Origin of the sequence: Paenibacillus sp. OV219, assembly GCF_900110075.1 — a bacterium.
GTDB lineage: Bacteria > Bacillota > Bacilli > Paenibacillales > Paenibacillaceae > Paenibacillus_Z.
Window position 1 is genome coordinate 230686 of sequence record NZ_FOCJ01000001.1, and the last position, 115343, is coordinate 346028.

92 protein-coding genes (2 of these 92 only partly in view) are annotated in these 115343 nt (G+C 50.2%); 75 read left to right on the top strand and 17 right to left on the bottom strand.

Going from position 1 to position 115343, the window contains the following annotated elements:
- From BMY11_RS00960 to BMY11_RS01035, 16 genes are all read left to right on the top strand, one after another.
- On the top strand, positions 1-476 hold the 3' portion of the coding sequence (locus tag BMY11_RS00960) for a D-2-hydroxyacid dehydrogenase (protein WP_090572603.1). The gene continues 487 nt to the left of window position 1, outside the view; the window shows 476 of its 963 coding nt (coding positions 488-963); the start codon falls outside the window, past its left edge; its stop codon occupies positions 474-476.
- Between the two features lie 1093 nt (positions 477-1569).
- A complete protein-coding gene (locus tag BMY11_RS00965; RefSeq protein ID WP_090572604.1) occupies positions 1570-2568 on the top strand; it encodes a LacI family DNA-binding transcriptional regulator in 999 nt (332 codons plus the stop codon).
- Positions 2569-2726: 158 nt separating this feature from the next.
- On the top strand, positions 2727-4175 hold the full coding sequence (locus BMY11_RS00970) for an extracellular solute-binding protein (protein ID WP_177182442.1): 1449 nt from the start codon (positions 2727-2729) through the stop codon (positions 4173-4175).
- 66 nt (positions 4176-4241) lie between these two features.
- The gene (locus BMY11_RS00975) at positions 4242-7385 is read left to right on the top strand and encodes an extracellular solute-binding protein (RefSeq protein ID WP_143069185.1); all 3144 of its coding nucleotides are present in this window, start codon (positions 4242-4244) and stop codon (positions 7383-7385) included.
- Complete coding sequence (locus BMY11_RS00980) at positions 7382-8287, top strand: carbohydrate ABC transporter permease (protein ID WP_090572607.1); 906 nt, start codon at positions 7382-7384, stop codon at positions 8285-8287. The genes BMY11_RS00975 and BMY11_RS00980 overlap by 4 nt, the downstream gene beginning before the upstream one ends.
- 45 nt (positions 8288-8332) lie before the next feature.
- Positions 8333-9214 (top strand): carbohydrate ABC transporter permease, encoded by an 882-nt coding sequence (locus tag BMY11_RS00985; RefSeq protein WP_090572608.1) that lies wholly within the window; start codon positions 8333-8335, stop codon positions 9212-9214.
- 11 nt (positions 9215-9225) lie between these two features.
- Positions 9226-11286 (top strand): YIP1 family protein, encoded by a 2061-nt coding sequence (locus BMY11_RS00990; protein WP_090572609.1) that lies wholly within the window; start codon positions 9226-9228, stop codon positions 11284-11286.
- Positions 11276-13585 (top strand): DUF5696 domain-containing protein, encoded by a 2310-nt coding sequence (locus tag BMY11_RS00995; protein ID WP_090572610.1) that lies wholly within the window; start codon positions 11276-11278, stop codon positions 13583-13585. The genes BMY11_RS00990 and BMY11_RS00995 overlap by 11 nt, the downstream gene beginning before the upstream one ends.
- A gap of 7 nt (positions 13586-13592) precedes the next feature.
- Entirely contained in the window at positions 13593-14468 is an 876-nt protein-coding gene (locus tag BMY11_RS01000) for a carbohydrate ABC transporter permease (protein WP_256217317.1), read from the top strand.
- Entirely contained in the window at positions 14468-15463 is a 996-nt protein-coding gene (locus BMY11_RS01005) for a carbohydrate ABC transporter permease (protein ID WP_256217254.1), read from the top strand. Before BMY11_RS01000 ends, BMY11_RS01005 begins: the two co-directional genes overlap by 1 nt.
- A 165-nt stretch (positions 15464-15628) precedes the next feature.
- Positions 15629-16858, top strand: a complete 1230-nt coding sequence (locus tag BMY11_RS01010) for a glucoamylase family protein (protein ID WP_090572612.1) — start codon at positions 15629-15631, stop codon at positions 16856-16858.
- A gap of 24 nt (positions 16859-16882) precedes the next feature.
- Positions 16883-17659, top strand: a complete 777-nt coding sequence (locus tag BMY11_RS01015) for a sugar phosphate isomerase/epimerase family protein (protein ID WP_090572613.1) — start codon at positions 16883-16885, stop codon at positions 17657-17659.
- Positions 17660-17665: 6 nt separating this feature from the next.
- Positions 17666-18796, top strand: coding sequence for a Gfo/Idh/MocA family protein (locus BMY11_RS01020; protein WP_090572614.1), 1131 nt, complete (start codon positions 17666-17668; stop codon positions 18794-18796).
- A gap of 78 nt (positions 18797-18874) precedes the next feature.
- Positions 18875-21301, top strand: a complete 2427-nt coding sequence (locus BMY11_RS01025; protein ID WP_090572615.1) for a beta-galactosidase — start codon at positions 18875-18877, stop codon at positions 21299-21301.
- Between the two features lie 249 nt (positions 21302-21550).
- Positions 21551-22582, top strand: a complete 1032-nt coding sequence (locus BMY11_RS01030) for a glycoside hydrolase family protein (RefSeq protein WP_090572616.1) — start codon at positions 21551-21553, stop codon at positions 22580-22582.
- 22 nt (positions 22583-22604) lie between these two features.
- On the top strand, positions 22605-22952 hold the full coding sequence (locus tag BMY11_RS01035; RefSeq protein WP_090572617.1) for a VOC family protein: 348 nt from the start codon (positions 22605-22607) through the stop codon (positions 22950-22952).
- A 65-nt stretch (positions 22953-23017) separates the two neighbouring features.
- Here the strand turns inward: BMY11_RS01035 and BMY11_RS01040 are convergent, their stop codons facing one another.
- Together BMY11_RS01040 and BMY11_RS01045 are read right to left on the bottom strand one after the other, a co-directional pair.
- Positions 23018-23701, bottom strand: a complete 684-nt coding sequence (locus tag BMY11_RS01040; protein WP_090572618.1) for a phytanoyl-CoA dioxygenase family protein — start codon at positions 23699-23701, stop codon at positions 23018-23020.
- Positions 23702-23834: 133 nt separating this feature from the next.
- On the bottom strand, positions 23835-24473 hold the full coding sequence (locus BMY11_RS01045; RefSeq protein ID WP_177182443.1) for a phosphatase PAP2 family protein: 639 nt from the start codon (positions 24471-24473) through the stop codon (positions 23835-23837).
- A 127-nt stretch (positions 24474-24600) separates the two neighbouring features.
- Here BMY11_RS01045 and BMY11_RS01050 point away from each other — a divergent pair, with 127 nt between their 5' ends.
- From BMY11_RS01050 to BMY11_RS01075, 7 genes are all read left to right on the top strand, one after another.
- The gene (locus BMY11_RS01050) at positions 24601-25284 is read left to right on the top strand and encodes a response regulator transcription factor (RefSeq protein ID WP_090572620.1); all 684 of its coding nucleotides are present in this window, start codon (positions 24601-24603) and stop codon (positions 25282-25284) included.
- Entirely contained in the window at positions 25277-26668 is a 1392-nt protein-coding gene (locus BMY11_RS01055) for a sensor histidine kinase (RefSeq protein ID WP_090572621.1), read from the top strand. Before BMY11_RS01050 ends, BMY11_RS01055 begins: the two co-directional genes overlap by 8 nt.
- Before the next feature lie 97 nt (positions 26669-26765).
- Entirely contained in the window at positions 26766-29873 is a 3108-nt protein-coding gene (locus BMY11_RS01060; protein WP_090572622.1) for an efflux RND transporter permease subunit, read from the top strand.
- A gap of 422 nt (positions 29874-30295) precedes the next feature.
- Positions 30296-30526, top strand: coding sequence for a spore germination protein (locus BMY11_RS29620; protein ID WP_143069186.1), 231 nt, complete (start codon positions 30296-30298; stop codon positions 30524-30526).
- A 35-nt stretch (positions 30527-30561) separates the two neighbouring features.
- Positions 30562-31698, top strand: a complete 1137-nt coding sequence (locus BMY11_RS01065; RefSeq protein ID WP_090572623.1) for a cation:proton antiporter — start codon at positions 30562-30564, stop codon at positions 31696-31698.
- A gap of 118 nt (positions 31699-31816) precedes the next feature.
- Positions 31817-32257, top strand: coding sequence for a DUF6526 family protein (locus BMY11_RS01070; protein ID WP_090572624.1), 441 nt, complete (start codon positions 31817-31819; stop codon positions 32255-32257).
- Positions 32258-32365: 108 nt separating this feature from the next.
- Positions 32366-33346: a LacI family DNA-binding transcriptional regulator gene (locus BMY11_RS01075; protein WP_090572625.1), complete on the top strand. Its 981-nt coding sequence runs from the start codon at positions 32366-32368 to the stop codon at positions 33344-33346.
- An 83-nt stretch (positions 33347-33429) separates the two neighbouring features.
- Here BMY11_RS01075 and BMY11_RS01080 read toward each other — a convergent pair whose 3' ends face one another.
- Both BMY11_RS01080 and BMY11_RS01085 read right to left on the bottom strand, forming a co-directional pair.
- Entirely contained in the window at positions 33430-34695 is a 1266-nt protein-coding gene (locus BMY11_RS01080) for an MFS transporter (protein WP_090572626.1), read from the bottom strand.
- Between the two features lie 105 nt (positions 34696-34800).
- Complete coding sequence (locus tag BMY11_RS01085; RefSeq protein ID WP_090572627.1) at positions 34801-35676, bottom strand: helix-turn-helix transcriptional regulator; 876 nt, start codon at positions 35674-35676, stop codon at positions 34801-34803.
- A 150-nt stretch (positions 35677-35826) separates the two neighbouring features.
- Between BMY11_RS01085 and BMY11_RS01090 the strand changes: the two genes are divergently transcribed.
- The 5 genes from BMY11_RS01090 (at position 35827) to BMY11_RS01110 (ending at position 39777) form a co-directional block, all read left to right on the top strand.
- Entirely contained in the window at positions 35827-36657 is an 831-nt protein-coding gene (locus tag BMY11_RS01090) for a phytanoyl-CoA dioxygenase family protein (protein ID WP_090572628.1), read from the top strand.
- A gap of 151 nt (positions 36658-36808) precedes the next feature.
- Positions 36809-37081 carry an autorepressor SdpR family transcription factor gene (locus BMY11_RS01095; protein WP_090572629.1) on the top strand — a complete coding sequence of 91 codons (273 nt, stop codon included), beginning with the start codon at positions 36809-36811 and terminating at the stop codon, positions 37079-37081.
- Between the two features lie 3 nt (positions 37082-37084).
- Positions 37085-37723 (top strand): SdpI family protein, encoded by a 639-nt coding sequence (locus BMY11_RS01100; RefSeq protein WP_090572630.1) that lies wholly within the window; start codon positions 37085-37087, stop codon positions 37721-37723.
- Positions 37724-37798: 75 nt separating this feature from the next.
- The gene (locus tag BMY11_RS01105; RefSeq protein WP_256217256.1) at positions 37799-39322 is read left to right on the top strand and encodes an MDR family MFS transporter; all 1524 of its coding nucleotides are present in this window, start codon (positions 37799-37801) and stop codon (positions 39320-39322) included.
- Positions 39319-39777 carry a GNAT family N-acetyltransferase gene (locus BMY11_RS01110; protein ID WP_090572632.1) on the top strand — a complete coding sequence of 153 codons (459 nt, stop codon included), beginning with the start codon at positions 39319-39321 and terminating at the stop codon, positions 39775-39777. Before BMY11_RS01105 ends, BMY11_RS01110 begins: the two co-directional genes overlap by 4 nt.
- Positions 39778-39859: 82 nt before the next feature.
- Here BMY11_RS01110 and BMY11_RS01115 read toward each other — a convergent pair whose 3' ends face one another.
- From BMY11_RS01115 to BMY11_RS01120, 3 genes are read right to left on the bottom strand one after another with little or no spacing between them, the layout of a single operon-like run.
- Positions 39860-41176: a PH domain-containing protein gene (locus BMY11_RS01115; protein WP_090572633.1), complete on the bottom strand. Its 1317-nt coding sequence runs from the start codon at positions 41174-41176 to the stop codon at positions 39860-39862.
- A complete protein-coding gene (locus BMY11_RS28675; RefSeq protein WP_177182444.1) occupies positions 41173-41334 on the bottom strand; it encodes a hypothetical protein in 162 nt (53 codons plus the stop codon). The genes BMY11_RS01115 and BMY11_RS28675 overlap by 4 nt, the downstream gene beginning before the upstream one ends.
- Complete coding sequence (locus tag BMY11_RS01120) at positions 41318-41815, bottom strand: PH domain-containing protein (RefSeq protein WP_090572634.1); 498 nt, start codon at positions 41813-41815, stop codon at positions 41318-41320. Before BMY11_RS01120 ends, BMY11_RS28675 begins: the two co-directional genes overlap by 17 nt.
- Before the next feature lie 215 nt (positions 41816-42030).
- Here BMY11_RS01120 and BMY11_RS01125 point away from each other — a divergent pair, with 215 nt between their 5' ends.
- The 6 genes from BMY11_RS01125 (at position 42031) to BMY11_RS01150 (ending at position 49921) form a co-directional block, all read left to right on the top strand.
- A complete protein-coding gene (locus BMY11_RS01125; RefSeq protein WP_177182445.1) occupies positions 42031-43842 on the top strand; it encodes a sensor histidine kinase in 1812 nt (603 codons plus the stop codon).
- Positions 43817-45232: a response regulator gene (locus tag BMY11_RS01130; RefSeq protein ID WP_090572636.1), complete on the top strand. Its 1416-nt coding sequence runs from the start codon at positions 43817-43819 to the stop codon at positions 45230-45232. The genes BMY11_RS01125 and BMY11_RS01130 overlap by 26 nt, the downstream gene beginning before the upstream one ends.
- Before the next feature lie 253 nt (positions 45233-45485).
- Positions 45486-47213, top strand: a complete 1728-nt coding sequence (locus tag BMY11_RS01135; protein ID WP_177182446.1) for an extracellular solute-binding protein — start codon at positions 45486-45488, stop codon at positions 47211-47213.
- Between the two features lie 91 nt (positions 47214-47304).
- Positions 47305-48213: an ABC transporter permease gene (locus BMY11_RS01140; protein WP_090572638.1), complete on the top strand. Its 909-nt coding sequence runs from the start codon at positions 47305-47307 to the stop codon at positions 48211-48213.
- A 24-nt stretch (positions 48214-48237) separates the two neighbouring features.
- Entirely contained in the window at positions 48238-49122 is an 885-nt protein-coding gene (locus tag BMY11_RS01145; RefSeq protein WP_090572639.1) for a carbohydrate ABC transporter permease, read from the top strand.
- A 46-nt stretch (positions 49123-49168) separates the two neighbouring features.
- Positions 49169-49921 carry an alpha/beta hydrolase gene (locus BMY11_RS01150; RefSeq protein ID WP_090572640.1) on the top strand — a complete coding sequence of 251 codons (753 nt, stop codon included), beginning with the start codon at positions 49169-49171 and terminating at the stop codon, positions 49919-49921.
- A 1147-nt stretch (positions 49922-51068) separates the two neighbouring features.
- On the opposite strand, the gene BMY11_RS01155 is transcribed toward BMY11_RS01150, so the two are convergent.
- Both BMY11_RS01155 and BMY11_RS01160 read right to left on the bottom strand, forming a co-directional pair.
- The gene (locus BMY11_RS01155) at positions 51069-53369 is read right to left on the bottom strand and encodes a Sip1-related alpha-galactosidase (protein ID WP_090572641.1); all 2301 of its coding nucleotides are present in this window, start codon (positions 53367-53369) and stop codon (positions 51069-51071) included.
- A gap of 112 nt (positions 53370-53481) precedes the next feature.
- Entirely contained in the window at positions 53482-53940 is a 459-nt protein-coding gene (locus BMY11_RS01160) for a TlpA family protein disulfide reductase (protein WP_177182447.1), read from the bottom strand.
- A gap of 195 nt (positions 53941-54135) precedes the next feature.
- Between BMY11_RS01160 and BMY11_RS01165 the strand changes: the two genes are divergently transcribed.
- A complete protein-coding gene (locus BMY11_RS01165) occupies positions 54136-54498 on the top strand; it encodes an Hpt domain-containing protein (RefSeq protein ID WP_177182448.1) in 363 nt (120 codons plus the stop codon).
- Positions 54499-54523: 25 nt separating this feature from the next.
- Positions 54524-56455 carry a methyl-accepting chemotaxis protein gene (locus tag BMY11_RS01170; protein WP_090572644.1) on the top strand — a complete coding sequence of 644 codons (1932 nt, stop codon included), beginning with the start codon at positions 54524-54526 and terminating at the stop codon, positions 56453-56455.
- 53 nt (positions 56456-56508) lie between these two features.
- Here the strand turns inward: BMY11_RS01170 and BMY11_RS01175 are convergent, their stop codons facing one another.
- Positions 56509-57417, bottom strand: coding sequence for a LysR family transcriptional regulator (locus BMY11_RS01175; protein ID WP_177182449.1), 909 nt, complete (start codon positions 57415-57417; stop codon positions 56509-56511).
- 210 nt (positions 57418-57627) lie between these two features.
- Between BMY11_RS01175 and BMY11_RS01180 the strand changes: the two genes are divergently transcribed.
- The 9 genes from BMY11_RS01180 to BMY11_RS01220 all read left to right on the top strand — a co-directional run bounded on the left by BMY11_RS01180 (position 57628) and on the right by BMY11_RS01220 (position 67782).
- Complete coding sequence (locus BMY11_RS01180) at positions 57628-59697, top strand: bifunctional aldolase/short-chain dehydrogenase (protein ID WP_090572646.1); 2070 nt, start codon at positions 57628-57630, stop codon at positions 59695-59697.
- 20 nt (positions 59698-59717) lie between these two features.
- Positions 59718-60092, top strand: coding sequence for a sensory rhodopsin transducer (locus BMY11_RS01185; protein ID WP_090572647.1), 375 nt, complete (start codon positions 59718-59720; stop codon positions 60090-60092).
- 20 nt (positions 60093-60112) lie between these two features.
- Positions 60113-61393, top strand: coding sequence for an L-rhamnose isomerase (gene rhaA / locus BMY11_RS01190; RefSeq protein ID WP_090572648.1), 1281 nt, complete (start codon positions 60113-60115; stop codon positions 61391-61393).
- A gap of 3 nt (positions 61394-61396) precedes the next feature.
- Positions 61397-62869 carry a rhamnulokinase gene (gene rhaB, locus BMY11_RS01195; protein ID WP_090573476.1) on the top strand — a complete coding sequence of 491 codons (1473 nt, stop codon included), beginning with the start codon at positions 61397-61399 and terminating at the stop codon, positions 62867-62869.
- Between the two features lie 27 nt (positions 62870-62896).
- Positions 62897-63664 carry a DeoR/GlpR family DNA-binding transcription regulator gene (locus BMY11_RS01200; protein ID WP_090572649.1) on the top strand — a complete coding sequence of 256 codons (768 nt, stop codon included), beginning with the start codon at positions 62897-62899 and terminating at the stop codon, positions 63662-63664.
- A 186-nt stretch (positions 63665-63850) separates the two neighbouring features.
- On the top strand, positions 63851-64579 hold the full coding sequence (locus BMY11_RS01205; RefSeq protein ID WP_090572650.1) for a (Fe-S)-binding protein: 729 nt from the start codon (positions 63851-63853) through the stop codon (positions 64577-64579).
- Positions 64576-66117: a LutB/LldF family L-lactate oxidation iron-sulfur protein gene (locus BMY11_RS01210; protein ID WP_090572651.1), complete on the top strand. Its 1542-nt coding sequence runs from the start codon at positions 64576-64578 to the stop codon at positions 66115-66117. Before BMY11_RS01205 ends, BMY11_RS01210 begins: the two co-directional genes overlap by 4 nt.
- Positions 66110-66841, top strand: coding sequence for a LutC/YkgG family protein (locus BMY11_RS01215; RefSeq protein ID WP_090572652.1), 732 nt, complete (start codon positions 66110-66112; stop codon positions 66839-66841). The genes BMY11_RS01210 and BMY11_RS01215 overlap by 8 nt, the downstream gene beginning before the upstream one ends.
- A gap of 233 nt (positions 66842-67074) precedes the next feature.
- Positions 67075-67782, top strand: a complete 708-nt coding sequence (locus BMY11_RS01220) for a FadR/GntR family transcriptional regulator (RefSeq protein WP_090572653.1) — start codon at positions 67075-67077, stop codon at positions 67780-67782.
- Between the two features lie 149 nt (positions 67783-67931).
- Here BMY11_RS01220 and BMY11_RS01225 read toward each other — a convergent pair whose 3' ends face one another.
- Positions 67932-68207, bottom strand: coding sequence for a DUF2277 domain-containing protein (locus BMY11_RS01225; protein WP_090572654.1), 276 nt, complete (start codon positions 68205-68207; stop codon positions 67932-67934).
- A gap of 295 nt (positions 68208-68502) precedes the next feature.
- On the opposite strand from BMY11_RS01225, the gene BMY11_RS01230 reads away from it, so the two are divergent.
- The 8 genes from BMY11_RS01230 to BMY11_RS01265 all read left to right on the top strand — a co-directional run bounded on the left by BMY11_RS01230 (position 68503) and on the right by BMY11_RS01265 (position 79571).
- Entirely contained in the window at positions 68503-69168 is a 666-nt protein-coding gene (locus BMY11_RS01230) for a hypothetical protein (RefSeq protein WP_090572655.1), read from the top strand.
- A 739-nt stretch (positions 69169-69907) separates the two neighbouring features.
- Positions 69908-71356: a cardiolipin synthase gene (cls, locus tag BMY11_RS01235; RefSeq protein WP_090572656.1), complete on the top strand. Its 1449-nt coding sequence runs from the start codon at positions 69908-69910 to the stop codon at positions 71354-71356.
- Positions 71357-71382: 26 nt separating this feature from the next.
- Positions 71383-72087: a GTP pyrophosphokinase gene (locus BMY11_RS01240; protein ID WP_256217257.1), complete on the top strand. Its 705-nt coding sequence runs from the start codon at positions 71383-71385 to the stop codon at positions 72085-72087.
- Between the two features lie 282 nt (positions 72088-72369).
- On the top strand, positions 72370-74160 hold the full coding sequence (locus BMY11_RS01245) for a sensor histidine kinase (RefSeq protein ID WP_371262746.1): 1791 nt from the start codon (positions 72370-72372) through the stop codon (positions 74158-74160).
- Positions 74153-75709 (top strand): response regulator transcription factor, encoded by a 1557-nt coding sequence (locus BMY11_RS01250; protein ID WP_177182450.1) that lies wholly within the window; start codon positions 74153-74155, stop codon positions 75707-75709. The genes BMY11_RS01245 and BMY11_RS01250 overlap by 8 nt, the downstream gene beginning before the upstream one ends.
- A 125-nt stretch (positions 75710-75834) precedes the next feature.
- Positions 75835-76800, top strand: coding sequence for an ABC transporter permease (locus tag BMY11_RS01255; protein WP_090572659.1), 966 nt, complete (start codon positions 75835-75837; stop codon positions 76798-76800).
- An 11-nt stretch (positions 76801-76811) separates the two neighbouring features.
- Positions 76812-77717 carry a carbohydrate ABC transporter permease gene (locus BMY11_RS01260; RefSeq protein WP_090572660.1) on the top strand — a complete coding sequence of 302 codons (906 nt, stop codon included), beginning with the start codon at positions 76812-76814 and terminating at the stop codon, positions 77715-77717.
- A gap of 87 nt (positions 77718-77804) precedes the next feature.
- Positions 77805-79571, top strand: a complete 1767-nt coding sequence (locus BMY11_RS01265; protein WP_256217258.1) for an ABC transporter substrate-binding protein — start codon at positions 77805-77807, stop codon at positions 79569-79571.
- A gap of 383 nt (positions 79572-79954) precedes the next feature.
- Here the strand turns inward: BMY11_RS01265 and BMY11_RS01270 are convergent, their stop codons facing one another.
- The gene (locus tag BMY11_RS01270) at positions 79955-80839 is read right to left on the bottom strand and encodes an AraC family transcriptional regulator (protein ID WP_177182451.1); all 885 of its coding nucleotides are present in this window, start codon (positions 80837-80839) and stop codon (positions 79955-79957) included.
- A gap of 97 nt (positions 80840-80936) precedes the next feature.
- On the opposite strand from BMY11_RS01270, the gene BMY11_RS01275 reads away from it, so the two are divergent.
- The gene (locus BMY11_RS01275) at positions 80937-81716 is read left to right on the top strand and encodes an arylamine N-acetyltransferase family protein (protein ID WP_371262747.1); all 780 of its coding nucleotides are present in this window, start codon (positions 80937-80939) and stop codon (positions 81714-81716) included.
- Here BMY11_RS01275 and BMY11_RS01280 read toward each other — a convergent pair.
- Complete coding sequence (locus BMY11_RS01280; protein WP_090572663.1) at positions 81713-82318, bottom strand: DedA family protein; 606 nt, start codon at positions 82316-82318, stop codon at positions 81713-81715. The two genes, BMY11_RS01275 and BMY11_RS01280, sit on opposite strands and share 4 nt — an antisense overlap.
- Before the next feature lie 124 nt (positions 82319-82442).
- On the opposite strand from BMY11_RS01280, the gene BMY11_RS01285 reads away from it, so the two are divergent.
- From BMY11_RS01285 to BMY11_RS01300, 4 genes are read left to right on the top strand one after another with little or no spacing between them, the layout of a single operon-like run.
- Entirely contained in the window at positions 82443-83429 is a 987-nt protein-coding gene (locus BMY11_RS01285) for a Gfo/Idh/MocA family protein (protein WP_090572664.1), read from the top strand.
- A 48-nt stretch (positions 83430-83477) separates the two neighbouring features.
- Positions 83478-84410, top strand: coding sequence for an aldo/keto reductase (locus BMY11_RS01290; protein WP_090572665.1), 933 nt, complete (start codon positions 83478-83480; stop codon positions 84408-84410).
- Entirely contained in the window at positions 84386-85201 is an 816-nt protein-coding gene (locus tag BMY11_RS01295) for an alpha/beta hydrolase (protein ID WP_090572666.1), read from the top strand. The genes BMY11_RS01290 and BMY11_RS01295 overlap by 25 nt, the downstream gene beginning before the upstream one ends.
- A gap of 53 nt (positions 85202-85254) precedes the next feature.
- Positions 85255-86247, top strand: a complete 993-nt coding sequence (locus BMY11_RS01300; RefSeq protein WP_090572667.1) for an aldose 1-epimerase — start codon at positions 85255-85257, stop codon at positions 86245-86247.
- Between the two features lie 497 nt (positions 86248-86744).
- Here BMY11_RS01300 and BMY11_RS01305 read toward each other — a convergent pair whose 3' ends face one another.
- Positions 86745-87314, bottom strand: a complete 570-nt coding sequence (locus BMY11_RS01305) for a GNAT family N-acetyltransferase (protein ID WP_090572668.1) — start codon at positions 87312-87314, stop codon at positions 86745-86747.
- Between the two features lie 286 nt (positions 87315-87600).
- Positions 87601-88467, bottom strand: coding sequence for an AraC family transcriptional regulator (locus BMY11_RS01310; RefSeq protein ID WP_090572669.1), 867 nt, complete (start codon positions 88465-88467; stop codon positions 87601-87603).
- Between the two features lie 195 nt (positions 88468-88662).
- On the opposite strand from BMY11_RS01310, the gene BMY11_RS01315 reads away from it, so the two are divergent.
- The 4 genes from BMY11_RS01315 (at position 88663) to BMY11_RS01330 (ending at position 93464) form a co-directional block, all read left to right on the top strand.
- The gene (locus BMY11_RS01315) at positions 88663-89679 is read left to right on the top strand and encodes a Gfo/Idh/MocA family protein (RefSeq protein WP_090572670.1); all 1017 of its coding nucleotides are present in this window, start codon (positions 88663-88665) and stop codon (positions 89677-89679) included.
- Between the two features lie 147 nt (positions 89680-89826).
- A complete protein-coding gene (locus BMY11_RS01320; protein ID WP_090572671.1) occupies positions 89827-91254 on the top strand; it encodes a spore germination protein in 1428 nt (475 codons plus the stop codon).
- A gap of 6 nt (positions 91255-91260) precedes the next feature.
- Positions 91261-92346: a GerAB/ArcD/ProY family transporter gene (locus BMY11_RS01325; protein ID WP_090572672.1), complete on the top strand. Its 1086-nt coding sequence runs from the start codon at positions 91261-91263 to the stop codon at positions 92344-92346.
- Positions 92343-93464, top strand: coding sequence for a Ger(x)C family spore germination protein (locus tag BMY11_RS01330; RefSeq protein WP_090572673.1), 1122 nt, complete (start codon positions 92343-92345; stop codon positions 93462-93464). Before BMY11_RS01325 ends, BMY11_RS01330 begins: the two co-directional genes overlap by 4 nt.
- A 63-nt stretch (positions 93465-93527) precedes the next feature.
- Here the strand turns inward: BMY11_RS01330 and BMY11_RS01335 are convergent, their stop codons facing one another.
- The gene (locus BMY11_RS01335) at positions 93528-95003 is read right to left on the bottom strand and encodes a DHA2 family efflux MFS transporter permease subunit (RefSeq protein WP_090572674.1); all 1476 of its coding nucleotides are present in this window, start codon (positions 95001-95003) and stop codon (positions 93528-93530) included.
- Between the two features lie 2 nt (positions 95004-95005).
- The gene (locus tag BMY11_RS01340; RefSeq protein WP_177182452.1) at positions 95006-95455 is read right to left on the bottom strand and encodes a MarR family winged helix-turn-helix transcriptional regulator; all 450 of its coding nucleotides are present in this window, start codon (positions 95453-95455) and stop codon (positions 95006-95008) included.
- A gap of 309 nt (positions 95456-95764) precedes the next feature.
- On the opposite strand from BMY11_RS01340, the gene BMY11_RS01345 reads away from it, so the two are divergent.
- The 13 genes from BMY11_RS01345 to uvrA form a co-directional block, all read left to right on the top strand.
- Positions 95765-97426 carry a response regulator transcription factor gene (locus tag BMY11_RS01345; protein WP_090572676.1) on the top strand — a complete coding sequence of 554 codons (1662 nt, stop codon included), beginning with the start codon at positions 95765-95767 and terminating at the stop codon, positions 97424-97426.
- Positions 97427-97442: 16 nt separating this feature from the next.
- Positions 97443-99221, top strand: a complete 1779-nt coding sequence (locus tag BMY11_RS01350) for a sensor histidine kinase (RefSeq protein WP_090572677.1) — start codon at positions 97443-97445, stop codon at positions 99219-99221.
- Between the two features lie 28 nt (positions 99222-99249).
- The gene (locus BMY11_RS01355; RefSeq protein WP_090572678.1) at positions 99250-100665 is read left to right on the top strand and encodes an ABC transporter substrate-binding protein; all 1416 of its coding nucleotides are present in this window, start codon (positions 99250-99252) and stop codon (positions 100663-100665) included.
- A gap of 286 nt (positions 100666-100951) precedes the next feature.
- The gene (locus BMY11_RS01360) at positions 100952-103924 is read left to right on the top strand and encodes an extracellular solute-binding protein (RefSeq protein WP_090572679.1); all 2973 of its coding nucleotides are present in this window, start codon (positions 100952-100954) and stop codon (positions 103922-103924) included.
- Between the two features lie 12 nt (positions 103925-103936).
- Entirely contained in the window at positions 103937-104887 is a 951-nt protein-coding gene (locus tag BMY11_RS01365; RefSeq protein WP_090572680.1) for a carbohydrate ABC transporter permease, read from the top strand.
- A gap of 13 nt (positions 104888-104900) precedes the next feature.
- Positions 104901-105764 carry a carbohydrate ABC transporter permease gene (locus tag BMY11_RS01370; RefSeq protein WP_218150158.1) on the top strand — a complete coding sequence of 288 codons (864 nt, stop codon included), beginning with the start codon at positions 104901-104903 and terminating at the stop codon, positions 105762-105764.
- Between the two features lie 13 nt (positions 105765-105777).
- On the top strand, positions 105778-107199 hold the full coding sequence (locus BMY11_RS01375) for an NHL repeat-containing protein (RefSeq protein WP_090572681.1): 1422 nt from the start codon (positions 105778-105780) through the stop codon (positions 107197-107199).
- Positions 107196-107843: a Yip1 family protein gene (locus BMY11_RS01380; protein WP_177182453.1), complete on the top strand. Its 648-nt coding sequence runs from the start codon at positions 107196-107198 to the stop codon at positions 107841-107843. The genes BMY11_RS01375 and BMY11_RS01380 overlap by 4 nt, the downstream gene beginning before the upstream one ends.
- Before the next feature lie 9 nt (positions 107844-107852).
- A complete protein-coding gene (locus tag BMY11_RS01385; protein WP_090572683.1) occupies positions 107853-110090 on the top strand; it encodes a DUF5696 domain-containing protein in 2238 nt (745 codons plus the stop codon).
- A 2-nt stretch (positions 110091-110092) separates the two neighbouring features.
- Positions 110093-110962 (top strand): carbohydrate ABC transporter permease, encoded by an 870-nt coding sequence (locus BMY11_RS01390; RefSeq protein WP_090572684.1) that lies wholly within the window; start codon positions 110093-110095, stop codon positions 110960-110962.
- Positions 110963-110992: 30 nt separating this feature from the next.
- Complete coding sequence (locus BMY11_RS01395; protein ID WP_090572685.1) at positions 110993-111982, top strand: carbohydrate ABC transporter permease; 990 nt, start codon at positions 110993-110995, stop codon at positions 111980-111982.
- A gap of 20 nt (positions 111983-112002) precedes the next feature.
- Positions 112003-112935 (top strand): hypothetical protein, encoded by a 933-nt coding sequence (locus BMY11_RS01400; protein ID WP_090572686.1) that lies wholly within the window; start codon positions 112003-112005, stop codon positions 112933-112935.
- A 27-nt stretch (positions 112936-112962) separates the two neighbouring features.
- Positions 112963-115343: the 5' portion of an excinuclease ABC subunit UvrA gene (gene uvrA / locus BMY11_RS01405; RefSeq protein ID WP_090573480.1), read on the top strand. The gene runs 538 nt beyond the window's last position; only the first 2381 of its 2919 coding nucleotides appear in the window; it begins with the start codon at positions 112963-112965; the stop codon falls past the right edge of the window.

The window sequence follows — 115343 nt, forward strand, 5'->3', positions numbered from 1 at the left end:
TTCAGATGCGCGTCCTTGGCGTGCGCAACTCTGCCCAGCCATCGCCGTTCGTAGATGCGATGTTCAGCACTGGTGGTCTGGATCGGTTGCTGCAGGAGAGCGATTTCGTCGTTGTGACGCTGCCGATTACGAAGGAGACGCAAGGGCTGTTCAACCGCGCCAAGTTTGCGCAGATGAAGCCAAGTGCTTTCTTCGTGAACATCGGTCGCGGCCAGACGGTCGTCACCGATGATCTTGTTGACGCTCTGGAGCGTGGCGTCATCGCTGGAGCAGGGCTCGATGTCTTCGATCCGGAACCGCTGCCGGAATCGCATCCGCTGTGGACGATGGAGAACGTCATCCTGACGCCGCATAACTCCGGCAATTCCATCTACTACACAGACCGTGCTGTCGATATTCTCGTCGACAACCTGCGGAGCTACATCGAAAGCGGCGAGCCGCATCGCAATAGGGTGAGCTTGAAGAATCGCTATTAGACTCGGCTCAGCTCCGCAAGGGCTTACTTGAAGGACGTTGAACCCGGCTGAGAGCAGCCGGGTTTACTTTGTAGCTCCAGGGTGGTTGGGTCGCGTTCCACGCAATGCGTGCACCGCGTACCGCGTGGATCCAGTGCGCCAAGGCGCGCGTCATGTATTCAAATACTAAACTCCTCTTCGCCGAAACACAGCATTCCACGCACCCGTGCACCTGACACACTCTATGCAGTCTATGTATTCAAACACTCAACACCCAACGCCCCAACACACTCGACGCGCTCATCGCACACCTAACTTCACGTACTCCACGCACTCAATTAACTTCACGTACTCCACGCACACCAAGCACAGCACGCACACCACGCACACAACACATTCACGAACTGTACGCACCCGACTTCCCGCACGCATCCCTTTGACCTGACACACTCCACAAGCTCGTTACATCCCGCTAACGAACCGTACACGCCTAATTGGTCTGGAAATTACCCTCTAGAAATTGTAACAAACCCTACAATCGTTATTGAACTCCTGTGCAGCCGATTGAGCCTGTTTTGTATGAAATAACGTCACTGTAATTCGTTAGAATCTGAAAACGTGTTTTTCCGGGCGAATAGCGACTCTGTGGTTCGTTAGAGCTACCTCTGCGAGAGATGGTGACACCAAATGGCTTTAATTAGCGAGGGTAAACAGTCAGTCAGTAGGAATTCAGTAGGTTAGTGGGATGGCTAGCCAGCAAACAATCCGAAACTACCATTTCCGCTCAACTTTCCTCGTTTTATAAGGCAAATATAGCAAATCTATCGAATCGTTTCGAATTCCTTCTTTTTCACGAAAAATATTTTAAATAATTTTTTACAAAAATGGCCCGTTTCCTTCATTGTAAGCCTTTTCATTTTCCAAATAGTATGCTAGGATGTGTTTGTGAAACGTTTCTACTAACAAGTTGCGACAATGCTAGAATAGCTTATAATTCTGACCGAAATTATCAGAATTGAAGCGTTATACAGTTATGTATGCGCTTTATATGGGGTAATTTTACATCGATTCTACTGAAACGTTTCAATTATCGGATAGGAAGTGATGGTTCTTTATGGCTGCTACGATAAAAGATGTTGCTAAACTCGCCGGTGTTGCCGTATCGACTGTCTCATATGCGATGAATAACTCGCCGAAGATCAGCGAGGAGACGCGGCGCAAAGTGTTTCTGGCAGCGAAGGAATTGAACTTCAGGCCAAGCGGTGCCGCCCGCAATTTGAAGAAAAGGAAGACGCAAACGATCGGATTGTTCCTGTACGATCTCGGCGGACCATTTTATAGTCAAGTAATCGAAGGTGTGCAAGAGGTCGTTGCCTCGCACGGATTCAACCTAGTTGTATGCAGTACATATGGCGGAGAGAGCAGCTCCGCGCACCGATTTATGGTGGAGCAGTTCGTGGATGGAGCAATCATCATGGGCTCATCGATTAGCGACAGCTTAATTCTCCAGGTTGCATCGGAGTCATTCCCGATTGTTGTGTTGGACAGGGAGCTGAAAGGCGAGTATGTACACAACGTACTCATTACGTATGAGCAGGGCGCCTATGACGCTGTCTCCCATCTTATAAAGCTAGGCCGGCGCAATATCGAGTTTCTGAGCGGTCCACTCACTTCTTTCGACAATTCGCTTCGATATAACGGCTATAAGAGAGCGCTTGAAGAGTATGGCTTGCCCGTTCCGAAGAAGATTAGCATGTTCGGTCGATGCCTCGAAGTCGGCGGCTATCAAGCGGCGAAAGTGATGCTTGCTGGCAGTCAACTGCCTGATGCGATTTTCTCGGCGAATGATGAGATGGCGATCGGTTCGATTCGCGCGATGTCCGAGATTGGCGTTCGGGTACCGGATGACATTGCAGTCGTCGGCTTCGACAACATTAACATCGGGCCTTACGTCAACCCGCCTCTCACCACAATTGGACACTCGAAATACGAAGTCGGCGCTATCGCAACGCAATTAATGTTCAGCGCACAGCGCGAAGGAAACTCGATTCTGCTGCCAACGCAGCTTATCGTCCGCGACTCTTGCGGGTATAAAGAAAGCCTTAACGGTTAACGGTTAACGACTAACGAATCACGATTCCTGTACTGTCATATTCCATGAAGGGAGGCGATGCTCGGGAGAAGTAGTGCTTCTGTTGAAATGTACAAGTCGAGCAATAAGGATTCACGTGTGCGAAATATTTTCAGACTATGATCTGGGGGAGAACTGAGATGAAAAAGTCACTTTTAATGGTTTTGGCTTTATCGTTTACACTCGCGGGTTGCGGTGGTGGCAACTCGAATTCAAACACAACAAACTCAAATAATGCAGCAACAAATTCAACAACTAATAATGCAAATGCAAGCACGAACACGAGCACAGATACAACTGCGAACGCAACGAATACAACAGACGATGCTGCGGCGAATGAGCCTGCCGCAACGGATGAAGTGGTGACAATCAAGTACGCGACATGGGGCGATAAAACAGATACCGGGGCTGAGATGAAGCGGATTAAAGCGTTCGAAGCGACTCACCCGAATATTAAAGTTGAAATTGATAAATCGATGGACTGGCCTTGGGATGAGAAGCTGGCGGCTGCGGCGGCTGCGGACAAGCTTCCTGACGTAACCTGGCTGTTCAACGTACCGCTTGCAGTAGGCAGCGGCTGGCTTGAAGATTTGACCCCTTACCTTGCACAAGATCCTGATTTTAGCCCGGATAAGATCTACGGCAGTCTGGCAAAAACAGGCGAATATAACGGCAAACAATTTGCCCTGCCTCACGGTCTCTACTCATGGGCGATCTACATCAACAAAGATTTGCTAGCAAAAGCGAATATCCCAGAGCCACAAGCTAACTGGACATTGTCCGATCTGGAAGACATTTCGAAGAAGCTGACGAATTACAATGAGCACCAATTCGGCATCGACGGCGCTGCGGGCATGGGCGATGTATTGATCCCGAACTACAACTCAGCGCTCGGTGCATCGACATGGGATGGCACACAGTATAACTACACGGACCCGGCTTGGGCGGAAGCGACTAACTGGGCGAACAACTTTGGCTACAAAGACAAATCTTCGCTGCAGAGCTACAAGAAAGAAGAAAGAGACAAGTGGTACGGCAAAGACATCAGCGGCTTTAACATCGGTAAAGTCGGCATGGTGTTCGACGCAACGTGGAGCCTGACTTGGTATAAGCAGAACCTGAAATTCAACTGGGATATCCTTCCTGTACCGGGCGTGAATGGTCAAAAAGCCGGCCTTGTTACGGATTATGCTGGTGTTACGAAGAGCTCGAAGCATAAGAAGGAAGCAGTTGAGTTCCTGAAGTGGATGACTTACTCCAAAGACGGCTGGCTCGCTCGTATCAAAGACGAAACACCGCTTGCGACAATGCCGCTTGTTAACGATCCAGACGTATGGAACGCTTGGCTCAACCAAGATTTCGTAACGCCTGGTATCAAAGAGATCGTAAAGGCAATCCCAACTGGCGTACTTGAAACATTCAAGTATCAACCGGGCTTTGCAGACTTCACATCGAAAGTAAAAGACAAGTACAACGAGAAGTTCCAGAAGGGCGAAGCAAGACCAGAAGACGTTGCTGCCGAGCTCCAAGAGAAATCGATGGAGTACTACAACAACGCAATGAAAAAGATCGATGAGGCTACAAAATAAAGAACGTAATCACAATTTTTCCTCCTCTGTGAAGAGGAGGAAAAATTGTTCTACTGGGGTGAAATCATGAAATTCAAACCATTGTTAGCCATAGTGACGCTTCTCTCTCTGTTGATAGCAGCCGTAACGCCAGTATCACTGGAGGGTCGTTCGGTTACAGCAGCTGCCGAGGGAACAGCGCCTGATAACAAGAAGAACGATAATGACGACGTGCTCGGCAACTTGTTCGGAGATGGCGGTGACAAGAGCGGCAATATATCGTCAGGTGGAGACACAGAGACAGATGCCGCTAATGCTAATGCTGACGACGAGGAAGAAGATACTCCGGTTAAGAAAGTAACGGAAGATTCTTACCGGGATGTCTTGAAAGGTTGGAATGACAAAGGGATCAAGGACGCACAGTCCGGCGATATCGTCATTCACCCGAACCAATTCACCGCAGTAGGCGGCAAAGCGATTCTGGGTTCGGATTCGAAAGGATATGACGAGCCTGTATTTGAATGGAACGATGACGTGCAAGCCATTGAGCTGAACGTCAACGTAGCTCAGGACGCTTTGTATCAAATCAAGTTCGATTATTATTCGACGTCGGATAAGATCATTTCGATCGAGCGCGCAATAGAAGTGAACGGGATTTATCCTTTTTTTGAAGCTAGACGCTTCGTACTCTCAAAACTATGGGCTGACGAGAATGCTCAGTTTGATCAAGATGGGCTAGGCAATGATTTGCCTGCAAGCCAGAAGCAGATCAGACAGTGGCAGACGGCCCCGATTACGGACGCAAGTTATTTTAATGCGGAACCGCTGCGGTTTCATCTAAAGCAAGGAATGAACACAATTAAGTTTAATAATCTGCGGGAAGCTGCCCTTATCGGCCGCATCGTTATCGCAGCGCCTGAAGTATTGCCGAAGTATGAGCAGTACAAGCAGGAGCACAACTTGCCGAAGGTGGGCAAGTCGCTGATTACGGTGGAAGCCGAGCATCCGCAAACGAAGTCTCAGCCATCTATTCGCTCTATTGCTAGCGGCGATGCGACGGTAGTGCCTCATCGGAACGGGAAAGTAACGCTCAATACGCTCGGCGGCGAAACAATTGCAACGAGCGGAAACCCGGATGAGAATGAGCAAGCATGGCAAGTGGGTGGTCAACGCGCGACGTGGAAAGTGAAAGTCGATAAAGCAGGCTCCTACCAATTGGCATTTAAGTATTTGCAAACAGGAAAGACGAGCATGCCTGTTTATCGGTCTTTGATGATAGATGGTCAAGTGCCATTCAAGGAAGTGAATGAATACGCGTTCCCGTACACGGAAGACTGGAGCAACGAGGTGATGTCGGACAAATCCGGCAAGCCGTACCAGTTCGAGCTTACGGAGGGCGAGCATGAAATCTCACTCACAGCCGATGCTGCACCTTATGGACCAGTTGTCGAAGAGATTCGCAAGGTGATGTGGGACATCAATACGCTCGCGCTGGAGATCAAGATGGCGACGGGCAACACGATGGACACGAACCGCGACTGGGATATTACGAAGCAAATGCCAGATCTTGCGACAAATTTGCAAGGCTTCGCGGCTACGCTGCGCAAGCAGTATGACGCGCTCAAGGTGCTAGCTGGCGGGAACCCGGACCAAGCGAGCAATTTGCTCGTTGCAGCGGAGACACTAGATCGGCTCGCAGCTAGTCCGGATAAGATTCCATACCAATTTAACCGGCTATCGGAAGGCTCCGGCTCTGTTCTGCAGACGCTTGGCGTCATTAATACGAAGCTGCCGAATCAGCCGCTTCAGCTGGACCGCTTCTATATTTATGAAGACAGCAAGCTGCCAAATGAGAAAGTCGGCTTCTTCAAATCGCTGTGGAACAGCATCGCCGCTTTCTTCAAATCGTTCACAACCGATTATTCGCAAGTGTCGGCTGATGACAAAGGCTCTTTGCAAATTTGGGTAAACCGTTCGCGGCAAAATGTAATGCAGATGCAGCAGCTTGTCAACCAGGAATTTACGAAGAAGACGGGCATCAAAGTAACGCTGTCCATTATGCCGGATGAAGGCAAGCTTGTTCTGGCAAGCGCTGCGGGCAATGCGCCTGATGCTGCGCTTGGCGTCAGCAACTATATCCCGTTCCGTCTAGCGGCACGCGGAGCGCTGGCGGATATGAACCAATTCCAAGGCTTCGACGAAGTGAAGAAGCGGTTCTCGCAGGGCGCACTCGTGCCAGTGACATTCAACAACAAGCTGTATGCTTTGCCGGAAACACAGAGCTTCTGGGTGCTGTTCTACCGCAAAGATATTCTCGATGCGCTGAACATTCCTGTACCCGATACGATGGAAGAGGTCAAGCAGATATTGCCGGAGCTGCAGCGCTTCGGGATGAACTTCTATCTCCCTCTCTCGCAAACCGGCGGCTTCAAGCCATATAACAACACCGTTCCGTTCATCTATCAGACGGGCGGCAAGCTCTACACGGACGATGGCATGCATACGGCAATCGACCAAGACGCAGCGCTTGAGGGCCTGAAGGAAATGACCGACATGTTTACGGTCTACAGCGTTCCGCTGCAGGTGCCGAGCTTCTATAACCAATTCCGCGACGGCAGCTTGCCTATCGGTATTGCGGATGCAACGACTTATATCCAATTGACCGCCGCTGCGCCGGAAATTGCAGGCTGGTGGAAGATAGCGCCATATCCGGGCGTAAAGGGTAAGGATGGCGTCGTGAACCGGACAGCACCGGGAACAGGCGCAACCGCAATTATGTTCAACAGCAGCAAGAAGAAGGATAAGACTTGGCAGTTCCTGCAATGGTGGACATCGCAAGAGACGCAGGTGCGCTTCGGCAACGATCTTGAAGCCATCTACGGTCCGACTTACAAGTGGAATTCCGCCAATGTCGAGGCGTTCAGCCAACTGTCCTGGCCGAAGGAAGATATTGAAGTCATTCAAGAGCAATGGAAGTGGCTATATGATATTCCGCGTTACTTCGGCGACTACATGGTCGAGCGGGAGATCAGCGACGCTTGGAACAAAGTCGTCTTCAACGGCTTCAATGCAAGGCGGGCCATGGAAGACGCCGTCATTAACGGCAATCGCGAAATTAAGAAGCAGCTGACCGACTTCGGATATTTGAAGAACGGGAAGTTTGTGAAGCCGCTGCAGGTTCCGATTATGCCGAACATGGAAGAAATGGCCAAAGAAGGTGAGCACAAATGAAACCGGCAACGGTAAAAGCGATCAAAAATGAGCTAAGCGCCTATGCGTTTATCAGCCCTTTCCTTATTATCTTTACACTGCTTGTCGTCGTGCCGGTCGTATCGGCAATTTACTTGTCCTTTACCGATTTCAACTCGATTCAGACGCCGAAGTTTATTGGGCTAACCAACTTCGTCAACCTCATCACGCAGGATAACGCGTTTATGATGTACGTGCTCCCGAATACGCTGAAGTTCGCGCTGCTCGTCGGCCCAGGAGGATACTTGCTATCCTTCTGGCTCGCGTGGCTGCTGGCGCAAATTCCGCGCAAGTCGCGTACTGTAATCGCGCTGGCGATCTACTCGCCGTCGCTTACGGCGGCAATAGCAATGGCGGTCGTCTGGCTCGTTATTTTCAGCGGTAACGCATCGGGATATTTGAATCATTTTCTCATGAGCCTTGCAATCATTAATGAGCCGATTCAATGGACGCAATCACCGCATTATCTCATGCCGATCATGGTCATCGTATCGCTCTGGAACAGTATGGGCGTTGGTTTCCTCGCCATGCTCGCCGGCATTCTGAATATCAACGGCGAGATGTATGAAGCGGGCTACATCGATGGTATTCGCACACGTCTGCAAGAGGTGTGGTATATCACCATTCCGAGCATGAAGCCGCAGATGCTATTCGGCGCTGTTATGGCCGTTGTCGGCACGTTCCAAGCTGGTGCGATTGGCGTGCAGCTGTCAGGGGCGAACCCGACACCGCAAAATGCCGGTCAGCTGATGATCAATCACATCGAGGATTACGGCTTCCTGCGTTACGATATGGGATACGCTTCGGCGGTTTCCGTCGTTCTGCTCATTATTGTTTACGGGTTTTCCAAGCTGTGCTGGCGATTGTTCGGCGAGTCCGACTAAGGCCGGCAGGAGAAACGATGAATTGGGAGAAGGTGACCTGCACGAATGGCTTCATTTCATGGCAATAAAATCAATCCGGAGCGGTTCAGCTTCGGTCAGTGGAAGTTTTTCGCATTCTTAATCTCACTCTCGGTATTTATGATTTTGCCGATTATATTTATTTTCTCACAGGCGCTCAAGCCGGTGGACGAGCTGTTCTTGTATCCGCCGAAGCTGTTTGTTCATCACCCGACATGGGGGAACTTTGCTCAGCTGTTCAGCGTCAGCAACGTGGCGGCTGTGCCGAAGACCAAATATCTGTTCAATAGTATTCTAGTGACGGCTGCGGTTGTTTTCTTGTCGATTATGCTCTGTTCCATGACGGGCTTTGCACTTTCGAAAAAAGAGTTCAAGCTCAAAAAAGTCGTGTTCGAAGTGAACATTATTGCGCTCATGTTCGTTCCGGCGGCGGTTACAATTCCGAGGTACTTAATTATTGAAAAGCTCGGGCTGACCGACAACTTTTTCGGGCATATTCTGCCGATGCTATCGCTGCCGGTAGGTGTATTCTTGGTCAAGCAGTTCGTCGATCAGATTCCGAATGCGCTTATTGAGGCGGCAAAGCTTGACGGTGCCAACGATTACTACGTATTCCGCAAGCTTGTCATTCCGATGATTATGCCGGCGCTCGCGACGGTATCTATTCTGGCTTTCCAGCTCGCGTGGAACAACGCGGAAACGTCGACCTTGTTCATGAGCAAGGAGACGCTGAAGACGTTCGCGTTCTACATGAGTACGTTAACGACGACGACAGCGATGGAGAATAACATCGCCGGTCAAGGGATGGCTGCGGCTGCGGCACTCCTGATGTTTATACCGAACTTGCTCATCTTCATCTTCATGCAAAGCAAAGTGATGGATACGATGGCGCATTCCGGATTGAAGTGAGGGGGAGAACGATGTTTAGGTTCAAGCGAATCATCATACTTCTCGCCGCGATTGCGCTGCTCCTTAGCTGTTCCACTGCTTATGCGGACGTTCCGTACAACACGTTCACAATTGATGGCGGCAAAGGCATCATGATGCAGAACGCCTACACGCCTGTAGGCGCAATCGATGGGTACAGCATCTTTGGCGAGAATGAAGCGGCAAGTAAAGGGAAGGTCGAGCTTAGAGATCCACAAGATATTTTTGTGGATAACGAAGACAACGTCTATATCGCGGATACGGGTAATGGACGTATTGTGGAGCTGGATTCCTGGGGGAATTTCATCCGCATCATCGGCGACGGTCAGTTGAAGCAGCCGAGGGGCGTATTCGTCACCGAAACGCATGACATCTACGTTGCAGACTACGGCAAGCAAAGCGTTGTTGTCTTCGGTCAAGACGGCAAATTGAAGTCGACGATCGGCAAGCCGAAATCGAAGCTGTACGGCAAGGATACGCCGTTCAAGCCGCAGAAGGTCATTGTCGATAAACGCGGCAGCATCTACATTATCGGCGAAGGTCTTATTCAAGGTCTTGTCCGGCTCAGTCCGGAAGGCAAGTTTCTTGGCTACTTCGGCGGTAACCGCGCAGGCTTTAACCTGCTCAAGACACTGCAGCGTATTTTCTATACAAAGCAGCAATTGAGCAAGATGACACGGGAAATGCCAATCTCGCCGACGAACATTTCGGTCGACGAAGAAGGACTTATCTATACAAGTACGAGCGGTATTAACGGCGGTGCGATCAAGAAGCTGAACGTAGCCGGTAAAGACTTGCTTGGCGGAACATGGTCGCTCAAACAGGTATCGGATGTAACTGTCGACCGTATGGGCAATATTTTCGCGGTGGATTCCATGGAAGGCCTCATTCTCGAGTACAATCGGGACGGCAATCTGATGTTCATCTTCAGCGGCAGCGATACAGGTGAACAGCGGCTTGGTCTGCTGCGTGCGCCGACAGGCATCGCGGTCACATCCGATGGAAGGCTGCTTGTACTGAGCGGTGAACGTGGCAACGTGCAAGTGTTTAAACAGACGGCATTCACGGCGCTCGTGCATGAAGCACTCGGATTGTACCTGGACGGTAAATACGTTCAGAGCCGCGAGCCATGGAATGAAGTGCTGCGGCAGAACAGCTTGTTCTCGCTCGCGCATACCGGTATTGGCCTCGCTTATTTCAAGGAAGGCAATTACAAGGATGCGTTCGCTGAATTCCAGTTCTCCAAGAACAAAGCGGAATATTCCAATGCGTATTGGGAGCTTCGTCGCATCTGGATTATGGATCATGCGGTCGATGTCGCGTTAGCCTTTGCGGGCGCTATCGTGCTGTACGCAGCAGTGAGGTTCTCGTATCGCCGATTCAGCTTCGGAGCACCGGTTGTTAAAGGCTGGACAGCGGTGAAGGAGCAGGGCTTTGTCGCTCAGTTGCTTCATCCGTTCCGTATGCTGCGGCATCCGATTGATGGTTATTACGAGCTGGAGCATAACGGCAAAGCTTCGATCGCATCTGCTACCGTATTGCTGGTCCTCATGTTCGTCGTGAGAATGATCGGGCTATACACGACAAATTTCCTGTTCGCAACGATGGAACCGCTGCAGATCAATTTCGTCACAGAACTGCTGAAGCTGACGCTTCCACTGTTCGCATGGGTCATCTCCAACTACCTCGTCAGCGTCATCAATGACGGCGAAGGTAGCTTTAAGAACATTTATAAAGGCACGGTTTACGCTCTGTCCCCTTATATCATCTTTGCCATTCCGCTGGCGATTCTGTCTCGTGGGCTTACGTTAATGGAAGGCGTTATTTATAACTACTCGTATGATTTCGTCATTGTGTGGAGCGCGCTGCTCATCTTCATTATGGTGAAAGAGATTCACGGCTACGAAATTAAAGAAACAGTCCGGAACATCGTTCTCACACTGATCGGAATGCTCATTATGGCGTTCGTTGCGTTCATTCTGTTCGGCTTGTCGAACCAGGTATGGGAATTTGTTTACTCGTTATTCCAAGAGGTGAATTTGCGTGTCCACTAACAAGAAACGTATTGTATGGGTCGCAGCTAGTGCAATGGCGGCGTTCGGGTTATATCAATTCGCGTACGGAGCGACAGTTGAGCCGCAGGCCACTCTTGGTCAGAGCAAAATCGTTCTCAATAAGAAGGAAGGCGCATTCCCGTATCGTTCCAACAATTATACGATGCCGGAGCTGGCGGCAGGCGCGATTGCGAGCCGCACGATCCCGGCGGAATATAAGAAGATTGGCGAGTCGAATGGGCTGGAGCTCTACATGGCTAGCAAGTCGCTTGCGATTATGGTGAAGAACAAAGCAACCGGTTATGTCTGGTCATCTATGCCAGGTGATGCTGATTTGGCGAATGCGGATCTGAATGACGAGTGGCAAACGGCGATTAAGTCGCCGCTGCTTCTCGAGTATTATACGGCGGATGAAATGCTGAGCAACGGCAGCTACCTGTCGCTTGGCGGCAAAGTAGACAAAGTCGAGCCGATCGAGCAAGGGATGCGCGTCAACATTACACTCGCAGCCATTAAAGCGGGCTTGTCGCTTGAGGTGAAACTTGACGGCGACTCGCTCACCATCAAGATTCCGCAGAGTTCGATGTGGGAGAAAGGTGCGGAGAAGCTGGCTTCCATCCAGCCGTATCCGTTCATCGGCGCTGTGCACAAAGCGGACATCCCAGGCTACATCTTCATTCCGGACCGGAGCGGAGCGCTTATCCGCTTCTCCAAAGCGCATATCCAGTTTGACGATCCTTATGTAGGGAAGATTTATGGCACGGACTATTCCTCCGATAGCATGGATTCGGCAACTGGTCGATCATCGGTTCCCGTGTTTGGCGTCGTGCATGGCACGAAGCAGAACGGCGTGCTCGGTATCGTGGAGGACGGCCGATATAATGCGAAGATCGTCGCTTACCCAAGCGGTTTAAGCACGGATTTCTATTGGGTGTCGCCGAAATTCGAGATTCGCTACGGCTATTTCCAGCCGACGAGCAAATCCATGGGCGGCTACAACACCTTCCAGAAGGATCCGCTTAAGACAGACCGTCAAGTTCGCTACGAGTTCCTCGGCGGCGAAGATGCGGATTATATCGGAATGGCGAAGACCTATCGCAGCTATCTGCAGAACAAAGGCGAGCTGACGAAGGAGAAGAAAGAGAAGAGCAACGCGGACATTCCTCTGCAGCTCCGTCTGCTCGGTGGGGAGACGGAAGCGAGTACGTTCGGCGCACAAGTTGTTCCGATGACGACGTTCGCGCAGTCGAAAACAATTGTCGATCGGCTGGTGAAGGACGGTATCACGAACATGAAGACCGTTCTGGACGGCTGGAATAAAGGCGGCTGGAATGGCAAGCGGCCGGCAGAATTCCCGGTAGAGTCGAAGCTTGGCGGCGCTTCGGGACTGAAAGAGTTCCAGAAGTATTTGGCTAGCAAAAACATTCCACTCTATCTGACTAACAATTACTCCATTGCGTTCGAGAATTCGGACCTGCTTAATTTGCGCTCCGATGCGGTGCGTGCGCTAAACAACGAAATTAACGAGTTTCCATACTTCGGCTGGGGCTCGGACAGCTTCTTCGATGACATCATGGCGAGGAACATTAGCCCTGGCAAAGCGCTGAAGCTGGCAAAGGACGATACGGAGTCGATGAGGAAACTCGGTGTAGATGGGTTGGCACTTGACTGGACGGGTACCGTGCTTAACTCGGATTACAACAAGAAACATCCTTTTACTCGTGAACAGTCGGCGAATACTTATCGGGAGCTTGCGGGGAACTTCAAGAAAAGCGTGAAAGAACTAGCCATGTATCAAGCGAACGATTACATGTGGAAGTATGCGGACACCATGTTCGGTGTAGATAACGGTTCTTCGCAGTTCATGTATGAGACCGATACGGTTCCTTTCATACAGACTGTAATGCACGGGTATATCGATTATTTCGCTAACCCATCCAACTCATCTTCCAGCCCGCGCGAGGATACGCTGCGCATGATCGACTACGGGCAATATCCGTCGTATCTGCTCACGTACGAGCCGTATTGGAAGCTAAGAGATACACCTTCCATAGACTTGCTCACGACGCAATATACGGATCTTGAACAGCCGCTGACTGAAATGTACAAAGCGATGAACCAAGCGCTGCGGCAAGTACAGGATGCGACGATTGAAGCGCGCGAAGTTCCGGATTACGGTATCTCGGCGGTTAAATATTCGAACGGCGTGAAGATCGTTGTGAACTACACATCAAATGATTACAGCTTGGGCGGAGTCAACGTCAAGGCGAAGAGCTTCGTCATCATCGGAGGTGAGTAAGTTGAAAATGACCAAAAAGATGAGGGAAGCGCTCACTGGTTACGCGCTGGTGTCGCCTTGGATAATCGGCTTCATCTTATTCATGGCTTATCCGATTTACTACTCGACCTATCTCAGCTTCCATAAGGTTACGATTAGTGCGGATGGCATAGTGACGGAGTACATCAAGGGTGACAACTACAAATACGCCTTCTTGTCTGACCCGGAATTTGTCGAGAAGCTGCTGCTCTTCATTAAGACGGCGGTAGGCATGATTCCGATCATCATCGTCTTCTCGATGCTTGTCGCACTGCTCATTAATCAGCCGATCCGGATGAAGGGCTTGTTCCGCTCCATCTTCTTCCTTCCGGTCGTCATTACGAGCGGCGAGGTTATTAACGAACTGTTCAGCCAAGGCGCAACTGCGATTCCGCTCGTCGAGAAGTACGGCATCATTGAGATTATTAAAGACAATTTGAGCCCGGCGTGGTCGTCACCGATTATTAGCCTGATTCAGCAGCTCATTCTTATTCTGTGGTTCTCCGGGGTGCAAATTCTGATTTTCCTCGCGGGTCTGCAGAAGGTAAACAAGCAAGTGTACGAGGCGGCATCCATAGACGGTGCTTCGCCGTGGGTCAGCTTCTGGAAAGTGACGCTGCCGGCGATCAAGCCGTTCATCGCGGTCAACATGATTTATACGACGGTGGATCTGTTCACGAACTCGTTCAGCGATGTCATTACGATGATTAAGGACAACATGTTCAATCTGACAACAGGCTTCGGTTATGCAACAGCGCTCGCTTGGATTTACTTCGGCGTCATCTTCGTTTTCCTGCTGCTTATCTTGCTGTTGTTCCGTAACAACGACGACGTCAATGTGAGACCGAGAAGGAGGAGGGCGTAATGGAACCTACCGCTAAACTGAGCAAGGTGAAGTTTCAGCAGGCAAAGCTGCAGAAGGCGATGCTGTTTGCCATCTATAATCGCATCAAGCGGATTGCCTTCGGCAGACAGGGAAATGACGGACTCGTATTCAAGCTTTTCGTATACGCGCTGCTCATCAGTGTCGGATTCGTCTACTTGTATCCGATTCTCTATCTCGTATCCCAGAGCTTCAAGAGCTTGAATGATTTGCTCGACCCGACAGTACTCTGGATACCGCAGAAGCTGTACTTCGAGAACTTCGTCCAAGCATGGCATGTATTGAACTATATGGATACGTTCTGGAATTCAGTGTTGAACTCCGTCGTGCCGGCAATCGGACAGACAGTTTCTTGTGCGGTTGTCGGGTATGGACTGGCGAAGTTCCGCTTCCCGGGCAAGTCGATCATATTCGGACTGATGATGATTTCGTTCATCGTGCCGTCGCAAGTTGTTATGATCCCGCTCTATCTGATGTTCAACGATTACCATATGCTCGGCTCGCCGCTGCCTTTTATCATTCCGACGATCTTCGGCCAGGGCATCAAAGGAGTACTGTTCATCCTCATCTACATGCAGTTCTTCCGGACGATTCCGACATCGCTGGAGGAAGCGGCGCAGATGGATGGCGCGGGCTTTATCCGTACCTTCTTCACAGTCATTCTGCCGATCTCGACGCCGGCGATCGTCGTCGTTATGCTCTTCTCGACAGTATGGCACTGGAATGAGACGTACTTGACTTCCCTGTACTTGGGAGACAGCATGACGACTCTTCCGCTGATGCTCAAAACATTCAACGATTCGTTCTCGAAGCTGTATGGCGGAGGAGCGGCGGTTGGCGGCAAGCATCAGAACATTAACGAGTCGATACGCATGGCAGGTACTCTCCTTATCGTGCTGCCGTTATTAGTCCTCTACCTATTCGCTCAGAAGCGATTCGTTGAGGTCGTGGACAAGACCGGAATTACTGGGGAGTAAGGCAGTCTGATTGAAAAATAAAGCGTGGATATGACCCACATCGTAAAGCTATCTAAGAATCCATGCAGCTACGCTGGTGTTTCGGAGATGTCCTCTCTTGGGGGCAATTCCGACTCTGGCATTATGCTTCATGGGTTCTTTTTTATTTGAAGGAGGCATACAAGTATGACGTTAACGGATGAACAGCTGCTCGAATTAGAGAGTAAGCGAAGCTTCTATTTCTTCTGGGAAGAGGCCAACACGGATAAGGAAAGTCCCGGCTATGGACTTATTGTGGACAGAGCTCCGGGCGATTCTGAAATGTGCAGCGTCGCATCTGTCGGCTTCGGCTTGACGGCGATTATGATTGGCGTAGAGAGAGGCTGGATATCGCGCGCAGAAGGCTACGAACGGGCGCTGGGCACGCTGAACACGCTGCTTGAGCATGCAGATCAGGTGAACGGGTTCTTCTATCATTTTCTGAACATGAAGACAGCGCGACGCCATGATAACTGTGAAGTCTCTGTCATCGACACCGCAATCGCGGTAAGCGGCGCGATCACGGCAGGCGAGTATTTCGGCTGCGATGTCCGCGAATATGCGCAGCGGCTCTATGAACGCGTTGACTGGAATTGGTACCGCAATCCGGAGTACAACCAGTTCTACATGGGATATGCACCAGAGCGTGGTTTCTTCGCACGTTGGGATCTGTACGCTGAACAGTTCATGATGTACTTCCTTGCAGCTGCTTCGCCGACGCATCCGGTTGATCCGAGCATGTTCTATGATTTCGGACGCCAGTATGGCACATTTGGGGACAACCCTCCGTTCATCTACACTTGGCTCGGCTCGCTATTCACGTTCCAATTCTCCCATGCCTGGTTCGATCTGCGAGGGAAAGTGGACCGTGACAACGTGGACTGGTGGCATAATTCAGTCATTGCGACGAAAGCGAACCGCGACTATTGCATCGCACACGCTTCGGAGTTTCGTACGTTCGGTCCGGATGCGTGGGGATTGACGGCATGCGATGGTCCGAACGGCTACAGTGGCAGATACGGCACAGCGCCATCGGGGCTGAATAGCAGTAATGACATGCATTTACCAGATGGCACGGTTCCGCCGGCAGGCGCGGCAGGCTCAATTGTGTTTATGCCAGAGGAAGTAATTAGCGCTCTGCGTAATTACTATGAGAACTATCCGCAAATGTGGGGGCGTTACGGCTTCAAGGACAGCTACAATCTCGATGTGACGCCACCGTACTTTGCCGAGGATGTCATTGGGATCGATAAGGGCATTACGCTGCTCATGATCGAGAATTATCGAAGCGGGCTCGTTTGGAATTATTTTATGAGAAATCCATATGTCCAGCGCGGCATGGTGTTATGCGAAATTAAGGACAAGCAGCAATCATAAAACGATAATCAGGAGGCTATGTACATGAAATATTCCATTCCATCTTATTCGTTTCACGGTTTGCACAGCGAAGGCAAGATCGATCTCTTTGGCTATTTCGAAACGGTCAAGTATCGATATCATCTGGATTCAGCAGATATTTGGAACATGATGTTTAAGAGCTTTGACGATGATTACTTACGCAAACTTCGGGAAGCGCTGGATGAAAGGGAAATGTACGTTGCCAACCTGTGCGTGGATGCTGCAGAAGTGTGGGATGTAGACCCGGAGAAGCGCGAGCAGTTCTACCGGAACGGGCTGGACAACCTGCGTGCAGCAGCCATCTTAGGTGCACAGACTGTTCGTATAGATATGGGCGGCCGCACGCTGGACATGTCGGAGGAGCAGTTCGAGTACACGGTGAATCGTTACAAGGAATATTGCGCTTTTGCTGAGGAGCATGGATTCATGGTTGGACCGGAGAATCACTGGGGCACTTCGCGCGACCCGGAGAATATTCGCAAGCTGGTAGAAGCGGTCGATCATCCGAACTTCGGCATTCTGCTCCACTTCGAGAACTGGGATTCGGAGAAGGAGAACGGCGACCGTCTCTGTGCGAAATACGCATTCCATACGCATCTGGCGGCATGGGTTATTCCGAATTGCGATGAGAAGCTTGCGCTTCTGGAGGAAGTCGGCTACAAAGGCCATCTTGGCATTGAACATCACTCGTCGAAGAACGAATATTCGCAAGTGGCATGGCAGTATGCGACTGCGCGCAACACCTATAATCTGATGCAAGCCAAAAAGTTAGGGGTGTAATCGAAGATGGAGACGCGGAAAATCAGAATTGGTATTATCGGTGCGGGAATAATCAGCAAGGAGCATTTGGAGAAATATGAGCAAATCGAAGGCGTGGAAGTCGTTGCCCTCTGTGACACCAATGAAATGCAGCTGAAGAAGATGGCGGAGCAATTCGGCGTGCCGCATACCTATACTGATTTTCGTGAGCTGCTGCAGCGTGACGACCTCGACGCCGTTGACGTCTGCCTGCATAACAATCTGCACGCGCCGATTACGATTGCTGCACTGGAAGCGGGCAAGCATGTTTATTGCGAGAAGCCGATTGCCGGCTCCTATGCGGACGGGAAGGCGATGATTGATGCGGCGGAGCGTCATGGTAAAATGCTGCATGTCCAGCTGAGCTTCATCTATCAGATCGAAACAATGGCTGCGAAAATGTTGATCGACGAGGGCAAGCTTGGCAAGCTATATCATGCCCGGTCGACGGGTCATCGCAGACGCGGCCGTCCTTTTGTCGATGGTTATGCAACGAAGGAATTTAACCGCAAAGCTACCGCATCTGGCGGTGCTTTGTTCGATATGGGCGTTTATCGCATCTCGCAGCTGCTCTACTTGATGGGCTTGCCGAAGGTGAAGACGATTACCGGCAAGACGTATCAAGAGGTTGCGATGGATGAGAAACGTAGAGAAATAAGCGGATTTGACGTGGAAGAGCTCGGCGTTGGCTTCGTTCGTTTCGAAGGCGGGCTGACGCTGGATATTATCGAGGCTTGGGCGATTCATTTGAACGGCTTTGAAGGCAGCAGCCTCGTTGGGAATGTTGGCGGAGTGAGGCTCCCGGGGCATACAAGCCAGGGCGATACGCCGTTTAGCTATCATACGCAGGTAGCGGACATGGATATGGATGCGACGTTCGATCTCGGCTATGCGAATTACCGCTGGCATCAGCTGCGTGACAATACCGATGCGTACGATTCGTCGCAAAAGCATTGGATCGCGGCGCTTCAAGGCCGAGTCGAGCTGCTGCCAACCGCAGAGATTGCGCTGCAGACGATTCTTGTGAGCGAAGGCATCTATCTCTCTGATCGGTTGGAGCGGGAAGTGACAGCGGAAGAAGTTATTGAAGCTTCTGTGTCGACAGCGATCAAACTATAAATTATAAATTCAGCTTGAGCTAGCTAGCTGCTAATTGAGTGGCTAGCTGGCTAGCGTCAGTCAGGAGAATATATACGGATGATTGAAATTCGAGATAAGCAAATCATGATTGACGGGAAGGCTACGCTCATTATGTGCGGCGAGGTTCATTATTACCGGCTGCAGCAGAGCGAGTGGCAGGATCGCATTGATAAGCTGAAGGATGCTGGCTGCAATGCGGTTGCTTCCTATGTGCCGTGGCTCTGTCATGAGCCCTTGGAAGGGCAGTTCGATCTGGATGGACATTCGCGGCCGGAGCTTGATCTTGGCGGATTTATTGATCTATGCCGCGATAACGGACTGTATTTCTTTGTCCGCCCAGGCCCATTCATTATGGCGGAGATGAAGAACGAGGGTATCCCGTTCTGGGTATACGAGAAGCATCCGGAAGTGATTCCGTATGGCTGGGATGGAGCGGCGGCAACGACGCGCACGCTCGATTATTTGGCGCCGGGCTTCTTAGCGGCCACGCGCGATTGGTATGCTGCGGTTATGGCAGTGGTAGCTCCGCGCCTTTATGGATCGGCAGGAGGGAACATTATCGGTGTGCAGCTCGATAATGAGATCGGCATGCTCTCGTGGGTCAGCAATTGCCCCGACCTGACAGAGCATGTTGCTGCGGACTTCGCGGCATGGCTTGCTCGCAAGTATGATGACATTGCGCTGAGGCAGCGGTATCCGTTTGAGCTGGAGGATGCTGAAGTGCGGCTTGATGCTTTGCGTTCGCCGCAGGAGAGCTATTCGGCTGAGTTGATGCATGATCTGGGCTATTATATGCGGGATCGTTTCGCCCGCTATGTCGCTGTGCTTCGCGGCTATGCGGAGGAATTCGGCGTTCGCGATGTGCCGTTCTTCGTGAACATTCATGGCACAGGCGGCGGACGTGGATTCACGTATCCGATTGGTATCAGCCAGCTGTATGAAGCGTATACGCAGGCACCGGGCTATGTGTCCGGCTCCGATATTTATTTTGGAGATTTGACGATTAGTAACTTCCAAGACTTGTACTTGATTAACGGTTTCATGGACGCTGTTCATTTGCCTGATCAGCCGCTCACTTCGTTGGAATTCGAATGCGGCGACGGCAATTATGGCAACAACTTCGGCGGTCGCTACGATGTATCGGCAGCTGATTTCAAGACCCGGATGTGCATTGCGCAGGGTAATCGGATGATCAACTACTACTTGCTAACTGGCGGCATCAATTACCGGATGGATCAGAAGCTCGGCGACGGTAATGACCGGGTCGCTTTTACAGGTGAGCGCCATGGCTTTGCAGCACCGATCAGCCCGGAAGGCGAGCTCAATTATACGTATCCGCGCATGAAGCGCGCCATTCATACGATGATGGCAGTGAAGGATAAGCTTGCGGTCATGCGGGAAGAGCGGGACGCTGTCTCGTTCGCGTTCATACCTGACTATTACATGACAGAATATCGTTATCCGCAGAGTGAGCGAATGGCGGACATTGTAAGCAATATCGAAGCGAATCGCAGCAGCGGCGGCTGGGAGATTATGGCGCGATCCATGCTGCTTGCTGGCTACAGGTTCAGCTCAGTCGATATCCAGAACAAGCTGCTTCTGCCGGAGCAGACGCCAGTGCTGGCTCTGCCATGCGCTCGATATCTGAGCGCAGACATTCAGCGGAAGCTTGCCGACTATGTGACGGCAGGCGGCGGATTGCTGCTGTACGGCGAGGTGCCTCAGTATGACATGGAAGGCAAGTCGTGCACCGTTCTAAGCGATGCTCTCGGCATCCGCGTGCTGGGGGCAGCCCAGAACGGACCGCATTCGTGGCCGTCCATTATGGCATGCGGTTGGGCAGCGGGGCGCCCAGAGGTACATACGCACTTCGCGCAGCATTTGGAGCCGGGATCGCATGAGGTTATTATGCGGTTATATGATACCGACGTAGTATGCGGCGTAGACGCTCGTGTAGGCAAGGGACGTGCAATTGTTATTGCGGCGGCTTATAACAGCTGCGATGTTCAGTTGTTCCAGACAACGCTTGAACGATTGGGAGCAACGGCTGGCCTGACGCATGATCATCGGGACATGGGCTTGTTTACGACTTTAACCGTGAACGCTGATGGCGAGCGATTCCTGCATGTGCTCAACCTGGACGGCTTCGACAAGGAGTTTCATTTGTTCGAGAACGGCAAGAAACTACTTGGCGGGCAACGGTTGCATATCGCTAGTAAAGACGGGGTCATGCTCCCGCTGAATGTGAGCTTTGGCGACGTGCGAATTGCGTATGCTACTGCGGAGATTGCGGAAGTGGCGGAGGATGCAATCCGCTTCCGGCTCACGCAGCCGCAGGACGTCATCGTATTTGTAACGGAGCGTGAAATCGCTGCGAGCGATGATTATTCGGTGGAGGAGCAAGGCGGTGCGAAGCTCGTCCGATCAGGTAAGCACGCGAAGGTGGACGACTCTCTAGTCGTCCGATTCGAAGCGACGAAGTAACAACGAAAGAAACCGACCCCTGTGGTCGGTTTCTTTTTGTTCTATCCAGAGGAATGCATTTCACCTGATGAAGGGTACGGAGTACCTCACTTCCACGAAATATCGGTCAATTTCGCCAAAGAAGGGTAGTGAGTACCCCTCATCAGTCACCTCTAGCAAATCGGAGTCTCCTCTGAAATTATCTCTTGTCAAACTCACACCAGTAGGTGTACAAGTAAGGAGATTGAAAAAAATGGAAGGTGGTTAGGAATGCAATTCCAAGCTCAAGTGGAGCATTTGAGAACGCCTCACAAATGGGGACGCCCGGTGCTGCAGGCTTCCGGAACGCCGGGACAATTCGATTCCTTGGCGGTCGATTGCCCATTCGTCTTCTACCATCACGATCAATTTCATATGATGTACATCGGATTTGACGGCTCCGGCTATCAGACGGGACTTGCAGTTAGTGATAATCTGCTCGATTGGTCGCCGAAGGGGATTATGCTCGAACGCCTCCAGGGAAGCTCTCGCTGGGACCATGTTGGAGCTGCTGGCTCGTGGCTATTGCTAGAGTCCAACGATTTGCACTCCGTTCCGCGGCTGAAGAAGCTGAACAACAAGTACTGGATGATCTATCATTCGTACCCGGAAGTCGGCTATGAAGCTGGCGGTGCGGTCATGGGGCTCGCTTGGTGCGAGGATGAAGAACTGCTGCAATGGCACCGGCTAGACGAGCCAATCTTCACCTACGAGAACGGAGAGCCTTGGGAGCTAGGCGGTTTGTACAAATGCTGCGTTATCGTACATAACCACCAATACTACATGTTCTACAATGCAAAATGCACCGGTGAACCGTGGACGGAGGAGACGGGAATTGCAACCTCGACAGATCTAATTCACTGGACGCGTCACGCAAGCAACCCGATAATCGCTGTCAAACAAAGTACTCATTACAGTCAATTTTTCAGCGATCCTTGCGTGAAGTTCGACGATACGCAAGGCAGATGGGTGAACTTCGGATTCGGCTTTGACAGCCACCACGCGCAAGGGGCGCTTGCTGTATCAGACGACGATCTCCTGCACTGGTCCATTTACCCAGAACCTTGGATCAGCCATGGCTCACAGGGCGAGCTCGACGAAACTCATGCGCACAAATCCTCCGTCATCTACTGGCGAGATACGCTGTATCACTTCTACTGCGCCTGCAGGCCGGCTCAAGAAGGGGACCGCGCCGTTATCCATTATGGCGAGAATAACCGAGAGTTCAGATGCATCACCGTCGCAACGAGCAAGCCACTTTAAAAGAGGTAATAGGAGGGCGAATATGAATCCGATTTCTAACCAAATTGGCGGTGTCTTTATCCCCGTAAGTAATGTGGAACAAGCACGTGATTGGTATTGCGATATTTTAGGCTTGCCGACAGATGGTGAAATTTATTTTGGTCATATCTTTGTTCTACCAATGGAAGGACCAAACATTGTACTGGACAGCAAAATCTACGCTCCCGATCACATTTACAAAGTTCCTGCATTTCAATTCCGAACAGAAGATATTCATCAAGCCTATGCCTATATGCGGGCAAAAAATGTACAGTTGATAACTGATATCGAGAACGATCATTGGTTCAATTTCAAAGATCCAGACGGTAACTTATTGATGGTGTGCAAATAACTCAAAAGGTCCGGTCACAGCTACCTATCATTAGGTGGCGTGGCCGGACCTTCTTCCTGTTTCCATTAGCCGCCGCAAACAACGAAAGCAGCGCCTGCCCATTCATAATCCGGGTCTTCCTTCGTGCCATCCTTGTACGTCGTAATGAGCGCCCATCGTTCTTTGCCGCTCACATTCGGATAAGAAGCGTGGAACAGCAGGTCATGGAAGATAACTGCATCACCTCGGCGCGCCTCGAAGTCGACGATCTTTTCCTCCGCAATATACTGCCTATCAATCCGATTGTCGAAACCAAGATCATCCGCTACTTCGCCGTCATGCGAAACCGTACCTTGTTGATGGCTGCCAGGAACGAGCCGTAGACAACCGTTGTCCTTCACCGCATCATCAAGCGCGATCCAGACAGAGAATTTGTGACTGCCGTCCCAATAGGGATGATCCTGATGCCATGGGGAGCCGAAGTCAGTCGCTGCATTTTTTAGTACAACTTTATCGCTTAAGAAAATAATATGCCCCCCAATAATCTCTCTCAGAGCTTCAACTAGCTCAGGCTTAACGGTCGCCTGTTTGAAAAGTGGGCTTCGTAGCGTCATTCCGACGAGCACACCGGAAGGCCCTGTGTCATTTGCTTTCACTATGTTCACACATTCCGTTTTGAACGCTTCAACTTCTTCCTCCGTATACAACTGCCTCATGATGTAATAGCCTTCCTGATCGAACTGCTCCTTAACCGAACGTTTCACGATCACCTGAACTCACTCCCATACACATGAAATGGATAGAATGCCAACTAAAAATGCAAATAAAAAAGCAGATCCATCTCGGCTCTGCTTTCTCTAAGTTGAACTAATTCTATTAGGCTGTAGATATTCGCATCAGATGCTACATATTAGCTCGCTGCGGCATTGGCTTTGCTCTGCGGAAGAGCCCTACACGATCTGCTCGCGATACGAGGCGGTAGAAGATATCTGCAAGCAGGATGCCGCCGATCGCATCGAATAGGACATGCTGCTTCACGAAGAACGTCGATAGAATAATCGTAGTCGACATGCCGTAAATAAGCAATTGATTCAAGCGGCCACGGAACTTGCTCGTGTACAGAGCCTTCATCACGAGATAACTGGAGAAGCAATGAATGCTGGGGAAGCAGTTAAACGGCAAATCCCGACCATATACGTAGCTGAGCAATCGCGTGAACGGGTCCGTTCCTGAGATCGCAGGGCGCGGCACTGTCGTCTGGAATACCATATAGATGCCATAGCAAGTCAAGGCGCAGATCACATACGTAATGAGCGTGCGGCGATAGACCGCGGGTTCTTTAATAAAGAAATAGATGAGACAAAGATAAATATAAAAAATCCATACAGAATACGGCAGCACGAATATTTTGACGAGTGGTATGGCGCGATCGAGATCGGTAACTAAGCTATATACTTGGGTGGTTGGCTTGTTGGTCATTGCATACAGCCAGCCCATCACCGGGAAAATAAGCATACTGATTAAAGGCACAAAGCGTTTCATTGGCCCCTCCCTCACCTTATTCATGATGTTCATACTAGCAAGTCATCTAGCAATCTTGTAATAATAAGATATTGTGATAGAGGTTGCAAGTATAAAAAACAGACAAAATGCGAAGAGGGCGTAAAAAATGGCAAAGATTGCGGTTGTTGATGACGAAGCGCACATTAGAGAGCTTGTTAAGCTTTATTTGAACGATGAAGGGTTCGATATTGCTGAGTTTGCAAATGGTGAAGCGGCTTGGAATTATCTCTCCACTCACCAGGTTGATATGGTCATTCTCGACATTATGATGCCGCAGATGGATGGCTGGGAGCTGTGCCGCCGGATTCGCGCTTCAAGCGACATGCCGATTCTGATGATTACGGCAAAAGGCGAGTCAGAGGAGAAAATCAAAGGGTTTCAGCTAGGCACCGACGATTATATGACGAAGCCGTTCGATCCGATGGAGCTTGTCGTACGGGTGAAAGCACTGCTGCGGCGCTTCCGGATAACGGCGTCGCAATCGGTGCCGATTGGCAGGCTCGTGCTTGATCGCGCCAGCTATCAGGTCATATATAAGGAATCCGGCGCTGCCGTGACGATCCCGCTGAAGGAATTCGAGCTGCTGTACAAACTTGCGAGCCATCCCGGTCAGCTGTATACAAGGGCGACGCTAATTGAACAAATTTGGGGCTATGAGTATGAGGGGGATGAGCGGACGGTTGACGTACATATTAAGCGGCTTCGGGAACGATTCTCCGAGGAAGAGGCTGCCTTCCGCATCGTAACGCTGCGCGGCCTCGGCTACCGGCTTGAGGTGCTGCATGATTAAGTCGTTATATGTGCGGACGGTCTTTATTTTTATTTTTGCGGTGATGGTCAGCTTGCTGTTGGCTTTCTTCGTGGCAACGCAGCTTTATAGTAACCAAGTGCAGGACCTCAGCGATTCTCAGATGATTGTAACCGGCAAGCAGATTATTTCGATTATTCAAAAGCTGCCGCCGGGCAACTCTGAAGTGTTTGAAGCCGCCGTCACGATGCCTAATTTCCGAGTCAAGATCGTCGACCAGACAGGTGCGACGATTGCCTATAGCGACGGTGGTAGCGGTAAGAAAATGCCAATTTTGGACAGGCAAGTGAATCAAGTCATAAGTGGCGGCGTTTATCACGGGACGGTATCGCCGGATCGCAAGCAGCGTGGTCCGGTTCATTTTCTCACTGGACTGCCGTTTCAGTATCGTGACAAACCGTATGCGCTCTTCATCTCGCCCGAGATCGACAAGCTGCTCGAGCTGTTTCGGAAAGTAACGTTTACGATACTGCTCAGCGTGCTTGCTGTGGGCAGCTTGCTCAGCGTCCTTGCATCCAGCTATATCGTAAAGCCGGTTCAGCGGCTAACGATCGCGACGAAGCGGATGGCGCAAGGCGATTTCGCGCTCACGCTGCAGTCGAAGCGTAAGGACGAGATCGGCGTGCTGACGGCAAGCTTCAATGAGATGGCGGGATCGCTGCGGATGATTGATAAGCTGCGCTCGGACTTCGTCAACAACGTCGCTCATGAGTTCCAGTCGCCGCTCACGTCGATAACCGGGTTCACGAAAGCACTGCGAACGAAGACGATGGAAGAGGTGCAGCGCCAGCATTACCTCCAAATTATTGAAGAAGAGAGCCAGCGCCTATCCCGGCTTAGCGCCAATCTGCTCCGTCTTTCCGTGCTTGAACATGATAAAAAGCCCGCTCATCCTTCGACTTTCCGTCTGGATGAGCAGATTCGGCGAATCATCATTGCAAGTGAGCCACAGTGGCATGCAAATGGGCTTACACCTGATCTGACACTTGACGATGTGACGATATTTGGAGACGAGGATAGTCTCAATCAGGTGTGGCATAATTTGATTAGCAACAGCATTAAATTTGCGAAGAACAGCGTGCTTGCCATATCGCTTGCTGTGCAGGAGGGTATGGCTGTTGTTACGGTTAGCGACCAAGGCAAAGGCATTCCGCAAGAAGAGCTTGCGCATATTTTCACCCCTTTCTACAAGGTCGACAAGTCGCGTGATTATGCGGTAAAAGGGAATGGGCTGGGCCTATCCATCGTGAAACGGATTGTTGAGCTCCACGAAGGAACGATTGAAGTGAGCAGCAAACCGGATGTGGAGACCGTTTTTACAGTGCGATTGCCGTTGAACAGAACTTTTGTGAACACGGATTCCTAAGGATAGACAAAAATTTGTAACGCCCAGTACATATTGAGTTCAAAAATGTACTGTATAGTTGCCGTATAAAAACCATATAGAGGAGAGACATCACACCATGGCGTGGCTTAGTCGATTTAGTTTAAGAAACAGTGTAGCAGTCATTATATTGTGTTTGCTCGTTCTAGGACTTGGCTTCTTTTCGGCAACAAAAATTCAACAGCAGACATTCCCGGACGTTGATTTCCCGGCGATTGTCATCTCGGCAGTCAGTCCTGGAGCTTCTACGGAGGAGATTGAAACCGAGATTACGAAGCCAGTCGAGGAGAGCCTGCAAGGACTTAAAGGCTATGACTCACTGACAAGTACAACCTCCGAGAACTCGGCAAGTGTTATTTTGCAATATCCGTTTGGAACGAATATGGAGGATAAAGTAAAGGATGTCGAGACGGCAATCGCTAAGGTTGAGAAGTCCGACAAAGTGAAGCTGTCAGTTCAGCGGCTATCCTTCGGAGCAGCTCCAATCTATGAGGCTGCAGTATTCTCGTCAAAGAATGATCCTGAAGCTCTTCAGAAAGAGCTTGAGACTGGGGTCGTACCGAAGCTTGAGAAAATTGTTGGAGTTAGCTCGGTTACGCTGAAAGGCGCGATCTCGCAAGAGCTGCGCATTGAAGTGGACAAAGAGAAAGCAAGCAAGCTCGGCATTTCGCTCAGCACCATTCAACAAGCGATTCAACAGCTCGACTTTGCAGTGCCGCTTGGCTCTGTGACAGAGGATGACACTTCGATACCGATTCGTCTGGTCGGTAAGCTGTCTAACTTGCAGCAAATTAAAGATCTTGAGTTGTCAGCTGGCGGCGGAGCTGGAGCAGGTGCAGCATTTGGCGGCGGTGCAGGTGCAGGACAAGCTGGTTCTGGCGGCGGCGCGGCAGTAGCGAAAGTAAAGCTGTCGGACATCGCGAATGTAACAACGATCTCGAAGCAGGATGAAATTGCACGCTTCGACGGTCAAGAAAGCTTCGTCATTCAAGTTGCAAAGACACAGGATGCGAATACAGCTGATGTATCGGATGACGTTAAAGACGTGCTCGAGACTTACAAAACAACAGCGAACCTTGATATTCACTTGATCCAGGACCAAGGCGCGGAGATTAAGAAATCAGTTTCATCGCTTATTCACGAAGGACTTTACGGTTCACTCTTTTGTGTCATCATTATATTCCTGTTTTTGCGTAATATACGGGCGACATTAATCTCCATCATTTCACTGCCGATCTCGGTATTCGCAACGATCGCGCTTATGAATCAGATGGGCTACACGCTCAACATTATGACGCTTGGCGGTATTGCCGTTTCGATCGGCCGTATCGTGGATGACAGTATCGTCGTAATCGAGAATATCTTCAGATGGCGCCAGGAAAAAGGCCAGGAGATGAACGGTAAGGAGCTTGCTTATAAAGCGACGAAGGAAGTTATCGGTGCTGTCGGCTCCTCGACGATTGCAACGGTTGTTGTATTCCTGCCGCTGGCATTCGTTACAGGCATCATCGGTGAGTTTTTCCGTCCATTCGCCATATCGGTCGTTATCTCGATCGTTACATCGCTTCTTGTTGCGATGATGCTGATTCCGGTCTTGGGCGCGAAATTCTTCAATCGTATTAAGCCGCACAAGGAAGGCGGCCGCTTCATTAACTTCTACGAGAAAGTAATTCGCGGTGCTCTTCGCCGCAAGGCTTGGGTGCTCTCTCTCTCTGTTGTCATCCTGATCGCTTCATTCGGCACGATTCCGCTGCTTGGCGTAACGTTCTTGGATGCAGGAAGTGTGCCTTCAATCGGTATTAATTTGACAATGCCGTCACAGACTTCTCTTGATCAGACGAACAAAACCAGTGAGAAAGTGGAAGGCTATCTGAAGGATTTGAATGGCGTCGATAACTATACAGCAAGCATCGGCGGTGCAGACAATCCATTCGTGAAGATTGGCAATACGTCGAATAAAGCAAGCTTCGCGGTGCAATTCAAGGAAGGTACAGTCATGGACAACATGATTGATAACGTTAGTAAAGATTTGCAAGCGATGTTGAAGAAAGAATCGCCAGAAGCGGTCGTTAACGTCACGGCAGGCGAGCAGGCCGGCCCGCCTTCAGGCAACGGTGTTGATGTAAGCTTATACTCCGATGATCTGACGGCACTGTCCAAAGCAGCGGTTCAAGTTGAGAACTTAATGAAAGCAAACAGCGACATGAAAGATATCTCCAACAACTTGAAGGATGTTACGCCGAAATGGGAGATGGCGCTGAATAAAGAGGGCAAGGCGCTGAATGTTTCGTCCATGCAGGTTATGTCGGCTGTAAACGAACAGCTTCGCCCAGTTGATGTCGGCACTTTCACGCTGGATAACAAAGCTCGCGACATTACGATGTCGTACATGCAGCAAATTACGAACAAAGAACAGCTGGAGAGCATTTCCATTCCTACGATGGGTGGCATGAAGCAGCTGAAGGAAATCGTGGATATTACAGAAGCGAAAGCACCTGTAGCGATCAACCACGAGGATTTGAAGATGTATGCACAAGTAAAAGGTAACGTGAAGGATGCGAGCAAGACTTCAGCAGCGACGAAGACGATCACAGACGATATTAACAGCCTATCGCTGCCAAGCAATGTTGAAGTGAAAATCGGCGGCGGTCAGGAAATGATCAACAGCGGCTTCCAAAGCATCGGTATTGCGATGGTTGCGGCAATAGGTCTCGTATTCCTCGTCATGAGCATGACATTCGGCGGCTTGCTGACTCCGATCATCATCCTGTCGTCGCTGCTCTTCGTACCGGTCGGTTCCCTTGGAGCGCTTCTCATTACAGGAAATGCGCTGTCCATGAGTTCAATGATCGGTATGCTGATGCTTGTTGGTATCGTTGTTACGAACGCAGTCGTTCTTCTGGACCGTGTCGAGAAGAACCGCAAGTCTGGCATGCCGGTGCACGAATCGCTGGTCGAGGCGTCCAAAACACGACTAAGACCGATTCTAATGACGGCCTGCGCAACCATTCTAGCGCTGCTGCCGCTAGCGTTCTCGGAATCGTCGACAAGCCTGATCTCTGGCGGACTCGCGATTACTGTAATCGGTGGTCTAACTACATCCACACTGCTTACGCTCATTGTCGTGCCAGTTATTTATGAACTGACAGGCAAGCGCCGCAAAGTGGAGAAGGAAGTTCAATTCTAATTCATTGAAACAGCGAGCATGAAGAAGAAAGCGACCGCCGTAATGGCGAGTCGCTTTCTTGTTGTTTATGCATAGAAGTCCCCCTCGGCGCTCAAAATATGGGGTAATCTCCATGATTGTGACAGAGGGCGAGGTGTGTTCATTGCATCCAAACATGCAAACGATTAGTCAAGCATTTGGTCCTAGCTCGGATTTTAAAATACGAACGATCGAAGAAAACGGTGAAATAAGAGCCTCGATTTTTTATATAGACGGGATAATTGTAAAAGAAAGTACATGAGCTTCTTTACCCCGAAGATATTTTATTAGCTCCTCTAGCAGAGGTTATCGTTCTGATATCGCTGTTCAAAATTCTGGTCGACGGGTTATGTCATCGGCACTCTATTTCAAACCCGCGAGTTATCTTCGTCCATCTTTACCTTATGTTTCGTGTACTCGGTTGCTGCTGCTCTGACCGGAACAATGGGTGGCCTAGTGTTGACTACAGTAACATTCATACATATCACAATGCTATGCTGAAGAGCTTTACAGTTCCGTATTTGAGCCCTTTAATCCCTTTTAAACCACAGGAGCTTCGCGATGTGTTCTACCGTTCGAACTTGAAGAAGCTGATCAACAGCGAGAATTCCTACACGAGAAGAGTGAAGCGTTAAATGGGGTTACTGAGGAAAGGGCGTGAGTATCTGCGATGCTGATCTATCAACTCGTTATTATTTTGATCGCTTCCAAGCTGGCAGGCCACCTGAGTGTGCGTCTTGGACAGCCTTCTGTCCTTGGGAAGCTGCTGGTCGGCATATTGCTGGGACCGACGGTTCTCGGTCTTATTACGGAGACGGATGTTTTAACGGAACTTAGCAAAATCGGCGTCATCCTGCTCATGTTTATAGCCGGTTTGGAAACGGATTTGGAGGAATTTAAACGAACGGGGAAATCCGCTGCCTCTGTTGGCATAGCCGGTATCATCTTACCCTTCGGGCTCGGTTATTTAACCGGTTATTGGCTGGATCTGCCTAACTTCGAAGCGATCTTTCTAGGTCTGCTGCTTTCAGCAACGAGTGTCAGCATCTCCGTTCAAGCTTTGAAGGAAATGGGGAAATTGAAGTCGCGTGAAGGCTCGACTATTCTGGGGGCGGCCGTCATCGATGATGTGCTTGTTATTATCGCCCTGGCTTTCGTCATGAGCTTCTCTGGCGGCGATGTGAATTTAGGACTCATCATACTGAAAAAAGGGTTGTTCTTCGCCATCGCGATCCTGTTCGGCTGGTTTGCCGTACCGTGGTTTCTTAAGAGATTCTCGTCGCTTCGCGTGACGGAGACCGTTATTTCCGCCGGGCTTGTCCTTTGCTTCAGCTATGCATACTTTGCAGAATATACCGGAGTTGCCGATATCATTGGCGCATATATTGCAGGCGTCGCGATCAGCGTGACCGATTACAAGCATGAAATATTCGAGAAAGTAGAGAGCATCAGCTATTCGATCTTCGTTCCTGTTTTCTTTACCTCCATTGGCGTGTCGGTGGAGCTGAGCGGCTTGTCAGGCCAGTACGGCTTGATCGTCGGACTAAGCTTGATCGCGATTATCTCGAAGCTGGCTGGGGCGGCAGTAGGTGCAAAGCTTTCGGGCTTTAGCTGGAGACCAGCGCTTGGTATTGGCTCGGCGATGGTCTCGAGGGGAGAAGTAGCGCTCATCATTGCGGCGATCGGTCTCGATGCTGCTCTGTTGAACAAGAGCATGTTCGCGGTCATCGTCGTAGTCGTGCTCGTGACGACGATCGTTACTCCGCCTTTGATGAAGTTGTTTCTTAAAGGGGAGGCTGCAGGTTAAGCAACGCCGCAAAGTAAAGAAGGACATTCCATTCTCATTGTTGAAGTAGGAAGCGACCGCTGTAATGGCGAGTCGCTTTCTTGCCTGAGAAGCGAACATAACATATGGAGGGGTTATAATGAGTAAACAAGTTCAGAACTATCAGAACCATCGTCGGTTTCACCCGCCGTTCCATTTTGTGCTCACGTTATTGAACGCAGCGTTTCTAATCAGTGCAATCTGGGAACTTGTCCGAACAATTAAAGACAATGGTCCGCTATTGCCAGCTGTTATGTTTGTCCTGCTTGCACTGATCTCCCTATTTATCTTCTTGATCATTCGCTCTTATCCGCTCAAAGCACAGGATCGCGCAATTCGGTCGGAAGAGAACCTGCGCCATTACGTACTGACAGGCAAGCTCCTTGATTCGCGTCTCACTCTGAACCAAACGCTTGCGCTGCGCTTCGCTCCTGATGCGGAGTTTCCAGCCCTTTGCAACAAAGCGGCAGCAGAGCAGCTAACACCAGATATGATCAAACGCTCCATTAAGAGCTGGAGATCCGATAACGATCGAATCTAGTCCGGAAGCGAATGGAAATTCGTTGTCACTCTTTATCGGATGAACTAGAATAAATCTAATATCCGTAAAAATAATCCCAATTGACATCGAAGGTGGAGTTACGTACACATGCGTGCAACGATCAAGGATGTCGCCAAGAAGGCGGGAGTTGCTGTATCGACAGTCTCCTATGCCATGAATAACTCACCGAAGATTAGTGAGGAGACGCGCCGCAAAGTCCTTCGTGTTGCGCAGGAGCTTAATTTCAGACCGAGCGGAGCTGCAAGGAATTTAAAAAAACGCAAAACCAATACGATTGGACTGTTCTTGTACGATCTAGGCGGGCCTTTCTACAGCCAAGTCATTGAAGGGATACAAGAGGTCGTCACCTCGCACGGGTTCAATTTGGTCGTCTGCAGTACGTTCGGCGGCGAGAACAGCTCTGCGCATAGGTTTATTAAGGAGCAGTTCGTCGATGGCGCTATCATTATGGGCTCGCAAATTAGCGACAGCCTGATTCTACAGTCGGCATCGGAATCATTCCCGATTGTCGTGCTCGACCGGGAGCTCAAAGGCGATTATGTGCATAACGTCCTTATTACGTATGAGCAAGGCGCTTACGATGCGGTTTCCCATCTCATCAAACTCGGACGCCGCAAGATCGAGTTTCTTAGCGGACCTGTCACTTCCTTTGACAATTCCCTTCGCTACAACGGTTACAAACGGGCGCTTCAGGAGCATGGATTGGAAGTGCCGAGCCGAATCAGCTTGTTCGGACGCTGCATGGAAGTCGGCGGCTATCAGGCGGTAAAGGTGATGCTGGCTGGCGGCCAGCCGCCGGATGCGCTCTTCGCGGCGAATGATGAGATGGCAATTGGCGCTATTCGTGCCCTTACTGAGGGTGGCGTTCATGTGCCGGATGACATTGCGGTTGTCGGCTTTGATAATATTATTCTTGGGCCTTATATTAATCCACCACTTACAACGGTTGGTCATTCCAAATATGAACTGGGTGCGATTGCGACGCAGCTCATCTTCAGTGCGCAAAAGGAAGGGAATTCGATTCTGCTTCCGACGCAGCTCATCGTCCGGGGATCATGCGGGGCTTAGCAGGTCACGCGGCAACAAATAAAGCAGCAGTCTCGTACGGTTCAGCGCCGTAAGCGAGACTGCTGCTTTTTTCTTGTTAACTGTTAATGGGTCTCCATGCTAGCTGCCGCTTCCTTGCCAGCATCCCCACGCAGCGGCTGCTGTGCGAGTCGCGCTGGACGGTTCAGAAACGCATGCACGCTGAACGAAATCGCAGATACAGCCGCTGTTATGACGGCGAGCCATGCGACTGGCGTCAGCTGTCCGATGTCGTACAGATGGCCCATCAAATACGGGCCAATGACACGGCCGACGGAGCCAATGCCGCCGGCAAGTCCGAGATAGAACGGCGCATGCTTGCCGCCGCGTTCACTCAGAAATGCTGGAATCGCTGGAGCGATCAGCATCTCGCCGAGCGTCGTCAGCACCATGCCGGCGATCATGCCTATGAAGCTATGCATACAGAGGATGACGACATAGCCGCTCAAGTAGAACAAGCTGCTGGCTGTCAGCTGAGCCGTAATCGTAGGTGCGGAGAGCCGCTTGATAAAGTTCGTGACCGGCTGGGCGACGAAGATCATAATCCCGTTTAGCGTCCACAGGTAGCCGAACATCTGCTTCGGCAGCCCTTCGCTAATAATGAAGGGTGAGACGCCCGTATTCCAGATGCTGTTACCGAGGTTAATGAGCATGCCGCCGAGCGCCATAAACAGATAGAGCCGCACGTCGAGCAGAAGCGACCAGCCGCTGGCGTTCTCGGGGGACAGCTTCTTCAGCTTGACGCCGCCTGCAGATGAGCTAGTTGTACCAACTCGCTGCAGATAGATCAGGAAGAAGAAAGCGAATAGCCCGGAGCTGACGCCGTTCATCGTGAAGCTGAGCGAGTACGAAATAACGGCAAGAAAGCCGCTGAGCGCCGAACCGATTGCTACCCCGATATTGTTCGCGACGTAGATGACGTTAAACAGCTCTCCGCGCCGGTCGGCAAACCGGAAGCCGATGAACGCTTGAATCGCTGGCATTGACGATGAATTGAACAAGCCAATCAGACCCATGGCAGCGATAAAGATAGGCCAGGATTCGCTTAACATCGGCAGCAGGAGCAAGAAGATTGCATTCAGCGCCAGTGCACCGATAATGAGGCGTTTCACGCCAACCTTGTGGTAGAGCGATCCGCCCAGCAGCTGTCCAGCGATGCCGCCGAGCGATTGGACCAGAATGACGAGCCCCGCATCGGACATGCTTCTGCCGAGCTGGTCGAAGACGAACATCGTCACGAGCGGCCACATCAGCGCGCTGCCGATTGCATTAATGAGGCTCGCGAGCAGGAACACTTGAATTTCTTTCGGATAATGGCTAAAGATGCGCATAGCTAGAGTTCTCCTGTTACGTTGTAGAATAAGAGATGCAGGGATCGAAAAGTTAAATAATTAAACATAATGGAATCTATTATACTTGATAAGCGCAAGTCGTGCTTAAGTCGTTTTCTTCCATTGTGACGGTGATACCCCGATATATTTCTTGAATACCGTTGCAAAATGCTGGCTCGTCTTGTAGCCGAGATCCATCGCAACGTCCGTCACATTCGATCTCGGCTCGCGAAGAAGCTCGCATGCGCGGTTCATGCGCAGCCGGTCAATGTAGTTCGCAGGCGACTGCCCGTGCAGCGCATGGAAGAGCCGGTAGAAATGCGACTCGCTGACGCCTGCTATATCAGCGAGCTCCTTGTTCGCCCAGCGGCGCTCAGGCTCCGCCTCGATGAGGCCCGTTAACGCGAGCATCGCATCGCGCAGCTCGCTCTGGATCTGGCGTTCCGCTCGCGGATATAGAAGCTGCAGTACAATATCGGCAAGATGATGGCGCACGCGGAATAACGGAGCAGGCAACTCATCTGATACCAAGCTGCGCAGCGCTTCGAATTGATCTCGCATGCGGCTGTCAACGTTAATGATGCGCGGCAACTGACGTAGGCATGCCGCAAGCTGCTGGCGCTCATCATCGCCAAACGACAACCAGCCCGGCTGCTCTGCAGGATCCACGATGATCACCCACCAAATGCTGCACGGCTCGATATAGTTCAGCCGCGCCCGGTGCCACTCACCGGGGCGGGTATGAAAGCATTGTCCGGTATTGGAAGGATAGATGTGCTCATCGACTTCCCAGGTCACTTTGCCTTTCTCGACGAAGACGAATTCGTAGCATCGTTCATGGTTATGGTCATAGAGCGGCGAAGCCTCATGAAAGCGATCATAACCAAGCGTGACCAGCTCAGGCAGACTGCTGTAAGCCCCATTCCCTTCTGCATTCCAGTTATACTCCCAACGATCAGCATGGATTTTACTTTTGGCCATGAAGGACAGCTCTCCATTCGTGTCTATTCATCTCTTTATGTTTCTAATCCTATTTGATAGATATTCGGAAGTCAACGAATACAATGCTGGACTACAATGGGATTGAAGCAGTATTCATATGATTTTTTCGGAAGAGGTGTCCACTACATTATGGCAGTCATTTCGTATCAAGTAACCGAAGAAGATAAGAAGCAGTTCAATGAGACAGGCTATTGGATCAGCCCGAAGCTGATCGATGATGATACAATTGAGCGTCTACGTCACGCGCATGAGCGAGTATGGAGCAAAAAGTACGACGGTTTCGGACTTCCGATGCACCACTTGCATCTGTCCGACAATCCGCTCGCGATTCGTAAATTCGATAACGGCTGGTGGATTAACGATGAAGTTCGGGAAGTCGTAACCGACCGCAACCTCGGCCACATGGCTGCTGATCTGCTTGCCGAAGATGAGATTCGCCTATGGCATGACCAAGTTATCTATAAACCGGGCACGAACGGCCAAGAGACATCTGCAGGAAATGTCGGCTGGCATCAGGACTATGGCTATTGGCGCTGCAGCAGCACGCCGAATATGGTGACGGTCTGGATCGCGCTGCAGGATACCGATCTGAATAACGGCGGGATGTTGACGATTCTCGGTTCCCATAAGTGGGGAGCCGTTGAAGGCAGCGATACCTTCTTCGAGCAGGATATGAGCAAGCTGAAAGCCAAATTCGCAACTCGAGATTGGGTAGAGGAGCCATGCATCCTGAAAGCGGGGCAAGCTAGCTTCCATCATGCGCTCACTTTCCACGGTTCGGGACCGAACCTCACCGACGAGGCGCGCCTCTCTGTCGTTGCGCATCTGATGCCGGGCCATACGCATTACCGCGAGGGCAGACAACGTCACGATAACCTGCGTTTCCTTGGTGCTCGCCCTGAGCCAGGCATGCCTTTCAATAACGATGCTTATTTCCCGAAGCTATATTCAAGAACGTAATGTACTGCAATCACTTGAAGAGCCGAGGCGCCCTTAACCAGGGTGCTTCGGCTCTTCGCTATTCCGGGCATCTCTTGACGAGACTGGCACAAAGGACTACAGTTTAATTATATATTTAGCCAAATGTCTAAATAATAAGGAGGCGTGGGCCTTGAATGAAGCCTTTAAAGCATTAGCGGACCCAACGCGAAGACATATTTTGCAGATTTTGCGGGACAGGAGCATGACTGCTGGTGAGATTGCCGATCACTTCAATATAAGCAAGCCAAGTATCTCCCATCACTTGAACCTGCTTAAGCAAGCCGGCCTGGTGCTTGATGAGCGCAAAGGCCAGTCCATCATCTATTCGCTTCACACGACGGTCGTGGAAGATGTGATCGGCTGGATGTTCGGTATTATTAACAATCAGGAGAAGAGGGATTGAACCATGAAAGGATGGAAAGATATCCTGTATACGGTTGTCGGTATCTCGCCGGCAGTCGGTGCATTAATCGCGTATCATAAGCTGCCACAGACGGTTGCGACTCATTTTTCGGTGAATAATGAAGTGAACGGCACCATGGGCAAAGGCATGTTCGTGCTGGTACTGTTTCTGTTAGGTCTTGTTCCGTTCGTCATGCGCGTCGTAAGAGCGGTTGATCCGAAACGAGAAAACTATAACAAGTTTAATACCGCGTTTGAAATCCAAAGACTTGGCGTTACGATTGTGCTGGCTGTTGCCGGCTGGGCGGCGCTTGTTTATAATCTCGGGCACTCGATCGACATTCGGTGCATGATTATGATTGCCATTGGCGTGCTGTTCATGGTGATGGGCAACTATTTAACCCAAGTGAAGTCGAATTACACCTTTGTCATCCGCACACCCTGGACGCTGGCAAGTGAAGAGAATTGGCGCAAAACCCATCGGTTAGGCGGGCCATTCATGATGCTCGGCGGCTTGATTGCGTTCGTCAGTGCCTTTGTGGAAGGGCGGACGGCAGTGATTATTTTTGTGGGGAGTATCGTAACTACCTCGCTCATTCCGATTGTTTATTCCTATTTGCTGTTCGCTCGAACCAAAAAATAAATGGATTTCTAAGTTGGGTTAATATTCCGTTCATATTTCCCCGATATTATGATTAGAGCTAAGGAGGCTACATCATTGAAGCAGAACAACAAAACATTAATCTTGATCGGACTTATGATCGGCGTTGTTTTCTCAGAGTTGGATGAGACGGTTGTATCCACAGCAATGCCGACGATTCTCCGCGACTTAGGCGGTCTTGCCCTATATGGCTGGGTCGGCGGCGTCTACATGCTTGCGATGACGTCTTTCATGGCGGTACTTGGCAAGCTGGCGGATTTGTATGGAAGGAAGAAAATTTACCTTGTTAGCATGGCGCTGTTTATTGGCGGCTCCATCATTAGCGGGCTTGCTCCATCGATGGAAGTGCTGCTAGTCGGCCGTGGTATTCAAGGGATTGGAGCGGGCGGACTGATGCCGCTTGCGATGGTCATCTTCGGCGATACGTTCCCGGTTGAACAGAGGGCGAAGATTCAAGGGCTATTCGGTGCAGTCATGTTCATCCCGCAGCTGCTTGGACCGCTCATTGGCGGCTTCTTCGTAGAGCATATCTCGTGGCACTGGATCTTCCTCGTGAACATTCCGGTCGGCGTCATTGCCGCGATTATTCTCTCACTTGGCTTGCAAGAAACGAAGGTGGAGCGGAAGATCACCATCGACTGGGCAGGCGCGATCTTGCTCGTTGCCGCGCTTATTAGCTTGCTGCTTACACCGGTGCTGCATCAGACAGAAGGCTACGGCTGGACAGATCCGGTTATTCTTGCCTTGATGGCAGTCGGCGCAGCGCTGCTCGCCGTGTTCATCTTCGTGGAATCGCGTGCGAAGGAGCCGATTCTGCCGCTTCATCTGTTTAAGAACCGCAATTTCGTCGTGCTCTCGGCACTTATGTTTGTATTCATACTTGGCCTAATGGGCGCGTTCGCATCGTTCCCGTTCTTCGCGCAGAACGTGCTCGGTCTCTCGCCTACAGTTGCCGGCTACTTATCGCTGCCGCTCATGATCGGCGCAATCGGAGCCAGCGTCGTGGCAGGTCGTTTCATGACGAAGGTGCCGTACCGCAATATCTACATCTTGTCATTTATCCTGCCGATAATCGCGTTTTACTTGCTGACGACTACGAATGCACACACACCAATCATTATGTTTGTGATGTATTTTATAATCCTCGGTCTTGGCTTCGGAACGATGTTCAGCAACCAGCTTATCGTGCAGGAATCGGTTGAGAAAGAGCATAACGGTATCGCACAATCGTCGATTACATTGTTCCAATCCATCGGGATGACGATCGGCTTCAGCGTATTCGGTTCCGTGCTGGCTGCGAATATTACATCTGGCCTCACGAAGTTAGCTACTAAGTTGCCGGATCAGGCTGCAGCAATCGCAGGCATGGCGACCGGTACGATTCCGAAAGGAACGGATCCATCGCTCGTTGAGCAAGTGAAGGATATTTTCGCAGGTGCTTTCCATAATCTATACTGGATTGCATTCGTCTTGGTTATAGTGGCATTCTTCATCTGCTTTGGACTGAAGAAAGAAGTGCTTGCAACGACATCGGCTGAAAAAGTGGATGAGGACGGCGAAGGTTCGGTAAAAGCGGTATGATAGCTGCTATCGATTTGAACGATGAACCGCAAGTGAGAGAGCTGCTGAATGTGCAGCTTCTCTCCTATAATGTGGAAGCACGGTTGATTGGATTCTACGATATTCCGGGCCTGCGTGATACAGTGGACACGCTGCAAGCTTGCGGGGAGCAGTTCTTCGGCTATTGGCAGCAAGATGCATTAGCAGGAGCAGTATCCTTCAAGGATGAGAACGGCTGCATCGACATCCACCGGCTTGTCGTGCATCCCGACTTCTTCCGCAGAGGGATTGGCGAGCAGCTTGTGAGCCATGTGCTGGATACATTCCAGCATCGCGCTGCGAGGTTCATCGTGTCCACTGGAGCTGCTAACTTGCCGGCGATACGGCTGTATACGAAGCTCGGCTTCGTGGAGCAGCGCAAGGTGGAGGTTGCTCCGGGGTTCTTTATTGCGGAGTTTGAGAAAGCGGTACAATAAGCAAGATATAAACCAGCAAAAGGCAAGCTCACTTTGTGAGCTTGCCTTTAAAGTTAATGGCTACATTTCAATATGCCGAACGTTACAGCGAAAGCTTCGTAGGCTGGCTCCCGTTTTTGTACCAGCTCATGATTTCCCCGGAATCATTCGGCTCAATGCCTCTAATGACATATTCTCTTGTTCTAGAGGGTTCATCAATTTCTACTTCAAGCGTTCGCAAGCCTAATTGACGTTGCATGCGATTCTCTGTAACAATCAAAGCTTCTATCGCCTTGCGAAGCACGAATATCGATGTTGTAGTCAAGCCGGCTTTGACTATAACCAATTGATTATTCACAATTCCCCACTTGCTTCTGCTCGTAATAAAGGCTCTGTAGAGCATGATAGCTGCAACAAGGAGAACAATGAACCATAGCTCCGGAACGAACATGGAGGCTACTGCCATTCCTAGCAGCAGATACCCGAACGGATAAAGCATGCTATAAATAATTGCACGACGCTTTCGTTTTTCACCTTTTGGCTCAGCGATTTGAAACTCAGGAAGCAATCGATGCAGGATAGGACGTAATTCATTTTTTTGTAAGGATGGAATTAGAATCTTTGTTTTAAAATCTCCGCCATATCCTACACAATCGATCCAAATCGAGGCGTAACCAAACCATCGGCTAAGCGGCTGCTCTTTGATCCGAACAGACTGGATTTTAGTAACGAGTATTTGAATTTTTCGCTTCTCGAATAGTCCATAGTTTATCGCTATCGTATTTTCGTGCCGGCTTACATTCCAACCGTGGTACCTGACCATAATGAGTACGACAGAGAGTAACCAGGATAATAGCGCACAACCGCCAATGACGGTAATCAAATCCAGTAAAAATTGTCCGATGTTGCTGGAAAATAAGTGCAACAATTCATCGAATGTTTCGAATGTTCCTTCTATTGTTAAATCCAATTCGTCTGATGTCTGCGACGTGAATTTATTAATATACTGAAGAGCTGTCAAGACGAAAGGGATACCGAGCCAGAACAAATTTGAACTAATGGAAAGCATAAAGATACCTTTTATCGAGATGGTGGTTGTGTTTCCTGTTAGCTCCTCTTCACGGATGAGGTTGCTTTTTTGACGAATATACGACGTAAACGCCTCATATTTCTTACTGGAAATAACGAGCCTTGCATCCGCATCCTCATTCGAGTCTGATGTTTGAATACTTACTTTCATAATCCCCAGCAACCGATACAGCCAGTTTTGGTGGGCATCCAGAGTTGTGATGTTACTAATTGGGATCGATCTCTGTAAGGTACGATACACACCGCTTTTTAAGACAAGTGTACCGTTAAGCAAAACATAGGTTTCCTTATACCAAGAAATATACGACCAAACGATAACCGTAATCGTCACGAAGCTGCGATTAGATAAACGAAGTTCGATTGTGAGCCGGTATTTCCTTTGATTTCGTTAATGATGAAGAGCGAGATTGGAATAACGAGGTTTCTTGCAAACTGGTATAGCTTGAGAAGAAGAGCAATGGGATGATGACGGTTAATCCGCGTATTCATTGGAATCACCTATTTTAGCTTTTTGGATGATGAAGTTCCTTATTTTTTCTGCTCGATCATTCGCTAAACCATAGATGCTGTGTGCTCCTCCAGCTGTAGTTATGACCAATTCAACCAACCCGTAATGCCGCATGATCAGATTCTCTTCGATGTCGACATGCTGAATTCGGTTCATAGGAATAAGACTGCTCCTTCTGCCGAGAATACTCCCTTTTCTGATGAGGATTTCGTCTTCGGTCACAGTATAAGAGTATATGCGATATTTGCGCTGTGCTCCCACCGTTTGAAACCAAATAAACACGAAGAGCAGCGCGAGCATGAGTAATGAAACTACAACGGTGATTTCCCAATATTTAGGGACCCACACGGCGACAATGACAATTAGCGAGATACCTATCAGCTCATAGAACCCACAGCGCAATCGCATTCTTAACTTCCAATATTGAATGAGCATTGGATTTAACTGCTGCTCTTTATCCATTTACAAATTTCTCCTTTTTCTTTTAGTATAGCTGATCTGTGTGTCTTTGTAAGTGATAGCTTGTTCTCTTACAGCCATTAGAGGTAGAATAAATAACGACATCAGGAGCACTTACACTAACGCCAAGTTAAGCTGTAATGAAAGCAGTCTTATTCGGTCCGTTCATCTCCTTGTCCGCAGAGCTATTGCTTTGCTGGCAAGGAGTTTTTTTATACGTGCTAATTCGGAAAGGTTGGGTCCAAGTGAAGAAGACTCATCGCAAAACACGAAATATCGACGTCCTGCCCTATCAGCTGAAGCACCGGTTGTTCGCCATGCTGGCGTTGTCGGTACTCATCCCTCTATCGCTAATCGGCGTCATCTCCTATTACGGGATATACAACGTGCTGCAGAACAAGGTTGAGAAAGGTGTCGTCAAAAGCTTGGAGCAGGAGCGCAAAGGGATGGAGTCGGTGCTGAGCAACCTCGACTATTCCTCACGACAGCTCGCCTTCGAGGGGAAGGTCGGTAAAGACTTGAAGTCTTACCTTGCGACAAGCGATCCGCTTGATAAGAAGATGATCGGCACGGAAATCGAGAATTATATTTCACTCATCAACTACACGAATCCGCTGCTTGGTCTTACCGCTTATTACTTGCCCGACTCGAAGCAGTTTTTGTTTGAGAATTTGTACATCAATCCGCAGCTGGATGTGGATACTTTTAGTAAAATCAATCAGGAAAACAGCAATTATACGATCCACGGCCCGCATCGCACGCTGTATACGAACAGCAAGAATACAGTCTTTTCGATCATGCGAGAAACCGAATCTGAGGATGCCAGCTCTGTGACAGGCCCCATCTACGTCTATATTGAGACGAATTTATCGGCGATTACGAGCTTGTTCAACGATGAGCCATACGGCATGCCGGTTACACATTTACTCCTAGATGCGAATGACCGCATCATCTATAACGGCAACGGTGAGAGCCAGTTCATAACGGGCTCAGACTTCGGGAACGTGAAGGCAAAGAGCGGTAGCGACTACGTCTTTTTCGGCACGAAGAGCAGCTATGGGGTTCAGCTTGCCATTGCCATTGAGAAAGACGCCTATCACAAGGAAGTGAACGCTTGGCTGCGGAAGTTCGCTGCCGTCGGTGTTTTATCCCTAATGATTGGGCTATTAATCGGCTGGATCATATGGGGTATGATCTACCGCCCTTTGCAGCGTATTCGCATGCAATTCAAGCTGCTTGGCGAGAATCGGTTCAATGAGCCGCCGCTGTCCCTGCATATTAAAGAGTTCGATGAGCTGCTCATGCATTTCTACGAGATGCGTCAGCGCATTCGCATGCTCATGCATGAGATCGAGCTGAAGGAAGCTCGCAAGCGGCATCTTGAAGTCGAGAAGCTGATGTATCAGATGAATCCGCATTTTATCCATAACACGCTCAACACGGCGCAGTGGCTTGCCAAGATTAACGGGCAGGACGAAATCGTGAGGCTGCTGATGATCTTCGCCCGGGTACTCAATTACAACATGGGCAAGGAAGGCAAGATTGTTACAGTCGGTGACGAGATCCAGACGGTGAAGGATTACATGGAGCTGCAGCAAATTCGCTATAATCATCAGTTCCATGTCGACATTGAGGTGGATAAGCAGGCTGAGGGCATACAGATGCCGAGATTCCTGCTGCAGCCACTCGTTGAGAATGCGCTATACCATGGATTTAAGCAAAAGGACGGGAAGATCGAGGTACGGGTGACGCTTGAGCGTGATAATCACATCAGCATAACGGTCAAAGACAACGGTGAAGGCATGTCGCAGGAGGTTGTTCAGACGCTGTTGGTAACAGACAATGCCGAGCGGCGTAAGGTCGGGCTTGGCATCGGCCTTAACTTCGTGAACAATATTGTGAAAATGTATTATGGGGAGCAATACGGACTGAAGGCGGAGAGCGAGATCGGCGTAGGCACGGTCATGATTCTGCGGCTTCCGACAGTCATTAAGGAGGTATGGGATGATCAGGACGTTGATCGTGGATGATGAGCACTTGGTGCGTAAAGGATTAATCTATACCGTCCCGTGGAAGGAGTGTGGCTTCGAAATCGTAGCCGAGGCGGACAATGGCGAGAGTGCGCTTGAGATAATGGAGCAAATGCCGATTGACCTGCTAATGACGGATCTCACGATGCCGGTCATGAATGGATTCGATCTGATGAAGACGGTGAAGGAGCGGTTTCCATCGATTCGGATGGTCGTGCTGACCTGCCATCAAGATTTTCATTTCTTGCAGGACGCCGTGAGGCTTGGTGCAATCGATTACGTCGTGAAGACCGACATTGCAGACAATGTGCTGGAGGAGATGCTGCACCGGATTCAAGGGCGAATTGAATCGGAGAGTGAGCAGCGCGTCGGACAGGCTGTGGCGGATGAGGAAGCGGAGAAGGCGGCGCATCGCCAGGCGCTCGTTATTATGCGTCCGATGCGAAGTACGCAGCAGGTTCATCAGGCGCTGCTTGAAGGCGCGGTACAAGTGCAGGAATCGGTGTGGCTGCTCGCAAACAAGACGAGTGCGGAAGTGGATGAGCTTCTTACGCGAGTGAGAGAAGTCGGTCAAGTAGACGTTCTTTGCTTCATACGCGTGACGGACTGGAGTGAGAAGACGAGAGCCTCCGAGTGGGTGCCGGCGCTTAGGGACTGGTATTTCTATACGCTGCATATGGGCAGCGGAGAAGACTGGAACGTTCAGCAAGGTGAACTCCTTGCTGCGGCAGCCGCTCGCCTTGTGGGAGCAGCGGATATTCCTGTAGATTTCCGGAGCAGCTGGCTTAAGCTGCGCTGGCTGTTCGATAAGAAAGAGTTCGATGAACTTATGCAGCGCATACGCGAGATGGAGCTGCCGAGCGAGAAAGTATTAGCGATGTTTGAGGGAATGGCGGCGGCATGGGAGCTGCTGTCCGTGACGAATCAACTGTGGACAGACTGGCGCGAAGCGACGGCAGGCTTCGCCACGTTAGCGCAGTGGCAGAATTGGTTCGAGCATTGCTGCATTCGGATGGCGCAGTATGCACGCAGCCGTGGCTGCTCGAACGATGTGTTTATCGCAATCATTCGCGCGCTTGAGATGCTTCATGCCGATTCCGGCGAGAGCGCGAACCGGACCGAGCTGTCTGCGAAGGTGAACCTGAGCCAAAGCTACTTCAGCACCGTGTTCAAGGAGATTGTCGGCAAGTCGTTCCATGAAGCGCTCAAAGAAGCGCGGCTGGAGAAAGCGAAGCAGATGCTGACGCAATATGCGGACATGCCGATCTATTGGATCGCGGAGAAGACAGGCTTCCAAGACGAGAAGTATTTCAGCAAAATCTTCCGTGTGCAGACGGGCATGGTGCCGTCGGAGTATCGAGAGAAGCAGCTGCAATCAGGTCTGCGTTAGATCGGTCGGAGGAACAAGCCGCGAACGCGCGTGCATCCCTTGTTCATGCAGCACATTTTTGAAACGATTTTCAACAAAGGGTACGAAAAAGATTAGCCGCAGGGTAGAAAAATGTCGGATGCCGTTCAAGATAGCGTTTTCATACGAACATTCTTCTCCCGCCCAGCGGTTAGGATTCTCTCACGATCATTCAATCGGCGGAGGTATGATGTACATGTACCAAATAGACAAAGAGCCGAAAGAAGGGGTAGCAATGAAAAAGACAGCATTGATCTCGGCAGTTGCACTAATGCTTGTTGTATCCGCTTGCTCGAAAACAGATAACACAAACAATGGCGCAACTACGGGGACAAATAATGGAGCGACTCAGAACCAGACTGAAACTGATGCTGCAGCACCAGCTGAGAAGCCAGATCCGTTTGGCCCTTACGCTGAAACCGTTGATTTCACAACAATTGTGAACAACAACCCGGAAGCAGCGAAGAAGTTCCCTGAAGGCGAGTCCTACGAGAACAATAAATACAAATCCTACCTGGAGAAGGCGCTGAACATTAAGTCCACGCCGCTGTGGGAAGCAAACGGCCCGGCATATTCCAATAAATTTAACCTGATGATCGCATCCAATGATATTCCTGATATTTTCGTTGTGGAGAACATCGACAAGACACCAGCGAAGACATTGCTCAAGCGTCTGTATGATGCGGGCATGATTGAAGATATGACAACGGCTTATGATCAATACGCAAGTGACGCAGTAAAAGAAGTTAACCAGTCCGTGAACAACAAGGCGCTTGATAACGCTTCGTTCGACGGTAAGCTGTACGGCCTGCCAAGCGTGAACGACATGAACAACGTAAACATGGTTTGGGTTCGCCAAGATTGGCTGGACAAGCTGAAGCTGAAGGCTCCGACAACGACAGACGAGCTGATGGTAGTGGCAAAAGCATTCAAAGAGCAAGATCCGAACGGCAACGGCAAGAAAGACGAAATCGGTCTTGCAGCGCAAGGCGCGCAGCTGTTCAACGGCGAGCCGTTCACTTTCACAGGTCTTATGTGGGCTGAGAATGCATTCCCGAACATGTGGGTGAAGGACGATTCCGGCAAGCTGGTTTACGGTTCAACACAGCCTGCTGTGAAGACGGCGCTCGGCAAGCTGGCGCAAATGTACAAAGACGGTTCGCTTGACAGCGAGTTCGCGCTTCGTGACGGCAACAAAACAGCAGAATATCTTGCTAGCGACCGTGCCGGTCTGATGATGGGCATGTGGTGGAACCCGTTCTGGCCAATTAGCGGTGGCATCGACAACAATCCGAAGGCAGAATGGAAAGCTTACCCGATCATGACAGGCGATCACGTTAACGTTGGTAACGATTTCTACTCCAACTCCTTCATCGTCGTGAAGAAAGGCTTCGAGCATCCAGAACTCGCCGTGAAAATCATGAACATCATGAAGGCGAACTCCTCGAAGAAGATTCCTGAGCTGCTCGAGCTTGAAACAACTGGTATCTACAAAGCAAGCGATTCGACTCGCACCCAATGGGGTCTCAACAGCCAAGTCGTGCCGGTATTCCCGGATACAACAGCGCGTACCGTTAAGAAGTTCGACGATATCTTCGCTGGCACAGCGAAAGAAGATATTCTCGACATAGCGGAGAAGCCGATCTTCGATCAAGTGAAATCGGAGAAAGACAATCCGAAGAAAGATCTGAACAACTACAAGACTTACCTAGCTTGGATGGAAGGTAATGGCGTTGTATCCCGCAACAAGCTGAACAACGTGTTCAACGAGTTCACAGGCACAACACCGACAATGGAACAAAGCAACACAACGCTTAGCGACTTGCAAACGAAGACCTTCCTCGAGATCATTATGGGCAAGAAGCCTATCTCTGAGTTCGACAGCTTCGTAGCGAGCTGGAACAAAATGGGCGGTGAGCAAATTACGAAAGAAGTTAACGACGCTGCTTCGGCACAGCAATAAAACCGTTTAACAACTGCGGGTCGTTGGAGGCGTTAACACTAGTGGTTAACGCCTTCCGCACACCCGGGTACGGGTAGGAGGAGATAAAGAGATGGCAAAGCTTTTGCAGAAGGAATCGACGCATTTTCATTTGATGCTGTTGCCCGCTCTCGTATTGGTAATGATTTTTCAAATCTATCCGATGACGGGTATTGTGCTTGCTTTTAAAGATTTTGTACCGACGAAGGGCATCGGTGGCGTATGGCATATGCCTTGGGCAGGTTTTAAGTATTTCCGCTTTGTGCTGGATAACCCTGAGAGTAAAACGATTTTGCGGAACACGCTTCTGATTTCGTTCGGAAAGATCATTACGATGATTATTTTCCCGGTTGTATTCGCGCTCATGCTGAATGAAATTCGGCTGCGCTGGTTCAAACGTACGGTGCAGACCGTCGTCTATTTGCCCCATTTTCTATCGTGGGTCGTCGTTGCAGGTATTTTGAAGGATGTACTCTCGCTGGAGGGTCCAGTGAACTGGGTGCTGCATCACTGGTTCGGACTTGAGCCGCAGATGTTCCTTGGCAGCAACGATTGGTTCCGCTCGATTATCATTTCGACGAACGTGTGGAAGGAATTCGGTTTCTCCACCATTATTTATTTGGCAGCTTTGACGAATATCAACCCTTCGCTGTATGAAGCGGCTGAAATCGATGGGGCAGGACGTTTCCAAAAACTTATGCATATTACATTGCCGGGTATTGCGATGACGATTGCGCTGCTTGCGACGCTGAGCCTCAATGGCGTATTGAACGCAGGCTTCGATCAGATTTTCAACCTATACAACGTACTCGTGTACGATACCGGCGATATTATTGATACTTACGTTTACCGTTCCGGTCTGATGTCAGCTCAATATTCAATGGCAACAGCAATCGGTTTGCTAAACTCCGTCGTAAGCTTCATCTTGGTCGTGTTCACATACTTTATGGCTTACAGGTTTGCAAATTATCGGATTTTCTAGTGCTTGAATAATGAGGTGATAGCTATGGTTCAAAATAAATCGTTAGGCTCGCGTTCCTTCGACGTGGTGCTGTTCATCATTCTTGTTCTTATTTCGCTGCTCTCGGTCGCGCCGATCATTCATACGCTTGCACTATCACTGAGTAAGGCGTCGCTGGCTATGGCGGGTCAAGTCTTCCTCTGGCCGAAAGGGCTCACTTGGGGCTCTTATGAGAAAGTGTTCGCGGACAAGCAGTTCTTCCTATCGTTCTGGGTGACGATCAAGCGGACATTCATCTATACGCTGTTCAGTGTAATCGCAACTGTCATGATGGCGTACCCGTTGTCGCGCGAGACGAAGCAGTTCAAATCACGTAACGTGTATATGTGGATTTTCGTATTCGTCATGATGTTTAATGGTGGACTAGTTCCAACCTACTTGACAATCAAATCACTAGGGCTTATGAATAATTTCTGGGTGCTTATTCTTCCAGGTCTAATCAATGTGTATAATGCGATACTCGTTATGAACTTCTTCCGTAACCTGCCGAGAGAACTCGATGAGTCGGCGGGCATGGATGGAGCGGGCGCTTGGCGGAAGCTGATTCAAATTTATTTGCCCCTATCGCTGCCAGTACTGGCGACGATTACGCTGTTCAACATTGTCGGCACATGGAATGAGTACTTCAGTGCGATGATTTACGTCACGAAGAGCGATTTGATTCCACTGCAGACGTATTTGCAGCAGGTCGTCGTGACGATTGACCCGACCAAGATAACGACTGATAATGTAAGCCAGCTTACGAGCGTATCTGATCAGACGCTAAGCTCTGCGAAGATTGCTGTGACGATGCTGCCGATTCTGATTATCTATCCGCTGCTGCAGCGCTATTTTATTACGGGGATTACACTTGGCTCGGTGAAGGAGTAAAGTTATACTAGTACAAGGTATAACAAACGATGGGGGAGCGTTCGAAATGGCTGTTATTCATATGACTTTCTTTTCAAGCGTACTTGGCATGACGTCGCCGCTGACGGTTATTATGCCGCAAGATGTGCAGCCGGGCGAGAAGCTGCCGGTGCTCTACATGCTGCACGGATTGAGCGACGATGATACAACTTGGCTTCGCCAGACGACGATCGAGTATCAGCTGGCAAACCGTAGGATGGCTGTTGTGATGCCGAACGTGCACCGCAGCTTCTATTCCGACATGGCGTATGGCCGTAAGTATTGGACGTATGTAAGCGAAGAGCTTCCGAAAATCGTGAAGTCCATGTTCCCGATCTCGGATCGGCGCGAAGACACGTTCGTGGCGGGCTTGTCGATGGGCGGCTATGGCGCCTTCAAATTGGCGCTTGCACATCCTGACCGTTATGCGGCAGCGGCAAGCTTCTCCGGTGCACTCGATATCCGCGCATTGCCTCATTTGTTTGAAGGCAATGAGTTTACGGAGATTTTCGGTGACATGGAGGGGACGAAGGAGCACAAGGACGATCTGTTCCATATTGCTGAACGTGCGGTACAGTCGGGGGCGAAGCTGCCAGCGCTGTATCAGTGCTGCGGGACGGCGGATTTCCTGTACGAGGACAACATTCGCTTCTTGAACTATACGAAGGAGCTCGGCGTTGAGCTGACGTACGAGGAAGAGCCAGACCACCAGCATGAGTGGGGCTACTGGAACATGAAGCTGCCGCGTGTGCTGGACTGGATCGCGGAAGTGACCAAGTAAAGGTGGGCTGTGGTGGTGGGGAGGCCTAGGGCAGAACTAGGGGATAGCCGGAAGCGGGTAGAACCGGGGCTGAACAGAAGCAGAACCGGGTAGAACCAACCCACAACCAAATCACAACCGGAGCACCAACGTGGTACAACCGATGAGGAACCGAAGCAGGTGATGCTTCGGTTTTTTGTTGTGCTGTGGGTAGGTGCCGGAGGTGGCACCGAAGTAAGCAGATGATTGCTCACTCTAAAGGGCATGGAGAAGCTGAGAGATCATATATGTGCTCTCAGCGCGAAAATCGGCCGATTGAGACTCTGAGAGTGCAGAATTAGCACTCTCAGATAAGGAAACAGCCGAAACCGGATGCTTGGAGAAGCTGAGAGATCATATACGTGCTCTCAGCGCGAAAATCGGCCGATTGAGACTCTGAGAGTACAGAATTAGCACTCTCAGATAAGAAAACAGCCGAAATCGGCAGCATGGCGGAGCTGAGAGATCATTTACGTGCTCTCAGCGCGAAAATCAGCCGATTGAAGCTCTGAGAGTGCAGAATTAGCACTCTCGGATTTTCACTTGGCGTTGAGAGTTGGAATCTCCGGCACTCAGCATTCAACAATGTTACTCTAACTTCGCACCGACACTAAAGCTAGTCTGGTGGACTACATGAGTGTGAAAGCAGCGGAAATGAGGTAGGAAGCTAGTCTGATGGACTACATGTGTGTGAAAGTGGCGGGTACGGTGTCCAGTAGCTGATCTGCTGGACTACATGAGTGTGACAGTAGCGGAAATGAAGTAGGTAGCTAGTCTGATGGACTACATGTGTGTGAAAGTGGCGGGTATGGGGTCAAGTAGCTGATCTGCTGGACTACATGAGTGTGAAAGTAGCGGAAATGAGGTAGGAAGCTAGTCTGATGGACTACATGTGTGTGAAAGTGGCGGATATGGGGTCAAGTAGCTGATCTGCTGGACTACATAAGTGTGAAAGTAGCGGAAATGAGGTAGGAAGCTAGTCTGATGGACTACATGTGTGTGAAATAGGCGGGTATGAGGTCAAGTAGCTGGTCTGCTGGACCACATCGATAAGTAGCAGACTGCCACAACACAAAAAATCCCCACCATCACACTTAACGTGTGTAGTGGGGACGTTCCAAGCATCCAGCTAGAATACCAGTTCAACAAGCACCTCTCTACCCGTCATAGCTCTGCAATCCACCGAGTAGAAGCCGGCCTCAGTCTTCACTTCCACCTGCAGCCCGTTCACGTAGGCGCTCACGGGAGCGGACGCGGACGCGAAGCCGAGCGAGCCGCCTTCGTACAGCGTCATAACGGCGCGGCTGGCGCTCGCGTGGACCGACTTTATCGCGGCAGTCGATACGTACTTATCGACTAGCCCGAAGCAAGCGAAGCCGTCCTTAAACGGCACAGCTGTGAAGAACTTCGGCTTATGCCGCTCAACCGTGAAACGGTGCGAGCTGGCACTTGCCTCCGCACCTGCCCTGGCACTTGCCTCCGCACCTGCTCTAGCACTTGCCTCCGCACCTGCTCTAGCACTTGCCTCCGCACCTGCTCTAGCACTTGCCTCCGCACCTGCTCTAGCACTTGCCTCCGCACCTGCTCTAGCACTTGCCTCCGCACCTGCCTCAACACCTGCCCCAGCCTCCGCCAATCCGTCCATTACGAACGCGCTCCGGTCAAAGTGGTCATAAACCACATATGCCGCGGCAGCCTCCAATCCCGGCATATCCGCTAGCCGGAGCTCTCCTTCCACAGCATCAGCATCCTGATGGATGTGGAATGCAGCCAGCAATCCAGCATCGCCCGAGCGGCTCCAGATCTTCAAAGGAACCGCTGTTTCCACAGGATTCACAAACAGCACATCCGCTGTCGGTACGCCTGGCTGATCGGCACGCAGCAGGCGGCCGTCCGACATCACAAGCGGCAGCAGAGCAGCCGCGTTGGTCTCGCCGACCTTATCGCTAACATAGACAGGGCCGCCGCTGATCGCGCGCAGCACCGCGTGGTCGATGCTGTCCTCGTGCGTCGTCCACCAAATATCCCAATCGCCCCAGTACAGCGTGCTATGATAGAACGAATTGTACGCGTTCTGCAAGGCGTGCTCACGGAACCAATCCGGCTTAGCCGGATAGAAGTCGTCGCTATTACGGGAGATCGCCGAGTTCGTCCGATTCCAAACATTTTCGCCAGCCATGCCCATACAGTTGATTAAGCGCCCGTCGAAATACAAGGATGCCGAAGCCTCAAGCGCCTCGTGCAGGCCGGCAGCAGCTTGTCCTAGCGGCAGCTGACCTTTCACAAACTCAATCAGCGAGCTCTGGCTGTCCACCTTCAGCATGTCAATGCCTTGCGCAGAAAGCCAGCTGTGCCACGCTTTCCAGAAGCCGAAGCCAAGCTTCGCATCCGTGCTTGGCAGCAGGCGGCCTGCTTGATCATACTGCAGAACTTCACGTAGCTGCTGAGCGATTTCGCCTTCTGGATCAATCCCATGCCAGTAGCCAGTGAATGCATGCCAGACGCCGACCCACTCTACGCCGTACTGTTCTTTTAACTTCCGCACCGTGACTGCCAGTCCACCTGGGAACTTCTCGCGATCCTCCCGCAGGGAGACGAGCATTTTGTCCCGAACCTGCGACCAACCGTCGTCGATCATAACCCATTTGACCGGGACCTGCTTGCCTTGCAGTTCGATTGCTTTCGCTTCAATTCCCTGCTCTGTCACCTCGTGATAGAACGCATCCCATGTGCACCAGCCCAAATAATTGAAAGCGTCCGGGTAACGCTTCGATTCCCTTAGCCGCGCACGCTCTCCTCGCGCGATAAACATCAGTTCAGCCGCTCCCCGAACAACGGCATAGGGATCGCTGCCTTCGTGAAGCACGAACAACAGCTCCCGACCGCTGCGGAAGCCATGCACGAGCGGGGACACAACGAATTCTAGCCCTTCGCCATTGCCGTGAAGCGCCGTTTTGAACACATTTGTACATGCCGGAAACAGCTGCGTGAAGCTCGATCCGCCCGCCGCTCGCCACATCAGTGATTGCGTCTTCTCAGGTAAGCCCGCCGTATTCGCTGCAAAATGAGGTCTTGTCCACCACCATTTGTAACCGTTGTAATGTGCCAGTACGCCGTCAATTCCCGGAGGCTCGCCGACAAACAGACGAATGCCTGCATCTGGCGCAAGACCATGTGTAATGCCGAAAATATCCTGCTTCAGCAGGACTGCAATATGCGCAATGATCGACTGTTCGTAGCAAGTCAGCTCAAGCGTGATGGTGCTCGTTTCTTCCGCATCACGGAACGGCAGACGATAGATTTCGTAGCTGCCATGCTCGTCCTGGCCGCGCTCGCCTTGCTCCCAGCCTGCTGCTGTAAACTCAGGTGTCTCGCCGGTATCATAGGTGACGCCAAGCCGCCACTCTCCAAATTGTTGTTGTGATTTCATGTTCAATCGTTCTCCTTTTGGCAGCCTCTTTACTTGCTATCATAACGAAAATCCCTGCTGAGGCAGGAGGGAATAAGGTTTGGTTCGGGTATGAAAATTGTTCATCGTCTGATTAATTGACATTGTGCAAGTAGTTGAAGGCAAAATCGATGTCTGCGATTGCTGTAGAACCGATGATCGAATCGATCAAGTTTCCGTCTGTTTTGTAAAAGTATAACGAAGGGAAACCATCCCCAAGCTCTTCCCGATCGTCACGATACAAGAGATTGATGCCGTAAAATTGGATTTTGTCTTTATACTTAGCTTCCAGCTGTACGATTTTTGGAGCGTCTTCATTGCAATACGGACACCAAGAGGTGAAGAACAAGAGCACGGTCGGCTTCTTGGAGAAATCGATCGTCGTTAACTCGGAGGTAGCGGCGTCTTTCAAACTTATCGCAGGTACAGCGGTGCCGGTTTGTACGTCATCTTCAATTGGAGCAGGTGTAACGTGCGTGACGAAGGAATAGATGATGAAACAAAGTGCAAGTGTCAAAATGACATAGGTGTTTATGACAACAAATTTTCTCAAGGAGTCACCTCTAGTTTGCTTATGTAATGAACCTATAGAACTAGTTTAATAAGGCTTTAGGTCCAGTTAGTCTACCTTACTACTAAGGCAATAAAGTTTAAATCCCACTTAGTAACTACTTTGGATTATACTAGATCATGCTGCAATAGGAACATGATTCATCACAGCGAGCTAATAAGGAGCGGAATTAGGTCAATGGCACCATTGAAGAAAAACAAGTACAAGCGACTGGACATGCAAGCTGCAATCAGGCGGCTTGGCAACAACGAAGAACTGTACGGTACGATTCTGGAGCTCTTCGTGAACAACCACCGAAATGTGAGTGAAGAGATTCGGAAGGAATTTGCAGCAGGCAACAGAGAGAGTGCGATTATGGTAGCACATTCGTTCAAAGGTGCGGCGCTGAACGTCGGGGTGTCGGAGCTTGCAGAGCAAGCGGAATTGATCATCAGGCATATTCCAGCCGCTCAGTTGGATACAATTCAGCAGCTGCTGAATGAGCTGGATCGCCAAATGAAAGAGTTAATGGAGTTAATCGGTGAATCACATCGCAAGTAGATCATTCAGCCTAGAGGAGACATCTATGTTCAAGAATCGGTTTAAATTATCCAGCATTGCGAACACATTAGCTTTACTCGTTACAATCATCAGTTTGATCACGTTCTCCGTCCTTGGCTCCATTATGTATTCCTATTCGAAAGGTCTTATTGTCAAGCAGCAAGAGGATTTGATCCTATCGAAGACACAAGCGATCGTGGAGCAAGTTGACGCGTTGTTCAAAGAAAAAGGCACGCTCGTTAATCAGATGGCGACTAACAAGCTGTTCCAGAAGTATGTCCAAACGACCAAGTCCACGGCGGAAATCGAGACTTCCCCGTATGCGGCAGAGACGTTAGCAACGCTGATGGCCATTAAAGATACCGATAAGAATCTAATTGATACTTGGGTGGCTAGCGACACAGCCAATGGTGGCAAAGGCTTCTGGTACGAGCATGACAAAGCGTTCTCTAAGCCGGATTTCGATATTAAGGCCCGTCCCTATTATCAACCAGCCGTTGCAGCAGAAGGCGTGTACTACTCCGATCCTTATGTGGATGCGGGAACAGGCAACCTCAATATCGGTATTTTTCATAAAATAAATGATGATAAGGGCAATTTTATCGGTTTCGTCGCGGCCGATTTGGGCATGAAGGATATGCCAGCAATTATGCAAAGCTATACGCTCGGCAAGACAGGCTATTCTATGCTGGTGTCGAAGACCGGTGATCTCTTGTATCATCCAGACAAGGATAAGGTGCTCAAGGAGAAGCTGACGGACGATAAAGGCGAGCTTGGCGAAGTGGCGAAGAAAATGGTAACCGGCGAATCCGGTCTCGCGCTTATCAACGATAACGGCGTGAAGCGGTATATCGGTTATGCGACGAGTAAAGAAACAGGCTGGTCCGTCGGCTTGACGGTGACGCAGAAGGAAGTTATGAGCGGCGTTAACAGCTTCTCCGTGCTGACATTAAGCGGGTTTACAATCAGTCTTATTTTCCTCGTTGCGATTACATATTGGGCACTTCGATATATTCTAAGAAGCATCCCGATCGTGCTGACGAAGCTGAAGCAGATTGAGGATGGCGATTTAACCGTTCAGTTCGACGTTAATTCGAAGAATGAAATCGGCCAAATTGCATCAGGCGTACAAAGCATGGTGCAGCAGGTGTACCAGATGATACGCACAATTGCCGACACGTCGCAGAGCTTGACGGCGTCGACGAATGAAATTTCAATCACGACCGAGGAAGTGGCGCGAGGCAGCTTGTTGCAGGCAGAATCCGCACAAACGGCGACAGAGCTTGTGAAGAAGCTGACAGATGCGGCAACGCTCGTCTCCCAGCGCGCGCAAGAGGCGGTTGAGCTGACCGTGAAGACGAACAGTGGTGCTGAGTCTGGCGGCGAAGCTGTGCATAAGACGATTAGCAGCATGGATCATCTGATAGAGCGCATGTCGAAGCTAGAACAGGATTCCAACGAGATCGGTACGATCATTCAAGTCATCAATGATATTTCGGAGCAGACGAATTTGCTTGCTTTGAATGCAGCAATCGAAGCGGCACGGGCAGGGGAACAAGGACGCGGCTTTGCTGTTGTCGCCGATGAAGTGCGTAAGCTGGCTGAACGCAGCGGTGACTCGACGAAGCAAATCGTTTCCATCATTGCGGGTATGCAGCATAGCACGCAGGAGAGTGTAAACGCCGTTCGCGAAACAGCGGATCTGTCTAGACGAACCGGGCATGAGCTGGAGCAGATTATCGCGATGGTCGGTGAAGTAGCAAGACAGTCTGAAGGGATATCGAAGGAGAGCCAGAAGCAGTCGAAGCAAGCGCAAGATGCGATGCGTGAGATCGAATCGATTGCTGCAGTCAGCGAAGAAGCAGCAGCGGCGGCCGAGCAAACAGCAAGCTCTTCTCAAACACTGTCGGTATTATCGGAAAGCTTGAACGAGGTCGTGAAGCAGTTTAAAGTATAGCAGCAGACGAAAGGCGCCATCTGAGTATGGCGCCTTTTTTGCGTTCCTCTCCTTCAATAGTTCCATTTGGACAGGTCATTCTCGAGCTGTTCCATAAACAACTGGGCCATCTCCGATAATGGCTTGTCCTTCAAGCGAACGCATCCAATAAGAAGGGCATCCCAGCCGGGATGCTCAATATCGATGCAGACATAGTTGTCACTATAGAGTGAGAAGCTTCGAATGGCCAATTCCGTTGCAATCGTAGCGACATAATTGCGTGAGACCATGCTGCGCATCGCTTCTAAATTATCCGTATACAAGGCGATGTTGAGCGGGCGATGATGTTTCGCTACGTCTTCCGTGAATAAACGGGTAAGCAGATCCTCTTGATGCAGCACGAGCGGCAAATCCAGAAACTGCTCTATCGAGATCGACGTATTGGCAGCGAGCGGCGATGTTTTGCTAACGAAGAGCACGAGCTTCGTTAGCACTAACGGTGATGTCATCAAATGCGGTCTGCCCTGCAGAAGCGAATCGAGCAGAACGAGAAGACCGACATCGACGCGGTCATGCTCGATATCGTCTATGATTTGCAAAGCCGAGTTCTCCATGAACGACACATGGATATGAGGATGTTCCTTTTTAAAGCTGAAATAGGTATCCGTAATGAGTGGCAGCTGCGCAGGTGTTCCCGCAATTCTCAATTCGTGAAGGGGCGAGTTAGTCCTTTTTGCCGCTTCCGCTTTAATGCCTTGCACCTCTTTCAGAATTACGGTCGCTTTATGAATAATAATCTCGCCGTCCGCCGTAGGCACTGCGCCTGCATGGCTGCGAATAAATAACTTAATGCCAAGCTCTGTTTCTAAATTCGTGATGGATTGACTGACTGCCGAGCGTGTTACATTCATCTGGATTGCTGCTTTGGATAACGATCCGGTCTTAGCGATTTCAACGATACATTCCATTTGCTCCAGATTCATAATTGACCCCATTGTCTTTGTATATAGTACGAAGCCCGTCTATTATACCGCGATTGCTTCAGATGTTGGACGTGAAAACTGGAAATTTCCATTTAAACATATAAGCATTGAATCTGTATTTGTTTTGTTTGAATTTCTGTATTCAAAAATAAACAAACATGTTAAACTACATTCAACAAGCAATTATCAAACTTATTCGGAGGTAAACAGATGGTACAATCGTTGTGGGATCATGCAAAAGCAGCTGAGCTGCAGGAGGGACTTGCGCAGCTCGTCTACCGTTCAAATATTATCGGGACAGATCGTAGCGTTTGCAATTGGGGCGGCGGCAATACTTCGAGCAAAACGACAGTGACCGATTTCCGCGGTCGTATTGTAGAAGTGATGTACGTGAAGGGCAGCGGCTCAGACCTTGCGACGATGAAAGCAGGTAACTTCACAGGTCTTCGCATGGATGACATTCGCCCGCTGTTCGAGCGCGATGAAATGTCCGATGAGGAAATGGTCGGCTACCTCGCTAACTGCATGATCGACAGCAAGCATCCTCGCGCGTCAATTGAGACGCTATTGCATGCTTTTCTCCCGTTCAAGCACGTTGACCATACGCATCCGGATTCCATCATAAGCCTATGCTGCGCGGATAACGGCAAACAGCTGGCGGAAGAGATTTTCGGCGACCGTTTCGTTTGGGTTCCATATGTACGTCCTGGCTTTACACTCTCCAAGATGATCGCGCAAGGCGTTCTCTCGAATCCGAAGGCAGAGCTTGTCCTGATGGAGAAGCACGGTCTAGTTACATGGGGCGAGACAAGCGAAGAGGCTTATGCGCAAACGATCAAGATCATCACTGAAGCAGAGAGCTTCATCGAAACGCGTGTTAATCAAGAGAAGCTGTTCGGCGGTGTGAAGCATGATGCGCTCCCGACAGATGTTCGTAGAAGCATCGCAGCAGCCGTTATGCCAACGATCCGCGGTGCGGTAAGCGATGTGAAGAAAATGCTCCTGACGTTCGACGATGCGGATGATGTGCTTGCTTTTGTAGGCGGCGCGAGCTCCCCTGAGCTGTCCCAAGTCGGCGCAGCGTGCCCAGACCATCTCGTTCATACGAAGGTCGTTCCGCTCTTCATCGACTGGACGCCGAACGTGGATGATATCGAAGGACTTCAAGCGATTCTGAAAGAAAGCATCGGAGCGTATAAAAAACAATACCAAGAATACTTCGAGCGCAACAAGAACGAAGGCGACGTGATGTTCGAGGCGGCGCCGCGCGTTATCTTAATCCCAGGTATCGGCATGATCAATACAGGTAAGAGCTGGTCGAACTCCAAAGTAAGCGGCGCTCTCTACCATCGTGCAATTGCGGTCATGCGCGGCGCTACAGCGCTTGGCGAATTCGTATCACTCTCCGAGAACGAATCGTACAACGTCGAGTACTGGCCGCTTGAGCTGTATAAATTGTCACTTGCTCCTGCTGAAGCTGAGTTCTCCCGCAAAGTCGCGTTCATCACTGGTGGCGCTGGCGGCATCGGGAGCGAGACGGCACGCAGACTCGTGACTGAAGGCGCGCATGTTGTGTTAGCCGACCTAAATTTGGAAGGTGCAGAACGCGTCGCTAGCGAAATTAATGAGAAGTACGGCGAAGGCCGAGCAATTGCGGTTAAGATGGACGTAACAAGCGAAGAAGCGGTTATCGGTGCAATAAACGAGACAGCGCTCGCTTATGGCGGACTTGATATTGTCGTGAACAACGCGGGTCTTGCAACGTCGAGTCCTTTCGACCAAACATCGCTCAAAGAATGGAACCTCAACATGAGCGTGCTTGGCACAGGCTACTTCCTCGTTGCCCGCGAAGCGTTCAAGATGATGAAGCAGCAAGCAATCGGCGGCAACATGGTCTTCATCGGCTCCAAGAACTCGATCTATGCAGGCAAGAGTGCATCGGCGTACAGTGCAGCGAAAGCGTTGGAAGCTCACTTGGCACGCTGTATTGCGACAGAAGGCGGCGAGTTCGGTATTCGTGTTAATACGATCCTTCCAGATGCCATTCTGCAAGGCTCGACGATTTGGAACGGCAGCTGGCGTAACGAGCGGGCAGCCGCTTACGGCATTGAGCCGGATCAGCTGGAAGAGTATTACCGTAAACGGACGACGCTGCTTGTTAACATCTACCCGCGCGATATCGCAGAAGGCGTTGCGTTCTTCGCATCGTCCAAAGCGGACAAAACGACGGGCTGTATGCTCACAATTGACGGCGGCGTACCGGCAGCATTCACACGATAAGAGAGAGGATGGTGCGGAAGATGTTTGAAGCAAGAGGCGAGAAGCATTGGATTATACCAGACGGCTACATTCCGCCGACTAGCGCAGCAGGTGCTTATGAAAGTCATGAGTCGGTATGTGTGCTCAACTGCTCCTCCGAGGAGGCGCAAATTACGCTTACGATCTTCTTCGAGGATCGTGAGCCGCTCGAGAACATTCGCGTCACTGTACCAGGCAGAAGAACGAAGCATATCCGCACGTCCACCCTTGAGGCAGAAGGAACGAAGATTCCGCTCGGCGTTCCTTATGCCATTGAGGTGCTAAGCAGCATTCCAATCATTGTCCAGTACAGCCGTTTGGATGCTACGCAAGCCGAGAACGCCCTTATGTCAGTCATCGCTCATCCTATAAAATAGTTCAAAGGAGCATGTGTGAGATGGAGCAAAAAATTGTAGCGAATTATGAAGCAGCTAAGGAGCTGTATGCCCGCCATGGTATCGACGTTGACGCGGTGCTTACGAAGCTGGCAGAAGTAAAAATTTCGATGCACTGCTGGCAAGGCGACGACGTTCGCGGCTTTTTGAATAAAGATCAAGCGCTTACCGGAGGCATCTCCGTAACAGGCAACTACCCAGGGGCGGCAAGCACGCCAGAGGAGCTCCGCTCGGATCTTGAGAAAGCGTACTCCCTTATTCCGGGCAAACATAAGTTGAACCTGCATGCCATCTATGCCGATACGGACGAGAAGGTTGAGCTGGACAAAATCGAACCGAAGCATTTTCAGAAGTGGGTAGATTGGGCGAAAGCGCAAGGTCTCGGTCTTGACTTCAACCCGACCTGCTTCTCGCATGAGAAGTCGAAGGACGGCTTCACGCTGAGCCATCCGGACCCGGCGATTCGCGAGTTCTGGATCGATCACTGCAAGGCGTCCCGCCGTATCGGCGCGTACTTCGGCGAGCAGCTTGGACAAACTTGCGTGACGAACGTATGGATTCCAGACGGCTTCAAAGATGTGCCAGCAGACCGACTTGCACCGCGCAAACGGTTGAAGGATGCACTCGATCAAGTGTTCGAGGAAGAACTCAATCCGGCGCATAACCTCGATGCAGTCGAGAGCAAGCTGTTCGGACTTGGCTCCGAAGCTTATGTTGTCGGCTCCCACGAGTTCTACATGGGCTACGGCATTCAGAACAATAAGCTAGTCTGCCTAGATGCAGGCCACTTCCATCCAACGGAAGTCATCTCGAATAAGCTCTCCGCGATTTCGCTCTTCATCGACGGCATTCTGCTGCATGTCAGCCGCCCTATGCGCTGGGACAGCGACCATGTCGTGACGATGGACGACGAGCTTATCGACATCGGACGCGAGCTTGTCCGCGGCGACCTGCTCGGCATTACGCACATCGGACTGGACTTCTTCGATGCCAGCATCAACCGTGTTGCTGCATGGGTCATCGGTACGCGCAACACGATCAAAGCGCTTATGCGCGCAATGCTCGATCCGATTGAGGCGCTGCGCCAAGCGGAGCTTGAAGGCGACTACACAACTCGCCTTGCACTGACTGAAGAGTTCAAGTCGTATCCATTCGGAGCGGTATGGGATTACTACTGCGCGAAGAATGGCGTTCCGGTACGTGAAGAATGGCTTGCTGAAGTGAAGTCCTATGAGAATGACGTGCTTCTGAAGCGCGGTCAAGTGCAAATAGGAGCGAACTAAATGATGCCGAGCATATTAGCTTATGATCTCGGGGCTAGCAGTGGTCGTGCATTGCTTGGCCGACTAAATAACCGCAAGATTGAGGTCGAAGAGCTGCACCGTTTCAGCAATGACCCTGTTGGGGTTGGCGATCGGCTGCAGTGGGATATATTGCGCTTGTTCCATGAAATTAAGCAGGGACTGCTGAAGGCGAAGCATGCCGGCGAGACGCCGGCAAGTCTCGCAATCGATTCGTGGGCGGTTGACTTCGGCTTGATCGGTAGAAGCGGGGAGCTGCTTGGCAATCCGTATCATTATCGGGACCATCATACGGACGGTGTAATGGAACGGACGATGGAGCGGTTGACGGCGAGCAAGATTTTCGGAAGGACGGGCATTCAGTTTCTGCCCTTCAATACGATCTACCAGCTTGCAGCGCTGAAGGAAGCGGACTCGCCGTTTCTGCAAGGGGCGGAGCGGTTTCTGATGATTCCAGATTTGCTTCGTTATTTCTTGACCGGCGAGATGCACAATGAGTTCACGAATGCGACGACAACACAGCTGTATAATCCGCTCGAAGGGCGTTGGGATACTGAGCTGCTAGCGGATATCGGCATTTCATCATCGTTATTCGGTGATGTGGTCCAGCCGGGGACAAGCGTTGGTTCGCTGCGGGCTTCCGTATGCGAGGAGCTTGGTATCGCATCTGTGCCGGTGCTCGCGACAGCAGAGCATGATACAGGCTCGGCGGTAGCTGCCGTTCCGGCGTTGGAGCGGGATTTTGCCTATTTGAGCTGTGGCACTTGGTCCTTGATGGGCACTGAAATGGATCGTCCAATCATTAATGAGCTGGCGCAGGAGCTGAACTTCACGAATGAAGGCGGCGTGAACGGTACCTACCGGCTGCTCAAGAACATTATGGGGCTCTGGATTCTTCAAGAATGCCGCCGTGCTTGGGAGCGGGCAGGTCAATGGTACAGCTTCCCGGAGCTGGTGAGCATGGCGGAGAAGGCTAACGCGTTCAAGTCGCTCATTGATCCGGACGCTCCAATGTTCATCCACCCGGGTGATATGCCTTCACGTGTTCGCCAGTTCTGTGTGGCAAGTGGTCAGCCTGTTCCTGAATCACCAGGCGAAATCGTCCGCTGCATCCTGGAGAGCCTTGCGCTCAAATACCGTTATGTGCTTGAATTAACAGAGCGGTTATCGGGCAAGTCGTTCAGCGGTCTGCATATGGTTGGCGGCGGCATTCAAAACGTGCTGCTGTGCCAGTGGTCGGCGAATGCGATCGGCAAGCCAGTCTGGGCAGGGCCAGTTGAAGGCAGCGCACTGGGCAATCTTGTTGTCCAATGGATTGCACAGGGCGAGCTGTCTGATATTTGGGAAGCGCGGCAGGTCATTCGGGATTCGTTCCCGGTCACCGTGTATGAACCGAATGATAAGGCTCGGTGGGAAGAGGCATATGGGAAGTTCTGCGGACTGGCAGGACTTGCATAGATTATGGATTGAAAGTAGAGGATGACAATGCTAGTTGCAGAGCGCTATGAGAAGATCGCCCGACTTGTCAATGAACGCGGAAGCATACGTGTAACGGAGCTGAGCGAGCTGTGCCAAGTGACGGAGGAGACAATCCGCCGTGATTTGGATAAGCTTGAGCAGGCTGGCCGCTTGCGCCGTTCCCACGGGGGAGCGGTCAGTGTGAAGGATCAGCCAATGCAGCCGGAAATTCCGTATGCGGAGCGGGAAATTACACATGCCGAAGAGAAGCGGCGCATCGCGCAGGAAGCGGTAAAGCTGATCAAGCCGAAGGATCGGATTCTGCTCGATGCGAGCACGACGGCTTGGTATATGGCTTCGATTTTGCCGGATTTTCCGCTGACGGTGTTGACCAACTCCATTAAAGTGGCTACGGAGCTGAGCAATAAGGAGAAGATTGAGGTCATCTCGACCGGCGGCCTGCTCGCGCAGAGTTCGCTTTCCTTCGTTGGCCCGCTCGCGGAGCGTTCGCTTGACCTGTATCATGTCGACAAAGTGTTCTTCTCCTGCAAAGGCGTCCATCTGGACCGCGGCATTAGTGAGTCCAATGAGCTGCAAGCGCGCATCAAGCAGAAAATGATCGGCATGGCCGACAGTGTCATCCTGCTCGCCGACGCCAGCAAATTCGGCATCCAGGCGTTCACGCATGTGGCCGAGCTAAGCGAGATCGGCACGATCATCACCGATCGGCGTATCCCGCAGGAGACGCTGCAGGCGCTGTCCGAGCAGATGTCGATTGAGGTGTCTACGGTTTAAAGAAGAATGTATCAGTGAAAGAGGTCGCACAATCGTGCGGCTTTTTTTATTTTATAAACTTGTTATGCTTGTTATCGATCTGAAGTCGTAGTCGTAAAAAAGAGGTCAATTCCCCATTGTCAACATGTCTGACAACCTGATAAAATGATAACTATAAAACGAGTTCAAGCGAGGTGCTCTGTGGGCATGAAAGTGTCTTTATTTATTACTTGTCTAAGTGATGCCTTATATCCGCGAGTCGGTGAAGCGATGGTACGGCTATTGGCTAGGTACGGCGTGCAGGTTGAGTTTCCGAAGGTTCAAACCTGCTGCGGGCAGCCGGCTTTCAACAGCGGCTATTGGAAGGAAGCAAGGGAGACAGCGAATACGATTCTGGAAGCGTTTGAGGATTGCGACTTTGTCATTTCCCCATCGGGTTCTTGCACGGGCATGATTCATCATTATCCAAAGCTGTTTGAGCACGATCCGGTTATGCTCGAGAAGGCGATCAAGCTGCAGCAGAAGTCTTACGAATTCTCGCAATTCCTTGTGCAGGTGCTCGGGGTAACGGACGTTGGCGCTGCGTTCCCGCATAAGGTGACGTACCATCCATCCTGCCACGGCAGCCGTCTGCTTGGCGTGAAGGAGGAACCGCTTCTGTTGATGGAGCAGGTGAAGGGGATGGAGCTTGTGCCGCTTCCTTTTGCCGATGACTGTTGTGGGTTCGGGGGGACGTTTGCGGTGAAAATGTCCGAAATTTCCGGAGCCATGGTAACGGAGAAAGCCGACCATGTTCTGGAGACAGAGGCAGAGGTGTTAGTGGGTCTCGACTTGGCGTGCCTTATGAACATTGCGGGCAACCTGCGTTACCGCGATAAACCTGTGCGGGTTATGCATCTGGCAGAGCTGCTATATGAGGGAGTGAAGGGCGCATGAGCGGAGGAGCGAAGGCGAACTTAGGAACGGTGAAGGAACGGGCGGATTTGGCGCTCAACAATGATTTTCTGCGCAAAGCGGTGAAATTCACGACGGAGCGGCTGCGTTCAGGCAAGGAGAAGGCGGCATCAGATCATGGCAATTGGGACGATTGGCGTGAGCGTGGGCGCCAAATTCGGCTGCATACGATTGCTCATCTGGATTACTATTTGAATGTATTTGTGGAAAATGCTCGGGCAAACGGTGTCCATGTTCATTTTGCGGAGACGGATGTTGAGGCAGTGGAGATTTCGCTCGCTATTGCGAAGCAGGTCGAGGCGCGCACGGTCGTTAAATCGAAGTCGATGGTTACGGAGGAGCTGCATCTCAACCACGCGCTAGATTCCATCGGCGTCGAAGCGATTGAGACAGACCTCGGCGAATATATTATTCAATTGGCAGGCGAGACGCCGTCGCATATTATTATTCCGGCCATTCATAAGAACCGCTATCAAATTGCAGAGCTGCTGTCTGCCGATGCAGGCGAAACGCTCGCGCCGGATACGCAGATCCTTGCTGGATTCGTACGTCGCAAGCTGCGCGAGAAGTTCCTGGAAGCGGATATCGGCATGACGGGGTGCAACTTTGCGATTGCAGAGACGGGTTCGATGGTGCTGTTCGAGAACGAAGGCAATGCCCGCATGGTCACGACGGTGCCGAAGACACAAATTACGCTGATGGGGATGGAGCGGATCATTCCTTCTTTCGAAGATTTGGAGGTCATGGCAACGCTGCTTCCGCGTTCTGCGACAGGGCAGAAGCTGACGGTTTATATGTCCGGTATTAGCGGGCCAAGGCGCACGGTGGATGCGGATGGACCAGATGAGATGCACATTATTATCGTGGATAACGGGCGCTCGCTGCAGCTTGGCGATCCAGAGTTCCAGGAGCTATTGAACTGCATTCGCTGCGGAGCGTGTCTGAACGCTTGCCCAGTGTACCGTCATATCGGCGGTCATGCATATGGCGGCACGTACAGCGGTCCGATCGGCGCAGTGCTTACGCCAGCTTTGAAGAAAAATGTAGCTGAATGGGATGATATTGCCAATGCATCAAGTCTGTGCGGAGCTTGTTATGAGGCATGTCCGGTGAAGATTCCGCTGCATGAGATGCTCGTTTATCTGCGTCGGCGGAAGCTGGAGGCGGGGCGCGGCGATAAGCTGGAAGCGCTCGGGATGAAAGGATTCGCGGCGGTGATGAAGAACTCGAAGCGTTTTGGCGCGGTGCTGAAGATCGGCAAACTGGGGCAGAAGCTTGTTGTGAGGGACGGCGGAATCCGCACAAAGCTCGGTCCTTTGAAGGGCTGGAATTCGTATCGGGTAACACCGAGCTTGCCTAGCGAATCGTTCCGGGAGAAATGGTCGACGATGGAGCAGGAGATTCGCCATGGTCTTACGGAGATCGATCCGGCGATGAAGAATCGCATGGAAGCTATCGTACGTGAGCGGGAGTCTGGCGGCAGCGGTAATGGAAACGGGGGGCACGGGCATCATGGCTAATAAGGAAGCGCATCAGCAGTGGCTTGCGGAGCAGACGGCAAAGTCGAAGGAGAAGCAGGTCAGCTTCATTAACGGGATTTCAAGCAAGCTTGGGCGTGCGAGATCGGTGGGAGCACCGGCGCATCCTTTTCGCGGGGCGCCCGAGTTCTGGCGGGAGTTCGAATGGCCGGTTGATGAACGGGCAGAGAAGTTTATGGAGAACTTCCGCGCGGTCGGCGGGCACTCGCTGCGTCTTGGCAGCATGGTGGAAGCGAAGCAGTTCGTGGTGGATAAGGCTGCGGAACTGAGCGCCAAATATATCATTCGGCAAAATCAACCCGAGCTCGCGGAGATGGACCTCGAGTCTGCGCTTCCAGAGGCGAAAGTGTCGGTGTGGAACAGCGATCCAGAGGAGCAATGGAAGGCGCGTGCGGCGGAGGCGGACTTCGGCGTCGTCGTTGTCGATTACGCTGCGGCTTACACGGGGTCGATGACCGTGTTATCATCGAAGGATAAAGGCCGTTCGGTCAGCTTGCTGCCGACGGTGCTCATAGCGATTATTCCAATTGAACGGCTGCGTACACGGCTGGGAGAAGTGTTGGTGGAATTTGACCAGGCTGGGCGCGAGCAGCTGCCTGCTGGTATTCATTTTATATCGGGACCGAGCCGTTCGGCCGATATTGAGAACGATCTGACAATCGGCGTGCACGGGCCGGGCGTTGTGTATGCGATTATTGTGGGGTGAAGAGCTAAGCTTTGGGAGGAGCTGACCCTCGAGTGCTTAGAACCCTTCCGCACCCCGCAGGTCCAAGCGCGCGGTGCGGATGCATACGGCGGTCAACCAACACACAAATCGGCACACGTGCCCCACTCTGGCGTACATTGCCCTCATCCGGCACATGTGGCCCACTCGGATGTGCACATTACCCCTTTTCCGCGCGGCACGGCACGAGAAGGTTACAGAAGGGATATTATACGATGGAAATCACGAAGCTATCGAAACGGAATCATTACGAAGAGATTGCGGAGCAGATCAAGCGGCTCATCGTGGATGGCAAGCTGAAGGTCGGCGACAAGCTGCCTTCGACGAAGGAGATGAGCGAGCAATTCGGTGTCGGTCGTTCGACGATGCGCGAGGCGTTGAGCGCTTTGAAGGCGATGGGTTACATTGAGATTCGTCAGGGCGGAGGCTGCACGGTCATTAACAGCGCGCCTGTGGAAGTGGAGCTGCCTGAGCTTGTATCGCTGCGGATGAATCGCGAAACGTTACTAGAGCTGCTTGAGGCGAGGCAATCGTTGGAGGTTTCGAATGCTTCAATCGCAGCGGTGAAAGCGTCGGAAGCGGATATTGCCGCGCTGCGGTCCATCGTCACAGAGATGGAAGCGTCAACCGGCGACGATGCGGAAGGAGAGCGGACCGACCTGCTCTTCCATAAGACGCTCGCTGAGGCGACACAAAATTCGATCATGCTGCGGCTGTTCGAATCAATCGTGAGCCAGCTCGAGCTCGCAATCCGCGAAATTCGCCGCGTTGAGATTTATGCGAACCGCTCCGTGGCGGAGCGGCTATATCGCGAGCATCTCGCCATCTTCGAGGCGATCGAGCAACGTGACGCCGCCCTCGCCGGTGAGCGGATGAAGGTGCATCTCGAGCACGTGGTGAGCAATTTGCTTAAGGTGTTGTAGGTGGTGGCGAGGTGGGGGACGAAAGGCGTCATGCCTTTGAGGTGTAGCGCGGTAACACGCGCCTCGCGTCAATTGGCGCGCCCCACGTCGCAACTAATAGAGGCTGCTCGTCGTTTCGGCAATTCTGCCGGCGATGAGCAGCCTCTTTTCTATAGCTTCGGTCCGAAGCGCTTAATGTTTCTCGCACGGGCACGGACGATCTCGACCTCGCGATTGCGCGGCTCGGCGTTCGTCACAAGGGAGTCGAGCAGTGTTTTGGCGACGGCGGTCACGTCTTCAATAGCTGCATGGAAAGCTGCTTCGTTCGCCTTCGAAGGCGTATTGAAGCCGGACAGCTTGCGCACGAATTGCAGCGCAGCAGCGTGAACCTCCTCAACCGTAGCAGGCGGGTCGAAATTATACAACGTCTTAATATTACGGCACATACGGAACAATCCCCTTTGTAAAATGAATTTGATTTTATCTTACTATATGGGTGGGGGACAAACCATATAGGAAGAGATAACAAACTGCGGTTCACATCCTCCGTCTCCTCACAAATACCCCCGGTACCTCTTTGCATCTGCTTCAAACTAACTAATACTAGCTCGTTCGCCGAATCTTCGGTTATAATAGACGCAGTATTGTGTTATACCAACTAACTAATTAGTCCTGAAGCACAGGCTGTTTGTCCGGATCATCCGGGCAGGCAGCCTTATTTTATTTTCTGGGGGTATGAAGATGGATAATGGGTTTGAGCTTGCATATGAACAGATGATGGAATCCGCTGCGAAAAGCAGCAGCGAAGAACGCAAACGACGACTAACGGAACACGATCAAGCAGAGAAACACTTCCTCAAGAATGTCTGGTGGCCAGCCGTGGGGAGCTTAGATTTCTTACATCCTGAGTACGAGTTGGAGGATTTGAAAGGCGGGGCACGGTTTGCTGATTTTGCATATTTGCCCCCACTGCCATATCGGCTGCTGATCGAAATCGATGGCTACGGCCCTCACTGGCGCGATGTCAGCAGGTGGCGCTTCGCGGATGACCTCCAGCGCCAAAATCATCTCCTCATCGACGGATGGCATCTCCTCCGCTTCGCTTACGACGAAGTTTCAGAGAAGCCTCGCCGTTGTCAGCAGACGCTGCTCATGGCGCTCGCCAAATGGGGCGGCATCACGCGTGGTATTGAAACTAACCTAGATGTCTACGAGCGTGCAATTCTGCACCTGATGCAGCAGCATTGGGGAGAGATTACGCCGACTGCTGCAGCGGAGAAGCTTGGGATTACAAGAAAGACAGCAGCTCTGAAACTGCAACTACTTAGCTCGAAGAGGATATTGCAAACGAAGAAGTCTGTCACAGGTAGAGCTATGAGGTACTCTCTCGTGTTGAATAATATGTAAATAAAGCTAACGGCACTGATGGAAAGAGAAGTAGCAGGTATCCTACGTTGGAGGAAATACGGCAAAATTAGTGAAAGAAGGGTAGCAGATACCCTACATTAGTGGAAATGCATCGAAATTAGTGAAAGAAGGGTAGCGGATACCCTACATTGGAGGAAATGCAACGAAATTAGTGAAAGAAGGGTAGCGGATACCCTACATTGGCGGAAATGCAGCGAAATTAGTGAAGGAAGGGTAGCGGATACCCTACATTGGAGGAAATGCAGCGAAATTAGTGAAAGAAGGGTAGCAGATACCCTACATTGGAGGAAATACGGCAAAATAAGTGAAAGAAGGGTAGTAGGTACCTTACATTGTGGAAATACGGCGAAATTAGTGAATAAGGGTAGCAGATACCCTACATTGGAGGAAATGCATCGAAATTAGTGAAAGAAGTGTAGCGGATACCCTACATTGGAGGAAATGCATAGAAATTAGTGAAAGAAGGGTAGCGGATACCCTACATTGGAGGAAATGCAGCGAAATTAGTGAAGGAAGGGTAGCGGATACCCTACATTGGAGGAAATGCATCGAAATTAGTGAAAGAAGGGTATCACATACCCTACATTGGAGGAGAAAGCGAGAAATCAGCTAAAGAGAGTACTCCATTGTACCTACAAACTTCCCCCAACTTTGAACCCCATCCCCCAAATGGTTTATACTGGAGTGGCACGCACCATTGGCGTCATGGGGGAGCAGTATGGCTATTTATCAGAACTTTATTACGATATTGACGATTGTGAATATACCGCTGGCGATTGTGGTCATGTTTATGGAGCGGCGGAATGTCGGGGTCACCTGGGCGTGGCTAATGGTACTCTTGTTTCTGCCGGTGGTGGGGTTCGTCGTGTATCTGGTGTTCGGTCAGAACCTGAGCAAGAAGAAGCTGTACAAGCTGAACAAGCGCACACGCGAGACGATGGCATCGCTCATCGAGAACCAGCGGCGCGAGTTCCGCGACCATCGCGTTGTATTCCATGACGAAGCCGCAGCTAATCACGCGGACCTGATCTACATGAACCTCACCAGTGGCTTCGCGTTGTATACGCAGAACAACAAGGTGGATATCTTCACCGACGGCAATGCCAAATTCGACTCGCTCTTCGACGATATCGAACGCGCGACCAATCATATCCATCTGATGTATTACATCGTGTCGAACGACTCGCTCGGAAACAAGCTGTTAGACGCGCTTACCAGCAAAGCCAAACAAGGCGTCAAGGTGCGCTTCCTCGTCGACGATATCGGAAGCTCGCATCTTCCGCGTCATTTCTTCCGCCGCTTAAAGGACGCGGGAGGAGAGGTCGCCTACTTCTTCCCGTCGAAGATTCCGTATCTTAACATTCGCGTGAATTACCGCAACCATCGGAAGCTTGTGATCATCGACGGCCAGATTGGCTACATCGGCGGCATCAATGTTGGCGATGAGTATCTAGGCCTTAACTCGCGATACGGCTTCTGGCGCGATTCGCATCTTCGCATTACCGGCTATGCGGTGTCCCAGATGCAGGCGCATTTCATGATGGATTGGAATCTTGCATCTGTAGATCAAATCGGCAGAGATGTGCTCGCGTTGTTCCCGCCCGCAGGCGATACTGGCAAGGCAGGCGTGCAGATCGTCTCCAGCGGACCCAATCAACCGCTCGAACAGATCAAGAACGCCTATATTAAAATGATCAATTCCGCGAAGGAAACGATCTACATCCAAACGCCTTATTTTATCCCGGATGAAAGCTTGCTGACCGCCTTGAAGATGGCTGTACTGTCTGGCAAAGACGTCCGCATCATGCTTCCGAGCAAGCCCGACCACAAAATGGTTTATCTCGCGTCCTACTCCTATCTCGGCGAGCTGTTGGAAGAGGGCATGAAATGCTACCTTTATGAGAAAGGCTTCCTCCACGCCAAAATGATCGTCGTCGACGGTCAGGTCGCTTCCGTCGGCACGGCCAATGTCGACATCCGCAGCTTCAAGCTGAATTTTGAAGTGAATGCGATTCTGTACGATACGGAAACCGCAGGCAAGCTGCAACGTATATTCGAAGATGACATGCAAGTGAGCCGAGAGCTCACCTACGAAGCCTATCAGCAGCGGTCGACATATCAGCGATTCAAGGAATCCTGCGTACGGCTGCTCTCACCAATACTATAAGTTAAATCAGGCAGGAGTGAACGATTATGATGGACAAACAAATGGTGATGGAATGGGCCAAAATGTTAATGAGCTACAAATTTGCGCTCGATGAGATTAATACGAAGCTGACGATTCTGAACGAAGAGCTGCAGTTTGTACATAATTATAATCCGATCGAGCATGTGAAAACACGGATTAAGTCGCCGGAGAGCATTGTGGAGAAACTGCAGCGCAAAGGGGTAGACGTCTCCAAAGAAAATGCGGCTCGCCATATTCGCGATATCGCCGGTGTGCGTGTCATATGCTCATTCACAACAGACGTATACCGTGTATACGACATGATTCAAAGACAGAGCGACGTTAAGGTCATCGAGGTGAAGGACTACATCACGGATCCGAAGCCGAATGGCTATCAGAGCCTGCATATGATTATCGAGATTCCCATCTTCCTCTCCGAAGGAATCGAGCATGTTAGTGTGGAAATCCAGCTCCGTACGATCGCGATGGATTTCTGGGCGAGCCTTGAGCACAAGATCTATTATCAGTTCCATGACGATATGCCGGAATCTATCCGTGAGCAGCTGAAAGAAACAGCGGATATGATCGGCGTGCTAGACCGCCGCATGCTAGGATTGAAGGAAGAAGTGCAGCGCTTCACGGAGCAAGTCGAAGCGAAGCAAGCCTCGTCGCTTGCGATGGGACCTCCGTCCCTGCCTCCCGCACCGCTACCCGCTCCTAGTCTGAAATAACGCCATAAATACAACGATTATATAGTGTGATAAATTCAAAAGCCGCACCAGTCTAGGCAGAACGAGGAGTTCAAATCTTCGTTTCCGCGACTGATGCGGCTTTTTACTGGTTTGTAAAATCACTAATTTTGACATGAAATTTCTTGAAATTACCGCATGTTCAGTATAGACTCATTGAATTACAATGAAGCGTAGGCGTCTGAAGCACTGGAATTGAAAACGCTTCCAATATTTGGTCGAAATATCGCTTCATTTCAATATTGAGGAAGGGAACGTGAGGTCTTGTTCCAATTTGTAATTCGCTTCATGAATGATTTGAAGCTTCGTACGAAGCTCATTCTGTCCTGTATCGTCGTCGTGTTCGTCCCGGTCATGATTGTCGGTGTTTTCTTGACTAGCGAGCTGCGGCATATGGCGCTTCAGAACGCACAAGAGCAGACCGTGACGAATGTGGACCGAGTGAAAAAGCGTACAAGTGAGGTCATCAACGTTTCAACAGATATTGCATACCGGATGACATTTGATACGAGGCTCGAAGGACTTGCCAATAATCAATATGAAACCGTTTACGATGTTGTCAAAGCGTACAGAGATTATCCGGATATTAAGGATTACATAAGACTGTACAAAGAGATTGTGAACATTCGTCTCTATGTTCACAATAAGACGCTGCTTAACAACTGGGAGCTCATCCAGCCTACTGCAGCCATTACCCAATCGAGCTGGTACCAGAAGGCACTGACGAGCAGCGGGTTGATCGGTTGGTATTATATTGATGATGAGCGGGATAATCACAACTATTTGAGCCTCGTACGCAAAATAGATTTCATTAATCGCCATACGAGTGGCGTGCTCGTCATCAATGTGAATGGTCGCATGCTGGATTCGATTCTCGGTCAAGAGTCGTTTGATACGATGCTCGTCGACAATGAGAATCATATCGTGTCCGCGAATCGTCCCGGACGAGTCGGGAAGACGCTCGCCGACATTAATTTCGATCCGCAAGTCATTAACAAGCAATTCGGCAGCTACCAAGCGATTGTGGGTGGACGCTCATCGCAAATTCAGATCGAGCCGCTCTTCCCGACATCAAGCTTGAACGGACTTCGGATTATATCGGTATTCTCGATTGAGAGCATCGTGAAGGACGCGAATCAGATCATTATACTCGCGCTCACCGTTATTTCGATCAGCCTCGTAATAGCCATCGGACTCATCTATGGCTTTGCGACGATGCTTTCCAAGCGTATGTTCCGACTCAGCAAGTATATCTCGAAGGTTGCCACAGGCAATCTGGACGTCGTGCTCGAAATTGACGGTAAGGATGAGATCGGGCAGCTGTCCAGGCAGTTTAATGCGATGGTAGCCAGCATTAATGAGCTTATCGTCGAAGTGCAGGAGTCGCATGAGCAGAACGCGCAGATTCAGTCGAAGCAGAATGAAATCAAGTTCAAGATGATGGCTAGCCAGATTAACCCGCACTTCCTGTTTAACGCACTGGAGTCGATTCGGATGAAAGCGCATCTGAAGGGCGAGAAGGAAATTTCCAATGTCGTCAGGCTGCTAGGCAAAATGATGCGTAAAAACCTCGAGGCAGGCAATCGCACCGTTATTCTTCGCCAAGAGATCGAGATGGTCCGCTGTTATCTGGACATCCAGAAATTTCGCTACGAAGATCGGCTGCGCTACGAGCTTCGGATTGATGAAGCTGCTGAACAGGTGCCGATACTGCCGCTCATCATTCAACCGCTTGTCGAGAATGCCGTTATCCACGGGCTTGAGAACCGGGAGGAAGGCGGTATCGTCCGCATCATCGCGGAGCTGGTAGACGGCACACTTCATGTCGAAGTTATTGATAACGGTGAAGGCATGACTCGGGAGAGGCTGAAGGCGTTGAATCAGACTTTTGACGATCAAGATGACGGTGAAGGGAACCGAATTGGACTTCGCAATGTGCATATGCGGCTGAAGTTGTTGTATGGCAATGAATCCGGTCTCGTTATTTGGAGTGAGCCGGGTATTGGAACACGAGTGCAATTTACCATTCCGAAGGGAGAGCATGCTCATGTATAAGGTACTCATTACGGATGATGAACCGATGATTCGCGAAGGCCTGCGCACGCTAATTGATTGGGAGGAGCTTGGCTTTCAGGTGGTGGATACAGCTGCGAATGGCAAGGAAGCTCTCAAGAAGTATGAGCGATATTCGCCGCACTTAATGATCGTGGACATTCGTATGCCTGGCATGAGCGGCCTCGAAGTCATCGAGCAGTTAAGACAGACCGACCCGTCCATCCACGTACTCATTCTTAGTGGCTATGCCGACTTCGACTATGCGAAGAAAGCAATTGCACTGAGTATTGACGGCTATCTGCTGAAGCCGATCGATGAGGATGAGCTGATCGAGTATTTGCATAAATTAAAGACTACCTTGGAGCGGGAGACGGACTTGCAGCAACGGCAGAACGACCGAGTGGAATGGGATATGGAGCGCGCAATACAAACGATATTGACGAGTACGGAGGAGCAGCTCCCACTGCAGGACTATGAGCTGGCGGAGGCGGGTCTGCTGTGGGATGGCTATAACGTTGCGCTCATTAGGCTGCAGCACGAAGGGAAGGAAGCGGAGCCAAGCGTCCGAGCTGCGTTTAAGAAGCGGCTCTGCCAATCGTTCGATGAGAAGGGCAGAGGGACGATCTTTATAAGTGGGCTGCATATCGGTCTGCTTGTGAAGGAAAATTTGCAATTCGAGCAGGTTCGTAAATCGGTATTCAAAGAAATTGACGCGCTGGCGGCTGAGCTGCAGCTGGAAGCGATCGTGACCGCAGGTGAGTGGGTGAAGCAGTTCTCGGACATTAATCGTTCCTATGAAGGAGCACTGAAGCTTCTAAGTCAGAGATTCTTCTATGAGGGCAATCAGCTTATTACGCAGGCAACAGCACCAATCTGTAAAATGGATGCAAGTGAGTCTACCCGTGTGGATCAAGAGGACTGCGCGGAAATCATTGATAAATTATACTTTGCACTTGATATCGGCAATGAGGCAGCAATTGACCAGCTTGTAACAGGCACAGGCCATCTCTTCATCACGCGCGGCTGTTCGGAGCAAGTAATCAAGTCGTTGTTCGTGCAGATTCTGACAGGCGTATTAGGCAAAATGTCGCAGCATGACGCAGATGTGTACGCAAGAAGCGGCCAGCTCTCGGTTGCGATTATGGAGGTCTATCAGCTCACTCGCTATTCTGCATTAGAGCAGCATGTCATCCAGCTGCTGAGAGGGCTCAGAGCTTCTGCCTCGCAAGGAGACAGCGCTGACAAGCTGATGCGCAAGATGATTGATCTCATTCAGCGCAACTACGATGAGAACTTAAAGCTGGAATCGCTCGCCGAGGTGTTCAACTATAACAGCGCTTATCTTGGGAAGCTGTTTAAGAACACGACGGGCGAATATTTCAACACTTATCTCGACAAGGTGAGGATTGAGAAGGCGAAGGAGTTTCTAGCGCAAGGAATGAAGGTGTATCAAGTGGCGGAGAAGGTCGGCTACGCCAATGTGGACTATTTTCATGCGAAATTCCGCAAATATGTAGGAAGCTCACCGTCTGGTTTTCGGAAAAAGTAATATTGTCGCTGTATTCGGTCACCGCATAATGTTCAATTTTCACATGATTTTGGTTTGAATTGTGATGGTATTGAAAACGCTTTATTTCCTTTATCATGGGTACATACAGCAAGGAGGTAGTACGAATGAAAGCGGTAACAGCGGAAGCGGGAAAGATAGAACGACCTGCAAAGAAGAAGGCGTCGCGATTTTTTAGCACGATGCTACAGCAGCGGTACTTGTACTTAATGAGCATACCTTTTATCGCATGGGTGTTCGTGTTCAGCTACTTGCCGCTATGGGGCTGGACGATGGCCTTCCAGAAGTTTAAGCCAGCCAAATCGTTTTTCGAACAAGATTGGGTAGGGTTTGATTATTTCAAAGAATTGTTCCATGATGATTCGTTCTTCCAAGCGCTGCGCAACACGCTTGCGATGAGCGTAATGGGACTGATCGCCGGCTTCACGATTCCGATCATCCTCGCCATTCTTCTTAATGAAGTCAGGCAGCAAATGTTCAAACGCGTTGTCCAAACGATCTCTTATCTGCCACACTTTGTATCCTGGGTTGTAGCAGCAGGCATCATTTCGAAGATGCTGTCCACCGATAACGGCGTTGTGAACGAGGTGCTCGTCGGATTACATCTGATACACGAACCGATTCAGTTCTTGGCGAAGGGTAATCTGTTCTGGTCGATTGTAACGGCATCCGATGTTTGGAAGGAAACCGGCTGGAACACGATCATCTATCTAGCAGCAATTGCAGGCATCGGCCCTGAATTGTACGAAGCGGCCCGCGTCGACGGTGCAAGCCGACTGCAGCAAGTATGGCACATTACTTTGCCGGGTATTCGCTCCACCATTATCATTCTCATCATTATCTCGATCGGCCACTTGATCAGCATCGGCTTCGAGAAGCAGTTCCTGCTTGGCAACAATCTCGTGCGGGATTACTCACAGACTCTTGACTTGTATGCGCTTAACTACGGTCTAGGCATGGGACGATATTCCTTCGGTACGGCGATCAATATATTCAACTCCGTTGTCAGTGTAATATTGCTCTTCACCGCTAACGGCATATTCAAGAAAATCACGAAAGAAAGCATCATTTAGGAGGCGACAAGGTGGCTACGAAGAGAATAACAAGAGGCACGCCTTGGTCGGACCGCGTCTTTGATATCGTTGTGTACGTAACCATTGCGATAGTAACAATCGTTACACTCTATCCGTTCCTGAACGTGCTCGCGATCTCTCTGAACGATTCGACGGATAGTGTAAAAGGCGGCATCACGATCTTCCCAAGACAGTTCACATTGAAAAATTATGATACGATCTTCGCTTTCTCCGGCCTGCTCCAAGGGCTCAAAATATCTGTTCTGCGTACAGTCATTGGTACTGTGCTTGGATTAATCAGCTCGTCGATGCTTGCTTTTACACTAAGCAGAGTGGACTTCCAAGGACGCAAATTCGTCTCGACCTTCCTGGCTCTGACGATGTATGTATCCGGCGGCTTGATTCCGTTCTACATCCTGATTAAGGATCTGCACATGATGGGCACGTTCGCCGTCTATGTTCTTCCAGGCCTTGTCAGCGCGTTTAACGTGTTCATCATCCGCTCCTTCATCGACGGTATCCCGTATGCACTGCAAGAATCAGCCAAGCTCGATGGCGCCAACGATTTCACAATTTACTGGCGTGTCATTCTGCCGCTAACGAAGCCGGCGCTTGCGACGATCGCACTCTTCCTGGCGGTCGGGCAGTGGAACTCCTGGTTCGATACGTTCCTCTATAACGCATCGAATGATAACCTGACGACGCTGCAATATGAGCTGATGAAGGTCATTCAAAGCACGCAGACGAACGTCGATAACTTCCGCGGTCGCAACATGGTCGAGGTGATGGCGTCGATTTCGCCTGAATCGGTTAAGATGGCGGTTACCATTATCGTTACGGTTCCGATTCTCATGGTGTACCCGTTCCTGCAGCGTTATTTTGTAAAAGGGATGACGCTTGGTGCAGTGAAGAGCTAATCTGCTAGAGCTTCAACTATTCACGGTGTTCGCAGGGCAACCTGTTTATACAATATTCATTCATACATAATTAGGAGGGTTTGCAACATGCAAAGAAAGAAAACAACGGCTTCGGTTCTGATGTCGGTTACATTGCTTGCAGGTCTGCTCGCAGGATGCGGCAGCAACAACGATACTTCGAACAGTGAAGCAAACAAAGGCAACAATTCGGCAACTGCGAATTCGGGCGATACAAATGCAACGAATGATGCAAATGCAAACAAGGACGCAGCAGCAGCGGAAGATACTTCTCCAATCTCGTTCTCGTTCTTTGCAGAAGACCCGAATCCGAACTGGAATAACATGCAAGACGATGTAAGTAAAGAACTGACGAAGAAGACAGGCGTTTCGCTGGACGCAGAATTCGCAGTAGGCGACCCTGCCCAGAAGGTTGCTCTCATGGCAACAAGCGGCGAGTATCCGGACCTGATTTCCGCGAAAGGCGATATCGGCAAGCTTGTTGATGCAGGCGCAGTTATCGACTTGACTGACCTGATTAACAAATATGCACCGAATATTAAGCGCGTACTTGGCGACAACCTTGCTCGTGGTAAATATACGAATGCAGATCAATCCATCTATGCGATCCCAACTTGGGCAGCAGTAAACGAGCAGCGCTTCGTAGCTGGCGGCGGCTTCGAGCTTCAGCACCGTGTCGTGAAGGAAGCGGGCTACCCTGAAATCCGTTCGGTTCAAGATTATGAAGGCGTAATCAAATCGTATCTCGAGAAGCATCCAACGGATGAGAACGGCAACAAAAACATCGGCGTATCGTTGAACGCAGATGACTGGCATATGTACATCTCCGTTACGAACCCTGCGGTTTCGACTACAGGCGGCTCTGATGACGGCGAATATTTCGTCAATCAAGACACGAATGAAGCCATCTACCACTTCCGTCGTCCGGAAGAGAAAGAATACTTCCGTTGGTTGAACCATATGAACGATATCGGTCTTCTTGACAAAGAAAGCTTCGTTCAAAAGTATGACCAATACAAATCGAAAGTCGCAACAGGCCGCGTGCTTGGTCTGATCGACCAAGACTGGGATTACAACGATGCACAGCAAGCTCTGAAAACAGCTGGCAAGTTCGATCAAACGTATGGTCACTACCCAGTAACAATGTCCAAAGACATCAAGCAAGCTGATTTCTGGCCAACAGGCTTCATGGGCGGCTATGGTATCTCCATCTCCAGCACATGTAAAGATCCGGTTCGTGCGATCAAGTTCTTGGATTACCTTGCTTCCGATGAGTTCCAAGTCCTCAACAACTGGGGTATTGAAGGCAAGCACTACAAGATCGAGGATGGCAAGCGCGTAGTACCGAAAGAAGTTCAAGACCGTATCAACAACGATAACACTGCATTCACGAAAGAATCCGGTATCGGCTTCTACTGGAACATGATGGTTCACTACGGCGACGGTGCGAAGGATGAGTCCGGCAACTACTACACGAAGAACTTCCCTGAGCAGCTCGTAAACGGCTACAGCGATACAGAGAAAGAAACATTGGCGGCTTACAAAGCGACAATTTGGAAAGATCTGTTCCCGAAAGAAGATGAGTTCAAAATCAAGGCATACGGCGCAGCATGGAACATCCAAATTCCAGGCGAAGACGAAGTATCTATCCTTGGTACGAAGATGAAAGACATCACATGGAAACGCATCCCGCAAGCGATCCTGGCGAAACCAGCTGACTTCGATAAAATTTGGGATGACTACATGGCTGATCTTGATAAAGCAGGCGTGAAGAAAATGGAGGCAGGATACACGAAGTACGTTCAAGATCGTGTAGCCCTCTGGACTTCGAAATAATAGGGAAAAGCGGTGCAGAGAAATCTGCATCGCTTTTTTTGTTTGGTTACCGCCGCTGCTGCTGCAAGCGCTGCCGCAAGCGCAAGCGCAAGCGCAACCGCAACCGTCACCGCAACCGCCGCAACCGCAAGCGCTAACGAATCGTAATGACGTTATTCGCTTGATTTTGGCATGTGAAAAGATTTAACGAACCCAGTAATCGCTAATTGCCACTTTCACGCTCGAAATTCGCTCTTTTGCGCTTAATAACGGTTGTGGAGTTCGTTAGAATCTGAGAAGCGGCTATTTGGGTCGAATAGCGACTGTGGAGTTCGTTAGAGGGCTGACTGGATAAACCGGGTCGCTGTCTCATATGATCAGCCGTCCTTAGTTGTAGTCTCGCCTTAGTCTTGCTTGCGCCGGTACTCCCGAGGTGTCACGCCCGTATGCTTGCGGAACATCCGGTTAAAGAAGCTGATGTCGCCGAAACCGACCTCAAGCGCGATATCGAGCACCTTCTTATCAGTCGTCTGCAACAGATTCGCGGCATGGCGGACTTGAACCGTATGTTTATAGTCGACGAGGCTAAGGCCTGTCGCATCTTTGAATTTGGCGGTGAATGAGGAGACGCTCATGCCGCATAGCTGACTGAGCTGCTGCAGCGTGAACGGCTGGTAATAGTGAAGCTCCACATAGTTGACGATCGAATCCATCCATGCCTGATCGCTAATGGCGGAGGGCTTTTGCGAGTTGCGATTCTCCTGATGATAGCGGCTCAGCCACACAAGGCACTCGATCCAGCGGGTCTTAATCATGAGCTGGTAGCCTTCGCGCTGTTGGCGGAACTCATCTTCAATCGTTTGCAGATGGGACTGGATTTGCAGTCTCTGCGCGGGAAAGAGTGGATGGTACGGGATAAATGATTGGCTTTTGCGCAGAAAAGGAACGAGATAGAAGAAGCCCACGAAGGACGGCATCTGCTGCAGCACTTCCATCTCCTGCTGAAGAAAGGAGGCATTGAAGAGCACGTTGTAAACAATCGTCTCCTTGTCCGGCGAGCAGGTATAGCTGTGATATACATTTGGCTCCACGACGAAGACATCTCCGGCAGCGAGCTGATACGTATGACCAGACATCTCATGGATGGCGGCTCCTTCGACGACGAACACAAGCTCTACGAACTCATGGGTGTGCGTTGGGATATGCTCCCCCCGTGTAATCGTATAACGATGGATATGGAATGGAAAATCATCCTGCTGAAAAAACATTTCCCCTCTATAAACGGTCACTCGATCCAGCATCCTTTTAATCCCTATTTGATGTTGATTATACGCAGTTCTGCGCTATAATGAAACGCAAACAACGATAAAGGAGCGTCATATGAAGATGGAGCAACAGCAACAGCTAAAACCGGAAGTTAAAGCTTATCTGGACCGAATCGGCTACTCAGGACCACTCGATGGAAGCGCAGCCGTGCTAGCGAGACTTCAGTATTGCCATCTCCATGCGGTTCCCTATGAGAACTTGGATATTTTGAGAAGTATCCCGTTGTCGCTGAACATCACGAACCTTCATGACAAAATCGTCACGCGTCGAAGAGGCGGCTACTGCTTCGAGCTAAATGCGCTGTTCGGCTGGCTGCTACGCGAGCTAGGCTATGATGTTACGGATCTAGTCGCGCGGTTTTGGCGTGATTCCACGGATTTGCCGCCGAAGCGCCGCCATCAGGTGCTGAAGGTTATCGTAGATGGCCAGCCATATCTGTGCGATGTCGGGGTTGGTGGAATTGTACCGAGAGAGCCAATTGAGATGATTGCTTTTAAGGAGCAGACGCAGGGAGAAGAGATCTACCGGCTGGAACCGGATGCCGAGTATGGTTGGTTTCTAACCGAGCTGAAGCGGGACGAGTGGCACCGGATTTATTCGTTTACGGAGGAACCGCAGCTTGCAGGGGATTATGAGTTTGCGACTTTCTGGTGTGAGAATGCGCCGGATTCGATCTTTAGACAGACGCCGATTCTAGCCATTCGGACAAGCGAAGGGCGCATAACGGTGTTTGGCAACGAGTTACGTATTTTCAAAGACTCCGATGTAGAAGTGATTAAGCCGGAGAACGATGCGGAGTTCGACACAGCGCTGCTGAAGTATTTTGGCATCCAACGTTAGGCTTTCACTTTCCTCATAAAGAGCAGCAGCTTCAGACTGATGAGAGCAAGAGCGGCAATCGCACCATACAGGATGAACGCGGAGCCGTAATGGTGGACGTAGTGCTTAACCGTCAGCCACTGTTCCCCGAGCATGTAGCCAACATAGATGAAGACTGTGCTCCAGATGAGCGCTCCCGCGTAGGCATACAGCATAAACGTTCGCAGCTTCAGCCGCGACATCCCTGCCATATAGGCGGTCATATGTCTAAGGCCAGGAACGAAGAAGCCGGCGAATAGCAGCAAATTGCCGTATTTGTTCATCCAGCCTTGCGCGCGTTCGATCTTGGCGGGGGACATGTGCAGCTTCGGGCCATACTTGAGCAGGAAGGGCAGACCGAACCGGATGCCGATGCCGTAGCTTGCCGTAATGCCGAATGCAGCACCAAGAAAAGCGCATAGCATGACCCATATCATATGAAGTGTTCCGTTGTTTACGAGAAACCCGGAATAGGTGAGCAGTGCTTCATCCGGGACCGGAATACCAACGATTCCAAGGGCGAGCGCAAGCATAAGTCCTACATAACCATAGCGAAAAATGAGCAGCTCCAAGAGGTGTTCCAAACGAATTCCTACTTTCGTTAAGACGTGATTGTTATATGAAAATGTAGTTGTTTTATATTTCTTCCCACATCAATATGGACTATACTAGGGACGAATCCAATTTCTGAAAAAGGTGGCAATCACATTGACTCGTAAATTGCGTTGGGGCGTTATCGGCTGTGCCAGTATCGCCGTGAATTCCGTTATTCCAGGTACGAAACTTTCTGAAACGGGTGAAGTGAAAGCGATTGCAAGTAGAGACCTTGCGAAAGCTGAAGAAACTGCTGCGAAGCTTGGCATTCCTCAAGCATACGGCAGCTACGAAGAGATTTTGGCTGATTCGGAGATTGATGCGATCTATATCCCGCTTCCGAATCACTTACATATGGAATGGTCCATTCGGGCAATGGAAGCAGGCAAGCATGTGCTATGCGAGAAGCCAATCGCAATGAATGCGCAGCAAGCACAGCGTATGGCGGATGCTGCTAAGAAGAATGGCGTACACCTGGCAGAAGCGTTCATGTATCGCCAGCACCCGCGCTATAAGGCGATTGCTGAGATAATCGCATCTGGTGAGATCGGCGAACTGCGTGGCCTTCATGGTGCATTCACGTTTAACAATGCCGGCGATTCGAAGAATGTACGTTACCGCAGAGACTGGGGCGGCGGCTCCATCTATGATGTAGGCTGCTATCCCCTCAGCGCAGCAAGGCTCATTCTTGGTACGGAGCCAGAAGCGGCAACCGTTCATGCGCTGCTCTCGCCTGAGCATGACAACGTTGATATGATGGCGTCCGGTATTATTGAATTCCCGAACAAAGTTGCACTGACATTCGACTGTGGCATGTGGGCGGCGTTTCGGAATACGCTCGAAATCCTTGGTACTGAAGGCCGCATTGAAGTGCCGGAAGCTTTTATCGGTAATCCGAATTTTATCGTTCATTCCAAAGGCGGCAAGCGTGAAGTGGAGCAGCCTGTCTTCAATCAATATGCACTCCAAGCCGATACGTTCGCGAGAATCGTATGGGGCGAGCAAGAGGCAGACTTTGCTGGTGACGATGCTGTTGCCAATATGAAGGTTATTGACGCTTGTCTTGAATCCGCTTATTCGCGCAAACGGGTAAGCATCTAGTCGAACTAATCTATCTTATACGAGAATATAGAATAGGAGCAACTTATAATGAAACAGATTCAATTACCTGGCGTAAAACAAGGGATTTCTCAGCTGATTATGGGTTCGGATTATTTCAGCCCAGCTATTATTGAGACTGTTAGTGAGGTCTTGGATAACTATGTAGCAATCGGCGGTAACACAATTGATAGCGCGTATATCTATAGCGGCGGCGAGAGCGAGAAGGCACTCGGCATATGGATGGAGCAGCGTAAAAACCGCGAACAGATTAACGTTTGGACGAAGGGTGGTCACCCGAACAAGAATGGCCCTCAAGTGAATAAGAACGCGATTTATAATGAACTTATGACCAGTCTGGAGCGTCTCCGCACGGATTATATTGATCTGTACGCGCTGCATCGCGACGATACGAACGTGCCGGTTGGCGAGATCGTGGAGAGCCTGAACGAGCATATCGAAGCAGGGCGTATCCGCACATTTGGCGGCTCGAACTGGACGACAGCTCGTCTGCAAGAAGCGAATGAGTACGCGGCGAAGCACGGCCTTCGCGGCTTCGAATATAGCAGCCCGAACCTCAGTCTTGCCAAAGCGAAAGAGCCATTCTGGGCAGATTGCATTAGCGTTGACGATGAGATTCTCGCTTGGCATGAGCAATCGAACATGCCGCTGCTGTCGTGGTCATCCCAAGCGCGCGGTTTCTTTACTGGCCGCTTCACGCCAGAAGATCGGACAGATGCAGATTTGGTCCGCGTGTTCTATAATGACGATAACTGGGAACGTTATCACCGCGCTGAGAAGTTGGGTAAAGAGAAGGGCGTATCAACGATTCAAATCGCGCTTGCTTACGTTTTGAATCAGTCGTTCCCGACAGGGGCAATCATTGGTGCACGCAACGAAGCGGAGATGAAATCGTGCCTGGAAGCAACAAATCTTGAGCTGTCTGTGGAGGAAATCAAATGGCTGGATCTTCGCAACAACTAGTCGAGCTGTGGCCTGAAGGCGCACCACTTGCAGCAGGAGTGACGGATGAAGATCGTCCTGCGCTGACGCCATACTTGGTGGACGGCGATGGCAGCGGTAGTAAGGGCGCTGTCATCGTCTGCCCAGGCGGCGGCTACGGCATGCGCGCAGACCATGAAGGAGAGCCGATTGCGCTGTGGTTGAACAGCATCGGCATCTCCGCCTTCGTGCTGCGCTACCGCGTCGCGCCGTACCAATATCCGGCAGCGCTGCTGGATGTGCAGCGGGCGATTCGCTATGTGCGCCTGCATGCCGCAGATTGGGGCATCGCCGAGAACAAGATCGGCGTGCTTGGCTTCTCCGCAGGCGGCCATCTTGTGTCGACGGCAGGGACGCACTATGATGCCGGTAAGCCGGAGGCGGCTGATCCGATCGAGCGCATGTCATGCCGACCGGATCAGCTTATCCTCTGCTACCCGGTTATTACGCTGCAATCACCGTTTACCCATGAAGGTTCGCGGATCAATCTGCTCGGGGAGCAGCCGGACCCGGCGATGATCGAACAGCTGAGCGGCGAGCTTCAAGTGACGCCGGACACACCACCAACCTTCCTCTGGCACACGTCGGATGACGGTGCGGTGCCGGTGGAGAACAGCCTGAACTTTGCGCTGGCACTGCGCCGAGCAGGTGTTCCATTCGACCTGCATGTGTATGAGCAAGGTCAGCATGGCCTCGGACTTGCCGAGAGCGATCCGCATGTTGCGAACTGGACGACGGTTTGTGGGCTATGGCTGAAGCGGTACCAGTATTAATTGCATGGCGTTACAGCATTCTGTGACGAAGCAAAAGGAGAGTAGAATTAACGATGAGCGATAATCAAGCATTCCAAGGCACGTATCAAGGCGAGCCTGCCGTATGGCTGAAGTTCGGCCGCTACGAAGCAGCGATGCTGCCGGAGGTTGGAGGCAACTTGATCGCATTCCGCGATACATCGAAGGACTGGCAGCTGCTGCATGAGCCGACGATGGACGAGATGGAATCGTTCAAGGCGCGTCCATTCATTCATGGCATTCCGGTGCTCATTCCGCCGAATCGGTTCGAGGATGGCAAGTTTCCATGGAACGGACGCACGTACCAGTTCCCGGTCAATGAGCCGGCTACGGGCAACCATCTGCATGGCTTTGTACATAGTGAGACGTGGACGGTCGATGATTTCGGCACGACGGCAACCGAAAGCTATGTTGTTGTTTCGCTGAAAGTGGACGAGCAAAGTGCAGTGTACACGTATTTGCCGCATAAGTTCACGGTTAAGCTGCGCTATGCGATCAGTGAAGACGGCTTGCATCAGCATGTGCTGGTTCGCAATGATGGCGATGATGTAATGCCATGCTTGTTCGCGTTCCATACGTCCGTGAACGCACCGTTCATTCCGGGCAGCTCGGCGAAGGATTACCGCCTGAAGCTGACGATCGGCGATCGCTGGGCGATGAGCGAGCGGATGCTGCCAACGGGCGAGTATCAGTCGCTGACCGCGAACGAAGAGTTGATGAAGGGTGAAGGCGTCTATCCGTTCTTCGAGTCACTCGACAACCATTATACGGCTGTCGCTCAGAACGGCCGCAACCGGATGGAGCTTACGTGTGCGATGCATGGTGCAACTCTCGTGTATGATGTTGGAACATCGTACAAGCAGTGGATGATCTGGAACAACGGCGCAACAGAAGGCTTCTTCTGCCCAGAGCCGCAAGTGAACCTGGTCAATGCGCCATTCAGTGATCTGCCAGCGGATCAAATCGGCTTATTCAGCTTGGCGCCAGGCGAGATCTGGGAAGAGACAGGTCGCCTGTACGTGAAATAATTCGATTCCATAAGAGAAGCCCGCATTATGCGGGCTCAAAGCGAATGTCGAGAACACCAGTCCAACTGGCTTCTCGGCATTTTTTTGTGGTTTGAGAGATCAGATAGGATCTCTCAGAGGTGGCCAAGCGTAAAAATGGAGCTGAGAGATCAAATACGATCTCTCAGGGGGGGAATAGCGCAAGAAAGGAGCTGAGAGATCAAATAGGATCTCTCAGGGGTGGAAATGCAGATGAAAAGTGGGCTGAAAAGTGCTGAGAGATCAAATAGGATCTCTCAGGGGTGGAATAGCGCAAAAATGGAGCTGAGAGATCAAATACGATCTCTCAGCAGCGAAATGCGGATGAAAAGGGGGCTGAAAGATGCTGAGAGATTAAATAGGATCTCTCAGGGGTGGAATAGCGCAAGAATGGAGCTGAGAGATCCAATACGATCTCTCAGCAGCGAAATGCGGATGAAAAGGGGGCTGAAAGATGCTGAGAGATTAAATAGGATCTCTCAGGGGTGGAATAGCGCAAGAATGGAGCTGAGAGATCCAATACGATCTCTCAGCAGCGAGTACACGTTCGTACTGTACGATCGCCCGCCTTGCACCATATAGTCGCGCAGCACGCCTTCATGCTGGAAGCCGAGCTTCTTCAGCAGCGTGTTCGATGCCTCATTCTCTGGGAAGACGACCGCGCCAATGCGAGCGAGTCCAAGTGTGTCGAAGCCGTGCGCTGCCACGCAGCGGATCGCCTCTGATGCATAGCCGCTCCGCCAATGTTGAGGGTGGAGCTCATAGCCGATCTCGGCTCTGCGATGGGGGAGAACGAGTGCATTGAATCCGATGGTACCGATTAAACCCGGTACCTCCTTGCGTTCAATGCCCCATCTTATCCCGCGTTTATTCTCATAATTCGAAGCGAATAAACCAATCAGCTTCACGGCTTGTTCGATCGATTCGAATGGCTCTTGGCCGTAATAGCGAGTCACTTGGGCGTTCGAGAAACAAGCGAACACATCCGCCGCATCAGCCTGGGTCAACTCTCTAAGGATCAATCTTTCCGTCTCTAATTGGGGAAACATTGTGTTTTCCTCCTTTTTCCATCTTCCATCTTCCATCTTCCTTCTAACATCAACCATCAACTACCTACCACCTACCACCTACCACCTACCACCTACCACCTACCACCTACCATCTTCCATCTTCCATCTTCCATCTTATGTTCTTCATATGTTCCTCATATGTTCTTCATATCTTCCATCTTATGTTCTTCATATGTTCATCTCTTGTCCTATTTATCTTCTTCTCTTGTCCTTCTCTTGTCCTTCATATGTTCTTCTAGTGTTCTCCTTATGTCCCTCTTCACGGTTACAGCTGCTGCCCCTTGCGAATCTCCGACGGTGCCTGGCTGCGCATTTTCTTGAAAACACGACCGAAGTACGTCATGTTGGAGAAACCAACGCGCTCGGCTATCTCAGTGACCGGGTAGTTCGTATCGAGAAGCAGACGCTCGGCCTCCTGCACGCGCAGCAGGTGGATATATTCGATAAGCGTCTTGCCGGTGACCTGCTTGAATACTTTGCAGAAATGCGCTTTGCTGAGATTCACCATGCGAGCCGCCTCATCGACGCTGATCGGTTCCTGGAACCGTTCACGCAGCGTATGAAGCAATTGCGTGAAGTCGTACGGCTTCTGCTTGGGTATGCGCGACAAAGCTAAAGCCTGATCCGCGCTCCGCTCGGCATAGCGGAAGTAGAGGCCGAAGATACGCAGCAGCTCTGCCTTCACTAGCAGCTCATAGCCAGGTGTCTTGCTCTGAAATTCGGCGACGAGCCGGGCGAAAGAGGCGTTCATTTCTTCGATGAATGGATCGGCTTCCAGCATCCAGCTCGGCCACTTCAGCTGCTGCTGCAAGTATGGCACAAAATAATGATGCTCCGTAATATCGAGTCCGCTGCCCCTAACGAGCGCTTCATTGAAGACGATGGAGATCATCTCCGTACTCGGCTCCACTGCGACGGCGCTGTGCAGCTGCTTTGTATTGACGAAGGCAAGCTCGCCTTTCTGCAACAGCTGGAACGATGCATCAATTTGCACGCGTGCACGGCCTTCCTTCACATAGATCCATTCGATATGATCATGCCAATGCAGATGAATGCTGGAGACGAGAAATACATTGATCGGAAACGTAAGGTCAGGCATGCGCGTGTTTTCTTTCAACGGACTGACTGGCATCGGTACTCAGGCTCCTCTTCGCATCCATACGATTTTATTGGAAATGGTGAGTATTTCGGTCGTGGTACCGCTTTATTTTACCAAACTATCAGAAGATTGTACGAATAGTTCGCATTTTCGTTTCTAGTCTAGCTGCATGACTTTCTGTACGATTAAGGTAGTTTGCAATTTGCATATATAGGGAGAGAATTAACGATGGCGAAGCATCGAATCGTAGTTGCCGGCTGCGGCGGAATGTCGAATACGTGGATTGATTATGCAATGCAGCGAGAAAATGCTGAAATTGTTGGCATGGTCGATATTTTTGAGGAAAGTGCGAAGACGATGGCAGCGAAAAAAGGACTTGATGTGCCGACGTTCACCGATTTGGCTACAGCTCTCGAAGCGACTGGTGCTAATCTCGTCTTCGATGTAACGATTCCAGCGAGCCATAAGCAGATCGCAATAACTGCGATGAGTGCTGGCTGCAATGTATTCGGCGAGAAGCCGATGGCTGAATCGTATGAGGATGCGAAGGAAATTGTCGCTATCAGCAATGAAACCGGCAAGCGCTACTCGGTGATGCAGAACCGCCGCTATTTACCGCAAATACGCTCCTTCCGCGATTTGCTTCGCGCGGATACGATTGGTACCGTTGGCTCCATTCATGCGGACTTCTTCCTAGGCGCGCATTTTGGCGGCTTCCGTGATGCGATGGATAACCCGCTTATTATCGACATGGCGATTCATACGTTCGATCAGGCGAGGTTCATCATTGACGCGGATCCGGTATCCGTCTACTGCCACGAGTTCAACCCTCCGGGTTCATGGTACAAAGGCAATGCCTCGGCCATCTGTATCTTCGAGATGAGTGACGGCTCGGTATTCAGCTATCGTGGCTCTTGGTGCGCCGATGGACTCAACACCTCTTGGGAATCAGATTGGCGCGTAACCGGCAGTAAGGGCGGCGCGCGTTGGGATGGAGCTGGGATGCCATATGCCGAATATGTAGATACATCGAAGCCGGAGAGCTTCATCCGTGAAATGGTCAGCGTTGAAGGCAAGCAAGGATGGAACGGGCAGCAAGGTCACTTCGGCTGCTTCGATGAGATGTTCGCAGCACTAGAGGAGGGACGCCCAGCAGAGACGGATTGCCTCGATAATATTAAGAGTGTAGCGATGGTGTTCGGCGCCGTCGAAAGCGCACGCACTGGCAAGAAAGTCATACTGTAAATGTTTCGCAATAGCCAAGGGACGAAGGTTCAAGCCTCGCGTCTCTTGGCTTTTATTTTGCCATGCGCGCCTATTCGACAGGTTTAGAGCTTTTCCTTCTGATACATAATGAGTGATATTACTCGTCAAACAGTCTAAGGGGCAGCCATGTCAAAAAGCCATACTGAGTCATCCTTGCCTACGCTTGCACATACGCTCGATGAATTCGAAGACTGTACGGATCTGTTCCATCGTGAGCTACCTCACCTCGGCGTGGATGCCGTCTATTTGGATACGTTAATTAACGGAGACAAGCTGTATTATGAAGTTTTGAAGCCGCTTCATGAGCTTGAGCCTAGCCAGCTTGAAGCGTTATTCGCGCAGTCGCAGTTTGTTATTCAGACCGACTCCAAAGAGCTGATCGTGGGAATCTTGTCAGGGAGTGCGGCTGTATTTGTACATGAGCAGGCCTATTTGGTCGATGTGCGCGGTGATGAAGGCAGGTCTGTCACGCAATCGGAGATTGAGACGACGATAACCGGTCCGCACGATGGCCTGACAGAGAAGGCGAGCTTAAGCTTAGCACTTATCCGCACGCGATTAAGAAGCTCACATCTGAAGATTATCCGGCTAGGTGTCGGTGAGATGACCAAGAGCGATGTCTATATTCTTTATGTAAAAGATATCGCGAATATGGAAAATGTCCATGAAGTGATACAGCGGATAAAGGATATAGAGGTGGATGCTGTTCTCGATACGAATATGCTGATTCAAATGATCGATGATAAGCCGTATGCCGTCTTCCCGCAAATTCTAACGACAGAGCGGCCGGATGCAGTCGTCTCGAAGCTTGTTGCAGGCAGGGTCGTCTGCATTATGGATGGCAGCCCTTCCGCGTTCAGCGTGCCTTCTACTTTCTTCGAATTCTTCACTTCTTCTGACGACTATTACCAGCGCTGGATGCTCGGGACGGCAACGCGGTTGCTGCGGTTCTTCGCATTGATTGTAACCGTCTCCTTAACAGCTCTCTACGTATCGATCACAACCTATCACTATGAGATGATTCCCGAGAACCTGTTGCTGACACTCGTTGAATCCAGAGGCAGAGTGCCATTTCCTCCGGTTTATGAAGCGCTCCTGATGGAGGTAACGATTGAGCTGCTTCGAGAAGCCGGAGCACGGCTGCCGACGAAGATCGGCCAGACGATTGGCATCGTAGGCGGTATCGTCATCGGGCAAGCGGCTGTGCAGGCGGGCTTCACGAGCAATATTCTGATTATCGCGGTTGCATTGTCGACAATCGCTTCCTTCGTCATCCCGAATTACACGATGAGTGCATCAATCCGGCTGCTCCGGTTCGGATTCATATTACTTGCCGGCCTTTGGGGAAATCTCGGGATCGCAATCGGAATTACAGCAGCGACGATCCATCTGTGCAGCATTACGAGCCTTAAGTCATCCTATGTTACGCCAATTGCGCCTAACCAACCATACGAATGGCGGGATGTGTTCATCCGGGCACCGTTTAATTTGCTTGCGAGGCGTCCAAGCCAGTCGCGTTCGTCCAATCCAACCCGAATCAGGCCAAAGAGGTGAGTCACTGTGCAAAGTTCGGAGAAGCTGTCTTCGTTTCACATTGTCATTCTCGTGTATATAACCCAGCTTGGGGTCGTTATCTTCTCACTTCCGCAGATGCTGAGTAAAGCGTTCGGTACGCACGGGTGGGTGATGAATCTCGTATTTGGTGCCATTGTCCTGCTGAATATTTTGTTAATCGGCGCTGTCTATTGGCTTGGGAAAGGGCGGTCCATCTTCGTGATTCTGCAAGCTGTACCGAAGATCATTCTCTACCCGCTCTATTTGGCCCAAATGTTCATTTGGTCGATGCTCGGCTGTCTCGTAGCCAAAGAATATGTGCTCATCTTTCAGATGATCGCATTCCCGACGACGCATCCGATGTTCTTCAAAATAGCGCTTGATGTGCTTGTCTTCTGTCTTATGATTCAAGGCATCTATAATATTTCGAAGTCAACCACAATGTTCTTCTGGCTGACGGTGTGGATGCTTCCGGTTATTTTCTTCTTCTATGCGGATTTCAGCTGGGCTCGGCTGACGCCTTTTTTATTTCGCGGGGGAGAACTGTCCCTAAAGGATTTTGCCAATATCTATACGGCTTACCTCGGATATGAGCTTATTCTGATGTTGTTCCCCTATACGGATAAGAAATCCAAGCTGATTAGATCCTCAATCATTGGAGCATCCATTACCGTCCTATTGTACACGTATATCTGCTTCATCAGCTTCGGCTTTTTCAGCTTGAAGCAATTACAGCGGATGGCTTTTCCACTGCTTGATCTTATGGCGTATATCAGGTTTCCGTTCGTAGAACGGGTGGAGAATTTGTTCTTCGGCGCCTTCCTGTTTACGACAATCGTGACAGTCGTGATGTATCTATGGGCCGCACAAGAAACTGCGCTTCAAATGTTCAAAGGTGCGAATGTGAAGGTAGTCGCTGCAATTCTGGTCACGATTTCCTATATTGTAGCATTTTTCCCCGAGAGTTTAAGCGAGGTGCAGTTGTGGTTAAGCTTCTTCGCCCAGATTGAGATCGGGACTGCTTTCATGCTGCCGATCTTGCTTCTCATTGTGCTCGCATTGTCTAAGAAGAAAGAGGCGGCGGCTTCATGAGAAAGGATTATCATGTCATCAGCACCATCCTAGGAAGCATGCTAATTGTTCTGCTCTTGGCGGGGTGCGGCGATCAGCGCATCCTGGAGAAGCTGGGGTTCATGCAAGCGAATAGCTTCGACCTTGCAGAGAACGGTCAGCTTGAGGTCGCCATTACGATGCCAAAGGCAGAGCAGAAGACGAGCGCTCAGCGTGTAGTGCTGAGCACGAAGGCAAGAACGGGGAAGGAAGCGCGCATGAAGTTGACTAGGGAAATTAACTTGCAGATCGTGAGCGGCCAATTGCGTAACTCGCTGTTCGGCATGTCACTGGCACGGAATGGACTGCTGAAGCACCTGGATACCTATCAGCGCGATCCTTCCATCTCGCCGCGAGTCAAACTTACGATCGTGCGAGGCAGTGCCAAGAAGATGCTGGAGCAATCCTATATCCAGCATCCCATCATAAGCCGTTATATCGAAGGACTGCTGCAAAAAGAAGCAGCTGGGCGCAGTATACCGGTGTCTACTGTGTATACATTCATAAGGGATTACTATGATGACGGCATTGATCCAGTGATGGCTGTGCTTAGGAATAAAGATAATAATATTATTATTGACGGGGTTGCGCTGTTCCACGATGACCGGTACGTTGCGGAAATTCCGGCAGATGACGGACTGGTCTTCTCCTTCTTGCGAGGTTCCTTTAAACAAGGGGATCTGAGCATTCATCTGAATGAAGGGGGAGCTAACGGCGGTGACACTGTTATGTTGACCTCGATTGTGAGCAATCGCAAAGTGAAAGTTAAGCGAGGCGCTGGCGGGAAGCCGGAATTAACCATCAAAGTGAGTCTGAAAGGGACTGTGATCGAATATACCGGCGATCATTCCATAACCCAGCCAACGGAGAAGCGTCTGTTGGAGAAGGGGATGGAGAAAGCGCTGAATGGGCGGGGCGATCGATTGATTTCATTGATGCAGAAGAATAATGCCGACGGCTTGGGCCTTGGCATCTCGGTTCGGAGCCATTCTAGCTACAGGGAATGGAAGAAGATGAAGTGGCCGGAGATGTATCCTTCGGTGAAGGCGAAATGCGTTTTCTCCATTGAAATATTGAATGCGGGTAAAATTGTGGAATAATAGCGAAAGCCGGTTGCTCCCATTGGGACAACCGGCTCTATTATTTTTAGAAGAGCAAATTGATTATGAAGCCTTCTGTTGCACAACCTTATCTTCCTGCGGCTTCGTCTTCTTAATGAAGAAAGCAAGGAGGAGCGCTGCGGCTGTTAACCATGTTGCAATGGTGAAGGAGTGGTTTATACCCGTTACAGTTGCATGCTGAATGACATCGGCCATCTTCACTTGATCCTTCGGATCAATCTTGCCGGCAATCGCCAGCTCTTTTGCTACGGAAGCTGCTTTGTTGGACATAATCGTTACAAGCAGCGCTGTACCTAGTGCGCCGGCTACGTTACGAAGCGTCTGCGACATTGCGGAACCGTGTGCATTCAGACGCTGCGGCAGCTGGTTGAGGCCTGCGGTCTGAATCGGCATCATGAGCATGGACATCCCAAACATACGAAGCGTGTAGGTAACAATAAGGTGCGCATAGCTAGTATCAACCGTGAGCGTGCTGAATTCGTACGTTGTCAGCGCCGAGATGGTCAAGCCTGCGACAGCAAGCCAGCGTGCGCCGATCTTATCGAATATCATACCCGTTATCGGCGACATAATACCCATCAAGATTGCGCCAGGGAGCAGCAGCAAGCCGGAATCGACTGGTGAGAAGCCGCGGATATTCTGCAGGTAGATCGGAAGCAGAACCATACCGGAGTACATGGACATGGTAATGATGATGTTAATAATCGTTGTCAGCGAGAACATGCCGTACTTGAAGACGTCCAGCTCAAGAAGCGGCTTCTCGGCAGTCAGTTCACGCCATACGAAGAGCACAAGGGATACGGCACCTACAATGAGGCAAGTAATTACCGTTGAGCTATCCCAGCCGTCTGCACCGGCATCACTGAAGCCATACAGTATGCCGCCGAAACCGATCGTGGATAAGATGACGCCAAGTGCATCGAGCTTCGGAGTGGAGGTCTTCACAACGTTCTTCATGGAATATGCGCCATAAACAAATGCAAACAGCGAGAGTGGCAATATAATGTAGAAGAGAACATGCCACGAGTAGTGCTCAACAACATAACCGGATAGTGTAGGACCGATTGCTGGTGCACAGATCATTGCGATCCCCATCATGCCCATCGCTTTGCCGCGTTCGGCAACCGGGAAGATGGTCAGGAAGACGATGGTCATTAGCGGCATTAGAATGCCAGCGCCTGCGGCTTGAATGAGACGGCCAAAGAGCAGGAATGTAAAGTTCGGCGAGAAGGCACATATGATCGTACCGACTGCGAACAATCCGGCTGCAGCAAGAAACAGCTTGCGTGTCGTAAAACGGGAAATTAAAAATGCGCTGATCGGTACAAGCACGCCGTTGACGAGCATGTAACCATTGATAAGCCACTGAATGGTGTTTTCATTGACGTTCAAGTCCTTCATCATGCTCGGCAGTGCGACGTTAAGCAGTGTCTGCGCGAGTAGCGCGACGAACGCGGCTATGAGCAGTGACGCAACGATAGGGCCTCTTCGTAGTGCGGTTGAGGTAGCTGTTGTCACAATTAATCTTCCTTTCGAGTTTTCTCTAAGATGTGAACAATTTGTTTGTGGATGCGGAGCAAAGCCATTTGATCGTCAGCTGAAATTTGCATAAACGGCGTAACCCAGTCCATCTTGCTATCGACTAATCTGTTCCAGATGTGCTCGCCTTTCTCTGCAAGCCTCAGCGTAACCGAACGCCGATCCATAAGCGAACGTTCACGGCAGATGAGCTCTGCTTCTACCATTCGGTCAACAATCCCGCTTGTCGTACTGTTGCCTAGGTGCAGTTCATCGGATAAATCAGCCAGATTCATCTCGGGACTTCCGGCCAACGATCTCAGTACGAGAAATTGCTGTGGCGTAATACCGTGCTGCTGCGCGATCCTGAGGAGCATCTGATAATGGATTTGATGAATTTCGCGGAATGAATGCAGGATCTGCACGGTTCTTTCATAGTGCTGATCATCCATAATCATCAACCGTCCTTGCCATAATCGTTCTTATCCGAATAGTTCGCATGCGAAGTATTATAAAACGATCCAATGATATATGTCAATATCGACATATGTGTCAATTTTATTTCATTAAAATGAAAGTCATCTTGGCTTTAGCTTCTCCAACATTGTTGATGAACTCTGCAATTTCTCTAAAATTGCGACAAAAGACCAATTTTCTGTCAGATTATTGTATAATTTCCGAAATGGATAATTCTCTCATGTAAGGGTTCCAAGGCTTGAAGCACGCTAATATGATGTGGATCGAATAAGGAGTGAACGTTGTTGATAAAGCTCATGGTCATCGATGATGAACACTGGATTAGAGAAGGTTTAAAACAAACCATCGACTGGGAATCGTATGGCGTTCACTTTATGTGTGATGCTGAAGACGGAATAGAAGCGCTGAAGCTGATTGAAGAGAACCCGCCTGACATCATCATATCTGATATAAGGATGCCTACTATGGATGGCATGGAATTGTTCAACGAGCTGAAGAATCGGGAAATAGATGTAAAGGTTATCTTTATTAGCGGCTTCGACGATTTCGCCTATGCTCAGAAAGCGATTAAGCTGGGGGCAAGCGATTATATTCTCAAACCCATTGAAGAGGACGACCTTATTGCGGTCGTTGAGCGCTGCGTGGGCGAAATAAAGCAAAAGAATGAGATGAACTGCAAGATGGCTGAACTGTCAGGCCGTGTGAGGGAAAGTCTGCCCCTTGCTAAACAAAAGCATCTGGAAATGTGTTTATCCCGTCCGATATCAGAGCAAGAATTGCTTTCCAAATGGGAGACGCTCCAAATTGATTTAAATCCGAACAAGCTGATTGTGTTATCGGCTGTTGTGCACGAGTGGGGAGACAGGCGTCTGGATGAAACCGGCTGCTCGCTCTTGCGATATGCGATTGGCAACCTCATAGAGGAAATATTCAAGGAAGCTGGAATAAGGGCTTTGGCTTGTCCATTGCATGATAACGAATATTCAGATGTGGCGCTTATCGTCTCCTCTTGTAAACAGGATGTGAGCGGTCAATATAATGAAGTACTCAGCTGTGCCACTCGCGCCATTGAGGAAGCGTTTGAAGTTCTAGGCGTTCGGATCAGCATTGGAGCGAGCCAAATCGGAGATGGAAGAACGCTATTATTCACATTTAGGGAAGCGCTTACAAATAGTGTGGAGTATTTGGCGCAAGGGACTGGTCGAATCTTCGGACCAACGGCGAATGACAATGAACCGCTGAACGTATTTGCTGTTAACACTGTGGACGAGCCTTACCTTGGCATGAAAGTCGAAGCGCTCGATACAGCCTGGCTCAATCGTATTTTTCATGCGATCAAGCTCAAGGATGAAGGCAAGCTGTCTGATCTTCTCGATCAACAGATCACACTGCTTCAGGATATGGTTCAGCAGACTTCTGCGCTTGCCGTTCGCCGTGAGATGAACTCGCATATCGGAATGCTGCTGTCCAGATGGCAGGATATGTGTCAAGCGCGGAACGGCTCAGATTCGTGCATGCTTATGTATCATCAGAAGCTCCAGTTATACCGCAGTCCGTTAATTAATTGGAAGCATGCTGTGATGAGTGCATTTCTTATGAAAGACACCAGCGCGTCTGGATATGGACAGAAATATACGATCGATTCTGCACTTCAATTCATCCAAGATAATTATCACCTGGGGATCGGCCTCAATCATGTCGCCAAACAGATCTATTTGAATCCCTCGTATCTAAGCCGTGTATTTCATGCCGAAGTGGGGGAAACACTTAGCCGCTATTTGATACGCGTTCGGATCACCAAGGCGAAGGAGCTGCTTGAACAAACCTCGCTCAAAATTTATGAAGTGGCCGAACAGGTAGGCTACAGAGACTTCCGTTATTTTGTGAAAAATTTCAAGGAATTGGAAGGGATTACTCCTTCTCAATATCGTAATTACGGCGCATAGAAGGGAGAACTCATCCATGTGGTGGTTCAGCAGAAGTTCAAAGCTCCCTGCTGTTGGCGTGAAGGTATTCTTAATTTACGTCGCCAGCATGCTAGTTATCATTACGGTGATGGGCAGCTTATTTTATTATAAATCGACAAAGATGATGGAGAACAAATTTGGCGGTATGGCGCTTCAGAATGCGCAGCAAGTGGGCAAGAGGCTCGACAATCTATTGCAAGACTATGAGGACCGTTCACTGCTGATCGTTGGCAACAAGGAGATTCAGAAGCAGCTAAGCGGAAACTATAAATCAGAGATTGAACGAATTCAGATCAATGACACGAACACAGCCTTCTTATCGAATTGGGTCAATTCAAGAAATGACGTTTCTAATATTTATTTACTAGGCGAGAAAGGCTCCTCCTACCGCTATTCGCCTAAGGATTCTTTTCCCGTCTATAATTCTTTTTCCAATGAATATCAGGACAAAGACTGGTATAAGCAAATTCGGGAGGCAAATGGCCAAGTTGTTTACTTTGGCATTCGTCCTTCATTCGTTAATTGGAGCTCCAAGCTTGTATTCTGCTTCGGCAGAATAGAGAAAAACTTCAGCAAGCGCGGTGAAGTTCTCGGCGTGCTGCTATACGAGATAGATCCGGCTGAGATCAAGGGGATGCTGTCGGAAATTGATTACAATGGGTCAGGCTCGAATGTCATCGTCGACAGCAAGGGACAAATCGTTGGTGACCAGGACGGAATGCGGTTATCAAGCAATCTTGAATTTAAGCCAGCGGAAACGGATTCAGGGATTATTAGAAAAGCAATGAACGGGGAACGAATGCTCCTTGTCTATAATCGGCTGGAAACGAACAATTGGACGCTCATTGGTATGCTACGTCGTCAGGATCTATTGAAGGAGACCTCGGATATCAAGTGGTTCATGCTATCGCTTGTCGTGTTGTTTTCCATCATCGGTATTCTGTTTGCTGTTATTATGGCTTCAACTGTACATAGGCCGCTCAAGAAGATGATTCAAGCGATGAACAAAGCCAAAACCGGTAATTTCGACGTGCAAATTGAAGACAAACGCAAGGATGAATTCGGCTACATGTATATTCATTTCAACGAGATGGTTTCCCGTATTAAAGAACTTATAAATCAGCTCTATGTTCAAAAATTACTGGAGCAAGGTCTTCAACTTAAAATATTGGGTTCACAGATTAACGCCCATTTTCTCTACAACACCCTGGATTCCATTCACTGGCTTGCGCGAATCCACAAGGTGAACGACATCAGTACGATGATATTCGGCTTGTCCAAATATTTCCGGCTTAGCTTAAGCGAGGGCAAGGATGAAGTAAATGTCAGCCAGATCGTTCAACTACTGGACAGCTACATGACGATTCAGAAGGTTCGTTACAAGGATAAGTTTGCGCTTCATATGCATGTTGATCCGTCGGTTGAGGAGTATAAAGTGCTCAAATATATTTTCCAGCCTCTTGTAGAGAATGCAATTTATCACGGGCTTGAGAAGAAAAGAGGCAAAGGAAGGCTTGATGTTGCCTTTACCCGTGAGGGCGAATGTCTCAAGTTTATCGTTACAGACGATGGAGCAGGGATTGGACCGGACAAGCTCTCAGAACTACGGCTTCTGTTGTGCGGCGAGGGGGCGAATGAGCAACATCGTCATTTTGGCCTGCGAAATATTCATTCCCAAATTCAGATCGCTTACGGGATGAAGTACGGCCTTGAGATTAAGAGCCATTTAGGGCAAGGGACCGAGGTTGCGATGACAATCCCGCTTATGGCGTGAAGTGAGTATGAGTTAAGGGGATGTATTGATGAAAAAGCTTGTGCATCGAGGGAAGGCTTCTATTGTGTACATAGTAGTCCTCACGTGCTTCATCTTCGTATTCATGTATGCTTGTTCCGACAGCGAAACGATTACGAGCCCGGCGACAGTCACAGGGCATGCTGCTATAGATCCGAACATGGCGAGCGATGTGCCTAGAAGCAGCAATCCAGTAACCATCAGCTTATGGTTTCCTTGGGGCGGCGGATTTCAAAATGAATTCTATGAGACGGTTGTGAGGCCATTCGAGGAGGCTAATCCGGATATTCGCGTCAAATTGACCTTTGTCGAGAACTCTGATAATTCGCAGGTATCGGATAAATTATTGACGTCAATCGCAGGTGGTCAGGCGCCGGATGTCGCGATGTTTGACCGGTTTGCAGTTGGCGAATGGGCGGCTATGGGTGCTTTAGAGGACTTATCTGATCAAGTGAACCGAGATGGAATGGATTCGATTTATTACCCGAATGTGTGGGAGGAGACGCAATTCAACGGCAGAACTTACGCCCTTCCTTGGAATGTAGACAGCCGGGCGATGTACTATAACAAATCGCTTATGGAGGAAGCGGGCCTTGATCCGAATAAGCCTCCCCGTACGATTGCCGAGTTAGATGCGATGGCGGAGAAAATGTACAAGCTGAATAAACAAGGCTTTTATGATCAAGTAGGCTTTATCCCTTGGCAGGCTCAAGGCTTCTTGTATACACATGGTTGGAATTTCGGCGGCGAGTGGGAGAAGGAAGGACGGCTCACGCCTAATGATCCCCACATTGTGCAAGCGCTGGAATGGATGCAAGGGTACGCCAGAAAGTACGGAGTGAAGCAGCTAGCGAGCTTTACGGACTCGATGAGAGAAACGGGGCGAAATCCGTTTGTAAGCGGCAGAATTGGGTTTATGTATGAGGGGAACTGGCTGCTAAATGATATGGACGATGCGAGATTTGATTGGGGTATTGCCCCAATGCCTACTTCGGATGGAAACGGAAATGTTACATGGTCGGGTGGATGGTCGTTTGTTATGCCAAAAGGAGCGAAGCACCAGGCCCAAGCTTGGCGATTTATTAAATTCGTCGCAGGCAAAGAAGGCTCGATGCTCTGGACGGGACGTTCAGGCGGTACAAACGATTTGGCGAGCATTCCAGAAGTGAACGAGCAGCTTGGTCAGAAAAAGAAGGAGCATTTGGACGTATTCCTCCAGCTGCTTGAGCATGCCCACATTCGTCCGGTTTCGCCAATTGGCGAGTATATGTGGCAAGAAATGTATAAGGTGCAGAATCTCGCCGTTAAATTGCAGGGCAGTCCAAAAGCTCTGCTGGAAGAGATGAAGAAGCACATTGATACCGAACTGCAGGAAGAAAACCTGGATGGACAAACCAAGTCAGAAGGCTCGCAAATAAGTTTATGACCCGTGAATGTGTGTGATTTCTTTACTAGCAGCCTGATGAAGTAAAAAGACTACACAAAACGCAAACTTAGTCACATTAACCTTTCTTATAAAAGCGTTTACAATTGAAGAGATAAAGCGATGGTTTCAGACAAAAATCACTAATAGGGGGCGGGAAGGCGAACCGAAGAAGCATCTTGGTGAAATGAAGAAGAATGTGGAAGTCGAGCTAAAGAAGCTGGAAGCAATCTATTAACAGCGGATCTACCATGATTAAATGGACGGAAAGACAAAGAGGTGATGTCTCTTGAAACGGCAATGGATAGCTGCATTGAAGTGGAAGAAGGTCATGCTAGTAACGGTCACTTTATTTGTCTTATCAGCCACAATCGCAGGCAATTCGCAATCTTACGCCAGCGAGCGGCTGCGGGACCGCAATCAGAATCAAGGCATTGCTCAATCGGATCTGTCACTGCTCTCGAACGATGATATTTTGGAGCCGACTTACGGGAAGACTCTCGCTGCTTATAAGCAGAAGGGCTACAAGCCCGCCGAGCAAACAGAGATTCACTTGCAAGCGAACAATTATTCGGCATTCGAAGGTGCCAAACCTGGTTTGAAGACGATCGAAGATCATTCAAACGCGCTTATATGGGAGAAGGATACGAAATGGTTGGAATGGACAGTTGATGTTAAGTCCGACGGTCTATACAATCTGGCGGTCAATTACTACCCGATGGAAGGCAAGCGTATGCCGATTCAACGGGAGCTGCTCATTGACGGGAAGAGCCCTTTCCGCGAGGCGCAGCGTATTTATTTCATGCGCAGCTGGTTGGATCGTGGCGATCCAGTTCAGAACAATCAAGGTGACGACGTCCGGCCGAAACAGATCGAGAAGCCGCAATGGTTGGATCTTCCGATATCGGATGGCAATGGACAGTATGCAGAGCCCTTCCAGTACTACCTGACTGCAGGCAAGCATGTCGTTCGTTTCGTTTATTTGGATGAGCCGGTTGCGCTCGGAGAAATTCGGGTTACAGCACCGGAGCAAGTACCAGCCTATAAAGACGTAGAACAAACCTATCAATCCAATGGCTACAAGCCAGTTGAACAGGTCAATGTGAAAGTGCAGGCAGAGGACAATCCGCTTAAATCCGACCCGACCATTCGCAGAGAATCAAACGGCGATCCGTTAATGGAGCCGGTGGGGAACGGAAGGATCAAGTTGAATGCATTCGGCGACTGGCGCTGGAGAAAAGGCGGCCAGAGTGCGGCATGGACATTCTCAGTCCCGAAGGACGGATTGTACAAAATCGGTCTGAAATTTGGACAATGGTGGGGCGATGGGTTGCCTTCCTATCGTCAAATTCTAATAGACGGTAAAGTACCTTTCAAAGAGTTGGAGGAGTATCCGTTCTCTTATTCTCGTAACTGGAGAATCGAAACGCTCCATGATCAAAGCGGCAATAAGGATCCACTTCTTTTCTACTTGCCGGCAGGCGAGCATACGATCACGATGGTGGCTGAAGTCGGTCCATACCAAGGGATTGTAGAGTCGCTAACGGCGGATACGCAGAAGCTGTCCGATCTGTACAGACGTATCATTATGATTACAGGGCCAACTCCAGATCCGAACTTCGAATACGAGCTCGATAAGAAGGCGCCGGAACTGATTGATAATTTGAAGGTGATCGCGGATGACCTTCTGGTGCAGATGAATGCACTGAATGCCATATCAGAGAAGGAACCGAGCGCGGTAAATAGCTTACGGATGATCAATGCTACTTTCGAGAAAATGATCCACCGTCCCGACTCGATTCCAAGGCAATTGTCGGAGCTCGCCAACAGCCAGACTAACCTAAGCACACTGCTGATGGGGCTGCAAAATGTACCACTCGTGATGGACTATCTGCTCATTAGCGCTCCGGATACTCAGTACCCGAAGGTGAAGTCGAATTTCTGGCAAAAGTCGATCAGTACGATCAAGAACTTCTTCGCGTCCTTTACGAAGGACTACACAGGAGTCGGTAGCGTATACGGCGACGACGAGACAGCCACTGCCAAGGAAGAGGACTCCGTTATTAATGTGTGGGTTTCCAGAGGTAAAGAGTGGGCGGAGATTATGAAGGAGATGGCGGAAGAGGACTTCACGCCGAATACCGGCATCCGCATCAATGTCAACACGCTGCCTGCCGGTCAATTGAACTCCGGTTCGGTCAATACGCTGCTGCTTGCCGCGAGCTCAGGGAATGCGCCGGATGTCGCTACTGGCGTTGAAGCGCACTTACCTGTTGAATTCGCCATTCGGGATGCTTCAGTCGACCTGTCCCAGTTTTCAGATTATAAGGAAGTCAGCAAACGGTTTCTACCAGGAGCGTTGATTCCTTTCCAGTATAACGGAGGCAATTATGCCCTTCCGGAAAACCAGGATTTCAACGTGCTCGTTTATCGTAAGGATATTATGAAGGAGCTCGGTGTGAGCGTACCGCAAACCTGGGAAGATGTTTACTCTTTGCTGCCGGTCCTACAGCAGAACGGGATGCAGATGTACTATCCGATTACATCGTTAGGCTTTATGCCTTTCCTTTATCAGAACGGCGGAGAATTTTACCACGATGACGGCAAGAAGTCTGGTCTGGATACGCCGGAAGCGTTCCAAGCCTTTACCGAGTGGACGGAGCTTTACACCAATTACAAGTTCCCGGTTCAGGCGAACTTCTTCAACCGCTTCCGTACAGGTGAAATGCCTATCGGCATATGCGATTACCAGACATATGTCCTGCTATCAACGGCTGCACCTGAGCTTGTCGGCCGCTGGGGTGTAGCGCCTGCTCCTGGGCATATGAAGCAAGACGGATCAATAGACCGAACGAACGGTGGCGCCGCTCAATCGGTAGCGATCTTCAAGCAATCCACGCATCAGAAGGAAGCATGGGAGTTTATCAAATGGTGGACGAGCAAGGATAGCCAAGTCCAGTTCGGCCAAGAGCTAGAGGCGCTGTTAGGCGTCGAGGCTCGTTGGAATACTGCGAACGTAGAAGCATTCTCGGACTTGCCTTGGCCGGATGATGACCTCAAGGCTCTAACGGATCAATGGAAGTATTATAAGGAACAGCCGTACGTGCTCGGCGGATATTTCACAGGACGAAATGTCGACAACGCTTGGAACCGCGTCGTTCTAGGTGGAGAGAACACACGGGAGTCCTTTGAGCAGGCTATCAAGGATATTAATAAAGAGCTCGAAGCCAAGCAGAAAGAGTTCGGGGTTGGACCGGATTAGAGGAGGAGAGTTATGGAAGGCAGTTTGGAAGTAAACAATCCGATTCAGCTGACGGCGCAGAAAGAAAGCCGGTTCAAATTATCGAGTTCGATGAAGAGGAATGTGCTAGGATACTTATTTTTAAGCCCATTCCTCATTCTGTTCATCGTCTTCACAGTCATTCCTGTCGTCCAATCCGTCTACTTGAGCTTTACCTATTACAACATGCTTCAACCGGCGAAATGGATTGGACTGTCGAATTATAGCGTTTTGTTTTTGGAAGATGATATTTTCATCAAATCACTTAAAAATACGTTTGTCTTCGCAGTAATCGCAGGCCCGCTCAGCTACTGCTTATCGTTTATGCTTGCATGGGTCATTAATAACCTGCGTGCCAGGATGCTCTTCTCACTTGCTTTCTATGTGCCGTCTATTACGAGCGGCATCGCGTTATCAATCGTCTGGCTTTACATCTTCTCCGGCGACAGATATGGCCTATTAAACAACTTGATGCTTAGCTGGGGAATGATATCCGAGCCGATTCTGTGGACAACGGATCCGGATACGATAATGCCGGTCATTATCATCGTTTCCTTATGGATGAGCATGGGAACGGGCTTTCTCGTCTTCCTCGCTGGCTTGCAGAATGTGTCGCCAGAGCTGTACGAAGCGGGATCCATTGACGGCATTACCAGTAAGTTTCAGGAATTATGGTATATTACGCTGCCTCTGATGAAGCCGCAGCTGCTGTTCGGTGCCGTCAACTCCATCGTCGCTGCCTTCGGCGTATTCGATATTGCGGTGGCGCTTGCCGGAATGCCAAGTCCGAACTATGCGGGTCATACCATTATTTCGCATCTCTTTGACTATGCGTTTATTCGTTTCGAGCTCGGATATGCATCTGCCATTGCGGTATTCCTGTTCTTCGTCACCTTGGGCTTAGGGCGTATCGTAATGAGACTGTTATCATCCAAAGATCAATAGGGGGCCAAAGGACGTGACGATAAGCTATGCGAAATTTGCAGCCCGCTTCAGCAGGGGATTGCTATATCTGTTTATGATTGCATTGGTCGGCTTTACAGCTCTACCAATCATTTATATGGTTTCAACGGCGTTTAAGCCGCTTGACGAGCTGTTCTTGTACCCGCCGAGATTTCTCGTGCATAGGCCGACCATGCGAAACTTCTTTGATCTGCTGACTGCGACTGACAGCTCGGTTGTTCCTTTCTCGCGCTATATTTTTAACAGTGTATTTGTATCATCCGCTATCGTGGGAATAAGCCTGGTCGTGTGCAGCCTTGGCGCATACGTGCTATCCAAGCTCAAGCCGCGAGGCTCCGGATTCATCTTTGCCGTTATTCTGTCGGCGCTTATGTTCGCGCCTCAAGTCACGCAAATTCCGACCTATCTGATCGTGTCGGGATTAGGACTAGTGAATACGTATTGGGCGTTAATATTGCCTAAGGTCGCCGTTGCTTTCAACATCTTCCTCATGAAGCAGTTCTTCGATCAGATTCCGGATGCGTTGATCGAAGCTGCACATATCGACGGTGCATCGGAATGGACAATCTTCTGGAGAGTCATCATGGCTGTCAGCAAGCCGGCTTGGGCGACGTTAATCATATTCTCGTTCATTGGTAACTGGAATGATTACTTCTCGGCTCTTGTATTTACGACAAGCGAGACGATGAAGACGCTGCCGCTTGCGATCCAGACACTTGCTGGTGGACCGGGCGTCGTTGCAAGGTCTGGCGCTCTTGCAGCCGGCACCTTCTTGATTACTCTTCCACCGATTGTAATCTTTCTTCTGTTCCAAAAGCTGGTCATGAATACGATGGTGTATTCAGGGATCAAATCCTAGGGGGGCGGTTGCAATGATAAAACGGATATCGGTAGGCATTATCGGCTGTCTGCTGTTTCTGGTCGGCACTTTGCCCGCCTATGCTCTTCCGCAAATGTCGTATACCTTTGATCCGCTGCACGGCTATCGAATTCCGATCCCGCTTACGTACACGGTGGACAAGGTCATTCTCGATATCGACGCGCTAGGATTCAACAAACCGGGCGATTTGTTCATAGACGACAAGGGGCTTCTCTATGTTGCCGATACGGACAACAATCGGATCGTCAAATTAAGTGGAGACGGAAAGGTACTCGCTATCTTCGGTAAGGATCAAGGTGTGAAGCTGAACGAGCCAAGTGGTATCTTCGTTGATCAGTACGGCGATATGTTCGTGGCGGATACAGGCAGCAAGAAGGTGATTCACCTTTCACCGGAAGGGAAGTTTGTTGAGGATTTCGGTAAGCCGGAATCAAGCCTGCTTCGTAAGGATCTTGATTTCGCTCCGGATAAAGTTCTTATGGACCGACGCGGCTACTTATACGTGCTGAACAAGAACGATTACGGCGGATTTATGATGATAGACGCGATGAACCGGTTTCGCGGCTATATCGGGGCTAACCGCGTCCCGTTCGAATGGACGAGACTGCTAGTCCGATTGTTAGCTACACCTGAGCAAAGGGAGCAGCTGAACAATGCGGTACCAGCGCAAAATTCAAATTTGACCATCGATAACAAAGGCTTTATCTATACGCCGACAGTTCTAATCGATAAAGATCAGATCAAGAAGTTCAACGCAATGGGCGAAAACATCTACGCGAAGAAGACTTTCGGGGAATCGTCAATAGATAGCGGTGCGTTGGAGCAGCCTTATTTTGTTGACCTCGCTGTCGATCAATATGGTATCGTGAACGCGCTTGATGCGATGTCCCGGAAAATTTACCAGTACGATCAAGAAGGCAATCTGCTTGCGGTATTCGGTGGACAAGGGGATACAAAGAGCCGCTTTGAATACCCTTCCAGTATTGTTGTCGATAAGTCAGGCAAAATTTACGTGCTTGACCGAGACCGTAACAACATTCAAATTTTCCAACCGACACGCTTCTCGGAGCTTGTCCATCAGGCCAGTCAGCTGTATTTCAACGGGCGTTATCAAGACGCACTCGTTCCATGGAATGAAGTGTTGAAGATCGATGAGAACTTCCCGCTTGCCCACCGAGGCGTGGCGAAAGCGCTGATGAAAGAAGAAAAATGGAAAGAGGCCATGAAGGAATTCAAGCTGGGCGGAGATCAGGATGGCTACTCGAAGGCTTTTGCCGAACATCGGCATGACATCATGCGTAAGTACCTTGGCTGGATACTCATCGCTGCGGCTGTTCTCGTGTATGCCCTCTATCTGATCGTGAAATATATGATCCGTATTACCAATACCGTCATTAGGAGGTATGGATTTTGAACAGATCAGCGGTAATTAAACAATCGGGTTTTCGCTCGCTGCGGCTCGGAGTCGCGATATTATTCCATCCGGCAGACGGCTTTGAGGAGATTCAGAAAACGAGAAGTCTGATTACAGCCCTCGTGTTGATTCTGATGACCTTATGTGTCAGAGTCATCACGATCTACATGACAAGCTTCCACATTACATCCCTACAGCCCGAAGACGCTGACTTGAATCTGGAATTAATCCGCTTCGTGGCACCGCTTATTTCAGGGGTTATCGCTTGTTATTTGATTACGACGATTATGGATGGCGAATCTCACTTCAGCCAAATTCTAATGGCGATGTCTTATTCATTAGTTCCCTATATCGTATTCGCGATACCGCTTTCAGCGCTTTCACTCATTTTGTCCAGAGGCGAACTAGGCCTATATAACAGTATTAATTCGTTGATCTGGATTTGGGTTGCACTGCTTATCTTTATCCAGTTGAAGGTGCTCAATGATTATACTTTCAAAAAGACAATCGGCGTCTTGCTGTTAATCCTGTTTACGTTCATCACTTTTTGGGGGACAGTCGGGCTTACATTCGCGTTGACGAACCATGTCATACAATTCGCGCGTGAAGTCATCGTTGAAATCCAATACTTGGCGAACAATTAAGGGGGCCCCATGAATACGAGTACAGCCAAACGTAGCATCTATTATGGAGCTGTAGGCATGATCATTGCGGCGCTTGTGTTCTTGGCATTACCCTCGCTGCGAAGCGCAGTTGAACGCGCGAATCAGGAACTGAAGCCGAGGGGCGATGTGGTGCAAGCTGCAGCGGATGAGTCAACGACTACAGAGGCGCAGGAGCCTACTGGCAGCTTTGAGAAGATTGCGGAAACGGACCGCCTTGAGCTGCTGTTCCGGTCATCCGACTCCGCGATAAAGGTGAAAGACAAGAGCAACGGGTACGTATGGGATTCGGCGGTCCAGCATAAGCAGGCCGTCGAGGATGGGAATGAGCTGTGGGCTGCGAGCAGCCAGTCTATCTTTCACCTGACGTATACGGATCCCAATCGTCCGGCGTTTGAACAGCTTGAGACGAACTCGGTTATTGAGCAGCCGGTCATAAAGACGAAGCCTCTTGAAAACGGAATATCTGTACACTATGAGCTAAAGCAATTGCAAATTAGCTTCGATATGGAATTTACGTTGAAGGATAATGCCTTGGAGGTTAAAGTGCCGGGGAAATCCGTTCAAGAATCGAAGAACAACTGGGTGATGAAGATTGCCCCGCTTCCGTTCTTCGGAGCGGCATCGGACCAAGATCAGGGCTATGCCGTTTATCCTGACGGACCTGGCGCGCTGTCGACCTTTAAAGCGCACCATTCGAGCTATTTGGATCCCTACCGCGCAAGCGTATATGGACCGGATACGATCTCGTTCAACAACTTTAAACGGCAAGAGAACGCGATGCTCCCGATATTCGGCTTGAAGGTGAACAACAATGCTTTTCTCGGCATGATTACCGAGGGCGAATACGATGCGAACATTCTTTACTCACCGAGCGGCTATTTGATTAATCTGAACCGGGTAACCTCGGAGCTTGTCTATCGTCGTGATTATGAAGCGGTTAAGAAAGACGGAAACTTGGCCAGAAAGCCAGAGAAGGATATGCTGCGGGAAGATCGCACAGTCCGCTACGTCTTCTTTAGCGACAAGGAAGCCGATTACGGTCATATGGCCAGTGCTTACCGGGACTTCCTAGTCAACGAGCAGGGTATTGCTCCTCGTATTAAGAAAGGTGATCCGATTCCGTTCGGGCTTGATTTGCTTATGGGAATCAAGAAGGGCCAAATTTTGTTTGATCATTTCATTCCAACGACGACCTTTGATCAGGCGAAGGAAATTATGGCTGACTTGAAGAAACGTGGCGTAAGCGACATTTCCGCAAATCTGCTGGGCTGGACTGGGCGAGGATATTTAGCTTACCCATCCGGGTATAAGCCAGCCTCCAAACTCGGGGGAACAGACGGATTGAAGAAATTAAGCGACTATACGAAAGAGCAGAACGTTCAGCTGTTTCTGCAGGACGACTATGTCGATGCTTGGAGTGAATTCGATGGATTCTCTAAGCGTAGTGACGTCGTTGTCGGCGCCAACCATTTTGCCGTCACAGACCGTTATAGCTATGAATTCTTCCTGAATGCAGGTAAGCAAAATGCGGCGTTTGAAGACAAGGTGATTGATCCGCTGCGTAAACTGGGTATCTCAGGCATTAACTTTGACGCTGTTGGGTATATCGACTACTTTGACTACAACAAAGATTATCCGCTCACTCGGGAAGGAACGGCCAAGCAGTGGGGAGAGATGATGGATAAGTCGGTGAAGCAGTTCGGAGATGCAGCCTCGATCGGTGGAAATGGTTACACGCTCAAACATTCGTCGCGCCTATTCGGCATCCCGATGGACGACAGCGGATACTTCTTTACCGATGAGACGATTCCGTTCTATCAAATGGTGGTCCATGGGCTGATCCCTTACTCGGGAGATGCACAGAACCTGTTCTATGATCCTCAAATGCAGTATCTCAAGATGGTAGAATACGGCTACATGCCTTACTATCAATTTACGAAGAACTATGCGGAGGATCTTAAAGACACCTATTACAGCGATCTATTCAGTTCGGATTACGGCAATTGGGTCAATCAATCCATTACCCAATACAAAGAAATGAGCGAGAAGCTGCAGCCTGTTTGGTCGCAGGCTATGACTGAGCATCGCAAGCTGCAAGAGGATGTGTACGAGACCGAGTATGAGGACGGAACGCGGGTTATCGTCAATTATTCGCCTCGGTCGGTTCAAATCGGGGATTCGGTCGTGCCGGATAAAAACTTCATCGTCGTGAAGAAAGGGGGATAACCATGTTAGGGCGTAAATTAAGCCTGGAACGAAAGAAGATGCTCGCAGGTTACGTATATATCGCTCCATGGGTGATCGGTTTCGCACTATTCATGTTGTATCCGCTCGCTTACTCCCTCTATCTCGGCTTTCACGAGGTGGTGGGGGTCGGCAACTTCCAGCTTAGAAGTGTCGGATGGGAGAATTTCAACAAGGCATTCGTGCTCGATACGAATTTCGTCCCGCTGTTCATATCAGTTGTACAGGATGCGGTCATCAATACACCGCTTATCATTGTATTCTCGCTGATCATTGCTATAATGCTCAATCATAACATCCGAGGACGGGCTTTTTTCAGGGCTGCATTCTTCCTTCCTGTCTTGATTGGCTCCGGTCTTGCGATGCAGCAGCTGTTATACGCCGGGGTCGGCAGGGATACGTTAGTCAACGGAATCGGAGTACCTGATGAAGTGTTCCTGTATATGGGACCGACATTCTCTCAGATCGTCTTCGATATGTTAAGCAGGCTGACGGTGATCTTCTGGAAAACAGGCGTGCAGATTCTACTGTTCCTTGCAGGGCTTCAAGGTATTCCCGTTTCCCTCTATGAATCGTCAAGATGCGATGGGGCAACGGAATGGGAGATGTTCTGGAAGATTACGCTTCCGCTGATGACACCGATCATTCTACTCAATTTGGTTTACACCTGTGTCGATTCCTTCACGGATATTAACAATCGCATGATGGTGTATATCAAGGATACGGCCTTTACGAAGATTGAGATGGGGTATTCATCCGCTTTGGGCTGGATCTACTTCCTGTTCATATTCGTGCTTCTCGTTCTCGTGTTTGCTTCGACTAGACGTCTGGTTGTTTACACAGGAGAAAAATAAAGTGTAGCAAAAACTGTTAGGAGGTGCAGCGTGAAGTCGATTCCGATATCAAAGTCCAAGCAGCGCACTGCTGCCATTGATCGGGCCAAGGTCGAGAGCAAAGTAAAAGCAATTCGCAACAACGCCTTGGTCAGCCGGTTTGGGAGCAAGAGCCGTTGGATCTCGCTGATCTACCACATCTTTGTCTATGTCATTCTCATTGATTTGGCCTTCGTTTTTCTCTATCCGTTCATTTATATGGTTACGACTGCTCTCAAACAGCCTGAAGATTTGCTCGACTTTACAATCAAGTGGCTTCCGAAGAGTCTAGCTTGGGAGAATTTCTATTACGGCATGCAAGGCTTGCAGTTCATGAAACATTTGAAATACTCGGTCCTGATCTCTGGCCTTAGTGTAGTCGGTCAGCTCCTGTCTTGCTCTTTCATCGCATACGGGTTTGCTCGCATCAAATTTCCGGGCCGTGAGCTGCTGTTCGTTCTCTGCATGTTCACCATGATCGTGCCTCCGCAAACGATCATTGTGCCGCTGTTCATGCAGTACAAAACGATCGGATGGACCGACAGTATACTGCCGATGGTCGTACCTTCCTTCTTCGGGGGAGGACTGCGCGGTGCGCTGTTTATCTTCATCTTCCGTCAGCTGTTCCGTGGGCTTCCTTGGGAACTTGAGGACGCTGCTCGGGTGGATGGATGCGGTAGCTTCCGAGTATACTGGCGTATCATCTTGCCGCTGACTCCGCCAGCTATCGTCGTTACGGCGCTGCTGTCGCTTGTATGGCATTGGAACGATTTCTTCGAGCCGTCCATCTACTTGACCTCTGAAGAGAAATTCACGATTCCGATGATGCTTCCACGTCTATATCAATCGCTGACTACAATAACAGGCAGTAACTTTGAAGTGTTCAGCTTGCCTGTCGTAATGGGCGCGACATTCGTTTGTCTGCTGCCGATGCTCATTGTTTATCTGCTCCTACAGCGATATTTCATTCAAGGTGTTGCACGTTCAGGGCTTGTTGAATAGCTCAGCGAGGTGATTGTTATATGACAAAGGATAACTCCACAACTAGCGCCATGTACCAAGAAGCCTTACAGGCATTTGTGGAGAAGACAAGAAATGATGATCAAGTCATCGCAGCGATATTGCTTGGCAGTCTCTCCTATGATCAAGTGTGGGAGAAATCCGACATTGATATCAAGCTAATTGTGCATGATCAGAAGCTGATCAAGCATGGCATGTGCTTTGTTGAGAATGGGATTGCCATTAATGCAAGCATACAAACCCGCGATGAATTCAAGCGGTGGATAGAGAAATCTCTATCCACTTCTTTCGTTCATTCCTACATGCTGCGGGGAACGCTGCTATTCACCAAGGATAAATCCTTGGAAGACTACATTGCGAATATCCGCTATATTGGCGACCGTGATCGGCAGCTTCAGCTCTTGCAGCTGGGCTGCTTCGTGCTTGGCGGACTCGCTAAAGCGGAGAAATGGCTTTACGTGAAGGAAGATGAGCTGTACAGCGCATTTTGGATGATCAAAATGATTGATACACTTGCACAAATCGAAGTGATTCGTAACAATGAGGTTCCAATGCGTGAAGCTGTTCTGCAAGCGATGAAAATTAATCCGGTTTTTTTCCAGGAGATTTACATCGGGCTAGTTGGTGGTGCAGTCGATAAAGCGAAGGTGAAAGCAGCCTTAGAGAGAATAGTCCTGTTCGTTCAAGAAAGGGAGAAAGAGTTGTTCTCTCCGATTCTCGATTACTTGAACCTGGAGCAAGATGTTCGCTCGATATCGGAAATAGTGGAAAAGATCGGAATAGTGATCCGCATGGACACGGGCACACTCGAGCTCGCCTGCAGCTGGCTCGTTAACCGCGGGTATCTGGCGCTGTTTCCAAGCGACGTGAAGGCTACTCCAAAGAGTAGAGTTTATTTGGAGGAACCAGCCTATCTGCTTGAGGAGGAAGAGTAAGTTTATCTGAAGGAGTCGTTGATGCCGATGAAAAAGAATATCGAGGTACGAGGCGCCAGGCAAAACAATTTGAAGAATATTGACGTCCTCATCCCCCGGGATCAATTGACGGTTATTACGGGTGTGAGCGGTTCCGGTAAATCCTCACTTGCATTCGAGGTCATTTACGGTGAAGGTCAGCGCCGCTTCCTCGAATCGCTGTCTACGTTCGCCAAAAGCCGGATGAACCAGCTGAAGAAGCCGGATGTCGATTTTGTATTCGGGTTGTCTCCGGTCATTGCAATTGAGCAGAAGAAGGGAAACTCGAATCCTCGCTCCACAGTTGGTACGATGACGGACATGTATGACTTCATGAGACTATTGTTCGCCTCTTCAGGTGAAGCGTGCTGTCCGTTCTGCCAGCATCCGATTGCAACCAAGTCGGTCAGCCAGATGATTGATCACGTGCAGGCATTGCCGGCGGGAACCGAGCTTGAGGTGCTCGCTCCGATCTTTAAGCTGTACGACGAAGACTACCAGACGTTGTTTGACGAGATTCGGAGCAAAGGCTTCCGCTCCGTCAAAATCGACGGGCAGATTCATAACTTGAGCGACCCGCTCGAGCTCGATGATGAAGCGGAGTATCAGATGGAGGTCATCGTCGATAAAGTGGTCGTCATGCCTGGACTTTTCAAATCACTCGCCAAAACGATTGAAAATAGTCTAGAGCTGGTCGGCGATGGCTTTATCCGATTCGAGGTTGAAAGTTCGGATGGTGAACCCGTTGATATGGGTGCGTTTTACCAGAACTTCGGCTGCCCGGAGCATCATCTTGTTATCGGTGAGCTGCACCCTTCTTATTTCTCCTTTAACGATCCAGGAAGTGCATGCCGGACATGCGGCGGGATCGGTACCTATTTGCGGACAGAGAAGCGCTTCTTAATCAAGAACCCGGAGAAAAGCGTCAGCAAAGGCGCACTCGACCATAATATATACGGACCCAGCACGAAGAAATCATATCAGGGAATGTTGTTTCACAGCATGTTTGCACACTACGGCTGCAGCTTGGACACCCCGTTTAAAGAGTTGCCGGAAGACTTCGTCGACCGATTATTCCACGGAACCAGGGGCGAGCAGTTTCCGATATTGGTGACAGAAGATCATTCTCGTCATGCGAAGAGCCAGGAAGGCAAGCTGAGAAAATACGGCGGACTCGTCAATGAGGTGAACCGTTGGTATAAGCAGCATGTGAAACGAAGAGGCGAGAACGGCATTGGGGATAGTGACTTTTTCAAGAGGGTCATGGTGGAGCATACTTGTCCGGACTGTGAGGGCAAGAAGCTCAAAGCCCAAAGGTTCTGTGTGCGTATCGACGGTAGGGATATCCATGAGCTATGCAGCATGCCTCTGAAAGAATTGAAATCGTTACTTGATCATGTAGCGTTCTCGGAAGAGAAGAAGCAGGCGGCCGGGCAAATCGTTGTTGAAATTATGTCGAGGCTTAAGCTGCTCATCGATATTGGGCTCGAGTATTTGCACTTGGGTCGAAGATCGGACACCATCTCTGGCGGAGAGGCACAGCGTATCCGGTTATCCACGCAAATCAGCACCGGACTAATGGGAATGCTCTATGTGCTGGACGAGCCGAGTATCGGACTGCATGCCAGGGACAGTATGAGAATCGTGGAGACTTTGAAGAAGCTGCGCGATATCGGCAACACCATCATCGTCGTCGAACATGACCTTGATACGATTCGCAGCGCGGATTATATTATCGAAATTGGACCAGGACCTGGCGAGCGGGGTGGTCAAGTTATCGCGCAGGGAACGGCGTTAGAGCTGCTTGAGCAGAAGGACTCATTGACTGGAGCCTTTTTGACCGGTGCAAGAAGAATTGAAGTGCCTTCTCAACGGAGGGCTCCGTCTAGCCTCTATCTGAGTATCAAGGGAGCCAGAGCGAACAATCTGCGTAATGTCAGTGTGGACATTCCTCTCGGCGTCATGACATGCATCACTGGTGTCTCTGGTTCCGGCAAGAGTACGCTTATAAATGAAGTCATGTTTAAGCAGCTGTACGCCCACTTCCATGACCAGCGAATTGTGCCTGGTGCGCATGATTCAATCGAAGGCATTGAACATTTGACAGGTATCATCAACATTGACCAATCGCCGATCGGTCGAAGCACGCGCTCTAATCCAGCTACGTATGTTGGATTTTTTGACCGGATTCGTGAGCTGTTTGCTGACACAGAAGAGGCCAAAGTACGCGGAATCAGCAAGAACGAGTTCAGCTTCAATCAGAAGACTGGGCGCTGCGAGCATTGCCAGGGCGAAGGGATAATAACGACTCAGCTTCAGTTTATGCCCGATGTAGAGTCGGTCTGTCCGTCCTGCAAAGGAGCCCGTTTTAATAACGACGTGCTCGAGGT

Bases quoted from the DNA above. Each gene is read 5' to 3' on its own strand.
- BMY11_RS00965 (WP_090572604.1), top strand. From the start codon at position 1,570: ATGGCTGCTACGATAAAAGATGTTGCTAAACTCGCCGGTGTTGCCGTA.
- BMY11_RS00970 (WP_177182442.1), top strand. From the start codon at position 2,727: ATGAAAAAGTCACTTTTAATGGTTTTGGCTTTATCGTTTACACTCGCG.
- BMY11_RS00975 (WP_143069185.1), top strand. From the start codon at position 4,242: ATGAAATTCAAACCATTGTTAGCCATAGTGACGCTTCTCTCTCTGTTG.
- BMY11_RS00980 (WP_090572607.1), top strand. From the start codon at position 7,382: ATGAAACCGGCAACGGTAAAAGCGATCAAAAATGAGCTAAGCGCCTAT.
- BMY11_RS00985 (WP_090572608.1), top strand. From the start codon at position 8,333: ATGGCTTCATTTCATGGCAATAAAATCAATCCGGAGCGGTTCAGCTTC.
- BMY11_RS00990 (WP_090572609.1), top strand. From the start codon at position 9,226: ATGTTTAGGTTCAAGCGAATCATCATACTTCTCGCCGCGATTGCGCTG.
- BMY11_RS01000 (WP_256217317.1), top strand. From the start codon at position 13,593: ATGACCAAAAAGATGAGGGAAGCGCTCACTGGTTACGCGCTGGTGTCG.
- BMY11_RS01005 (WP_256217254.1), top strand. From the start codon at position 14,468: ATGGAACCTACCGCTAAACTGAGCAAGGTGAAGTTTCAGCAGGCAAAG.
- BMY11_RS01010 (WP_090572612.1), top strand. From the start codon at position 15,629: ATGACGTTAACGGATGAACAGCTGCTCGAATTAGAGAGTAAGCGAAGC.
- BMY11_RS01015 (WP_090572613.1), top strand. From the start codon at position 16,883: ATGAAATATTCCATTCCATCTTATTCGTTTCACGGTTTGCACAGCGAA.
- BMY11_RS01020 (WP_090572614.1), top strand. From the start codon at position 17,666: ATGGAGACGCGGAAAATCAGAATTGGTATTATCGGTGCGGGAATAATC.
- BMY11_RS01025 (WP_090572615.1), top strand. From the start codon at position 18,875: ATGATTGAAATTCGAGATAAGCAAATCATGATTGACGGGAAGGCTACG.
- BMY11_RS01030 (WP_090572616.1), top strand. From the start codon at position 21,551: ATGCAATTCCAAGCTCAAGTGGAGCATTTGAGAACGCCTCACAAATGG.
- BMY11_RS01035 (WP_090572617.1), top strand. From the start codon at position 22,605: ATGAATCCGATTTCTAACCAAATTGGCGGTGTCTTTATCCCCGTAAGT.
- BMY11_RS01045 (WP_177182443.1), bottom strand. From the start codon at position 24,473: ATGAAACGCTTTGTGCCTTTAATCAGTATGCTTATTTTCCCGGTGATG.
- BMY11_RS01050 (WP_090572620.1), top strand. From the start codon at position 24,601: ATGGCAAAGATTGCGGTTGTTGATGACGAAGCGCACATTAGAGAGCTT.
- BMY11_RS01055 (WP_090572621.1), top strand. From the start codon at position 25,277: ATGATTAAGTCGTTATATGTGCGGACGGTCTTTATTTTTATTTTTGCG.
- BMY11_RS01060 (WP_090572622.1), top strand. From the start codon at position 26,766: ATGGCGTGGCTTAGTCGATTTAGTTTAAGAAACAGTGTAGCAGTCATT.
- BMY11_RS29620 (WP_143069186.1), top strand. From the start codon at position 30,296: ATGTTTCGTGTACTCGGTTGCTGCTGCTCTGACCGGAACAATGGGTGG.
- BMY11_RS01065 (WP_090572623.1), top strand. From the start codon at position 30,562: ATGCTGATCTATCAACTCGTTATTATTTTGATCGCTTCCAAGCTGGCA.
- BMY11_RS01070 (WP_090572624.1), top strand. From the start codon at position 31,817: ATGAGTAAACAAGTTCAGAACTATCAGAACCATCGTCGGTTTCACCCG.
- BMY11_RS01075 (WP_090572625.1), top strand. From the start codon at position 32,366: ATGCGTGCAACGATCAAGGATGTCGCCAAGAAGGCGGGAGTTGCTGTA.
- BMY11_RS01080 (WP_090572626.1), bottom strand. From the start codon at position 34,695: ATGCGCATCTTTAGCCATTATCCGAAAGAAATTCAAGTGTTCCTGCTC.
- BMY11_RS01085 (WP_090572627.1), bottom strand. From the start codon at position 35,676: ATGGCCAAAAGTAAAATCCATGCTGATCGTTGGGAGTATAACTGGAAT.
- BMY11_RS01090 (WP_090572628.1), top strand. From the start codon at position 35,827: ATGGCAGTCATTTCGTATCAAGTAACCGAAGAAGATAAGAAGCAGTTC.
- BMY11_RS01100 (WP_090572630.1), top strand. From the start codon at position 37,085: ATGAAAGGATGGAAAGATATCCTGTATACGGTTGTCGGTATCTCGCCG.
- BMY11_RS01110 (WP_090572632.1), top strand. From the start codon at position 39,319: ATGATAGCTGCTATCGATTTGAACGATGAACCGCAAGTGAGAGAGCTG.
- BMY11_RS28675 (WP_177182444.1), bottom strand. From the start codon at position 41,334: ATGAATACGCGGATTAACCGTCATCATCCCATTGCTCTTCTTCTCAAG.
- BMY11_RS01120 (WP_090572634.1), bottom strand. From the start codon at position 41,815: ATGGATAAAGAGCAGCAGTTAAATCCAATGCTCATTCAATATTGGAAG.
- BMY11_RS01130 (WP_090572636.1), top strand. From the start codon at position 43,817: ATGATCAGGACGTTGATCGTGGATGATGAGCACTTGGTGCGTAAAGGA.
- BMY11_RS01135 (WP_177182446.1), top strand. From the start codon at position 45,486: ATGAAAAAGACAGCATTGATCTCGGCAGTTGCACTAATGCTTGTTGTA.
- BMY11_RS01140 (WP_090572638.1), top strand. From the start codon at position 47,305: ATGGCAAAGCTTTTGCAGAAGGAATCGACGCATTTTCATTTGATGCTG.
- BMY11_RS01145 (WP_090572639.1), top strand. From the start codon at position 48,238: ATGGTTCAAAATAAATCGTTAGGCTCGCGTTCCTTCGACGTGGTGCTG.
- BMY11_RS01150 (WP_090572640.1), top strand. From the start codon at position 49,169: ATGGCTGTTATTCATATGACTTTCTTTTCAAGCGTACTTGGCATGACG.
- BMY11_RS01155 (WP_090572641.1), bottom strand. From the start codon at position 53,369: ATGAAATCACAACAACAATTTGGAGAGTGGCGGCTTGGCGTCACCTAT.
- BMY11_RS01165 (WP_177182448.1), top strand. From the start codon at position 54,136: ATGGCACCATTGAAGAAAAACAAGTACAAGCGACTGGACATGCAAGCT.
- BMY11_RS01170 (WP_090572644.1), top strand. From the start codon at position 54,524: ATGTTCAAGAATCGGTTTAAATTATCCAGCATTGCGAACACATTAGCT.
- BMY11_RS01175 (WP_177182449.1), bottom strand. From the start codon at position 57,417: ATGAATCTGGAGCAAATGGAATGTATCGTTGAAATCGCTAAGACCGGA.
- BMY11_RS01180 (WP_090572646.1), top strand. From the start codon at position 57,628: ATGGTACAATCGTTGTGGGATCATGCAAAAGCAGCTGAGCTGCAGGAG.
- BMY11_RS01185 (WP_090572647.1), top strand. From the start codon at position 59,718: ATGTTTGAAGCAAGAGGCGAGAAGCATTGGATTATACCAGACGGCTAC.
- rhaA (WP_090572648.1), top strand. From the start codon at position 60,113: ATGGAGCAAAAAATTGTAGCGAATTATGAAGCAGCTAAGGAGCTGTAT.
- rhaB (WP_090573476.1), top strand. From the start codon at position 61,397: ATGCCGAGCATATTAGCTTATGATCTCGGGGCTAGCAGTGGTCGTGCA.
- BMY11_RS01200 (WP_090572649.1), top strand. From the start codon at position 62,897: ATGCTAGTTGCAGAGCGCTATGAGAAGATCGCCCGACTTGTCAATGAA.
- BMY11_RS01205 (WP_090572650.1), top strand. From the start codon at position 63,851: ATGAAAGTGTCTTTATTTATTACTTGTCTAAGTGATGCCTTATATCCG.
- BMY11_RS01210 (WP_090572651.1), top strand. From the start codon at position 64,576: ATGAGCGGAGGAGCGAAGGCGAACTTAGGAACGGTGAAGGAACGGGCG.
- BMY11_RS01215 (WP_090572652.1), top strand. From the start codon at position 66,110: ATGGCTAATAAGGAAGCGCATCAGCAGTGGCTTGCGGAGCAGACGGCA.
- BMY11_RS01220 (WP_090572653.1), top strand. From the start codon at position 67,075: ATGGAAATCACGAAGCTATCGAAACGGAATCATTACGAAGAGATTGCG.
- BMY11_RS01225 (WP_090572654.1), bottom strand. From the start codon at position 68,207: ATGTGCCGTAATATTAAGACGTTGTATAATTTCGACCCGCCTGCTACG.
- BMY11_RS01230 (WP_090572655.1), top strand. From the start codon at position 68,503: ATGGATAATGGGTTTGAGCTTGCATATGAACAGATGATGGAATCCGCT.
- cls (WP_090572656.1), top strand. From the start codon at position 69,908: ATGGCTATTTATCAGAACTTTATTACGATATTGACGATTGTGAATATA.
- BMY11_RS01240 (WP_256217257.1), top strand. From the start codon at position 71,383: ATGATGGACAAACAAATGGTGATGGAATGGGCCAAAATGTTAATGAGC.
- BMY11_RS01250 (WP_177182450.1), top strand. From the start codon at position 74,153: ATGTATAAGGTACTCATTACGGATGATGAACCGATGATTCGCGAAGGC.
- BMY11_RS01255 (WP_090572659.1), top strand. From the start codon at position 75,835: ATGAAAGCGGTAACAGCGGAAGCGGGAAAGATAGAACGACCTGCAAAG.
- BMY11_RS01265 (WP_256217258.1), top strand. From the start codon at position 77,805: ATGCAAAGAAAGAAAACAACGGCTTCGGTTCTGATGTCGGTTACATTG.
- BMY11_RS01275 (WP_371262747.1), top strand. From the start codon at position 80,937: ATGGAGCAACAGCAACAGCTAAAACCGGAAGTTAAAGCTTATCTGGAC.
- BMY11_RS01290 (WP_090572665.1), top strand. From the start codon at position 83,478: ATGAAACAGATTCAATTACCTGGCGTAAAACAAGGGATTTCTCAGCTG.
- BMY11_RS01295 (WP_090572666.1), top strand. From the start codon at position 84,386: ATGGCTGGATCTTCGCAACAACTAGTCGAGCTGTGGCCTGAAGGCGCA.
- BMY11_RS01300 (WP_090572667.1), top strand. From the start codon at position 85,255: ATGAGCGATAATCAAGCATTCCAAGGCACGTATCAAGGCGAGCCTGCC.
- BMY11_RS01305 (WP_090572668.1), bottom strand. From the start codon at position 87,314: ATGTTTCCCCAATTAGAGACGGAAAGATTGATCCTTAGAGAGTTGACC.
- BMY11_RS01310 (WP_090572669.1), bottom strand. From the start codon at position 88,467: ATGCCAGTCAGTCCGTTGAAAGAAAACACGCGCATGCCTGACCTTACG.
- BMY11_RS01315 (WP_090572670.1), top strand. From the start codon at position 88,663: ATGGCGAAGCATCGAATCGTAGTTGCCGGCTGCGGCGGAATGTCGAAT.
- BMY11_RS01320 (WP_090572671.1), top strand. From the start codon at position 89,827: ATGTCAAAAAGCCATACTGAGTCATCCTTGCCTACGCTTGCACATACG.
- BMY11_RS01330 (WP_090572673.1), top strand. From the start codon at position 92,343: ATGAGAAAGGATTATCATGTCATCAGCACCATCCTAGGAAGCATGCTA.
- BMY11_RS01340 (WP_177182452.1), bottom strand. From the start codon at position 95,455: ATGGATGATCAGCACTATGAAAGAACCGTGCAGATCCTGCATTCATTC.
- BMY11_RS01350 (WP_090572677.1), top strand. From the start codon at position 97,443: ATGTGGTGGTTCAGCAGAAGTTCAAAGCTCCCTGCTGTTGGCGTGAAG.
- BMY11_RS01355 (WP_090572678.1), top strand. From the start codon at position 99,250: ATGAAAAAGCTTGTGCATCGAGGGAAGGCTTCTATTGTGTACATAGTA.
- BMY11_RS01365 (WP_090572680.1), top strand. From the start codon at position 103,937: ATGGAAGGCAGTTTGGAAGTAAACAATCCGATTCAGCTGACGGCGCAG.
- BMY11_RS01375 (WP_090572681.1), top strand. From the start codon at position 105,778: ATGATAAAACGGATATCGGTAGGCATTATCGGCTGTCTGCTGTTTCTG.
- BMY11_RS01385 (WP_090572683.1), top strand. From the start codon at position 107,853: ATGAATACGAGTACAGCCAAACGTAGCATCTATTATGGAGCTGTAGGC.
- BMY11_RS01390 (WP_090572684.1), top strand. From the start codon at position 110,093: ATGTTAGGGCGTAAATTAAGCCTGGAACGAAAGAAGATGCTCGCAGGT.
- BMY11_RS01400 (WP_090572686.1), top strand. From the start codon at position 112,003: ATGACAAAGGATAACTCCACAACTAGCGCCATGTACCAAGAAGCCTTA.